The sequence below is a fragment of the Asticcacaulis taihuensis genome (assembly GCF_900100255.1).
GTDB lineage: Bacteria > Pseudomonadota > Alphaproteobacteria > Caulobacterales > Caulobacteraceae > Asticcacaulis > Asticcacaulis taihuensis.
In genome coordinates this window covers 25,400-140,742 of sequence record NZ_FMTS01000002.1, presented here as the reverse complement: position 1 = coordinate 140,742, position 115,343 = coordinate 25,400, and the positions used below count along the sequence as shown (strand labels likewise).

The following is a 115,343-nucleotide window of genomic DNA, read 5'->3' as shown; positions in this document are numbered from 1 at the left end:
TGGTCTCGCCCTTGGGCTCCGGCTCCTGAAGCACGAAAGCGTAACGGATGCCGTTGCTGACGATGCGCTCGCCGGAATCAGCCTCGATCAGGCCGGACATCAGGCGCATCAGGGTCGATTTGCCGGCGCCGTTCTTGCCGACGAGACAGGCGCGCACGCCGCGCTCCAGCGCGATATCGACGCCGTCGAACAGCGGGTTCATGCCGTCCATCAGGCGGACGTCTTTCAGGGCGAGCAGCGGCGCCTTAGGGGAGGGGTTTTTGGCCATAGGCGCCATGTAGGATGCCGGCGGCTATTTTACAAAGGGTTTTTGGCGCCTGGTGTGAGAACTATGCTTTCGGCGCCACCTGTTCCATCAGCGCCAGGGGGCGGCCGTCGTTGTCATTGAAGAAGGTCATCCATTCCTCGGTGCCGTTTTCGTGGCGGTGGATCATGTGCGGCGCATTGATGAAGACCACGCCGCGCGCTTCCATCTGGCGTTTCGCTTCATGAATATCGCTGACGGAAATATAGAGGATCGATTCGCCTTCAGCCTTTGAGGGCGACAGGAACAGGCGCGTGCCACCGCAATCGAAGAAAGCCATGTCACCGAAGGAATAGAGGTGCGTCAGGCCCAGCACCTCGCCATACCATTTTCGTGCCTCATCGATATTGTGCACGCCGCGGGCAACCTGGCCTATAGGTCCGAACGTCATCTGTTTTCCCTTTTTCTTTCGGTCGTGAACGGGGCTGCGTAGCGCTACGCCCGACCACTGGCGCAACTGGGCCCGTCGTGTCAGGCCCAGCTTGGACAGGGCATTACTGACGTGATACTTGACCGCATCCAGGCTGACATTGCGTCGGCTGGCGATCTGGCGGTTGGTCAGGCCGTGGCGGACCGCTTCAGCGATCTGCCATTCCGCAGGTGTGAGTATATCGGGATCGGCGGGACGGCCGCGGGGCTTCGGATCGGTCATGGCCTGAACCTATCATGTGCGCGGCGGATTTTCCCTACCCGTTTCAGTCAAAGTGAGGACATGCGACTTTGCATTGCGAGGCAACAACCATCCATATTGCCGTTTTGAAAATTAAAGGAAGCCTATCGCCTTTGCCGGGCGGGGGGATTATAAGCCCGCGCATGACCGATAGTGCCGTACGAGCTCCCTTCTGGGAAACCAAGACCCTTGAGCAGATGAATCCGCAGGAATGGGAATCCCTGTGCGATGGTTGCGGGCTGTGCTGCCTGGTGCGGTTTGAGGACGAGGAGACGCTGGAGGTCATTCCGACGCGCGTGCATTGCAAGCTGTTCGATCCGGAGAAGTGCGCCTGCTCAGATTATGCCAACCGCAAGAAGCACGTTCCGGACTGCATCAAGCTGACGCCGCGCAATATAGAGGCTCTGGAATGGATGCCGATGAGTTGCGCCTATCGCCGGCTGCATGAGGGCAAGACACTGCCGGCCTGGCATCATCTGATCACCGGCGACCGCGAGACGGTGCATCGCTCAGGTGTTTCGATCCGGGGGCAGACGATTTCGGAACTGGCGCTTGGTGATCCGGAAGAGGCGCTGGATTTTGCCGCCTGGGACTTAAGCGAGGACCGCTCTGAATGGCCGGCCGAGGATATCGATTAAGGGCTGGTGAGGCTGGATTTGGCCACGCTCTCCTGTTTTTACCCCTCCACCCCTTCGGGGTCCCCCTCCCCTCCAAGAGGGGAGGATTAAGAAAGCTGGCATCATTCCCTTTCCCATTTACCATATCCTTGCGAAGCGGGCGGGCTTTCGTCTTTCCGGTTTAGGATTTTGAGCGCAGGTTTTGCGGAGGAAAATCTTCAGGGAGACGGTCATGAAACGCGCAATTGTTCTTTCGGCGGCTCTGGCCGCTGTGATGGGGCTCAGCGGCTGTACCGGCTATTATGGCGGTGCCGGGGTCGGCTACGCCTACAACGACTACGACGATCTCTATTACGACAACTATTACGGACCGGTGCGGGACGGCTACTGGAGCAACGACGGCTGGTATTATTACCGCGACCATACAACCCGCCAATACCGCCGCGATGACGGTCGGCATTTCCGGCGCGATGCGGCGGACGGCTATCATTCGGCGCGGATGCACCGCGGACGCGATCATGACCGGGATCACGACCGCAATCATTATTGAGAGCGCTTTCAATGGGTGAGCGATAGGGGCTTGTGTCCTGCGGCAACAGGCCGCATAAAGCGGATATGACTGTTTGGCGAATGAGACACACTATTGCGTGGCGGTAAACCGACGATTGACGATGTAGCGGCGCTTTCGGGCGTGGCGCGGGCCACGGTTTCGCGTGTGCTGAACGGCGGACCGAATGTGCGCGAGGAGGTTCGCCAGCGCGTGCTCAAGGCTGTCGACAAGCTGCAATATAAGGTCAATATGCAGGCGCGCTTCCTGGCCGGTGGCAAGACGCAGGTGCTGGGCCTGGTCTATGCTTCGGACCTCGATAGCGAGCCCAACTCCTTCTATCATTCCGGCCTGGAACTGGGCGCGCTGCGGGGTTGCGCCGAGGCCGGTTTCCAGTTGCTGATGCACACGGTCAACCAGCATTCGCTTGGCAAGACGGCGAAGATCATCGAACTGGTCGATTCGAGGCGCTGCGACGGGCTGATCCTGACGCCGCCCTTTTCCGATGACTGCGACCTGCTGCGCGAACTGGAGGCGCGCAACTGTCCAGTGGTGTGTATCTCGCCGGGGCTGGCGGCACAGAAGGTGGCCTCGGGCGTGGGCATAGATGACGAGGTGGCGGGCTATGAAATGACCCGCTACATGCTGTCGCTCGGCCATAAAAAATTCGGCTTTATCAAGGGTCTGGAAGGGCACCTTTCGGCCGAGGAGCGTTATTCCGGTTTCCGCCGTGCGATTGCCGAGGCGGGGATAGGTGAGGCGGACGTGACCGTGATGCGCGGCAATTTCACCTTCCGTTCGGGCGTGGACCTGACGGCGGCGATTTTGGGTAATGGCCACAGACCCAGCGCTTTGATCTGCGCCAATGACGACATGGCCGTGGGGGCCCTGTTTTCGGCGCACAAGGTGGGGTTGAATATCCCGCAGGATCTCTCCATTGTTGGATTCGACGACACGCCGGTGTCGGAAATCATCTGGCCGCCGCTGACCACGGTGAACCAGCCGCTCAAGACCATTGGCTACCGCGCCGTGGAAATGATTGTCGAGCGTATCAAGGCCGGCAAGACGGCGAGTGGGCCGTTGCCGGTGCGGTTTGATGTGGTGCCGCACAAGGTGGTCATGCGCGAGAGTGCCAGCCCGCCGCAGGGGTAGATAAGGCCCCCATCCAAGTAAGTAAGAAACCCCACCACCCCGCCCTTCGGGCGCGGTCCCCTCCCTAGTAAACTGGGGAGGTATAAGCTGTTTATGGGAGCGCTCCCATAAATGGTTTTACCTTAAACCTTGTGTCATATTGAACACATTTTGTCTCTGATCGGCTCAAATATGGCTGAAAACGGGCTTGTGCGTGGTGCCGCGCTTGACAGAGGCGTATCCTGAGGCGCAGGAATTGAGAGCGCTTCCAATGACGGGATCAACCCGTCGGTGACGGCACCCAAAGAGCGCATAGCACCCGATCCGGGGAGGAACATGATGAAATCTGTCACGCGACGCAGGAATGCTGCGTCCATTAAAACGGTTCTGATGAGTACGGCGGCCTGCGCCATTGCGTTTGGCGGCCTGACAATGGTGGCCCACGCTCAGGATGAGGCCGCGACCGCGCCGGCCGAAGATACCCAGGTCGTGATCGTTACCGGCATCCGCAAGGGCCTGCAGGATTCGCTGACCATCAAGAAGAAGAACACCTCGATCGTGGAAGCCGTTTCGGCCGAAGATATCGGCAAGCTGCCGGATGCCTCGATCGCTGAATCCCTGGCGCGTCTGCCGGGCCTGGCGGCGCAGCGCGTCGGCGGCCGCTCGCAGACCATCTCCATTCGCGGTCTTTCCGGCGATTTCTCGACCACGCTGCTGAACGGCCGGATGCAGGTCTCTTCCGGCGACAACCGCGCCGCCGAATTCGACCAGTATCCGTCTGAAATGGTCTCCTCGGCCATCGTCTACAAGACGCCGGATGCCGGCCTGACCGGCCAGGGCCTTTCGGGCACGGTGGTGCTGAATACGGTGCGCCCGCTCGATTACAACAAGCGTGTCATTTCGGTGAACCTGCGTGGTTCGGTCAATACCAATGGCGAGATCGTGCCCGGCTACAGCGCCAACGGCAACCGCATTAGCCTAGCCTATATCGATCAGTTCATGGATGGCAAGCTGGGCGTCGCGCTCTCCTATGCGCACCTTGATGATCCGTCGGAATTGCAGCATTCCAAGAGCTGGTGGTGGGATAAGCAGGGCAATGACTCGGTCACCGGCCTGCCGCGCCTCGGCAATGCCGATGCGTTCGGCCTGCACGGCGTTGAAATCTGGTCGACCGCCCGCCGCCAGACGCGCGACGGCTACATGGCCGTGCTCGATTTCAAGCCGAACGACAATTTCCGCAGCGTGAACGATTTCTATTATTCGGTCTTCGACCAGAATGAAGTGACGCACGGTGCGCAGTGGTATCAGACGCAATGGACTGACGATATCCACTTCTCGAATGTGGTGGTCTCCGATCGTGGCGGTACGCCGGTGGTGCAGCAGGCGACGATCAGCGGTATCGCGCCGATCATCCGCAACGACAACAATTTGCGCCGCGACGAGATGTTCTCCTTCGGCTCGAACAACCGATTTAACATCGGTGCGTGGCGGTCGGTGATTGATTTCGGTTATTCGCGTTCGGTGCGCAAGGAAAGCATCGCCGAAACCTATGCCGGCTATGGCACCGACCCCACGCCGGTCAGCCGCACCTTCGATACGATCGATGAGAACATCGCCTTTGGCGATTTCCCGCAGCTTACGCCGGGTCTGAACTATGCCGATGCCGATAATGTCTATCTCGGCGACGTGGCGCCTTGGGGTGGCTGGGGCCATGACGGCGCCATCCGTCAGCCGAAAGTGGTCGATCAACTGGCGACGGCGCGTTTCAGCGGCGTGCATGATATGGACTGGGCCGGCTTCAAGAGCATCGAACTGGGCGTTGATTACTCGCACCGTACCAAGGAAAAGGGCGTGCAGGAATGGGATCTCTGCCTCAAGGGCTGGAACCAGACGACCAATGATTGCCACGGCACCCGCGTGGCCGTGGATGCCGCTGATTTGCAGGAGCCGACCAATCTCGATTTCGCCGGCTTCGGCAAGGTCTTGTCCTATGATTTGGGCAGCGTGCTCGACAAATACTATGACCGTCGCGCCATCCTCAACGAGGACAACCTCAACAAGTACTGGCAGGTCGATGAAGAACTGGTGACCCTGTTCGCCAAGATGAACATCGATACGACCATGGGCGGGCATGGTCTGCGCGGTAATCTGGGCCTGCAATATGTCGGCGCCAAACAGACCTCGGCCGGTAACGAGATCATCCAGCGCGGTTCGCCGGCGATCGGTCAGTGGGTTTCGACCAGCAAGGAATATGGCGACTTCCTGCCGAGCCTGAACCTGATCTACGATATGGATGATAATTCTGTGCTCCGCTTCGCCATGAGCCGCGCCATGGCGCGTCCACGCATGGAGGACATGCGCGCCAGCCGCAACGCTTCGGTCAGCCTCACGACCCAGACCTGGAGCGGCTCCGGCGGCAATCCTAACCTGAAGCCGTGGATCGCCGATGGTGTCGACCTGGCTTATGAGCGCTACTTCAACCGGACCAGCTATATCGGCGTGGCCGGGTTCCAGAAGGTCATGCGCAACTATATCCGCAACCTGACGGTTTCCGACTATGACTTCACCGGCTGGACCAATACCAGCGGTGTAACGCCGCTCAGCAATATCGGCAGTTTCACCCTGCCGATCAATGATGACGGCACGGCCAGCAATATCGGCGGCGGCAAGAACGTCTCCGGCATTGAATTCAGCGGCGCCCTGGATGGAGCCCTGGTCTGGGACAAGCTGAATGGCTTTGGCGTGATCGGCAGCTTCTCGCGCGGCTGGACCAATATCCGCTCAGGCGATGATATCGATCCGTCGAAATTGCCGGGCTTCTCCGGCGATGTCGGCAACCTGACCGGCTATTACGAACGGGGTGGTTTCTCGGCGCGCCTGAGCTATCGTTACCGCTCGGCCTTCCTGGGCGAGACCTATGCGCTCTACGCCAACCGTGCGGCGGCCCGCATCCTGGCCGATGATCAGGTCGATGCCCAGATCAGCTACCAGATGCAGGACGGCCCGCTCAAGGGCGTCACCTTCCTGTTGCAGGGCTATAACCTGACCGACTCCAACTACCAGACCCAGTTGAAGGTGACGGAGAACAAGACGGCGGATGGCTCGTCCTATCCGGAAATCTATGAGGAATATGGCAAGACGATCCTCTTCGGCGTCAGCTACAAGTTCCAGTAAGTCCCGAGCGTCTGCTGCCGTTCGTTGCGTGTGGCGGCAGGCGTTGGCTATCCGGGGAGGGCACCTCCCGGTCCTCCCCGGATGTCTTTTTAGTTTTGAGTAAGTAAGAAACCCCACCACCAAAGCGCAAGGCGCTTTGGTCCCCCTCCCCACCGGAGGTGGGGAGGTATAGGAAATTTCCATGTCCAAGTTGTCTTTCCGCCGAGCGCTGCTCGGATCGATCTCGCTGTGTCTGTTGTTTGCGCCGATGGCGCAGGGTGAAGAGCTGAAAGACTGGCCGCATATCGATTCGGCCATAAAGCCGGATGCGGCGATGGAAGCGAAGATCGCCAAAATCGTCAGCCAGATGACCCTGCGGCAGAAGATCGGCCAGATGACCCAGGCGGAGATCAAGGCCGTGACGCCGGAAGATATCCGCAAGCACTATATCGGCTCGGTGCTGAATGGCGGCGGCTCGTGGCCCTATATGATGAAGCACGCCACGCTAAAGGACTGGGTGAAGATGTCGGACGGCTTTTATGATGCCGCCATGACCACCGACATGAAGACGAAAATTCCGCTGCTGTGGGGCACCGATGCGGTGCATGGCCACGGCAATGTCATCGGGGCGACGCTGTTTCCGCACAATATCGGTCTGGGCGCGGCGCATGATCCGGAACTGATCGGCGAGATCGGTGCGGCGACGGCAAAAGCTGTGCGCGCCACTGGCATCAACTGGGTATTCGCGCCGACGCTTGCCGTGGTGGAAGACCAGCGCTGGGGGCGGACCTATGAGGGCTTTTCTTCCGATCCGCTGGAGGTGAAGGATTACGCCTCGGCCTATGTCACCGGGATGCAGGGGGACTTCTCGAAAGCTGGAAATGTGGTGGCGACGGCCAAGCACTATATCGGCGATGGCGGCACGCACAATGGCAAGGACCAGGGCCTCAATATGTCGTCGGAATCCGATCTGATGAACATTCACGGTCAGGGCTATTATGGTGCGCTGGGCGCCGGCGTGCAGACGGTGATGGCCTCCTATTCCTCGTGGACCGACGGCGCGACGGGCAAGGATTACGGCAAGATGCACGGCGACGCATATCTGCTGACCGACGTGCTGAAAGGCAAGATGGGCTTTGATGGTTTCGTCATCTCCGACTGGAACGCGGTCGGGCAATTGCCGGGGTGCCTGAACTATCATTGCCCGCAGGCGATCAATGCCGGTATCGACATGATGATGGTGCCGCTGGAGTGGGACAAATTCATCGACGCCACGGTGGCCGATGTCGAAAGCGGCGCCATTCCAATGTCGCGCATCGATGACGCGGTGACGCGGATTCTGCGGGTGAAAATGCGGGCGAAGATCTTCGGGGCGCGGCCGTCGAGCAATCCCTATGCCGGGAAGATGTCGGCCTTGCAGGCGCGTGACCTGGCGCGGCGGGCGGTCTCAGAGTCGCTGGTGCTTTTGAAGAATGAGGGCAATGCACTGCCGATGAAAAAGGGCGCGAAAATCCTGGTGGTCGGCAAGAGCGCCGATAGCCTGGGTAACCAGACCGGCGGCTGGAGCGTCACCTGGCAGGGCACGGACAATGCCAATGCGGATTTCCCCAATGCGGACAGCCTTTTGACGGCGATAAGGGCCGAGGCGGGGGATGTGACCTATAGCGCGGATGCGGCGGGCGTGGATGTCAGCCAGTATGATGCGGTGATTGCGGTGATTGGCGAGACGCCCTATGCCGAGACAGCGGGAGATATCAGCAACCTGACGCACACCACGCGGTATCCTGAGGATTTGAAGGTGTTGCAGACGGTTTCGGGCAAGGGGCGGCCGGTGGTCACGGTTCTTGAGTCTGGCCGGACGGTTTATGCGAATGACCTGATCAACCTGTCGGACGCCTTTGTAGCCGCGTGGCTGCCGGGGACGGAAGGCAAGGGCGTGACGGATGTGCTGTTCGGGGCGAAGGATTTCCGCGGCACATTGTCGTTTGACTGGCCGTCGGCGGGGTGTCCGGGGCAGGCGCCGCAGTTCGCTTTGGGCTATGGCTTGAGCTATGCTAAACCGGGTACGGTCGGGGCATTGCCCGTGTCGGCGCCGGTGGAATGTAAATGAGACATAATGATCTCCGTTCTTCTCATACCTCCCCATCTTTGATGGGGAGGGGGACCGCGCCGATTCATCGGCGTGGTGGTGGGGTATCTTGCTTAATTGACGGAAAGTCCGGCAGAGAAAAAGTAAGTAAGAAGCCCCACCACCACGCGCCATTTTTTGCGTGGCTTCTGAATTGCCGGCGCGCGGTCCCCCTCCCCGAACAAGTCGGGGAGGTACGAGTAAATGCCACGGGAGTACGATCATGACACCTCTGAAGAAAGTCGTGATTGTGGGCGGCGGGACGGCCGGCTGGATGGCGGCTGCCCTGCTGGCGAAGCTCGCCCGAAAGGGGCTGGAAATAGAGCTGGTGGAGTCCGAGGAGATCGGCACCATCGGTGTTGGCGAGGCGACGATTCCGGCGATCAAACGCTTCAATCATCTGCTGGAACTGGACGAGACCGACTTTATTAGGAGCACGCAGGCGACCTTCAAGCTGGGGATCGAATTCGTCAACTGGGGCCGCGAAGGCGACAGCTATATCCACGGCTTTGGCAAGATCGGCCAGGACCTGGGCTGGCTGCGGATGCACCAGTACTGGCTGAAAATGCGCGACACCGGGAAGGTGTCGGATCGCTTCGCCGATTATTCGATCAACACGGCGGCGGCCTATGCCAACCGTTTCATGCGGGCGCGCGCGGATATGAAGGCGTCGCCGCTCAACGATATCGCCTATGCCTATCATTTCGATGCCGGACTCTATGCGCTTTACCTGCGCAAATACTCGGAAAATCTGGGTGTGAAGCGGACAGAAGGCAAGATCGTCAAGGTCAATCAGCGGGCGACGGACGGGTTTATCGAAGGCGTGGTGCTGGAGAGTGGCGCGGTAGTCGAGGGCGAGCTTTTCATAGACTGCTCCGGGATGCGGGCGCTTTTGATCGAGGAGACGCTTGGCGCCGGATATGAGGACTGGAGCCATTGGCTGCCGTGCGATCGCGCCGTGGCGGTGCCTTGTTCTTATATGCGCTCAGACGCCGCGCGGGCTTCACCTCCCAACGGCTCGGGCGGCCAGTCGGCCTTGCCTCGGACCGGCGAGCCGGCCCTCGGAAAATCCGAACTGTTGACGCCCTATACACGTTCGATCGCGCATAAGTCGGGCTGGCAGTGGCGGATTCCCTTGCAGCATCGTATCGGCAACGGCCATGTCTTTTCATCACGCTATATCAGCGACGATGAGGCGACGGCGGTGCTGATGGGCAATCTCGATGGCGCGCCGCTGGCCGAGCCGCGCGTCATCCGCTTCCGCACGGGCAAGCGCCGCAAGGTGTGGGACAGGAATGTCGTGGCCGTGGGGCTGTCCTCCGGCTTTATGGAGCCGCTGGAATCGACCTCGATCCAGTTGATCCAGAGTGTGATTTTACGGCTGCTGGCCTTCTTCCCGGACAGCGGTTTCGCGCCGGCGCCGCGCGACAGTTTCAACCGGCTGGTCGATGAGGAATACCGCGAGATCCGCGATTTCCTGATCGCGCACTATAAGCTGACCGCGCGCGATGACAGCCCGATGTGGCGCTATTGCCGGGATATGGATATTCCCGACGCCCTGCGCGAGCGGCTGGATTTGTGGCGCGTGGCCGGACGGTTCTTCAAGACAGGCGAGGAGCTTTTTGTCGATGAGAGCTGGATACAGGTGCTGATCGGGCAGGGATTGATTCCGACCGGTTACGATCCGTTCGTTGACCTGCGGGCGGAAGGCGAAATCGTCAAATATCTCAACGATATCAGCGGCGTTATCGGCAAATGCGTGGCGGCCATGCCGAGCCATGAACAATATATAGAGGCGACGTGCAAAGCCTGACGGAGGAGACGATGCGAATTTTTCAGGTGGCGGTATTGGCCGCGCTGATGGGCTTAAGCGGCTGCGCGACTGGCGGATTGGCGGGTGGTCATTCGGCCGTCAAGGTATGGGAAACCGATGCCGACCAGTCAAAGCTGCTGGCGCCGCAAGGAGATGTCGCTTTCGGCCAGGCGTCGGGCCCGGTGATCACGGTCGACCCGGCGCAGAGCTATCAGAGTATGGTGGGCTTCGGCGCCGCCATGACGGATGCTTCGGCTTACCTGATCCGCAATAAAATGACGGAGGCGCAGCGCGATGCTTTGATGAGTGATCTGTTTGGGGCGGAGGGGCTGAATTTCAGCTTTATGCGCCTGACCATCGGCGCGTCGGACTTTTCGCGTGAGCATTACTCTTACGATGACATGCCGAAGGGCGAGAGCGATCCGCAGATGGCGCATTTCTCGATCAATGCGGCGAAGGTGGATGTCATTCCGGCGGTGAAACAGGCACTGGCGCTTAATCCGAAGCTGACGGTGATGGCTTCGCCGTGGTCGGCGCCGGGCTGGATGAAGACGACCGACAGCCTGATCCAAGGATCGTTGAAGCCGGAAGCCTATCCGTATTTTGCTGACTATCTGTCGCGCTATCTCAAGGACATGCGGGCGGAGGGCGTCGATATTACGCTTCTGACCCTGCAGAATGAGCCGGGGTTTGAGCCGGATTCCTATCCGGGGATGCGGGTGGAGCCGGAGTCGCGGGCGGCCTTTATCGGCGGGTTTCTGGGGCCGAAACTGAAGGCGGATGGCGACCGGACGAAGATACTGGATTACGATCATAACTGGGATCTGCCGTCCTCGCCGCTGACGGTTCTGGGCGATGCGAAGGCCAGTCCTTACGTCGCCGGCGTGGCCTGGCACTGCTATAATGGCGATGTGGCGGCGCAGGGGCCGGTGCATGAGGCGCACCCGGACAAGGACGCCTATTTCACCGAATGTTCGGGCGGGGAATGGGCGCCGAAATTCAGCGATACCTTCGACTGGACGGTGAAGAACCTGATCATTGGCTCGACGCGCAACTGGGCGAAGGGCGTGCTGATGTGGAACCTGGCGCTCGATGAGAATTTCGGACCGCACAAGGGCGGGTGTGGTGATTGCCGCGGTATCGTGACCATCAATTCCGGCACGGGCGTAGTGACGAAGAACATCGAATATTATGCCTTCGGCCATGCCTCGAAATTTGTAAAAGTGGGCGCGGTGCGGGTGGCCTCCAATGAGGCGGACGGGATTTCCAACGTGGCGTTTAAAAATCCGGATGGCTCGCTGGTGTTGATCGCATTGAATGGCAATGCGGCGGCGACGGCGTTTTCGGTGAAGGCGGGCGGGAAGGCGTTTGGCTATACCTTGCCGGCCGGGGCAGTGGCGACGTTTGTGTGGCGGCCGTAGGGCCCCTCCACCGCTTCGCGGTCCCCCTCCCCATCAAGATGGGGAGGAGCTTTGCCCCCTCCGTCAGCGACACCGGCGCTATGCGCCTCGCGCTGACACCTCCCCCGCTACGCAGGGGAGGAGATTATAAGCCGTTCCGTGAAAGCGGGACGGCTTTTTTGTGCAAAAAATCCCCGCTGGCCTGGGCCGCGGTAAATTGGATGCATGGAACGGCAAGTGGATGATTTGGCGCTGCGGAGGCAGGCATTGAAGCTGAGGCTGGCGGCGCAGGCGGAGAAACTGGTGGCGCATATTGAGGGCCTGGACGAGCCGAAAACGCCGCTGGAAGTCGAACGCATGGCCAGGGCTTTGAAGGCCGCGGATGCCGCCATTGAGCAGATTTTCAAGGGCGGAGATGAGACGTCCGGTGAACCTGAGGAAGAAGACATGAATGACGATACCAGTGACCATGCCTGGCGGGTCGAACTTGAGCGCAAACTTATTGACCTCGCTCACAGACGACGAAATTCGCGCGTGGGTGTGGCATCCGGACAGCCCGGTGAACGACGGGAAGACCTGGGGGTTCTGGGCGAACGACCATCAGAAGGCGCCGACGGGGGACTGGCATAGCTGGCTGTTTCTCGGTGGACGCGGCGCCGGCAAGACGCGAGCCGGGGCCGAATGGCTGGCGGCGTTGGCGGGGCGCGGGGTGCGGTGCGCCCTGATCGGGGCCAGTCTGCATGATGTCCGCGAAGTGATGATCGAGGGGCCTTCGGGGCTGAAGAGCATCGCTTCCAGAGGCAACCGGCCGAGCTATGAGGTGTCGCGGAAACGGCTGCGCTGGCCCGATGGCGGAGTGGCCTATGCCTATTCGGCGGAAGACCCGGAGAGTTTGCGGGGGCCGCAGTTTCATTATGCCTGGGCGGATGAGTTCTGCGCCTGGCGGCATCCGGCCAAGACCCTGGCCATGTTGCGGATGGGGTTGAGGCTGGGCGATGCGCCACGGCTGTGCCTGACCACGACGCCGAAGCCAATCAGGGCCTTGCGCAATCTGATGGCCGAGCCGGGTGTGGCGATCACGCGCGCGGCGACGAAGGACAATGCCGAGAACCTGGCGCCGGCCTTTCTTGAGGGGCTGCACGGGCTTTATGGCGGGACGCGGCTGGCGGCGCAGGAACTGGACGGGCTGGTCGTCGATGACGACAACCGCGCCCTGTGGCGGGCCGATGATCTGGCGCGCTGTTATGGGGCCCGTCCGGAGCGGTTCGATCTGGTGGTGGTGGCGGTCGATCCCTCCGCCACAGCCGGCGGCGATGCCTGCGGGATCGTAGTGGCCGGAAGGCTTGGCGAGCGCGGATATGTGCTCGAAGACGCCACGATCAGCGGGTTTTCGCCGCTCGGCTGGGCGCAAAAGGTGGCGTCGGTTTTGGCCGAACATGGCGCGCAACGGGTGATCGCCGAAGCCAATCAGGGCGGTGAGATGGTGCGGTCGCTCCTGGCCATGTCGGGCTGCGATGTACCGATCGAACTGGTCCATGCGCGGTCTGGCAAGCGGACGCGGGCCGAACCGGTGGCAGCTCTATATGAGCAGGGACGGGTGAGCCATTGCCCTGCGAACGGTGGCCGGTTTGCGGCATTGGATGAGGAACTGATGGCGTTGGGAAGTGGCGAGCTGGGGAAGAGTCCGGCCAAAAGCCCGGATCGGGCGGATGCCCTCGTGTGGGCATTGTCGGCTCTGTTGGTGAACGGGCGGGCGGAGCCGAGATTGCGGCGGGTTTAGAGAAGAAGCCCCCTCCGTCGCGACTGCGCGCGCCACCTCCCCCGCTTCGCAGGGGAGGAGAAGAAAGGATTTTTGATGTTTGAGAAACTGAGCGGCCTTTTCAGGCGTGAGCAAAAGCAATCGGCGGCGGGGTCGGTGATTGCCATGAACATGGTGGGCAAACCGGTCTGGACCCCGCGCAATTATCAGGCCCTGGCGAGTGAAGGCTTTGCCAAGAACGCCATCGCCTATCGCTGCGTGCGGATGATCGCGGAAGCCTGTGCGTCGGTGCCGCTGCGGGTGGAATTTGAAGGGCGGCGCGCGCCGGATCATCCGCTGCAAAGACTGATCGACCGGCCCAATCCGGAGCAGGGCGGGGCCGACCTGCGCGAGGCGGTCTATGGCGGTTTGCAGACGGCGGGTAACGCCTATGTCGAGGCGGCGTTTCTCGATGCGGATGTGCCGGCGGAACTGTGGAGCCTGCGGCCAGACCGGATGAAGGTGGTGGCGGGCGCCGGCGGCTGGCCGGACGCCTATGAATACAGCACCGGCAATGGCAAGGCCCTGATCGGTCGGGACGGCGAGGGCTGGCTTAAGGTGCTGCACCTGAAACTCTGGCATCCGCTCGACGACTGGTACGGGCTTTCGCCTCTCGAAGCGGCGGCGTTTTCGATCGATGTGCATAATGCGTCGGGCGCGTGGAACAAGGCGCTGCTCGATAATGCGGCGCGGCCTTCGGGGGCGCTGGTCTATGGTTCGAAGGCATCGGAACGGCTGACCGAGGATCAATTTGCGCGGCTGAAGGATCAACTGGCCGACACCTATTCCGGTCAGGATAATGCCGGGCGGCCGCTGCTATTGGAAGGCGGGCTGGACTGGAAGCCGATGTCGTTGACGCCGGCCGACATGGATTTCATCCAGGGCAAGAACGCCGCGGCGCGCGAGATCGCCTTGGCCTTTGGTGTGCCGGCGCAATTGCTGGGCATTCCGGGCGACAATTCCTACGCCAATTACAAGGAGGCCAATGCCGCCTTCTGGCGCAATGCGGTGCTGCCGCTGGCCGAGAAGACGACGCGGAGTTTGAGCGCCTGGCTGGAGGTCAGGTTTCCGGGCACGCGGATCGTCAATGATGTTGAGGCGCTGCCGGCGCTCTCGGCCGAGCGTGACGCGCTGTGGGCCAGGCTGGAGGCGGCGAGCTTCCTGACCGATGCGGAACGGCGGCATCTGGCGGGGCTTTCTGAGATTCCGGGGGAGGTGGCGGCATGAACTTCTGGCAGGCGGTGCCGGTCGCGGCGGTTATTACGATTGTTATACAGACGGCATTTGTCCTGCTCTGGGTGGGCAGAGCCGGGGCCAGGCTCGACATGATGGAACAAAGGCTTGAACAGCAGGCCGGCGTCAATGAACGGCTGGCGCGGCTGGAAGAACAGGCGTTCGCACAGCGTGCCACGCTCGACCGGATCGAAACCAAGCTTGATAGGGAATATTCATGACCCTCTATATCGAAGGCTATGCCTCGCGCTTTGGCCTACGCGACCTGAATGACGATGTGGTGGTTGCCGGGGCATTTCGTGACACGCTTATGAGTACGGGGCCGAAGGGCGTGCGGATGCTGTACCAGCACCAGGTCAAGTCGCCGGTGGGGGTATGGGACGAACTGCGTGAAGACGCCATCGGCTTATTTGTGCGCGGGCGGATACTGGATCTGAACGTCGAGGCGCGGATGGTCGGTTCGTTGGTGAAGGCCGGTGTGGTGGATGGTTTGAGCATCGGTTTCCGCGCGGTGAAGAGCCGCAAGGATTCAGGCAGTTTGCGCGTGCTGACGAGTGTGGAGCTGTGGGAGATTTCCATCGTCACCTTCCCCATGCTGCCGAGCGCGCGGATCACGTCGATGCATGAGGAAAGTGTGGCGGCTTGATTTCTCCTCCCCTGCGGAGCGGGGGAGGTGGCAGCGCGAAGCCCAGAGGGCTGGTGTCGCTGACGGAGGGGGCATCGAGGGTGACAAGTGGCCCCCTCCGTCTCGACGCACTCCGCTTGCTCGACACCTCCCCTGTACGCTTCGCTACAGGGGAGGAGAATTAGAAGAAACCCCACCACCATCCGGCTTCGCCAAGAGGCTACGCCGGACGGTCCCCCTCCCCAAGCGAGTTGGGGAGGTACAAGAAAGCTGTGCCTCGGCGCGGCGATTTTCAACTGGAGAAAATGGATGAAAGAAGTGAAACAGGCCGCGGCCTCGCCGGAGGTGCGTGCGGCCCTGCATGAGGTGCTGGCCAATTTCGAAGCCTTCAAGGCGGCCAATGACGAGCGCCTCAGCGCCATCGAAACCAAGCGTGGCGATGGCCTGCTGGAAGACAAGCTGGAGCGCATCGAAAGCGCCCTGCAATCGGCTGAAGGGCGTTTGCAGCGTCTGATGAGCCAGAAGTCGCGCCCGGTGATCGAGGAGGGGCGTCTGGTCCAGCCGGACGAGGCCAAGGCCGCCTGGAACGGGTATCTGCGCTCAGGCCGTATGGGCATTGAACTCAAGGCCGGTATTTCGTCGGCCAGCGGTTTGGGCGTTTTGGCGCCAACCGAAACGGAAACCTTTATCGATCGCCGCCTGGCCCAGGTGTCGCCTTTCCGTTCGCTGGCCAGTGTGCGCCAGGTCGGTGCGGCCACCTTCAGGAAGCCGGTGACGACCGCCTCGGTCACCTCCGGCTGGGTGGCGGAAACCGCCGCGCGCCCGGAAACCAATCCGGCGACGCTCGACCTGATCACCTTCGCGGCCGGCGATCTCTATGCCTCGCCTTCGGCGACGCAAGACCTGCTGGATGACGCCTATATCAATCTCGACGAATGGCTGGCTTCCGAGATCGAGGACAGCTTCGCCGCCCAGGAAACCACGGCCTTTGTCAGCGGTGACGGTTCGGCTAAGCCCAAGGGTTTCCTGAACTACACCACGGCGGCCAATGCCTCGGCCACCTGGGGGCAGATCGGCTATGTCGCCACGGGTGCGGCCAGCGATTTCGCCACCACCAACCCGACCGACGCGCTGATCGACCTGATCTATGCCCCGAAGGCGCAGTATCGCCCCGGCGCCAGCTTCGTGATGAACCGCCGCACGGCCGCGAAGATCCGCAAATTCAAGGACGCCGAAGGCAACTATATCTGGCAGCCGGCGATGACCGCGGGCAGCCTGCCGCTGTTGCTCGGCTACCCGGTGCAGGAGATCGAGGACATGCCGGATGTGGCGGCCAATGCCTTTTCGGTGGCCTTCGGTGACTTCGCCAAGGGCTATCTGATCGTCGATCGCGCCGGCATCTCGGTGCTGCGCGACCCGTATTCGGCCAAGCCCTATGTGCTGTTCTACACCACCAAGCGCGTCGGCGGCGGGGTGCAGAATTTTGACGCGATTAAGCTTTTGAAGGTTGCAGCTTCCTAGTGCCCCCTCCGTCGCGGACTCACGCCGCGACACCTCCCCCGCGAGCAGGGGAGGATCAGTAAGGAAGAACCCCCACCACCATCCGGCTTCGCTGAAGAAGCTTCGCCGGACGGTCCCCCTCCCCGGCAGAGCCGGGGAGGTACAGGGAAGGGGGAAATAATCCCCGGTGTTTCGGGCCGGTTTAGGCTTTGAGCCTGATCAAATTACCTAAGGAAAATCAAATGGCTGATCCAGTCTCGCTTGACGAGGCCAAGCTCTTTTTGCGCGTGTCGCATGATGCCGAGGACACGCTGATCACGACCCTGATCGCGGCGGCGAAAACGCGGCTGGAGGGCGAGGCCGGCGTAGGGCTCGATGACGCGTCCCCGGTGCCCTTACGGCTCTGCCTGCTCTATCTGGTGGCGCAGGCTTACCAGAACCGGGGCGAGACGGTGATGGACACCGACGCGCTGGAAGCCTGGCTTTCGCCATATCGTGAGGTGAGGCTGTGAAGATTGCCGACTTACAGACGCCGGCGCGGCTCTATGCCGTGACCGAGGTGGAAAGCGCCTATGGCGGCCGATCGTTTTCGCTGGTGCCGGGCGCGACAATCTGGGGCGATTTCCGGCCCGATACGCCGGCTGCGGAAAGCACGGCGGAGGGCGATGCCTCCGTGGTGCAGGGGGCGGATTTTCTCTGTCGCTCGATGGCGGGCCTGGCGCGCGGCGGACGGCTCAGTCTCAAGGGGTTCGACTGGCGGATCGTCAGTCTGGACGAGAGCGCGGACGGTTCTGTACGCGCGCGGCTGGAAAGGGTTCACGCATGAGCGCGCTTCTGAATGTGCAGGCGGGGTTGCTGGCCTATCTGCGCGCGCAGGCGTCATTGGCCGTCTGGCTGGGGAGCCCTGCGCGGGTTTATGACCAACCGCCGACGGGGGTTTTGTACCCTTATGTCAGCTTCGGGCGGGTGTCGGCGCAATCGATCGGCGGGGTGGATGCCGAGGTGACCGAACAGGCACTGAACCTGATGTGTGTGTCGCGGTTCGACGGATCGGAAGAGGTCAAGGCGATGGCCGCGGAACTGCGGGTTTTGCTCGATGGTGCATCGCTGGAAGTGGCCGGGCTGGTCAGTCTGCGGGTGACATATGTCGATGTGTTTCGCTCGGCCGACCAGCGGACGACCTATGCGCTGGTCAGGGTGAGAGCGGTGACTGAGGCAGACTAGGCTGGCCCCCTCCGGCGCGACTGCGCGCGCCACCTCCCCCGCTGTGCAGGGGAGGAGAAGAAACCCCACCACCACGCCGCAAGGGCGGCGCGGTCCCCCTCCCCGACGAGTCGGGGAGGTATAAGAAAGGAGGCCGTAATGGCTGTGCAAAAGGGCAGGGACATGCTGCTCAAGATTTCTGATGGTGCGACCTTTGTGACCGTGGCGGGACTGCGGGCGCGGACGGTGTCGCTCAACGCGAAGACGGTGGATGTCACCGATTCCGGCTCCGGCGGCTGGCGTGAACTGCTGGCCGGGGCGGGGGTGCGGTCGCTGTCGGTGTCAGGCTCCGGCGTTTTTCGGGATGCGGCCTCGGATGCGCTGATGCGCGAGGCGTTTTTCGCGCAAAGCCAGGTGGATTGGCAGGTGATCGTGCCGGATTTCGCTCAGTTCGAGGGGCCGTTCCTGATCGCGACGCTGGAATATGCCGGCCAGCATGATGGCGAGGCCAGTTTCGCCCTGACGCTGGCGTCGGCGGGGGAGGTCAGCTTTGCCTCCCTCTAGGCCTTTGGGTAATGCCGCGCGTGGTGAAGTACTGGTCTCGCTGGGTGGGGCTGAGGTGCGCTTATGCGTGACGCTCGGCGCGCTGGCGGCGCTGGAAGGGCACTTCGGGGTGTCCGGATTCGAAGCCCTGGGCGAGCGTTTGAAGGCCGTGGGGGCGACGGATCTGATGGTGGTTATGCGCGTATTAGCGATGGATGAGCTGCCGGAGGGGATCGGGTTTGCCGAGGCCATCGCCGCGGTGGTCAAGGCATTCGAGGCGATGAATGGCGACTGATTGGGCGGCCTTGTTTCGGCATGGTGTGCTGGGTTTGCGGCTGACACCGGAAGCCTTCTGGCACTTAAGCTGGCGCGAATGGCGGATGCTGAGCGCAGCGCCGGAAATGGCGGTTTTGAGCCGGCAGGCTCTGGAGGATTTAATGCGGGAGTTTCCGGATGAGTGATCCGTTTGGCGGTCAGGTCGATGAGGCGGGTGCCAGTCTGAAGGCGCTGGAAGCCTCGGCGGCAGAGACGGCTGATGCCATCGACCAGGCGTTTTCAAAGGCGGGCGAAAGCCTGTCGCGGTCATTGGCGCGGGCGGCTTCGGACGGCAAGATCAGCCTGAAGGAACTGGCCTCGGCGGTGCTGGCAGCGGTCAATTCGGCGGCGGGGGTGTCGTCGTCTTCTGGCGGACTGGCGAGCGTATTATCACAGGTGTTTTCGGCGGCGAGTTCGTCGTTTTCCGGTGCGCGCGCGGACGGTGGGTTTGTCGGGGCGGGCGGCAGTTACGTCGTCGGTGAGCGTGGGCCAGAGGTCTTCCGGCCGGCGGTTTCGGGCACGGTCGACAGCGGTGGTTCGTCACCCAATGTCAATGTGACGGTCATGGTTTCGGGTGGGGCGCAAGGTTTGGTGCGATCTGAGGCGCAGGTAGCGACGGCCTTGCAGCGCGCGGCGCGGATGGGGGTGAGGCAGGTTTAAGGGAAGCAAGAACCCCCACCACCAACGCGCAAGGGCGCGTCGGTCCCCCTCCCCACCAAAGGTGGGGAGGTATAAGAAAAAAAAGGATTGTGATGACCAGTTTTCATGAGGTGCGGTTTCCGGTGCGGCTGGCCTTCGGGTCGGGTTCGGGGATCGAGCGCAAGACCGAGATCGTGTCGCTGGCTTCGGGCTATGAGCGGCGGAGCAGTCCGTGGGCGCTGGGGCGCCGGCGCTATCTGATCGGGGCGGGTGTCAGGTCGCTGGTCGATGCGGCGGAATTGCTCGGCTTCTTCGAGGCGCGGGAAGGGCGGCTCTATGGTTTCCGCTTCAAGGATTTCGCTGATTTCAAGAGCTGCGCGCTGAATGTCGGTCCGGCGGCGACGGATCAGGTGATCGGCACGGGGGACGGCGTGACGACGGCGTTTCAACTGGTGAAGGTCTACGGCGGCGTCACGCGCGATATTACCAAGCCGGTGAGCGGCACGGTGAAGGTGGCTGTGGATGGTGTCGAGGTCGGGTTTGAGGTCGATGAGACTGCGGGCATCGTGACTCTGGCCAGCGCGCCGGCGGCTGGCCAGGCGGTCACGGCCGGGTTTGAATTCGATACGCCGGTGCGGTTTGATTCCGAGCGGATTGATCTGACCCTGGAAGGTATCGATGCCGGGCGGCTAACAGCGGTGTCGCTGATCGAGATACGGGTTTAGGGCAGAGGCCCCCTCCGGCGGGACTTCGCCCGCCACCTCCCCCGCTTCGCCAAGAGGCTCGCAAGGGAGGAGAAAGGTAAGTATGCGGATAATTTCTGAGACTATGGCCTCTGCGCTGGCGCAGGGCGCGGCGAAGCTTTGTCATGTCTGGCTGATTGAGCGCCGCGATGGCTTGACGCTCGGCTTTACCGATCATGATCGGGCGCTGGTCTTTCTCGGTGTCGTTTGTCAGGCGCAATCGGGTTTGACGGCTGGGGCGACGAATGCGGATATCGGCGAGACCGGCAGCGCGGCGATATCTGGCGCGATTTCCAGCGAGGCGATCAGTGCTGAGGATATCGCGGCGGGGCTTTATGATTCGGCGGCGGTGCGGATCTATACGGTCGATTGGCGCGATCCGTCCGACTATGTGCTGACCGGCGCGGGGACGCTGGCGCGGTTGGAATGCCGGGGCGGGGTGGTGGAAGGCGGATCATTTATCGCCCATATCGAAGGACCGGCGGCGCAGCTCGATCGGGTGATTGGCCGGCGGTTCGGTTTTCTGTGCGATGCCGCCCTGGGCGATGCGCGCTGCGGACTGACGGGCACCTTGGCGGCAGCCAGTTGCGACAAGCGCTACAGCACCTGCCTGAATATATTCGATAACGTGCTGAATTTTCGCGGCTTCCCTGACCTGCCGGGCGAGGATTTCCTGACGATCTATCCGCGCGGCGGCGATGTGATGGATGGCGGTTCGCGGCAGCAGAGCGCCGGCAGATGATCGTCACTGAGGCGCGGTCCTGGATCGGCACGCCCTATCAGCATCAGGCCAGTCTGAAAGGCGTGGGGTGCGACTGCATCGGCCTGGTGCGAGGCGTGTGGCGGGCGGTTTATGGCGCGGAGCCTTGCGCGCTGCCGGCCTATAGTCCGGACTGGGCGGAGGTGGGCGGGGACGACCGGTTGATTGCCGGATTGAGCGCACATTTCGGGACGGTGGATGAGGCGCGGCCGGGGGATGTGTTGGTGTTTCGGATGAAGCCCGGCGCGGTGGCCAAGCATGTGGCGATTATGAGCGCCGGTGAGGGCGTGGGTGATCCGGCGGCGAAGATCATTCATGCCTATTGGGGGCGTGCGGTGGTCGAGAGTTGGCTGGGGCCGTTTTGGCGGAAATGTGTGGTGGGGGCGTTCCGGTATCCGCCGTCTCATTTGCCCCCTCCGTCAGCGACACCGGCGCTTTGCGCCTCGCGCTGACACCTCCCCCGCTTCGCAGGGGAGGAGCATAAGGAAAGGATTTTGATTTGGCGCAGGTGGTTTTGAGTGCGGTGGGGCAGGCCCTGGGCGGGCCGGTGGGGGGATGGATCGGGGCGCAGATCGGTTCGGCGATCGACCGGACGGCGATCAATTCCCTGGCGCCGGCGCGGCAGGTCGGGGCGCGGCTGACAGGTCTGCAACTGACCGGGAGCGCGCAGGGTGATCCGGTCAAACAGGTCTATGGCCGAGCGCGGGTAGCGGGCACCATCATATGGGCGGCGCGGCTGAAAGAGAACCGTTCGACCACCCGCGCCAGCAAGACGTCTGGCAAGACGGAGAGTTTCAGCTATTCGCTGTCGTTTGCGGTCGGGCTTTGCGCAGGGCCGATCGATGGCATCGGCCGTATCTGGGCGGACGGGCAATTGCTCGATCAGTCGGTGATCGCGTATCGGCTCTATCGCGGCGAGGAAACGCAAACACCGGATGCGTTGATCGAGGCGGTGGAAGGTACGGCGCCGGCCTATCGCGGCCTGGCCTATCTGGTATTCGAGGATCTCGATATCACCCAGTTCGGCAATCGCCCGCCCAATCTTTCGGTCGAGGTTTTCCGGCGTCCGAAGGGCGAATACGCCGATCTGGAAACCCTGATCGAGGGCGTGTGCCTGATCCCCGGTGCGGGGGAATTTATCTATGCGACAGAACCCAACGCCGTTTTGAGCGGCATGACGCGCGCCAGTTACGAAACCCAGCATACGGGTGACGGGCGCACGGATTTCATCGTGTCGCTCGATCAGTTGCAGGCGCAATTGCCCAATGTGACAACCGTCAATCTGGTGGTGAGCTGGTTTGGCACCGGCCTAGATGCGGCCACCTGCACCATCCGGCCGGGTGTCGAGGTATCAGACAAGATAACGACGCCGCTGGTATGGTCAGTCGATGGCGTGGCGCGTGAGGATGCCTATGTGGTGTCGCAGATCGAGGGCCGCCCGGCCTATGGCGGCACGCCTTCGGATGCGGTGGTGATCGATGCCATCCGTGAACTGAAGGCGCGCGGCTATAGCGTAAATTTGATCCCGTTTATCCTGATGGATTGCGCTGGTTATCCGTGGCGCGGGCGGATCACCTCGGCTGCGGATATGACGGCAGGAGCAGCCACGGTGGTCGGCGCCTTTATGGACGGCGCGTGGGGCTTCCGGCGTTTTGTGAAACATTGCGCCAGTCTGGGGGCTGCGGCAGGCGGGGTGGACGGCATTGTGCTCGGCTCCGAACTGCGCGGGCTGACAACCTTACGAAGCGCCACAAACACCTATCCGATGGTCAGCGCCTTGCGTGTCCTGGCGGCGGAGGTGCGCGCCATTCTGCCGGAGACGCAGATCGGCTACGGTGCCGACTGGTCGGAATATTGCGGCCATCAGCCGGCCGATGGTACGGGGCATGTCAGCTTCCATCTCGATCCGCTGTGGGCCGATACCAATATAGATTTTGTCGGCATCGACTGGTATGCGCCCCTGACCGACTGGCGCGATGGCGGCGATCATCTCGATCGCGCCCTGGCGACCTCGATCTATGATGACGCCTATCTGCGAGGCCGGATCACCGCTGGCGAGGGCTTCGACTGGTATTATGCGAGCGAGGCCGATCGGGTGGCTCAGATGCGTTCGACGATCAGCGATGGCGCCTATGGCGAACCGTGGATCTACCGACCGAAGGACATCGTTTCGTGGTGGTCGAATGCCCATTATGACCGGCCGAATGGCGTCAGGTCGGCATCGGCAACCGCGTGGGTGCCGCAATCCAAGCCGATCCGTTTTATTGAGATCGGCTGCGGCGCCATCGACAAGGGGCCGAACGCGCCAAACCTGTTTCTCGATCCGAAAAGCTCGGAAAGCGCCGTGCCGCCGTTCTCAAGCGGCGCGCGTGATGATCGGGCGCAGCGGGCGTATCTTGGCGCCTATATGCAGCATTATGCGGCGCATAATCCGGTCAGCACGGTCTATGGCGGGCCGATGCTGGAAGGTATGGCGGTGTGGTGTTGGGACGCAAGGCCCTATCCGTATTTTCCGCAACGCGATGATGTGTGGGGCGATACGGCCAACTGGCGTACCGGTCACTGGCTGAATGGGCGAGTGGGCGTGGGGGAGGCGCGAAATCTGATCGCAGATATCGCCGCCCAGGCAGGGGTGACGGCACTTGATCTCGACGAGGTGACGGGTGCGATCGACGGCTATGTCATCGAACAGCCGATGACGGCGGCTGATGCCCTGTCGCCGGTGCTGAGTTATCTGGGACTGAGCGTGGCAGAACGCGGGGAGGGCCTGAAGCTGATCGGCTCGGCGCATGGGGTAGGTACCGCGCTGCTGGCCGGCGACCTAGCCTATAATGACCAGAATCCGGTGATGGCGCGCCGTGATCTGGTGGTGCCGCCGGCCAGCCTGACCCTGCGCTGTTACGATGTTGATCGTGATTACCAGTTATTGGCGGTAACGGTGCGCGGCGATGAGGCGGGGGCGTCGCAAGCCTCGGTCGACTTACCGCTGGTCTTGAGTGCGGCGCAGGCCATGGATTATGCGGGATATAGCCTGCGGGCAGTACAGAGTGTCAATCAGAGCCTGACGCTCGATGTCGATCCGTTGCGCCTGCTGGAACTGGAAACCGGCGATGGCGTGGCTTTTGGTAGTGCGAACTATCGCCTGAGCCATGTCGACCAGGGCGAGACCCCAACCGTCACGCTTGAACCAGCGCCGGAGACGCGCCGCTCTGTCAGTGCCGATCCGTCGGCGGCGGGATCGGTCAGCGCGGTGGTGGCGGGGTCGATCATGACCGGCTTCCGGCTGCTGGAACTGCCATGCTTCGGCACGGATGAGGCGAATGCGCGGCCAGTGCTGGTACCCTCCGCCGATCCGTGGGCGGGGGCGGATGTCTATGCCGGGACGAGTGCGGCTTCATTGCGGTTGCGCGGACGGGTGGTTGAGGCGGCATCGGTCGGTCGGGTGCTGGCGGCCTTGCCGGTGCAGCGGGCGCATTACCTGCATGAGGGGGCGGTGCTGGATATCTATCTTGAAGGGACGGCGCCCGTGAGCCGCAGCCTGGAAGAGGTGCTGGCCGGGGAGAACTGTCTGTGCGTTCAGGCGGATAATGGCGAATGGGAGATCGTCCAGTATCTGACTGCGACGGTTTTGGGCGTCGATCAGTATCGCCTGAGCGGGCTGATCCGTGGGCAGTGGGGCACCGAGCAGGCCCTGCTGGCCGGAATGGGCGCGGGGGCGGAGGTGGTGCGCCTGCCGCCGGGCTTTGTGCGGGCGGAGATGGCGCTGGAGGAACTTGGCCTGTCGCGGCTGTGGCGGACGGGCCGGACGGGTTCTGGCGGTGCAGCGATGGGCGCCCTGGATGTGACCGTGACCTGGACGGGTTTGGCCCTGCGGCCGCGCGCGCCGGTCTTCGGCCGGATGTCGACGGACACAGTAAGCTGGCTGCGGTCACCGCGCTATGGCGGCGATAGCTGGGAAGCCGAGCCGCCCCTGTGCGAGGACTATGAGCTTTATCGTGTGCAGGTGTGGGATGGCGATGACCTGGTGCGCGAGGTTGAGGTGAGCACGCCGGAATGGCTGTATGCCGAGCGGGCGGCGGATTTTCCATCCGGTTTCGGGGCGGATGCGCGGGTCGAGATTGCGCAGAAATCGCAGGTCTGGGGGTACGGGTCGTTATTGAGTATGGGGTTGGTGTAGGCGTGCCGGTATTCATTGCCTGAAATGCTGTGACGGCGTATTGTTGACGTCATGAGATTGGGGCAAGGCTTTGGACAGACGATTATTACTTAAAGCAGTGGCGTCTATAGCGAGTGCTCAATTCTTGCCTGATAGTTCATGCGCCGGAAATACGACCCGGTCCCCCAGTTTACGCGTGGCTGACGATGAAGCCATGGAGGTCTTCAAACCATATTACCAAATGGGCGGCGTCTTGCAGTTCATCGTATATGATGGCGCGCAAGATGGGGAGAGCGATTCCATGGCGGCGATCCATGACGGACTTGCCAACACGGGCAGTCTCAACGAAAGCGCATTTGCAAAGCTGAAGGGGCGCCAAATATCATTGGGCCAGTTTTTTGGCGACTGGTATGATCCGGCAGACGGCGGCCTGATTAAGCTTGGCAGCGTCACGACGGTTGGCGGTCAGAACCTCAGCAATCCCAAGCTGGTGTCGCTTGAGAACCTTCAGGTAGCATCGAGCGGTGGTCCGGGTGTGGAAGTGGGCGCTGGCGGGCAATTTGCCTATGCTTATCTCAATCCCCCTTATGGCTTGGCTGGCACACCTGTTGAAATCCAAAGCAGGTTTGACGATATTCGTGAAGCTATTCTGCCAAAAGCGCACGCCGCGACTATTTTCGACTGGACCAATCCATCACTGGACAAGGTGTCAGATTATTTCACGGCGGGGAAGGAATGGTGGGGCATATTTCTGTTCAGCATCTACATTCCTGATTTACAAAAACTGACAATTATTGCCGGGTCGGCGACAGATTAGACCACCTTTTCACTTGAAAAAGAAAACAAGACGCCCCACCACCCTCCGTCTTCGCCTAAAGGCTTCGCCGGACGGTCCCCCGGAGGTATAAGAAGGGGGCTGTGCTTGCCTCTTGAAACGATAAGGTCTAGGACACACCTCTATCGCGGAGGTATGTTTTACAGTGGCAAATGATCCCTATTCTGAATTGGGCCTGAAAAAAGGGGCCAGCGATGCCGAGATTCAGAAGGCGTTCCGCAAGCTGGCCAAGGAACTGCATCCGGATACCAACCGCGACAACAAGGTGGCCGAAGAGCGCTTCAAGCGCGTGACGGCGGCCTATGATTTCCTGAAAGACACCGACAAGCGCAAGAAGTTCGACGCCGGCGAGATCGATGCCGATGGCCGCGAGATTTTCCGTGGCTTCGGCGGGGGCGGTCGTGCCGGCGGTTCGCCCTTTGGCGCGGGTGGCGGACGCAGCACGCAGTTCGAGGGCATGGACATGGATGATATCATGAGCATGTTCGGGGGCGGCGGCCGGGGCGGCAGCCCGTTTGGCGGTGGCTTCGGCGGCTTTGGTGGCCAGCGCGAACAGGCGCCGGCCAAGGGCAGCGATATCAAGATCAGGCTCGATATCGACCTGCTGGATGCCATTGTCGGCAATACGCGCCGCGTGCTGCTTTCGGATGGTCGCACGGTCGATGTCAATATTCCCAAGGGCTCGCGCGATGGCCAGACCCTGCGCCTGAAGGGGCAGGGCTCGCCTTCGCCCACGGGACGCGGCGCGCACGGCGATGCCCTGGTCGAACTGCACCTCAAGCCGCATCCGGTCTTTCGCATGGATGGCAATGACCTGCATATGGACCTGTTCGTCTCCCTGCCGGATGCCCTTTTGGGCGGCAAGGTGCAGGCCCCGACGCCGGATGGCCCGGTCAGCGTCAACCTGGCAAAAGGGTCCAATTCCGGGGCTATCCTGCGTCTGAAGGGGCGTGGCGCGCTCGATGCCAAGGCCGGTACGCGCGGCGACTTGTTCGCCCATGTCGTCCTGGCCATGCCCGACAAGGGACTGGACGGGATGCCGGCTGACCTGAAGGCGGAGTTCACCAGCTTGCTCGAACGCTGGCGTGACAAGGCAGACTACACGCCGACCATCACCACCCGGCGCAAATAGGGCGGTAAGAGCATAATCGGTCAGATTGTATTTTTTCCAATTATTTACTTCCCTGACGCGTCTGTTCAGATAAGGTTCAGGTGTAGACCTCTATAAATGGCGTCATGAAACAGATTTGGCCCCTTCTTAGTCTTGTGCTGATCGCCGCGCCTGTGACCTTGCCTTCGGTCGCGGCGGCGGAGCCCCTGGCTCTGCGCGGCGGTCTGGATGAAGCCGTGATGCTGCTGGCGGGCAATAAAAAGGACCGCGACAACAGCGGCAGCAACCGCCAGCGCGGAAATGACGATCGTCGCGGCAATCGCGGAGACGACCGGCAAGGCGATGACCGTCCGTCGAGGGATCGGCCGGTAAATGCACAGAATTTCGACCGCGGCAATGCCAGGCAGTTCCAGAACCGTGACGATCGTATCAACCGCGCCATGGCGGTAGCCGGACGTCGTGGGCGGGTGCTTGATGCCGGCCCTCAGGGCGGCTCCATCTTCTGGGTGCGTGTGGCGACCGATCAGGGACGCGTCGACCTGCTCGTCGATGCCGATTCCGGCCGTATTATTGGAGAGCGCTAGTTGAGAATCCTGTTAGCCGAAGATGATCCCGATCTGTCGCGCCAGTTGAAGGCGTCGCTGAGTGATGCCGGCTATGTGGTCGATCACGCGCCGGATGGCGAGGAAGCGCATTTCCTTGGCGATACCGAACCCTATGACGCGGTGATCCTCGATCTTGGCCTGCCCAAGATTGACGGCGTTTCGGTGCTGGAAAAGTGGCGGCGGGCCGGCAAGGCCACGCCGGTGCTGATCCTGACCGCGCGCGGCGCCTGGAATGACAAGGTGGCGGGCTTCGACGCCGGCGCCGATGATTACCTGACCAAGCCCTTCCATACCGAGGAACTGCTGGCCCGCCTCCGTGCGTTGGTCAGGCGCGCCGCCGGACATGCCCAGCCCATGCTCGTCTGCGGCGGCGTGCGGCTCGATCCGCGGGCGGCGCGGGCCTCGGTCAATGGTGAGCCCCTGCGCCTGACCTCTCTGGAATATCGCCTGCTGCATTATCTTATGCTGCACCAGTCCAGAGTGATTTCGCGCACCGAACTGGTCGAGCACCTCTATGATCAGGATTTCGACCGCGATTCCAATACGATCGAGGTTTTCATGGGCCGTCTGCGCAAGAAGATCGGCACCGACCGGATCGAGACTGTGCGGGGTCTGGGCTATCGGCTCAAGCCCCTGCATGACGAGATCAGCGATCTGTGAGTGATGACACAACCGCCCCAATCCTTCGCGCTGCTGGCAAACTCTGGCGCCGGCTGACGCGTAAAAATTCGCTGGTCGGGCGGCTGATCCGGCTGGCCTCGGTGTGGTTCATCTTTTCTCTGGTCATTACCGGCATTGCACTGACCGCCTATTTTCATCAGGCAGCACTTCAGCGCTTCCAGCTCAATGTCGGCCAGATCGCCGATAACCTCTATGCCGATACCGATATCGCCAGCGACGGCCACATTACCACGCCGGTCTTTTTCGACACCCGCACCAACCGCGTCTATTCCGGGCTTTACTGGCAGGTCAGCGAAATCAACGCCCAAGGCAAGATGATCGATCAGGCGCGGTCGCGCTCCCTGTGGAGCGAGCGCATCGTCGTGCCGGCGGAGAGCCTGGCGGCGGCGAAAAGCCGTTCGGGCGAGCCTGTTTTCTATGACAGCCTGGGGCCAAACAAGGCGCCGTTGCGCGTGGCGGCCATCTATTCGATGATCGATGATCGCGCCTTTGTCTTCCTGTCGGCCGAAGATCGCGCCCCGATGGACAAGGATGTGCGCCGTTTCGCCCTTATCACAGCAGCGGCCCTGTTCATCCTGGCGCTTGGTTCGCTGGTGGCCATCTTCATCCAGGTGCGGGTGGGCTTGCGGCCGCTGTTCGACCTGACCGGCGAAATTGCCGATGTGCAGAGTGGCAAGCAGCAGCGCCTGGTCAAGACCTATCCGGCGGAAATCACCCCGGTGGCGACCCAACTCAATGCCTTTCTCGACTATTCTCAGGAGGTGGTGGAGCGCCAGCGGATGCACGTCGGTAATCTGGCCCATGCGCTGAAGACGCCGCTCTCCGTGCTGATGGCGACGGCGGGCGAGGCCGAAGGGCCTCTGCCGGAAACCATGCGCAAGCAGGCCGAGACCATGCGGGCTCAGGTCGATCACCATCTGCGGCGGGCGCGGGCGGCGGCGCGGTCCCAGGCCATGGGTGAGCGCACGCCGGTGGAGCCGGTTCTGGATGAACTGGCGGTGATGCTGGAGCAGGTTTTCCAGGACAAGGGCGTGATCATCGACTGGCGCGCGCCGGAAGACCTGGCCTTCCGCGGCGAGAAACAGGACCTGCAGGAAATTGCCGGCAATCTGCTGGAAAATGCCTGCATCTGGTGCAAACGCAAGGTACGCATCACAGCGGAATTTACCACAGCCGACCAGACCATGAAACTGGCCATAGAGGATGACGGTCCGGGGCTGGATGAGGCGCGGTTCGATGAGGTGCTGAAACGCGGGGCGCGGCTGGATGAGAGCGTGCCGGGCTCCGGCCTGGGGCTGTCGATTGTCGATGAACTGGTGCGCGCCTACGGCGGAGGGCTGCATTTCGAGCGTTCCCCGTGGGGCGGCTTGAAAGTGGTTGCAAAGCTGCCGGCAAACCTGTCCGAGTAGGCAGTTACCCGTCAGACAAAATTAACCGGATCGTTACTATGATGCGTTTTCCCTAAAGCGTTGTGGCGTAAGGATTTCCGGTTTGGCAGGCTTGATAGCCGAAAAGCGCATGAATATGCTCAAAGGCCTGGTTCGCACCCTGCCTCAGACCTCCCTGCGTTCGCTGGAAATGGCGCTGGGCCTGACCAATGAGGCGAAGATGGTCGAGGTCCGCGAACTCATCGCGGCCGAGATGGAATTTCGCCAGGTCCGCGAGGCGGTTTTCGCACCGTTCATGCCGCTGTTCCGCCCGCGCGCCGATGGACTGGCCGGGGTCAGGTTCGAACCGTGGATCGTCAATGCCCTGTGGTCGGCGCTGGGCACAAGCGAGCCCGATCTGTGCGCCGAGGCGCAAGTGATCTTTCGCACCCTGCGCGCGGAAGACCCGACGCCGGTGGTCTTTTTCCGGTTGGTGACGGCGGCGGCCCATATCTGCCATGATACGCCGGAGACGATTTTGCGCCCTGACGCCGGCGACACCGAGCGCGCGGCGGTGGCGGAGTTCGGGCACTATCTCGACCTGCACCGGCTGGCGCGGCAGGTGCTGGCCCGCCTCAACGATTTCATGGGGCGGATCGATGCCGACAAGGCGGCGGCCCTGCGGGTTCTGTTCGGTGACGCCAGCGATCTCGATATCAACGGCGGTACGCGCTTTCTGGAGATCATCTTCGCCAATCTGGAGGACGGCGCCCAGATCATCAAGTTCGTGGCCATTGTTTCCGACCGGCCGAACGACCGATTCCTGGCGGAGTCGGAACTGGCGGATTTCGGCATACGCATCCTCGACCGGATCGAAGCGGACCTGGCCGCTATCAAGGCTTTCATGGGCGGCAAGGGACAGGTTTGCGATGATCCCGGTGCTGCCGGCGAACGGGTGGCGCACTGCCTCAGCCAGATTCAGGCGTTCGGGCACTATGTCGAGCTGACACGCGGCGGACCCTGGGGCAAGCGGGTCACCGAAGCGCAAAAGACCATAGCCGGCCTAGTCGAGCACCAGCTCAAGAGCGCGGAAAAGGCGCTGGAAGGCGTCATGCCGATGCGCACCGAACGCGTCTATGGCCGGGTGAAGAAGGAGGTGCCGGATTATGCGCGCGTGCCCGCGGAGGAGGTTATGGCCCGTGCCCACGGCGTTTTGACGTTTATCCGCAAGGTGCGGCCGATCGCCATGGCTGGCGGGTTCGCCGCCCTCCAGGCCAAGACGGCCGAAGCCTGCGAGCTGACGCTGGATGCCTATTTCACCGAACTGCTGGCCCTTGCGAATGGCGATGAACCGTTTGACGCCGAACAGTTGCTGGCCGGCTTCGAGCGGATCGCCGACCTGATGGAAGCCCTGTGCGGCGAGGAAAAGGGGCAACTGGCGCGACGCCGTGTCGCGTCATCGGACCTGATGAACCCCTCGAAATCCGTGGCTTGAGCCTGTATAGGCTTTCTTTTGGCCTGAAATCGGCTATTGAGGCCACATGCTCCTGCTCATCCTGACCTGCCTGCTGATCTGCGCCGCGCTGATGGCGCTGGTGTGGGCATGGCAGCGGAGACGTGGCGTGGCGTCCGGACTGACGCAGGAAAAGGCGCTATATACCGGATTTGTCGCCGATCTGGAGCGCCGGCAGGCGCGGGGCGAGATCGACGACATTCAGGCGCAGGAAGAACGGGCGCAGGCGGCGCGGGCCCTTTTGAAAGCCAGCGAAACGCAGGCCGCGGTTGCGCCGGTAAAACCGCTTTACGGTTATGTGGCGCTCGGTGTGACCGCGATCCTGAGCCTGGCGGTTTACCTGATGATCGGTCATCCCGATCAGCCGGATCAGCCGTATAAACAGCGCCTGCAAACCTGGACGCGGCTGGCCCAGACCAATCCGGACGTATTGCCGCCGCTGGCCATGGCGGCGGTATTGCGGCAGGGGCAGGCCGGGCACGCCAATGACGTGACCTACTGGCTGTTCCTCGGCCGGATCGACATGCTGGCGGGCAATAATTACGCCGGGGCGCAAGATTATGAAAAGGCGCGGGCCCTCTCGCCTGGTACATTTGTCGCCTGGTCGGAACTGGGTGAGGCCCTGACCTTTGTCGGCGGCGGCACCAGCGGACCGGAGGCGGTGCAGGCGTTTGAAAAGGCGCTGCAACGTGATCCGAATGATGCGCGGGCGCATTATTACCTTGGACAACAGGCTCTGGCGGAGGGAAGGTACGAGGCGGCGCGCGGGCACTATGAAGCGGCGCTGAAGACCATGGCGCCGGATGATGTCAGCCGGCCGCAGGTGCTGGAAGCGCTGAACAGCATTGGCCAGGCGGAAGCGGCGGCCAAGGCGATGAATGCGCGTATTTCCGGCATGGTATCAGGGCTTGAGGCGCAGCTTAAGGCCGATCCGGAAAATGCCGATGGCTGGGCGCGGCTGCTGCGTTCCTATGATGTGCTCGGTGATACGGCGGCGCACGACAGGGCACGGGCGGCCATGCAGGCGCACTATGCCAACCGGCCGGAAGTGATCGCCGATATCCTCACGAAGGCGCAGACGCGCGTCGGTTCGGAAGGAGAGGCGAAATGAGCTTTTGGCCGAAGTCCGTCAAAGCCCGCCGCCGGCTGACGATTTTTCTCATTGCTGCACCGGTATTTATCGCCGCTGTCGCCCTGAGCCTGTATGCGCTGAAAGGGACGGTGGTCTATTTCTATACACCGGCACAGTGGATTGAAGCGAAGGTGCCGGTCGGCAAGACAGTGCGGCTGGGCGGACTGGTCAAGCCGGGCAGTGTGGTGAAGACGCCGGACGGCGTGACGCGCTTTACCGTGCAGGACAAGCTGAAGGAAATCTCCGTAGTCTATAAGGGCGAACTGCCGGACCTGTTCCGGGAGGGGCAGGGCGTGGTCTGCGAAGGGGAAGTAACGGGGGTGACCGCGTTGAAGGCTGTGCAGGTTCTGGCCAAGCACGACGAGAAGTACATTCCGAAGAACGTGCAGAAGGAACTGGAAAAGCAGGGCGAATGGCGTCCCGGTGCGGGCATGGACAAGCCGAAGCCGGTCCAGAGGCCGTTTCAATGAGTGGCAGTCATACCTTGTACCTCCCCAACTTGTTGGGGAGGGGGACCGCGAGCCTTCTTCAGGCTCGTGGTGGTGGGGTTTCTTACTTTTTAAGCCTTACCCGAGATGTTTATCTTGGTTTTAGGAAGCAAGATGCCCCACCACCACGCCAGCAAGCTGGCGTGGTCCCCCTCCCCGGCATAGCCGGGGAGGTACAAGAATATTTCCTGCCCGCGGTGGCTGCATGACCCATATCAACGAAATCGGCACCTATTGCTTGGTCCTCGCATTCTGCCTGTCACTGACGCAGGCGGGGGTGGTCATTGCCGGCAAGGGACGCGGGATCGCCCGCTATGCCGAAGGGATTTCGCTGGCTGGGGCGGTCAGTATTTTCATCGCTTTTGCCGTCCTGATCTTCGCCTTTATCCGCTCTGATTTTTCGGTAGTGAACGTCGCCGAGCACTCGCATACCGACAAGCCGCTGCTCTACAAGATCTCCGGCGCCTGGGGTTCGCACGAAGGCTCGATGCTGCTGTGGTGCACCATACTGCTGGTCTATGGCGCCATGATCACCTTGCGTGGACAGGGCCTGCCGGAAGGTCTGCGGCTGAAAGCTTTGGGCGTGCAGGGCCTGCTCGGCGCGGCCTTTGTCGGTTTTACGCTGTTTTCATCCAATCCGCTGGCGCGGCTGGCTGAGGCCCCTCTACAGGGACAGTCGCTTAATCCGGCGCTGCAAGACCCGGCGCTCGCCTTCCATCCGCCGATGCTTTACTTAGGCTATGTCGGTATGTCGGTGGTGTTTTCGTTTGCCGTGGCCGCTCTGATCGAAGGCCGGCTGGATCGCGCCTGGGCGCGGTGGGTGCGGCCGTGGGCTTTGCTGGCGTGGAGCTTCCTGACCATCGGCATTACGCTCGGCGCCTTTTGGGCCTATTATGAACTGGGCTGGGGCGGCTGGTGGGCCTGGGACCCGGTGGAGAACGCCTCCTTCATGCCGTGGCTGGCAGCGACCGCCCTGCTGCATTCGGCCATCGTCATGGAAAAGCGCGATTCCCTGAAAGCCTGGACGGTGTTCCTGGGCCTGCTGGCCTTTACCTTCTCGATGATGGGGGCTTTCCTGGTGCGCTCCGGGCTGTTGACGAGCGTCCATTCCTTTGCCGTCGATCCGCAGCGCGGCATATTGCTGGCGGCGATCCTGCTGCTGACCGCCGGCGGCGGTTTTGCCTTGTTTGCCCTGCGCGCGCCTTCGCTTGCCCCTGGCGGCCTGTTCGCCGCGGTCAGCCGCGAAACCACCCTGGTGCTCAATAATCTGCTGATCTCGGCGGCCCTGTGCTCGGTCTTTCTGGGGACACTTTACCCGATCCTGATGCAGGCCCTTTTCGACAAGACCATGTCGGTGGGGGCGCCCTATTATCTGGCGGTCTTCGGGCCGATTATGATCGTAGCCCTGCTGCTGGTGCCGGTCTCGACCCTGATGTCGTGGAAGCGCGCCGACCTGAAAGGCGTTGTGCAACGCCTGGCGGCGGCTTTCGCCGTGGCCGTGCTGGCGGCGGCGGTCGGTTCGCTGTTTTATAAGGGACCGACCTTTCTCAGTGAGGCGGAATATCTGATCGGTCTGATTGTCGGCTTCTGGCTCATCTTCGGCACGGCGCGCACCCTGATGCAGGCGCTTAATTTCCGGCTGAATGCGGCGGTTAAGGCGTTGCGCCGTCTGTCGGGCGTGCCGCTGGCGACATGGGGGATGATTTTTGCCCATATCGGCCTCGGTGTGTTTGTGCTCGGCGCGGTGGTGGAAGGCCATCAACGCTTAAGCGTCATGCAGGGCATGAGTTTGGGGGATAGCGTCAAGCTGGGGCAGTATGAGCTGCGGTTCCAGTCGCTCTATCAGACACCCGGCGCCAACTATGATGCGCAGGGCGGTGTATTTGAAGTGAAGGACGGGCTAGGCCGGATCATCTGTCAGCCGAAGCCGCAGCGGCGGTTCTATCCGGCGTCGAACCAGGTGCAGAGCAAGGTGGCTTTGTGCTTCACGCCGCTCGATGATCTTTATGTGGTGATGGCGGAGCCGCAGACCGGCGTTGACGGGGTAATGTCGTGGCAGGTGCGGTTCTTCTATAATCCGTGGGTGCGGCTGATCTTCTTCGGGCCGCTGCTGATGGCGCTGGGCGGCGTGTTGTCGCTGTGTGATCGGCGCTTAAGGCTGGGGATCGTGCGGAAGGGGCGGAAGCTGGCGGTGAAAACATGAAAAAAAGGGAAGCAAGAAACCCCACCACCATCCGTCTTCGCCTAAAGGCTACGCCGGACGGTCCCCCTCCTCACCGAAGGTGGGGAGGTATGATATGGTTTTTGCTTATCTTTCCCCTCCACGCCTTCTCGGCCACGCCGCAAGACGAAGCGCGGGGGAGGCAGCTTTTTACCGAGGTGCGCTGCGTGCAGTGCCAGAGCGAGAGCATCGCCGATTCGGACGCCCAGATCGCCGGCGACATGCGCCGCGAAATCCGCGCCGATATCGCCGCCGGCAAGACCAATGCGCAGATCCGCAAGGAGCTTTTCGCCCATTATGGCGATTATGTTCTTTTTCGGCCAAGGTTCTCGATGGGCAACCTGCTGCTGTGGCTGCTGCCGCCGCTCATTGCTATAATCGGCGGCGCAATCCTGTGGGCCTCACGGCGAAAGCCTGAAAAATCAGGTGATTATGCCCTGAGTGCCGACGAAGAGAAAAAGCTTCGTGATATCTTGAAGAAACACGATTGATGTCACGATTTTGCCTCACCGCTTTGATTACATAAGGCCGAAACCGGGATTCTTCGTGAGTCATCGACGGTTTGTGGTTGTAATCGCCCCGCTTAACGCTCAGATATCTGACTAAACGCGGCTTATTCGTACGGATAAAGGTAGGATTATGGGGAATTGGAATTTCAAGGCGCTGCTGAAAAATCGTTCGGCAGTGGGTGGCGCGGTCGCCGGTCTGGTCCTGGGCGCGGGCGTTGCCGGCGCGGCCATCACCGGTTTCGGCGCGCACGGCATCGGCGCGGGCTATGACGGCGCGCAACTGATCAAGACCGCCGACCTGACCCCGGTCAAGCCGCCCGCCGGCGCCCCCATGTCCTTTGCCGACCTGATCGAGCGCGTCTCGCCGGCCGTGGTTTCGATCGAGACCAAGGGCAAGATGAAGATCGACACCGGCATCCCGTCGCTTCCGGGCTTCAGCTTCCCCGGCCAGGATGACGGCTCCGGCCAGAAGGAACAGGAAGTCCGCGGTGCAGGCTCCGGCTTCTTCATTTCGGCTGATGGCTATGTCGTCACCAATAACCACGTCATCGACGGCGCCGACGAAATCACCGTCAAGCTGACCAATGACAAGGAACTGAAGGCCACCGTGGTCGGCCGCGATGTCGGCACCGACCTGGCCGTGCTCAAGGTCGAGGGCACGAACTTCCCGTTCGTGCGCTGGGAACTGGAAAAGCAGCCGCGCGTCGGTGACTGGGTGATCGCCGTCGGCAATCCATTCAACTTCTCGAACACCGCTACGGCCGGCATCGTTTCGGCCTATGGCCGCGACCTGCGCGACAATTCCTCCGGTCCGGACTATACCGACTATCTCCAGATCGATGCCGCCATCAACAGAGGTAACTCCGGCGGCCCGACCTTTGATCTTTACGGCAAGGTGATCGGCGTCAATACCGCCATCGTCACGCCTTCGGGCGCCAATGCCGGCGTCGGCTTCGCTATTCCGTCGGATGTGGCGGCCAAGATCACCAGCCAGTTGATGAAGGGCGTCAAGATCGAGCGCGGCTATATCGGCGTCACCATCCAGTCCGTGACGCAGGAAAATGCCGAGGCGCTCGGCATCACCGATGTCACCGGCGCCTATATCGCTGAAACCACCCGTGGCGGTCCGGCGGATAAGGCCGGCGTGCAACTGGGCGATATCGTCAAGTCGGTGGATGGTAATCCGGTCAAGAGCCCGACCGAACTGACCCGCCGCATTGCCGATGTTAAGGTCGGCGAAAAGGTGACGCTCGGCGTGCTGCGCAACGGCAAGATGATCAACCTGACCCTGACGGCAGCCCTGCGGCCTTCGGAAGAAGACCTGTTGAAGGGCCTAAACGGCCAGAGCGGTGGTGACGACAGCTCGTCCAGCGGTTCGGCCAGCGGGTCGGCGCCGGTTATCGGCCTGTCGGTCAAGGCGATCACCCCGGATGTCCGCAAGGCGTTCGGTCTGGACGATACCAGCAACGGCCTGGTGATCACCGATGTGGCCGCCAATTCCGATGGCGACCAGAAGGGTCTCAAGCCGGGCGACGTCATCGTTCTGGCCAATAACCAGCCGGTGACCACTCAGGCGCAGTTCAGCGGCATTGTGGCTGACCTGAAGAAGCAGAACCGCCCGAGCATCCTGCTTCTGGTCCGCCGCGAAGGCCGCAATATCGCCCTGCCGCTGTCGCTCAAGGACGATGCCGCGAAGAAGTGACAAAAGATCCTCCCCTGTTGCAGGGGAGGTGTCGCGGCCAGGCCGCGACGGAGGGGTAACAACTGTCGGGATTTACCCCCTCCGGCGCTACGCGCCACCTCCCCCTCCAAGAGGGGGAGGGCTTTGGGCTTAATTGCCAATTTTTAAGAGGAAAAGGGTCGTAACGCATGTTATGACCCTTTTTCGTATCTGAATAAGCGAGAGCCGATAATGAACGTCCTGATTGTCGAAGATGATGTTGAAGCCGCGCAAAACATGCAGAAGGGCCTGAAGGAGGCCGGTATCGAGGCGCGGCTGGCCGGCGATGGTGCGCAGGGGCTGGACGCCATCAAGGCGGAAGTGCCCGATGTCATCATTCTCGATCGTATGATGCCGGTGATGGACGGGGTGACCATGCTGCAAACCCTGCGCGCCGATGGCGTTGATGTGCCGGTGCTGTTCCTCTCGGCCCTCGGCGAACTGGAAGACCGCGTGTCGGGCCTGCGCGCCGGCGCGGATGACTATCTCGTCAAGCCCTATGCCCTGACCGAACTGGTGGCGCGCGTCGAGGCGCTGGGCCGCCGCAAGGACAAGGACACGGTGGAGACCATCCTGCGTGTCGGCGATCTGGAGATGAACCTGATCTCCCGCGTGGTGAAACGCCAGACCAAGGTGATTGATTTGCAGCCGCGCGAGTTCCAGTTGCTGGAATTCCTGATGCGCCATGTCGGCCAGAGCGTCACCCGCACCATGCTGCTGGAAAAGGTCTGGGCCTATCATTTCGACCCGCAGACCAATGTCATCGACGTGCATATCTCGCGCTTGCGCTCCAAGCTGGACAAGGATTTCGACCGCCCGATGCTGCACACCGTGCGCGGCGAGGGATATCAGCTTAAGGCGTAGCTTTTTCTCCTCCCTGCGAAGCGGGGAGGTGGCGCGCAGCGCCGGAGGGGCGCCCCTCCGTCAGCGACACCAGCCCTGCGGGCTTGGCGCTGACACCTCCCCATTCAAGAAATGGGGAGGAGCGTATCGTGCCAGCACTGGCAGGTACAAGGATAGATTATGACTGACAGCTCTTCCTCCGAAACCCGCAAGCAAATGATCGACGCCGTGTGGCGGCGGGTGGATGCGCTCGCCATCCTGCGGCCGAACTTCTTCCGCCAGACGCCCTTCCGGCTGACGCTGGTTTTCCTGTGCGTTTATGTCTTCGTGGCGGCGCTGGTCTTCGGCTACATCTATCTGGCCACCTCGACGGAATCGCGCGCCTGGGGCAATGTGTCGATCGACGCGCGCATCAAGAGCCTCAAGGAGACGGACGCGCGCGACGGCCATGCGGCGGTGGTGGCGAAGATCCTGGGGGATGACGCCGTCGAATGGGTCTTCGCCAAGGGCGCCTTCGATAATTCTGGCCAGGTGCTGGCGCAGAACGGCCGCGCCCGCATGGAAGGCAAGAGCCTGCCCGACACGGTGATCCGTGAAGGGCTGAAACAGGTCAGTGCCGATAATCCGGTGGCCTCGATCAACTTCACCTCGCCGTCGCCCAATGATCCGAACTGCTGCCGTTTCCAGGGGCGCGTGGTGCGGCTGGACGACAATTTCTACATCTATGTCGCTATGGATATGTCGTGGGCCGATCACGGCTTCCAGCAGGAAATCAAGGCAGTGGCTGGCGGCGGCCTGCTGGTGGTGATCCTCGGCCTCTTCGCCGGCACCCTGATCAATCAGGAGGTCACGCGCTCGGTGGCGCGGGTGACGACGGTGCTGGAGCGGGTGCAGGAAGGCGACCTCAAGGCGCGGATTTCGGTGCGCGATTCCGGCGACGAGTTTGACGCGCTCTCCCTGCGCATCAACCAGACGCTCGACCGCATGGAAAAGACCATGGGCAATCTGAAATACGCCGGTGACGCCATCGCGCACGACCTGCGCTCGCCGCTGTCGCGCCTGCGCACCAAGCTGGAGGTGTCGCTGCTGGAGGTCGATAAAGACCCGTCCCAGGCACACGATGCCCTGGCGGGGGCGCTGGAGGAAACTGGCCAGTTGCTGCGTACCTTCCAGACGGTGTTTTCGATGTCGCGTTTGCAGGCGCAGGGACAGGCGCCGGATCAGGTGCTGTTTTCCGCCAGCGAACTGGCCGACGACATGGCCGAACTGTTCGAGGCGGTGGCGGCCGACAAGGGGCTGGAGTTCGAGGCCGAGATCGAAAAGGGCGTCAGGGCCTATGGCAACCGTGATTTCCTGGCGCAGGCGCTTTCCAACCTGCTCGACAATGCCATCAAATATACGCCGGTGCCGGGCGGCGTGACCTTCCGGATGCGTCATACCTCGCAGCGGGAGATCGAGTTTTCGATCACCGATACCGGTCCGGGCGTGCCGGAAAAGGACCGAAAGCGCATTGCCGAACGCTTTGTGCGGCTGGAAAATTCGCGGACGCTTCCGGGCGTGGGGCTGGGGCTTTCGATGGTCGAGGCCGTGGCGGTGGCGCACAAGGGGCGGCTGGAAGTGGCCGAGGGGCCGGGCGTTTTCGACGGTCAGGGGCCGGGTCTGCGCACGGCCCTGGTTCTGCCGCCGGTGCAGGGGTAATTTGGGGTTTGAAGGAAAGACGTTGATCCACAGATTACGCAGATTGCGCAGATTTTAAGAAAGAGAAGGAATCCACAGATAAGCCAGATAAGCACAGATGGTCCGTGCGCATGACCTGCCTCGGCGGTTATAGTCACGAATGCGCCGCAGGCGCATAAGAAAGCATTTCGTTTCGCGCCTGAGCTCAAACTGCTTCAAATCGTCTGTGCTTATCTGGCTTATCTGTGGACCGCTTTTCTTCTTAATCTGTGCAATCTGTGTAATCTGTGGATACCCTTCCTTTACTTATGAAGCCAGCCATCGACGCAGGTGACGCAGGCGCCGCCGACATAGACCTGTCCGGCCTCATCGACCGATATCTGAATGTGTCCGTCGCGGCCGATGCACTGGCCTTGCGTGGCCGTATAGGCGGTCGCTACGGGCGGGATCAGGCCGCGGGCAATCTGGAAGGCCGCCACGCTGCCATTGCCGCTGCCGCACACCGGGTCTTCATCTATGCCGTCGGAGGGGGCGAAGGAGCGGACCTCGATCGCGCTGCTATCGGGATATCTGCCGAAGACGGTGATGCCGGTGGCGTTCAGTCGGCGCTCGAATACGGCCGAACGGGCGAAATCGGGTTTGAGAGCGAGTACGGCCGCCGCATCCGTCATCTGGGCCACGATCCAGGCCGGGCCGACATTAACCAGCGCCGGGGCACTTTCTTTCTGGACCGGAGCGCCGAGGATGGCCTCGAGTTCCGCAACGTCATCAACGGCAAGCGTCTCTATTCGCGCCGATGGCAGGGCGAGGGTTATGAGGCGATCCGTCACCTCAATGCGGACCAGGCCGACGCCGCATTCCTGCACCAGCACGCCAGTCTTCGGCGTATGGCGCCCAGCCTCGATAATGGCATGGGCGCTGCCGAGCGTGGGATGGCCGGCGAAAGGCAGTTCGCTCAAGGGCGTGAAGATGCGCAAGGCGTAATCGGCGTCGGGGTGTTCGGCCGGCAGCAGGAAGGTGGTTTCCGACAGGTTGGTCCAGCGGGCAATGGCCTGCATGGCGGCGGTGTCCAGACCCTCCGCGTCCAGAACGACCGCGACAGGATTGCCGAGAAACGGCCGGTCGCTGAAGGCATCGACGACTTTATAGGCTCTCATGGTCAGGCTCCGGTGGCGGGACCGGACGGACGTAGCACATGAGGCGCGGAGCGGCCATGTTCAAAAACATATTGGCCAAAGCTCTTGGAAAGTTTGGTATTTCGGCGATTCAGGGTTAAACATGCAGGACAATAGACGCAGGGACCTGTACCGCTTACCTCATGGCAGATGTTTTATTCTCTTCTCTGGTCGACCGCCTGCACCCCTGCGGGCCGGTTCTGAATGCGGGTGCGGCGGATTATGTCTTCGAGACCCTGTATGAGGTGGCCACGACCGAAGGTTGGCGCGATGTGCTGCAACAGGCCGAAAATGCGCTGCGGCCCGTGGTCTCGGCCTCGCCCTATCTGGCCGGCCTTATGCGCCGTGATCCGCAGCGCCTGCGTGAGACCCTGATATCGGCGCCGGAAGCCCGCCTGAAAGCGATCCTGCTGGCCACCGAGGCGCTGAAGGATCAGGCCGCCACTGTCGAGACGCTCGATATCCCCGCCGCCAAAAAGATACTGCGCCACCTGAAGGCCGACACGCACCTGCTGACCGCCCTGGCTGATCTCGGCGATGTCTGGGGGCTCGATCACGTCACCGCCGCCCTGACGCGCTTTGCCGATGCCGTGACCGAGGCCGCCCTTGCGCTGGTGGTGCGTGAGGAGCGCGACAAGGGCCGGATAGATGACAGCCGCATCGACAAAAGCGAAGAGCGCGGGATTTTGCCGGGCCTCTTCGTGCTGGCCATGGGCAAGCATGGCGCCGGCGAACTGAACTATTCGTCGGATATCGACATCACCTTCTTCTGCGACCTGGACCGCCTGCCGGTCAATGCCCAGGTCGATCCGCAGACCTTCGCCGACCGGGTGGCGCGCGGCGTCTCGACCCTGCTTTCCGAGCGCACCGGCGATGGTTATGTCTTCCGCGTCGACCTGCGCCTGCGGCCCGATCCATCATCCACGCCCACAGTGGTCAGCGTGCCTTTCGCCCTGCATTACTACGAATCGGTCGGGCAGAACTGGGAGCGCGCCGCCTTTATCAAGGCGCGGGCCGTGGCCGGCGACATGGTGGAGGCCAAGGGGTTCATGAACGACCTGTCGCCCTTCATCTGGCGGCGCAGTCTCGATTATCCGGCCATTGCCGACGTGCATTCGATCAAGCGGCAGATCCACGTCTATAAGGTGGATGAGCGGCTGGAAGCGGCGGGAGCCAACCTGAAGCTCGGCGCCGGCGGTATCCGCGAGATCGAGTTCTTCGCCCAGACGCAGCAGTTGATTCTTGGCGGCCGCGATCCCTCCCTGCGGTCCAAACGCACGCTCGATGCTTTGGATGCGCTGCGCCGGGCCGGTCATCTGGCGCCCGCCGTCGCCAAGGAACTGAAGCAAGCCTATATTCGGCTGCGCGACTGGGAACACCGCGTCCAGATGATCCACGACGAGCAGACCCACGACCTGCCGGAAAATGATGACGACCGGATGCGGGTGGCGGCGCTTTCCGGCTTCTCCAATCTGTCACGCTTTGACCTGGCGGTGTCGCGCACCCTGCGCCTGGTCAATTCGCACTATGGCGAGCTGTTTTCCGAGGCGGAATCGCTGTCCTCCTCGTTCGGCTCACTGGTCTTTACCGGCGTGGACGATGATCCGGAAACGATCAAGACCCTGGCGCGGATGGGCTTCGATCATCCGGAGCAGGTGGCGGCCACCATCCGGTCATGGCATCACGGCCGCATCCCGGCGACGCGTTCGGAGCGCGGCCGCGAACTGTTTACCCGGCTTGTGCCCCGCCTGCTGGAGGCGCTGAATGAAACGGGCACGCCCTCCATCGCCTTTACGCGCTTCGCCTCGTTCTTCGTGACTCTGAATGCCGGGGTGCAGATACAATCCCTCTTCCTGGCCAATCCGAAGCTGTTCCATACCATTGTCGAGATCATGGGCTTCTCGCCGCGCCTGGCCCAGATGCTGGCGCGCCATCCGACCTCGTTCGATGCCATGCTCGATGCCGGCTTCTTCGATCCGCTCGGCGAGGAAGTGGACGAACTGGTGCGGCGCGAGGTCGAGCGCGTGCCGCCTGATCTCGAAGCGGTGATGAATGCCCTGCGTCGCATCGGCCGCGAACAACAGTTCCGCATCGGGATGCAGATCCTGTCGGGCCGGCTGAACACCGAGGCGGCGGGCGCGGCCTATGCCCGCCTGGCCGATGCCTGCATCCATCACCTGGCGCCGCTGGCCCTGGAAGATATGGTGCGTCAGGCCGGAAAGCTGGACGGGCAGGTGGCGATCCTGGCGCTCGGCAAGCTTGGCTCTCAGGAGATGACGGCAACCTCGGACCTCGACCTGATGGCGGTCTACCTGCCGGATGATCCGTCTTCGGCCTCCACGGTCAAGAACTGGGCGCCGGAAACCTGGTTCGGCCGGTTTACTCAGAGGCTGATTTCGGCGCTTTCGGCACCGACGCACGAAGGCACGCTCTACGAAATCGACATGAAGCTGCGGCCGACCGGCGCCAAGGGGCCGGTGGCGGTATCTTTGGCGGCTTTCGAGAACTATTACGACAAGGACGCCGATACCTGGGAATTCCAGGCCCTGACGCGGGCGCGGATCGTCTGGTCGACCTCGGCCGATTTCGCCGACCTGGTGCGGCTGAAGGTCGAGACCATCCTGCGCCGCCAGCGCTCCGTGGCGCAGACGGCGCTCGATGTGCTGGCCATGCGTGCCCTGATGGAAAAGGAACGCCCGGCCAAGAGCTTCTGGGATTTCAAGCTGTCGATCGGCGGCCAGGTCGATGCCGAGTTCGCGGCGCAGTACCTGCAACTGATCCATGGCGAGGCGGGCGGCCCCTTGCGTGTCGGCACGCTTCAGGCGCTGTCGGCCATGTCGCGCGCCGGTCTGGCGCCGGCCGCCGAGATCGAGGCACTCAGCGTGGCCTGGAAGGTGCAGCAGGCGCTGGCGCAGGTCATGCGGGTGTCTCTTACCGCTCAGGATGATCCGCGTAACGAGCCGGAAGCCTTCCAGCGTAAGCTGGCGCGCGCCGTCCATACCCGCAGGCTCGATACGCTGGAGAAGAAGCTGCGTGATATCCGCAAGCGGGCCAGGATCGCTTTTGAAAAGATCGTCCGGCCCAACGAGAATTAAAAGCGACGGATAATTATCATTACAACGTTGTAATGAACAAGATGACGGCGGATACCTGTTCTGGTTTCATTTATCTTGTTAAGGACCGTAATTGATGGCGCAGAGCCTCTTTCATAAGCCCCGTGACTTTGGTCATGCCGGGGTGAAGGAAAATCTGCAACAGAAACGGATACATCTTGTGTCGGCTCAGGTCGATGCGCTGCCGGGGAAACAGGTGACGACAGACCCTGACGAGGTTCTGCTGGAGCGGATCGCGCGCGGCGATATGGCGGCGGTGTCGGCGCTTGTCTCGCGCAAGCTGCCGCGGCTTCTGTCGCTCGGGCGGCGGATGCTGAACGATCCGGCGGAAGCCGAGGACGTGGCGCAGGAAACTCTTGTGCGGACCTGGAAACAAGCGGCGACCTGGGTGCCGGGCAAGGCGCGCATCGACACCTGGATGCACCGCGTGGCGCTCAACCTGTGCTATGATCGCCTGCGGCGGCGGAAGGACAGCGTCAGCCCGGATGATGTCGAGATCATCGATGACGCGGCGGGGCCTTCGGTGCAGCTTGAGCAGGCGCAGACCGCGCAGGCCCTGCAAAAGGCCCTGGCGCAACTGCCCGAAAGGCAGCGGACGGCCATCACCCTGAACTATTTCCAGGAGATGTCCAATATAGAAGCGGCGGCGGTCATGGGGGTGAGCATAGAGGCGCTGGAAAGTCTGCTGGCGCGGGCGAGGCGTACCCTGCGCACCCTGATGAGTGAAAAGTCTGTAATCCCGGGGAGTACGGGAGCGGGAAGATGAGTGACATGCGTTTGGAACGACTGAAAGCGATTATTGAGGCCTATGGCGCCCATGCGGCGCACTGGCCGGAGGCGGAGCGCGAGGCGGCACTTTCCTGTGTCGAGGCGCATCCGGAAGCGGCGGCCTGGCTGACCGAGGCGCGCGCGCTGGATGACATGATGGACACCCTGCGCGTCATCGAACATGGCCGGGCGGAAGCGGACCAGCCGCTTTTCGAGGCGGCTATGGAGCGTTTCGCGGCCGACTTTACGCCGGTGAGTAACGTTGTTACCTTCCCGGTCCGGCCGCGTCCGGCGCGGGTATCCCGGTCGGTTGTCTGGGGCATAAGCATCGCGACGGCGGCCTGTCTGGCCGGTGCGGTGCTGGGGGTTAATCTCAGCCTGATGGGCCTGAGCGACCTGCGCGTCACCAGCGTGCTGGAACAGGTGGCGATGATCGACGGGGGAGACTGAGCATGAACGCCTGGCTGACGAACACCCGACTTAAATGGATTCTGTCGATCTCGCTGGTTATCAATATCTTTCTGATCGGTGCGGCCGTAGGCGCTGGTTTCGTGTTCAAGCACCATCTGCGTGATTTCCAGCGTCCGCTGGCCATGCAGAAGGCGTGGCGCGAGGCCACCGAGGGGACGACGCGCGAGGAGCGCCATCATATCTATCTACTGACCAAGGCCGCGGCATTAAGCGGTGAGGCAGACATGGCCAAGGCGCGGGCTCTGCGGGCCCAGGCGCGCGTGCTGGTATCGCAAGAGCCGTATGACGCGGCGCAGATCGCCATGTTGTCCGAACAGGCCCGCAACGCAGAGAACGACGCTCGCGGCAAGATCGAGAATACTCTGATTTTGAATATGCGGGACCTGCCCGTGCGTGAACGGACGTTCGTTCTCACCACGCTCCTGCGCGCCAGCGGCCGGTTTGACCGCTTTATCGCCAAGGACGACAAGCCGCCGGTAAAGGTGGACGCGCCGGCGCCGCAATAGCTGGATCAGCGTATCGACATAATCTCCACGCCGGCGCCGCCGACCTGGACCTCGTCGCCTATCTCCTTGCCGAGCAGGGCGCGGGCCAGCGGCGAGACGTAGGACACGCTGCCTTTTGCCGGGTCGGCTTCGTCTTCTCCCACGATCCGGAAGGTCTGTTCGCGGTCATTATCCCGCAGGATCGTGATCGTGCAGCCGAAGACGACGCGTTCCGGTGCGGTGACGGGATCGATGCGCTGGGCAGAGCCAAGGCGGGTGGTGTAGTAGCGCAGGTCACGCGTGGCGCGCGCCATGGCCGTGCGGTCTTCATTGATCTGGCCGGAGGCTTGCGCGGCGGTATAGGCGGTCTTGGCCTCGGCGAAGGCGGCTTCCAGTTGCGCCAGGCCCTCGGGCGTGACCAGATTGGGATGCGGGGAGACCGGCCGGTCGGGCAGGTTGGCCGCCGCGGCCTCAAAGTCTTCGTCTCTGGTAAAGGCTACGCTCATGGGGCGTTGTAGCACATTTGCATCGATGGGAAGCAATAAAGTCGGAAGCTGACGCCCGGCTGTCAGTGGTAGCCAGTAGTGGCCGCCGGTCGCCTGCATTGCATTCGTTTTCAAACAAAGTTATGGCTATGGCCCGCTTGACGAGGCATGGTTTTGATTGCGAAACAGTCTTCTGATGCCGTGCTTTACGACCAGGAATTCTCAGATGAATCGATTTAAATCGATCGCCGTTATTGATAAAGTTGATCGGGTGACATTCGAAAATGAGATCCGGCCCCTAAATCAGCCTGTGGTCATGAAGGGCCTTGTGTCTCACTGGCCATGTGTTGAGGCCGCAAAAAAATCGCCCGAGGCGCTTGGGGCCTATCTGAAAAAGCATGATAGTCGCAGAACCAGTCTGGTTTCCGTCTGTCCCGCTGAATTCAAAGGCCGTTTTTTTTACAATGAGAGTCTTACCGGGGTTAATTTCACTGCCATAAATGAATCGATATCCGGTCTTGTCGACTGGTTTTTGGCCCAGCCGGCTTCCCAGTGCGGTGAGGCACGCTATATCCAGGCGTTGCCGATCCCTGCGGTCGCTCCGGACATGATGGCCGGCCTCGACATGCCGCTTCTGAACACGGACGTGCAGCCCAGACTATGGCTCGGTAATACCATTTGTACCCAGACCCATCTGGACCGCCCGGAAAATATCGCGTGTCATGTCGCCGGAAAAAAGGTTTTTACGCTTTTTCCGCCTGACCAGCTACCGAACCTGTATATGGGGCCGCTCGACATGACGCCCGGCGGCGCGCTGATTAGCCTGGCCTCACTAGACGAACCGGATTTCAACGCCCACCCGCGCTTTGCCCAGGCCCTAGAAGTAGCGCAGCAGGCCCATCTGGAACCTGGGGATGCGCTCTATATACCGAGTTACTGGTGGCACCACGTCCAGACTACGGGGCCTCTCAACATGCTGGTAAACTACTGGTGGAACGACGCTCGTCCGGATGCATACCATCCTCTGGCGACGCTCTATCTGGCGGCGCTCAGCATCAAGCATCTCCCCTCCGATCAGCGCCAGTTTTGGAAAACCATGCTCGACTATTATATTTTCGACAGCGCCGGGGATCCGGTAGCCCATCTGCCTGCCTCAATCCAGGGAGCATTCAGCCAGGAGATCAGCGCCGAAAAGATGCAACTGAGCAAGCGACAGTTCAAGCAGCGTTTTCAACAAATGTTCAATCAATAGTTTGGTGTAGGCGACGCCTTAAGCCGCCTGGTCGCCGATTTGCGTGGCGGTCTGGGCGATCGGCAGGATCACGGTGCAGGTGGTACCTTCGCCGAGGACGCTGTCGACCTCGAAACGGCCATTGTGCATCTCGATCAGCGACTTAGTGAGCGCCAGGCCGAGGCCGGTGCCTTCGCGGGTCTTGGAGAACTGGTTCTCGATCTGCTCGAACGGCCTGGCCAGGCGTTCCATGTCCTTGCGGGCGATGCCGATGCCGGTATCAGCCACCGTGATATGGACATTGGTTTCGGTGGCGATGGCCGAGATGGTCAGGGTGCCGCCGGTGGGGGTGAATTTCACCGAATTGGTCAGCAGATTGAGCAGGATCTGCTTCAGGGCGCGGAAGTCGGCCGAAATTTCCGGCAGTTGCGGCAGGTGGACACGCAGCTTCAGGCCGGCGCGTTCCGCCTTTTGCCGGATCAGACGCAGGGTGTCCTCGACCACTTCTTCGATGATTACCGGTTCGAAGCGCAGGTTCAGCTTGCCGGCCTCGATCTTCGACATGTCGAGAATATCATTGATCAGGGACAGCAGGTGCTGGCCCGAACCGAGAATATCGACGGCGTATTCCTTGTAGCGCGGATGGCCGAGCGGGCCGAACATTTCCGACGACATGATTTCCGAGAAGCCGTTGATGGCATTGAGCGGTGTGCGCAGCTCGTGCGACATGTTGGCGAGGAACTCGCTCTTGGCGTGGTTGGCGGCTTCGGCGCGGATCTTGGCGATCTCGTACTTGCGCGCCAGGACCGTCTGCTGCTGGCGGCTCTGTTCCAGCTTTTCAACCAGCCCCTGCAGGGCTTCCTCGTTTTCGCGGCTCTTTTCTTCCTGCACCTTGACGGCGGTGATATCGGCGCCGGTGACGACATGGCCGCCTTCGGCCGTGCGGCTTTCCGATACCTGGATCCACCGGCCATTGTTCAACTCGGCCTCGAAGACGCCTTCGCGCGCGTCCTGGGTTGGCTGCTGGCGGCGGATGGCGATCTGCATCACCTGGTCGATCAGGTGGCGCGGTGTGCCGGGCTTGAGGAAGCGGGCATCGATATTGAAGGTCTCGCCGAAGGTCGCATTCCACATCAGCAGCCGGTTGTGGCGGTCCCACAGCACGAAGGCGTCCGACACCGAATTGATGGCGTCGCGCAGACGGGTTTCGGCGCGCTGGGCGCGGATCTGGGCGATGCGTTCCTGGCTGACATCGAGCGCCACGCCGGACAGGCGCGTGAAGCCGCCTGCCGTGCGTTCGCCGACCGACTGGCCGCGCGCATCGACCCACAGGGCCTGGCCGGTGGCCGAAGGGACGCGGAAGGACACATCGAGTGCGCCGGTGGAGCGGGCGGTTTCCAGCGCCTTTACCACATCGGCCCGTTGTTCCGGGGCGATGCGTTCGAGCACCTCATCGGTAGATGCAACGCCGCCGCCGCCCCAGCCGAGCATGACGCCGGTGACATCGGACATATAGATCAGGTTCTGGCCGATATCCCAGTCGAAGATGCCGCAGCGCGCCGATTCGACCGCCAGGCGGTAGCGCTGCTCGCTGGCCTGAAACAGACGCGCGTCTTCACGGTTCTTGCGCGCCTGGAAGAACAGCAGGAGGCCGAACAGCGCGCCGATCAGCAGCGGGCCGCCCACGAAGGTCACGGCCTTCAGCAGGCTTTGCGACGCCGAGAAAAAGCGCGGCGTGGGCGTGGCCCGGAGCAGGATCAGCGGGCTTGTGTCGGCGCTGCGCAGGGCGTCGGCGGTGCTGAGGTCGGCCTGCGCCACCGAGGCGATCTTGACGAAGCCACCTTCGGTCAGGGCGCCCTGAATGAGATGGCCGGAATCGGCGCGCGCCCGCACCTGGCTGTAGGAAACGGCCAGCGCGGTCTTGATATCCTTGCCCACCAGGGCCTCGCTGGATGCGGCAACGATCAGGCCATCAGGGCCAACCAGCGCGCTTAAGCCCCCTTTGCCATCCGGCGCCGGCAGCAGGCCGTCTGCGAGTCGCGCCACCAGGTCGGGGGCGCCGCCTGCGCCTTTCAGCACGGCGTAGGTGTGATCCGTCCGGCTGAGCTTTGAACCGGCGGTGACGATGGCGAAGGAAGCGTGAGCCTTTTGCGCCGCCTCGATCATCAGGTCGGCGTCCTCGCTGCCGGAGCGGGCGACCACCTCGCTGCCAGTCTCGCCCTCAGCGGTATTGACCAGCGCCGTGCTGGTCAGGGTGTCGCGGCCCAGTTTCAGGGCCAGTTCGGCGGCGGTGAGCGGCGCGTCGGGTTTCTGGGCCAGTTGGCCTTGCGCCGCTTCCAGCGCCAGCCGGGCCGTGCCCAGACGGCCATCGAGCCGGGCGGCATCGAGTCGGGCGGCGGTCAGCAGGGCCTGGCCCTCGGCATCCTTGCCGGCGGAGAGGCTGTTGCCCAGTTGCAGGGTTGACAGGGCCATGAAGATGACGAGGCCGAGTGTGAGAATGAGCGCGCCGATCCGGATCCAGAGCGGCATGGTAGGGGATACGGGCGAGATAATCAGGCGTGACAAGGGGGAGCGGCCGTCAGTGGCTTTCGCCCCGTCATTTCCCGGTTCCTTTTCGGGAGATGCCTTCGTTGTCCGTCCGCCGGCCAGACTTCGGGTGCGCAGGTTTTGATGCGTCTCCGCCACGGGCAGTCCTGTACAGTTTGGCCCTGATGAGCCCGGTCAGATTCGGTTGCGCCCTGATTCGGCGTAGGAGATCAGGGTAAACGCGCCGTTAACCTATTGTCGAGAGTCTTAAGGTTTTATAAACTTAAATAATTCTCCGGCCGCCAAAAGCGGTTAGCTGGCCTCGTCTTCGTCAAAGGTGCCGCTGCCGGCCGAGGTGCTGCGCTTGCGGCCGGTGGGCGGACGATGATCCTCGCTCCAGCCTTCGCGGCGCTCTTCGCCATGGTATTTCGGATCCTGCTTGCGGCGGCGGTCGGGGCCGAAATAGTTGCCGGTGGCGGTCTTGATATAGGGGCGCGGATAATCGACGATGGCGACGATCTTGCGGCGCAGTTCGATGGCCGTCACCGGCTTGCAGCAGAATTCATTGGTGCCGGCGTCGCGCGCGGCGATCACCTTGGACCGCTCCGAATGCGCGGTCAGCATGATGATGGGGACGTAGCGGTTCGGGCTGTCGGAGGAATTACGCACCAGCTTGACGAACTCGACGCCGTCCAACACCTCCATCTGGTAATCGGTGATGCAGATGTCGATTGAGTCGTGTTTCAGGCGGTGAAAGGCTTCGGTGGCGTCGCGCGCCTCGAATATCTGGGTCACGCCAAACCCGCGCAGCAGGGTTTTGACGATATTGATCATGTGGGCGTTATCGTCCACCACCAGGAACCGGACCCGTTCGAGGCTCGCCAATCGTCTCTCCCAAAACCATGCGCAAGGCGACGCCATCCGCGTCTCTTTTGCGCATTCTAGGTAAGCAATGCTTAAGAGTGGTTAATAACCATTAGCTATAACCCTGATTTTAGTCGGCGAGCGCCTTTGTCGCCAGTTCAAGGACGTTTTTCGACAGCTTTGGCGCCGCGGTAATCATTTGCAGGGCCTGGCGCATGTTCTCGCTGTAGGGCTGCGCATAGAAGCGGTAACGGCTGAGCGGTTCGACCAGACGCGCCGCGGTCATGGGGTTGAAGGCGTCGACCGCCAGGATCTGCTCGACCAGGAAGGCATAGCCGCCGCCATCAGGGGCATGGAAGACGCTCTGGTTATTGGCGAAGCCCTGCACGAGGGCGCGCCAGCGATTGGGCGTTTTGGCGTCGAAATCGGGGTGATGGCTGAGGGCCTGAACGCGCGCCAGGGTATCCGGATGCGGTGCTGCCGCCTGCAGCGAAAACCATTTGTCGATGACCAGCGGCTCATGTCTGAAGCGGGCGTAGAAGGCGTCGAGCGCGTTCTGGTAGGGCGCGCCCTGCACATGGGTAAGCGCGATGAGGCCGCCGATCATGTCGGTCATGTTGGTAGCGGCCTTGAAATGCGCCTCGGCCAGCAGGGTCAGTTCGCCCGGATTTTGGCTTAAATCAAAGCCGGCCAGCAGCAGGTCGAGCAGGGCATTGCGCAGGGCGCGGTTGCCGGCCGAGGCGGCATCGGGGCTGAAGGTATTGGCCACCGGCAGGGCATTGTAAAGGTCGCGCAGGGTGTCATGCAGGCGCAGCGAAAGGGCTGCTTTAAAGCGTTTCCGGTTATGATGCAGGAAAGCCGGATCGATCGGAGACTGGCTCTGTGCCAGGTCGGCCTCGGTCGGCAGGCCCAGGATCAGGGCCTTGAAGGCGTCATCCAGCCGGTCGTCGCGCAAGGTCGCTTCCAGCCCCTGCGCGAAGGCGTCGATCAGAGCTTCATCGGGGATTTCGTCGAGCATAATGGCCTTGGCCAGCCCTTGCGCCGCCTCCCAGCGGTTGAAGGGGTCGCTGTCGCCTTTGAAGCGGGCGAAGGCGTGCGATTGTGGCTCGTCGAGATGCAGGGTGACGGGGGCCGAGAAATGGCGCAGCGCCGAAAGCACCGGCGGCATTTCGATATTGCGGATCACCATCTCGGCCTGGGCATCGCGCAGGATGAACAGCCAGGAAACATTGTCCGGTGTGTTGAAGGGCGCCTGGGGCGCGCCGTCTTCATCCAGCACGGCCAGGCGGATCGGGATGGGCAGGGGCTTCTTTTCCGGCTGGCCGGGGGTCGGCGCCGTGACCTGGAGGCAGGTCAGGGTCAGGGTTTTGGCGGCGGCATCATAGTGCTGGGAGATGCGCACCTGCGGCGTGCCGGCCTGGGTGTACCAGTCGATCATGGCGCTGAGGTCGGCGCGCAGTTGCGGATTGTCGGCGGTGACGGCGTGGAAGCTGGCGAGAAAATCCTCCAGCGTTGCGGCGGTGCCGTCGTTGTGCTCGAAATAGTGGTCGAGCGCCTGGCGATAGACCGCCGGACCGGCCAGGGTTTTCAGCATCCCGACAATTTCCGCGCCCTTTTCATAGATGGTGGCGGTGTAGAAATTGTCGATCTTGACATAGGAAGACGGCCGCACACTGTGGGCCAGGGGGCCTGAATCTTCCGGGAACTGGCGGGCGCGTAAGGCGCGGACGTCCTTGATGCGCGCGACGGCGTGGCCGCGCATATCGGCCGAGAATCCCTGGTCGCGGAAAACGGTCAAACCCTCTTTGAGGCAGAGCTGGAACCAGTCGCGGCAGGTGACGCGGTTGCCGGACCAGTTGTGGAAATATTCGTGGGCGATGACCGACTCGATACGCTCGTAATCGGCGTCGGTGGCGGTGGTCGGGTCGGCCAGCAGCAGCGAAGCATTGAAGACGTTCAGTCCCTTGTTTTCCATGGCGCCGAAGTTGAAATCGCGCACGGCCACGATCATGAACAGGTCCAGGTCGTATTCGCGGCCATAGACCTCTTCGTCCCATTTCATCGAACGCTTGAGGGCGTCCATGGCGTAGGCGGCGCGGTCGCGCATTCCTGTATCGACATAGATTTTCAAATCCACCGTGCGGCCGGACATGGTGACAGTCGAGTCTTCGAGTACGTCCAGTTCGCCGGCCACCAGGGCGAACAGGTAGCACGGCTTGAAAAACGGATCTTCCCACAGGGCGTAGTGTTTGCCGTCCGGCAAATCGCCTTTTTCCAGCAGATTTCCGTTGGAGAGGAGGTGCGGGAAACCGGCCTTCGGCGCCTCTATGCGGACGCGGTATTTTGAGAGGCTGTCGGGGCGGTCGAGATACCAGGTGATCTTGCGGAAGCCCTCGGCTTCGCACTGGGTGCAGTAACGGCCGGAGGACATGTAAAGCCCTTCCAGCGTCTTGTTGTTCAGCGGATCGATCTCGACCTCGGTTTCCAGCACGAACTGGTCGGGGACAGAAGCGATGGTCAGGGTTTCGTCGGTGGTGGTATAGTCGACCGGCTGGCCGTCGATGGCGACGCTGATCAGCTTGAGGCGCTCGCCCATCAGGATCAGGGGAGCATCGGCTGCACCCTGCCGTTTGATCGTCAGCCGGGCCTTGACCCGCGTCGTTTCGGGCGCGAGATCGAACGCCAGTTCCGTGGCCGGAATCAGGAAGTCGGGGGCCTTGTAGTCGCTGAGTTTGATCGGCTGGGGCGTATCGGTGCGCATATTCGTTCTGTCTCGCTTGAAGTCTCAGTCCACATGGGACTCTTTTCAGAGAAGCTCAAGCGATACAATGCGATTTTTGGGTGGAAGTGGTGGAATTAAGAAGAAAGATCCAACCACGGATAAGGCACGGATGCCGCCTTGCGGCGACACGGATCAGCACGGATTTCTTTGCGTTGCGAATTTAGTGGCAAATGGTCGCAAATGACGGCTTCGCCGTCCAAAGATGGGACATCTGCGTGTCTTTCGTGATGACCATGAAATCCGTGTCTATCCGTGCAATGATCCGCAAAGCGGATCATATCCGTGCCTTATCCGCGGCCAATTCTTAATTCTATCCCGCCTGGCGGGTGGCTTTCGGGACGTCGGTCACATCGGTTTCGACATGCTGGCGCAACTGGTCGGCGCGCTTGGCCAGCGAGATCAGGTCGTCGTCCAGTTCGCTGTTGTTGCGGGCGTAATCACGCAGATCCTTGACCAGCTTGAGCAGGTGTGGCGCGGCGGCGATCAGGCGGGCCTGCATCTCGATCAGGGCCGGGTCGCGCTCATATTCGGCGCCGGGCACGCGCCAGCCGCCCCAGTCGTTTTCATCGGTGACGACGATCGGATAGGTGCCGGGGAAAGGGTGGTTGCGGCTTTCTTCTGGCGTCTGCCACTTGTTGCGGGCGCGCATCAGGCGCCAGTGCGACAGGTGGCCGTCATCCTTGCTCTTTTCGGCGCTTTCGGGTGTCAGTTCCTCGGCGGCGAAATCACGGCCCAGGCCGCAGTCATAGGTGACGCGTACCGGCTCGTCGAAACCCTTGACCCAGACGGGATTGACCTTGTCGATCACCGCCCAGGTACCGACCGGTTCGACATAGACTCTTTGGTGGCGATGAAAGGTCGCTTTGGCCATGGGACACCCTCTTGCTTATTCTTAAGCTTGTTATGCCCCTCAGCTTACGGGAAAAGTCTTAACAAATGGCGGGCGGTGTTATTATGCCGTTCGGCAATGGTGGGCGCGTTGCCAAGGCGTTGTTTCTAATGAAACTTTGTGTGTAAAAAGTTTGCGAATGAAAAAATATTAAATCAGACAATAATATTCAAGGTCTTGGATTCATTCATACTATCAATATGACCAGTTCTGTACCGAAATTTGTTATCTTGCGATGCACAAAAATCGCGCCTAATCAGGAAGGATAAAACAATAAACCGGCTTGACATCTGATCATGCGTCGTCGGAACAAACCTGACTGCAAGTCTATGTTTTTGTGACGAAAAGTGTGACGAGTGACGGCCCAACGGGTACTCTGGAACACGACTATGATCGACACCGTCCTCAACCACGTCAAGCAACATATCGGCCTGCTCGATGGCTATCTCAGTGAAGCCGTCCACGAATTCGGCAAGGCCGAGGTCATGGACAAGGTCGAGGCGCTGAAAGACAAGACTTTCGATTTCAGTGCCTTGAGTGAATCCGAAGCCGCGCATATCGCCCGCATCATGACGTGCATGTCCATGCTGTCGGTCATTTCCGAGGATGTCGGCCAGCTCGGCAAGATCGACAGTTTCGAGAGCGCCGACGGGTCAATGCAGCCGATCAGCCTGGCCAATGCCGTGGCCTCGGCGCGTCAGTCGGGCCTGGATAAGGCGGAGATCGACGCCACGCTCAGCAGCATCCTGGCCTCGCCGGTCTTTACCGCCCACCCGACGGAGATGCGCCGCGCCTCGATCGTGGAGCGCGAGACCGAAATCGCCACCCTGCTGCAAGCCTATGAAAAGGCCGCCAATGCAGGTGAGAAAAAGCAGGTGGGGGACGATCTCTACCGTGCCGTGGCGCTGTTGTGGAATACCCGCCTCAACCGCCCGGAACGCATCACGGTGCGCGACGAGATCAACAATCTGATCGGCGCGGTCAAGCGCTCGATCCTGCCGGCCCTGGTGACGCTCTATACCGAATGGGGCCGCGACATCCCGCATGAGGGACCGCTGCCGGACGTGCTCAAGCTCGGTTCGTGGATCGGCGGTGACCGCGACGGCCACCCGCATGTCGATGAGGTGACCCTGCGCTATGCCTATCGTGAACAGGCGCGCGTGGCCTTCGATTTCTACCTGGTCCATCTCGACAAGCTCGATACCGAACTGACCATGTCGGACGAGGTGACGCCGGTCAGCGATGCCCTTCAGGAACTGGCGCGCAAGTCGCTCAATACCGATATCCACCGTGTTGATGAGCCCTATCGCCGCGCCATTGCCCATATCCGGCAGCGCCTGCTGCGGACGCGCGCGGAAATCCTGGGTGAATCAGTGGGCAGCCGCGCCGGCGATACCTCGGTCGCTGCGCCGGCCTATGAAAGCTGCGCCGCCTTCCTGTTCGACCTGCGCGTGATCCGCAATTCCCTGGCCAGCAATGGCGGCCGCCGGATGATCGGTGCCACGCTCAAGACCCTGATCCGCATTGCCCGCAGTTGCGGCTTCCACCTGCTGGCGCTCGACCTGCGGCAGAATTCGGACGTGCATGAACGCGTCATCGCCGACCTGTTCACCCAGTCGTCGGAACTGATCGATTATCTCGGCATGTCAGAAAGCGAGCGCTGTTCGCTGCTCTTCGCCGAACTGGCCAATGACCGGATTTTGCGCTGGGACTATGCCAGCTATTCCGAGGAGACGCGCAAGGAACTGCGCATTGTCGATGCGGCGGCCGAGATCGTTAAAACTTTCGGGCCGGAAGCCTTTGGCGCCTATGTCATTTCCAAAGCCGGTTCGGTATCCGATATCCTGGAGCCGCTGGTGCTGCTGAAACAGGCCGGCCTGGTGCGCGGCGGACCGCAGCCGCACTGCATGATGAAGATTTCGCCCCTTTTCGAGACCATTGGCGACCTGGAGGCGGCGCCGGAAATCATGAAGAAGTGGCTGGGCAATTTCGCCGTCCGTTCGCTGATGGGGCGCCCGGCGTTGCAGGAAGTGATGCTCGGCTATTCCGATTCCAACAAGGACGGCGGCTACACCTCTTCGCGCTGGTCGTTGCACAAGGCGTCGAAGGCGATCAAGGCGGTATGCGACAAGGCCGGCGTGCAGTTGCGCCTGTTCCATGGCCGCGGCGGCAGCGTGGGGCGCGGCGGCGGGCCGGCCTTCGCGGCGATTTTGGCCCAGCCCGAAGGCACGGTCGGCGGGCAGATCCGCGTCACCGAACAGGGCGAGGTGATCGCGCGCAAGTTCGGCAATGTCGTCACCGCCCACAAGACGCTCGACAGCTTCGCGGCCGCCACCTTCCTGGCCACGGTGCCGAAGCGGGGGGCCAAGACCGCCGCCCATACGGCCGATGCGAAGCTGGAGGAAAAGTTCACGCCGCTGATGGACCAGGTTCACGCGGCCGCTTTCGATGCCTATCGCGGCCTGGTTTATGACGATCCGCATTTCCTCAACTTCTTCCGCACGGTGACGCCGGTGGACGAGGTCAGCAATCTCAAGATCGGCTCGCGCCCGGCGTCGCGCACGGCGTCGGGCAAGATCGAGGATCTGCGCGCCATTCCATGGGTTTTCGCCTGGTCGCAGACGCGCTTCATGCTGCCCGGCTGGTACGGTTTCGCCGCGGCGGTGCGCGAACTGGCGATCAGCGACGACGTGCTGAAGGAAATGATGCAGTGGGACTTTTTTGAGGTCTTCATCGCCAATATGGAAATGGCCCTGGCCAAGACCGACATGGAGATCGCCGGGCTTTATGCGGGCCTGGCCGGTGAGCCGGAAGAAGCGGCGCGCATCTATGCCAAGGTCAAATTCGAGTTTGACGATACGGTGGCGCTGATCCTGCGCCTGCGCGGCGCGCCCTATCTGCTCTCGACCCATGAGCGCCTGCGCAACCAGATCGAGCGCGCCAATCCGCTGCTGGGTTCGCTCAATCGTTTGCAGGTTTACCTGCTGGGCATCCGCCGCCACGGCAACAAGCACAAGCTGGTGCAACTGGCCATGCAACTGACGGTCAATGGCATTGCGAGCGCGCTTAGAAATACGGGATGATGTAGGCCATTGACCGTTTTTACGCTGCGCTACCGCCGCTCGGGCGGCCCCGTTCGCTGCTTGAGCGCGGCAACGGAATTGCGTACGCGCTGCGCCATACAGGGTGAACGTCGTATTGATTCCCGCGGCCGTTTCGGTTAATGTATCTACATTGGATCAACGGAGGCGGGTATGAAGGTCGCGCTGGCGAAATGGGGAAACAGCACCTCGGTGCGTATTCCCAGTGCCTATTTATCGGCGCTGAATCTGAAGGCCGCCGATACCGTGGATATGCGGCTGGAAGATGGCCGGCTGGTCATCGAGCCTGCCATTGCCGAGGATGAGGCCGATCTGGAAGACTTGCTCAGCCGCCTGACGCCGGACGTCATTCAGACCGAGGCCGATTTCGGTGCGCCCCACGGCAATGAAGCTCTATGAGCGACTATGTGCCCGATGAGGGCGATATTGTCTGGCTGGAATTCGATCCGCAGGCGGGGCATGAGCAGGCTGGCCACCGGCCGGCCGTGGTCCTGAGCCCGCGTATTTACAACGATCGCCAGAGCCTGATGCTGTGTTGTCCGATTACGACGAAGATCAAGGGCCATCCCTGGGAAGTGGTACTGGGTGGAGACGTGGCCAGCGCGATTCTGGCCGATCAGATCAAGAGCCTCGACTGGCGTGTGCGCAAGGCGCAGAAAAAAGGCGGGGTGACGCGCGAAGAACTGATCCGTGTGCGCAAGCTGGCCAAGGCGCTGATCGGTCGAAGCGTTTGATTTAGGCGCGTTTCCAGCTTGTATCCTTAGGCGCTGATGGCCTATATGACCGCTGCGGGCGCGGCATTTGTGACGCCCGCTGACATTCATTGTTGACCTGCCGGAAAACAGGGGTTATGACAACGCTGTCATGACTAAAGCTCTGGGCACAAAGGGCGGGTCACAGGTTCGGAACGAAAAGGTCTCATGTCGGCATCTTCTGGAAGTAATGGCGCGCGCCAACAGGTTTTCGTCCTTGTCGGGGGCACGGGCGATCTGGCCATGCGCATGTTGTGGCCGTCGCTGGCCATGCTGGACCAGGAAGGCTTCCTCTCCGATAACCTGCGTATCATTTCCGTGGCCCGCGAAGACTGCGGCACTGAGGTCTGTGTCGACCGCATCGGCAATGCCGTCACCAGCCGCTTCGGCGAATGGACCACGCCGGAAGCCCTCAGCCGCTTCCGCAAGCGCATCGTCCACGTCGCGCTCGACGCCGCCCATGACGACTGGGGCTCGAAGCTGAAAGCCGAGTTGGGCGATCCGGACACGCTCGACATCGTCTTCTTCCTGTCGGTGTCGCCATCGCTTTTCAAGCCGATCTGCGAGCACATTGAAAAGGCCGGTCTGAACAAGGCGCCCAACCGCGTCATCATCGAGAAGCCGATCGGCCGCGACCTGGCCACCTCGAAGGTGATCAACGATTCGGTCGCCCACGCCTTCGCCGAAGACCGCACCTTCCGCATCGACCACTATCTGGGCAAGGAAACGGTGCAGAACCTGATCGCCCTGCGCTTCGGCAATATGGTCTTCGAGCCGCTGTGGAATTCGCAGTCGATCGACCACATCCAGATCACCATTGCCGAAACGGTCGGCGTGGCGGATCGTCTCGGCTATTACGATGAATACGGCGCCATCCGCGACATGTTGCAGAACCACCTGCTGCAACTGCTCTGCCTGCTGGCCATGGAACCGCCTTCGGCCCTGACCTCGGACGCCCTGCGCGATGAAAAGGTCAAGGTGCTGCGCTCGCTGAAGGCCATTACGGCCGAAAACGTGCTGACCAATACGGCACGCGGTCAGTACGGTCCGGGTTTCGCCGACGGTCATCCGGTGGCCGGGTATGAAGCCGAGAAGGGTTCGCCCTCCAATACCGAGACCTTCGTTGCCATCAAGGCCGAGATCGCCAACTGGCGCTGGGCCGGCACGCCGATCTATATGCGCACGGGCAAATGCCTGCCATCGCGCACCACGGAAATCGTTATCCAGTTCAAGCCTTTGCCGCACTCGATCTTCGGGCCCGAGGCCCAGGCCAACCGCCTGCTGATCCGTCTCCAGCCGGAAGAAGATATTTCGCTGACCCTGATGAACAAGGCGCCGGGCCTGACCTCAGAAGGCGTGCATCTCCAGCCGCTGGATCTCAGCCTGTCGCTGATCAAGGCATTTGACGACAGCAAGGACGGCAAGCCGCCGCGCCGCCGCATCGCCTATGAGCGCCTGATCCTCGATGCGCTGAATGGCAACAACGCCCAGTTCGTGCGCCGCGACGAGGTCGAGGCCGCCTGGACCTGGGTGGACGGCATCATCAAGGCGTGGCACGACAAGGACATGAAGCCGCAGAAATATCCGGCCGGCACCTTCGGCCCGGTCAGCGCTTTCAGCCTGATTGAACGCGATAACGGACGCATGTGGAATGACTGAGGCCGCGCACAAGCTCAACGTCTCGGAAGACGTGCTGACCTGGAATGCCCACGGCAAGACCGTGACCGTGCATTGCTTCGCCAATACGCAGCGCGCCGGCACCTATATCGCCGACGCCATAGCCGACAGCCTGCGCCAGGCCATTGATGCGCGCACCAAGGCGGTCTGGATCGGTTGTGGTGGCACCACGCCGAAGCCGATCTACCAGCACCTGATCCATGCCGAACTGGACTGGTCGAAAGTGACCCTGGCCCAGGTCGATGAGCGCGTTGTGCCGGTGGATGAGGCGGCTTCCAACACGCGCATGATGCGCGAGGCGCTGGCGCCGGTGCTGGCTGACAAGGATCACACCGGGATGAAATTCCTGACACTGATCCAGGATATCGACGACCAGGCCGCCTGCGCTGAAAAGGCGGAAAAGGCCCTGCGTGATCTCAATGGCGGCGAGGCGCCGCGTTTTGATTTCGCCCTGATGGGCATGGGGCCGGATACGCACTACGCCTCGATCTTCCCGCATAATCCCATCAATGCCGAGGTCTATACCACCGAGCGGCTGGTGTTGCCGGTACAGCCGCACACCGATGGTTCTGAGCCGAAATTGCCGCGTATTACTTTGTCGGTGCCGGCGATCAATAATTCGCGCCGTATTCTTTTCTACATCACGGGACAGGCCAAGCTCGATGCGCTCAAAAGCGCGACCGAGGACACCGACCCCTATACCTCGCCGATCGGCGCGTTTATCGCGCAATGTCCGACCGACGTCGAATTCGTCTGGGCAAGTTGAGTGGGCGGGCTAAAGGACTAAATATCATGACGACACTACACCCCGTTATCGCCGAAGTGACTGCACGTATCATTGAGCGCTCAAAGGATCTGCGTAAGCAATTCATGGCGCGCGCCGACCGTTACAAGGCGAATGAACCGCGCCGCAAGAAGCTGTCGTGCGCCAATTACGCCCACGTCGTGGCCGCCTCTTCGGACAATGACAAGCTTCAGGCCGCGCTTGATTCCGTGCCCAATATCGGCATCGTGACCGCCTATAACGACATGCTGTCGGCGCACCAGCCCTATCACGACTACCCCGAAAAGCTCCGCGTCATGGCGCGTCAGTTCGGCGCCACCACGCAGGTTGCCGGTGGCGTGCCGGCCATGTGCGACGGCGTGACGCAAGGCCGTCCGGGTATGGAACTCAGCCTGTTCTCGCGCGATGTCATCGCCATGTCGACGGCCGTATCTCTGAGCCATGATGCCTTCGATGCCGCCCTGATGCTGGGTATCTGCGACAAGATCGTGCCGGGGCTGGTCATCGGTGCCCTGTCGTTTGCCCACCTGCCTATCATCTTCGTGCCCTCCGGTCCGATGGGCTCCGGTCTGCCGAACCCGGAAAAGGCCAAGGTCCGCACCCGTTATGCGCTGGGTGAGGTCGGGCGTGATGCGCTTCTGGCCGCCGAAATGGCCTCCTACCATTCGGCCGGCACCTGCACCTTCTACGGCACCGCCAATTCCAATCAGATGCTGATGGAAATGATGGGCCTGCATGTGCCGGGCGCCGCCTTCGTCCATCCGAACACGCCCTTGCGTGACGCCCTGACGCAGTGCGCCGTAGAGCGTGCGGCGAAGACCGCTGAAAACTCCAAAAATCCGCATCGCCTGGCCGATGTCATCGATGCGAAGGCGATCGTCAATGGCGTCATCGGCCTGATGGCGACGGGTGGTTCGACCAACCACGCCCTGCACCTGCCGGCCATGGCCCGCGCCGCCGGCGTGATCCTGACCTGGGAAGACATGGACAAGATTTCGTCCGTGGTGCCGCTGCTGGCGCGCGTCTATCCGAATGGCTCGGCCGATGTGAACCATTTCCACGCTGCTGGCGGCATGGGCTTTGTCATCAAGGAACTGCTGAACGCCGGCCTGATGCATGGCGATGTCCAGACCATCTGGGGACAGGGCATGGCGGATTACGCGAAGGAGCCTGTGCTGCAGAACGGCGTCGTCGTCTGGCGCGATGCGCCGGAACAGAGCCTCGACGAAAACATCCTGCGTCCGGCCTCCAATCCGTTTTCGCCGGAAGGCGGCCTGCGCGAGGTCAAGGGCAATCTCGGCACGTCGATCGCCAAGGTTTCGGCCGTCAAACTGGAACATCAGATTGTCGAGGCGCCGTGCGTGGTCTTCGACGACCAGGACGATTTCCTGGCGGCCTTCAAGGCCAAACAACTGCCGGAAGGCGATTTCATTTGCGTCGTCCGCTTCCAGGGGCCAAAAGCCAACGGAATGCCGGAACTGCACAGCCTGACGCCGTCGCTTTCCAGCATTCTCGACGCGGGCCGCAAGGTCGCTTTGGTTTCTGACGGCCGCATGTCGGGGGCATCGGGAAAGGTGCCTGCCGTTATCCACCTGACGCCGGAAGCGGTTGACGGCGGACCGATTGCAAAACTTAAGAACGGGGACGTGCTGCGCGTTGATTGCGTAGCCGGCACCATAGACTTCCTCGGAGATGCCGCCGAGTTTTCACAAAGAACAAATGCTGATCGGCCACCAGAAGCCGACGGCATGGGACGGGAACTTTTTGCGCACATGCGTCGTTCGGTAGGACCGGCCGACCAGGGTGGCGCCGTTTTTTGGTAACTATATGACAAAGCATTTCGAGGCCAGTTCGGTCACAACCTCCTTCAACCGCCCCTTACGCGGACTTGTGGGGGATATCGGCGGCACCAATGCCCGCTTCGCCATTGCGGAGCGCCGGGAAGGCAAGACCAGCCTGACGAACTTCAAGTCGCTGGAAACGGCTGAGCACAAGGACGTCTACAAGGCGCTGGCTGCCTATTTCGACATGATCGGCGGCAAGCCGGAACTGGACTATGCCTGCGTGGCCGTGGCCGGGCCGGTGAAGAACGGCCATATCAAGTTCACCAACCTCGACTGGGAAGTCGAGGAGGGGCTGCTGGCGAAAGCGACCGGCGCACGCCGCGCCAGGCTGATCAATGATTATGCCGGCCTGGCCTTTGCCTTGCCGCATCTCGAAGAGGGCGATACCAAGTGCATCGGGCCGGTGAAACAGGGTTTCGGCGATGTCCATGCCGTGATGGGGGCGGGCACCGGTTTCGGCGCTTCGGTGCTGGTGGGCGGCGAGTTCGGGCCTTACTGCCTGTCGACGGAAAGCGGCCATATCTCGTTCGCGCCGGTCAATGATTATGAGAGCGAAATCCTGCGTTTCCTGCGCAAGAAGCATGGCCGCGTGACGGTCGAAATGCTGCTGTCCGGTCCGGGCCTGGTCAATCTCTATCAGGCGATTTCCTCGATCCGCGGCGAACTGGCCGAAGACCTGACGCCGGCGCAGATCACCCACCTGGAAGGTGAGGACGCCACCGGATCGCGCTATACGGTGGAAGCCTTCCTCGACATCATGGCGTCGGTCTGCGGTGACCTGGCCCTGGCGCATGGCGCGACCTCGGGCATGTTCATCGCTGGCGGCATCGCGCCACGTCTGATCAAGCATATTGACGAACTGCGTTTCCGCGCCCGCATGGAGGCCAAGGCGCCGCTGGCGGGCATGGTGGCCGGCATTCCGTCACGCATTATCATCCATCCGTATGCGGCGCTGCTCGGTTCGGCGAATGCCTTAACCGACGTGCAGATTACGGCTTAAGAGTAGTAAGTAAGAAACCCCACCACCACCACGCCTTTCAGGCGCGGTCCCCCTCCCCACCAAAGGTAGGGAGGTATAAGAAAGCGCTTGTACCTCCCCGGCTTGCCGGGGAGGGGGACCATGAGCGCAGCGAATGGTGGTGGGGTATCTTGCTTTCCCAGAACTAAAGGAAACACCCATGTCCACGCATCCCGATGTAGAAAAATTCATGACCATGGGCCCGGTGCTGCCGGTGATGGTCATCCCGTCACTCGACCAGGCCCTGCCCCTGGCTGACGCGCTTATAGCCGGTGGCATCCGGGCGCTGGAAATCACCCTGCGCACCGATTGCGCGCTGGATGCCATCAGGCTGATCTCGAAGGAACGTCCGGAGGCCGTTGTCGGCGCCGGCACGGTGCTGACGCCGAAGGACGCTGAAAAGGCCGAGAAGGCCGGGGCCAAGTTCCTGGTTTCGCCGGGCCTGACCAAGACCCTGGCACATCAGGATGTTCTGCCGCTGCTGCCGGGCGTGGCGACCTCTTCCGAAGTGATGAAGGCGCTGGAATGGGGCTTCACCCACCTGAAGTTTTTCCCGGCTGTCCCGGCCGGCGGCGTGCCCTATCTGAAGAGCATTGGCGGTCCGCTGCCGCAGGTCAAGTTCTGCCCGACCGGCGGTATCGACGCGAAAAACGCCGCCGATTTCCTGGCGCTCGATAATGTGCTGTGCGTCGGCGGTTCGTGGGTCGCGCCGGCCAAGGCGATGAACGACGGCAATTGGGCTGAGATTACCCGCCTCGCGGCCGAAGCCGTGGCGACCTTCGGGAAAAAATAAGTGTCTGAATTGGCTTGCGTCCAACCCATTGACAAAGCTGTCATGACGGACGCAAGCTGATAAGACCAATATAATAAACAAGGGCTCGGATTCGAGTGACCCAGATCAAGGCACCTGCCGCAAAAGAGCCGTCCGTTTCCAGCGCGGTTTCCACCATCAATGACGTGGCGCGGCTGGCCGGTGTATCGATCAAGACCGTTTCGCGGGTAATGAACGATGAGCCGAATGTGCGCGAGGAAACCCGCACCAAGGTCAAGGAAGCCGCCGCCCGCCTGCATTACCGGCCGAACCTGCTGGCCCGGTCGCTTGCCGGTTCGCGCAGCTTCCTGATCGGGCTTTTGTACGATAACCCGTCCTCCAGCTATGTCATCGACCTCCAGCAGGGCGTGATCGAGCGCTGCCGCCAGAGCGGTTACCATGTGCTCAGTGAGCCGCAGGACAGCCTGGCGCCGGATATCGGCCGGGCGATCGCCTCCCTTCTGGCCACCATCCGCCTCGATGGCGTGATACTGACGCCGCCGCTGTGCGACATGGCGGTGGTGCTGGATGCGGTTGAAGCCGCGGGCGTTCCCTATGTGCGTGTCTCGCCCTCGCTGTTTCCCGGCCGCTCGGCCCTGGTGGAAATGGACGACACCCAGGCCGCCTACGAGATGACGCAGTTCCTGCTCGGCCAGGGGCATAGGGATATCGGTTTTGTGCGCGGCCACCCGGAACACGGTTCCTCGCACCGGCGCTATGATGGTTTCATCAAGGCGATGCACGAGGCGGGGGCAGAGCCGCATTCGCGCCGTATCGCGCAAGGCTTCAACAGCTTCGCTTCGGGCCTGGAAGCGGCCAAGGCGCTTTTCATGGATGCCGGCAATCTGCCGACCGCCATTTTCGCCTCCAATGATGAAATGGCCTTTGGCGTCATGGCCTATGCCCAGCAGACCGGCGTGCGGGTGCCCGATCAGGTGTCGGTGGTCGGTTTCGATGATACGCCGGGCTCGATGATCATCTGGCCGCACCTGACCACGATCCGCCAGCCGGTGACTGATCTCGCCTATGCGGCGGCCGATATGTTGCTGTCACGTGCCTCGGCCGATGAAGATGCGCCGAATTTCAGCGACACGCGCCGGGAACTGCCGTTTGAACTGGTGATGCGCGAATCGGCGAAGGCGGTTTAGGAAGTAAGAAACCCCACCACCATCCGTCTTCGCCTAAAGGCTACGCCGGACGGTGGTGGGGTATCTTGCTTTCTTTGAGGTCTAAATCAAAAAAAACCCGATGAACCACAAGGTCCATCGGGATAAAGGCCAGTGCCTTCCAAATAATGCCACATTTAAGAAGGCGCTTTAAAACCACGACAGCGAAACGGCTATGAAAAAGGGAAAGAAACCGGGCCGCATAATGGTTTTAAACACAGATCCCGATCCGCAAATTCCAGAAAAATTCGCACAGCGGGAAAACAGGGTGAGACAGTCATAGCAAATCTGACAACGCTGTCAAATAAATAATGAAAGCAAATATGTTTTTTGACGTCAAACGCTGTTTATATTGCGCTGCAACCGTTCGCGCCAAAGGGATGGTGACTTGACGGGGCTTGATAGCGCTGTCATTAAACCGGGCAGGTCCGGTCGTCACAGACAGCCAAACGGGCCGACAAAAGCAGTGACAGGTGGGCGATAACGGGCGGCTTTTTCAGACCGCACGGCCGTGCTACAGGTCAAAGAAAAAATGTTGTGGAAGAACGACCCAAGGAGCACTCCATTGTCTCATAAATCTTCGCTCAGGCCCGCCCTTCTGTTTGGCGCAGCACTCGGTGTGTTGTGTACGCTTGGTTTTAGCCTGCCGGAAGCGGCGCAGGCCAAGGCGAAAGCCGCCGCGCATAAAACCGTCAAGAAGAAGAGCGTAAAGAAAAAGGTTGTGGCCAAGGCGCCGGCCACCATTGCGGTCGATCCGGCCTGGCCGAAACTGGCCCCGGCCGGTCTGGTCGATCCGGCCACCGAGGCGAAGATCACCGACATCATGAGCAAGATGACGCTTGAGGAAAAGGTCGGCCAGACCATCCAGGCCGATATCGCCTATATCAAGCCGGAAGACCTCAAAACCTATCCGCTGGGCTCCATCCTGGCCGGCGGCAATTCCGCGCCCGGCGGTAATGAACGCGCCACGCCGGACCAGTGGCTGAAACTGGCGGATGATTACTGGCGCGCCGCGCTCGATCGCCCAACCAAGGCGCCGATTCCGTTGCTCTTCGGTATCGATGCCGTGCATGGCCATTCCAATCTCGTCGGCGCCACCATCTTCCCGCACAATGTCGGCCTGGGCGCGACGCATGATCCGGACCTGATCGAAAAGATCGGCGCCGCCACCGCCGCCGAAATGGCCGCGGCGGGTGTGGACTGGACCTTCGCCCCGACGGTCGCCGTGGCGCGTGACAAGCGCTGGGGCCGTTCTTATGAATCCTATTCGGAAAACCCCGCCGATGTCGCCGCCTATGCCGGCCGCATGGTCGAGGGGCTGCAAGGAGAGGGCGGCGGCGCCAATGGCATCCAGCCGGGCCATATCATGTCCACCGCCAAACACTTCCTCGGCGACGGCGGCACGAAGGACGGCAAGGACCAGGGCGATGCCGAGATGAGCGAGGCTGATCTGGCGCGCATCCACGGCGCCGGTTATCCTCCGGCCATTGAGGCCGGCGCCCTGTCGGTCATGATCTCGTTTTCATCCTGGAACGGCCAGAAGATGGCCGGCAATAAGCGCCTGATCACCGGCGCGTTGAAGCAGCGGATGCACTTCGATGGCTTCACCATCACCGACTGGGACGCCCACCGTCAGTTGGAAAGCTGCGCCAAGGACGATTGCCCGGAGGCGATGAACGCCGGGGTCGATATGTTCATGGCGCCGGATTCGTGGAAGCCGATGTATGAGAATACGCTGGCCGATGTGAAGGCCGGCACCATTCCGATGTCGCGTCTCGATGACGCCGTGCGCCGCATCCTGCGTGCCAAGATCAAGGGCGGGCTGTTTACGCTGGGCGCGCCGCTCGACCGGCCGCTTTCCGGCAAATGGGACCAGTTGGGCTCGCCCGAACACCGCGCCCTCGCCCGCCAGGCGGTGCGTGAATCGCTGGTGCTGATCAAGAACGAGAACCACACCCTGCCGCTCGATCCGGGCGCGCGCATCCTGGTCACCGGTTCCGGGGCCAACGATATCGGCAAGCAGTCGGGCGGCTGGACGATCACCTGGCAGGGCACCGGCAACAGTCGCGCCGATTTCCCGAATGGCGAGACCATCTATGAGGGCATTGCCGGGGCGGTGAAGCAGGCCGGGGGCGTGGCCACGCTCAGCGACAATGGGTTCTACAAGGAAAAGCCCGACGTGGCCGTGGTGGTCATCGGCGAAGATCCTTACGCCGAATTCCAGGGCGACCGCACCAATCTTGACTACCAAACCGGCGATCGCACCGACTTGGAGATGATCCACAAGCTGAAATCGGCTGGCATCAAGGTGGTCACCGTCTTTCTGTCGGGCCGCCCGCTCTGGACCAATCCGGAAATCAACGCTTCCGACGCCTTTGTCGAGGCCTGGCTGCCGGGCACCGAAGGCGGGGGCATCGCCGATGTCATCGTGGGCGACCTGAACAAGCAGCCGCGCTATGATTTCAAGGGCAAGCTGACCTTCTCGTGGCCGAAGACCGCCAATCAGGGGCCGCTCAATATCGGCACCGCCGGCTATGATCCGCTCTTCCCCTATGGCTACGGCCTGACCTACGCAGATATCGGCGATGTGCCGCAATTGTCGGAAGATTCCGGCCTGCGCAACGAAGCCGTGGTCAATGTCGATACCTATTTCGCCGCCGGCCGCGTAAAAGCACCGTGGCAATCGGCGGTGATGGATGGCCAGGGCATCACCATGGTCAGCGGTGCTTCGGTGGAAAGCGCCAGCGGCAATGTCACCCAGACGACGGTGGACGCCGACAAGCAGGAATCCGGCCGCTCGGTGGTTTTCAAGGGCAAGGGCATCGGCGCGGTGGCCATTTTCGGCTCGCCGGTCGATCTCAGCCGCCAGACTACGGGCAAGATGGCGCTGGCCGTCACCTATCGCCTCGATTCCGCCGTCTCCGGCCCGGTTATGCTGACCATGGGCAAGGACGAAAAGACCTATACCTCGCTCGATATCGGCCCGGAACTGAAAGCGCCGGTCGGGCAATGGACCACGCTCAAGGTCAAGCTGGATTGCTATCAGGCAGCCGGGCTCGACGTGTCTCAGGTCGGCGTGCCGTTCTCGCTGGCGACGACGACGCCTCTGTCGATCAGCTACAGCGAGATCAAGCTGGCTTCGGACGAGGGGGATGCTGTCTGTCCGGCGAAGTGATAAATGATCCTCCCCTGCGTAGCGGGGGAGGTGGCAGCGCGAAGCCCTTTAGGGCTGGTGTCGCTGACGGAGGGGGCGAACCGGCGGTGGAATTGCCCCCTCCGTCTCGACGCCGCTTCGCCTGACGGCTACGCTTGCTCGACACCTCCCCCGTAAACAGGGGAGGATTTTTTTAAAACAGAGCGGCGAGACTAATCGCCGCCGTTTCACCTGTTGGGATTTCGTGATTGATTCAGCCTAAAAGCTGTGTCAATTGTATGATAATATAAATCACGGGCGTCACCTGACGCGCCCAAGAGGGGAAACATGCCTGATTTAGCTTCACTGCTGCCGGCGAGCAGCTTTCTGAAGAGTCTCGATATCTGGATCGTGCTCTTTTACGCCGTCTCCATCTTCGTCCTGGCCCAGGTCGTCTCGCGCCGCAAGGCGGGCGAGGCGGTCACCTCGAACGGTTATTTCCTGGCGGGCAATACCCTGCCGTGGTGGGCCATCGGCGCCTCGCTGATCGCCGCCAATATCTCCGCCGAACAGATCATCGGGATGTCGGGATCGGGCTACAAGATCGGCCTGGCCATCGCCTCCTATGAATGGATGGCCGCCATCACCCTAATCATCGTCGGGAAATATTTCCTGCCGGTCTTCCTGCGCAATGGCGTCCAGACCATGCCGGGCTTCCTGCAGCAGCGCTTCGGGCCTTCGGTGAAATACCTGATGGCGGTTTTCTGGCTGATCCTCTACGTCTTCGTCAACCTGACCTCGATCCTGTGGCTCGGCGGCACGGCGGTGACCACCGTGACCGGCCTCGATACCCTGACCGTGCTGATCGCGCTGGGCACCTTCGCCCTGCTGTACCAGATTTCCGGCGGGCTGAAGGCTGTGGCCCTGACCGACATCGTGCAGGTGACGCTTCTGGTTCTGGGCGGGCTGATCATTGCCGGCCTGACGCTTTCCAAGATCGGCGGCGAGGCCAATATCACTGGCTTTGTCGATGGCTTCAACAAGCTGCGGACGAGCTTCCCCGATCACTTCCACATGATCCTCGACAAGTCGTCAGAGCACTACAAGGATCTGCCGGGCATTGCCGTGCTGGTCGGCGGCATGTGGATCATGAACATCTCCTACTGGGGCTTCAACCAGTACATCATTCAGCGGGCGCTTGCCGCCAAGTCGCTGCCGGAAGCCCAGAAGGGCATTGCCTTCGCCGCCTATCTGAAGCTGCTGATGCCGCTGATCGTGGTCGTGCCGGGCATGGCCGCCCTGCTCCTGGCGCCGGGACTGCCCAAGCCGGACCAGGCTTATCCGCAAATGATGACCCTGCTGCCCACCGGCCTGCTCGGTCTCGTCTTCGTAGCGTTGACGTTTGCCGTCATCTCTTCGACGGCCTCGAAGATCAATTCCATCGCCACCATCTTCACTATCGATATTGTAGCACCGCTCAAGCGAGATCTCGATGAAAAGACCCTGGTCATGGTGGGCCGTGTCGCCGCCGTCGTGGCGGTCATCATCGCCGTTATCGTCGCCAAGCCTCTGGTCGGCTCCTTCGATCAGGCGTTCCAGTATATCCAGGATTTCACTGGCTTCTTCACGCCGGGCATCGTGGTCATCTTCGCGCTGGGCATGTTCTGGAAACGCTGTTCGACGGCGGGCGCCTTCGCGGCCGTGGCCGGCGGTTTCCTGATGTCGTGCTTCTTCTATGTCGCCTCGTACCTGCACACCCATCCGGATTTCCTTGGCTTTAGTAATAATTTTATGGCGACCACCGTGCCGGACATGCCGTTCATGAACCGCGTCGGCTGGGTCTTCTGGATTGCGCTTGGCCTGTGCGTCGCCGTCTCTCTGGTGGTGCCCAACAAGCGGGAGGTCTCGACGCTCACTCTGGAAGGCGTCAGCTTCAAGACGACCCCGGTGGTCAATGCCCTGGCGATCGGCGTGATCGTGATCCTGATCGGCCTTTACTGGTACTTCTGGTGACGAAGCTCATTGGTGGTCTGCGAACCGTCACCTGCCAAGATAAGTTCTAACGTATCGTTTTCACGATACTGGGGATGCGGTGCTCGCGTACTTAAGTACGCTCCGCTTCTCGTCAGCTAACGGTTCTCGATTCACCACTGAGCTTCATCTTCCGTTCGTAGAAATAAAAACCGGCGGCGAGGGGAAACCTTCGCCGCTTTTATTTTACTGGATCGGCTTCCACGACTCGAAGACGGTCTCGCGGGCGATCTTGCCATCCTGCATCTGGAAGACATGCAGCAGGCGCAGTTCGATAACGGCGCCGATGGGGAAGGGCAGCTTGGCATAGCCCTTGCCGGTTACCCTGAACTGGACGATGCAGTCATCGACCACGCGGTCGTGCGTGGCAAAGCGATCGAGCGGCTGCATGGACAAAAGTTCGATCGATCCGAACAGGGCGCGGTAATTGTCTTCGATGGCCTCCAGCGTCTCCAGCCGTATGTCGCGGCTCGGCATATCGAGCACAATGCCCTCGGCATACAGATTCATGATCGAGGCCGGATCGGTGGCCTCGCCCTTCATATGGGCATCGACTACGGCCAGGTTGATTTCGGCGGCGGTTGGGTTCATCACGGCAGGTCTCCTTCAAATAACAATGATTAGACAGAATGACTGTCTAAATACATATAGACAGATAGACTGTCAATGTGGCAGAACGAAAAAATGAGTAACATCACCATATCCGAGGCCCGCGTCACCCTGGGCTCCCTGTTACGCAAGCCCTATGAGGTCTTGCAGGTCAAGGTCTATGCCGGACTGGCGGCGCGCGGTTTCGGCGATATTCGCCCGGCCCATTCCAGCGTGTTTCGCTATATACGGCCGGAAGGTTCACGCGTGTCGGACCTCGCCGAACTGGCGGATATGACCAAGCAGAGCATGGCCTATCTGGCGGGCAATCTGGCTGATCTCGGTTATGTCACCATTGCGCCCGACCCGACCGATGCCCGCGCCAAGCTGGTTATCCTGACAGTGCGCGGCCGTCAGGTATGGGATGCCTTGGTGGAGCTTAGTTTCGATTTGGAAGGCCAATGCGCTGCGCGGATCGGGGCGGAAAAGATGGCGCAGTTGCGGGCTATTCTTGGCGAACTGGCGGCGGCAATCGCCGATTGACCCCCTGACGTGTGCGGGCGTAAGCTACCGTCAAACAAGTCAAGGGAGGCTGTCATGATGTCGGGTGCCCGTTATGCGTTGGTAGGCGTTGCGGCTTTGGCCATTGCTTTTGCTTTTCCTGTTTGGGCTCAGGCCCCGGTGAAGACCGCCAGCGGTGCGGTATCGGGTGTGACAGCCGATGGCGTCGAAAGCTTCAAGGGCATTCCCTTTGCCGCTCCGCCGGTCGGTGACCTGCGCTGGCGGGCGCCGCAACCGGCCGCGCACTGGACCAACACCCTGAAAGCCGATCATTACGGCCATGACTGTATGCAGGAACCCTTCGGCGGGGATGCCGCGCCGCTCGGCACCGCGCCTTCCGAAGACTGCCTGGTGCTCAATGTCTGGCGGCCGGCGGGCGCCCACGGCAAGCTGCCGGTGATGGTGTGGATCTATGGCGGCGGCTTCGTCAATGGCGGCTCGTCGCCGGCGGTTTATGATGGCTCGGCCTTTGCCCGCAAGGGCGTCATCATGGTCAGCTTCAATTACCGGCTGGGCCGTTTCGGATTCTTCGGCCATCCGTCCCTGACGGCCGAAAACAAGGACGGAGGTCTGCTCGGCAATTATGGCTATATGGACCAGATCGCGGCGCTGAAATGGGTGCAGGCCAATATCGCGGCCTTTGGCGGTGATCCGGCGAATGTCACCATTTTCGGTGAATCGGCCGGCGGCGGCAGTGTCCATATGCTGATGACCTCGCCCTTAACCAAAGGGCTGTTCGCCAAGGCGATTGTCCAGTCCGGCGGCGGACGCGGCAATCTGATGGGTGAGCGCCGGCTGCACGAAGACCTGGCCAATATACCGTCCGCGGAAACGCTCGGCGTCGCCCTGGCGAAAAAGAACGGCATAGAGGGCACGGACGCCGCGGCCCTGGCGAAACTGCGTGCCCTGCCGGCGGAGGCGATTGTCGACAAGCTCAACCTCGCCAACATGGCTTCCGATACCTATGGCGGGCCGATGGTCGACGGCAAGATCGTTGCCGAAGATCCGCAGTCGGCCTATCTGGCCGGCCGCTATAACAAGGTGCCGCTGATGATCGGCGCCAACTCGGCCGATATCGGTTTTAACTTCGCCCCCACCAAGGAGGCGGCCTTTGCACCTTTCGGCAGCCATGTCGACGAGGCGAAGGCGGCCTATGACCCGATGGGCAATTTCCCGGTCGAGGTCATTCGCTACTTCATGGGTATGGATGCCATGATGATCGAGCCCGCCCGCTTCGTGGCCTCCGTGCTGGCGACGCAAGGCGTGCCGAGCTATGAATACCGCTACGCCTATGTGGCCGATTCGATGAAGGCGGAGTGGAAGACCGGCACGCCCCACGCCACGGAAATTCCCTATGTCATGGATACGGTGAAGGCCAAGTATGGCGACAAGCTGACGGCGGCGGATGCGAAGATCGCCGACCAGACCAACAGCTACTGGGCCAATTTCGCCAAAAACGGCAATCCCAATGGCGCCGGCCTGCCGGAATGGCCGCAATATGATCCAAAGGCCGATGTGCTGATGAACTTCGCGCCGGACGGCACGCCTACAGCAATCCACGATCCGTGGAAGGCGCGGCTGGATGCGACGGCGGCGACCGCGCCATAGTCTCAGAGGCGCGGGTTTCGTCAGGTCGGGTGCGTCGGATGGCCGATATAGAGGCATCTCGGCAACAGTTTTGAACGTCGTTATAAATCCGCGACGGATTGTCAGACATTTTGCGTTACAGAAACAGTTCCGCCTTCTAACGGTCGCTTTCACCCGTTATGCGGGTGGTTCGGGGATCAAACATATTTTAGGCAGCATAATGCGTTCGACCAAATTCATGACCACAGGCCTTTATGGCCTGATTCTCTCCGGCTGTGTGGCCGGGGCCTTTCCCGCAATGGCGCAGGAGACAGCGCCTGCGGCGCCCCCCGCACAGGACGCGACCCAGAATACGGCGGCAAAACCAGACGACACGCCGACAACGACCGTGACCGTCGAAGGCAAGAAGGCGCAGAACAAGATCGACCGCCAGGTCTATGACAACACCAAGGACATAGACAGCCAGACCGGCACGGCGGCGGACGCCCTGAATAAGGTGCCGTCAGTCAATGTCGACCCGACGGGCAATGTCACCCTGCGCGGCAACTCCAACGTGCAGGTCTATGTCGATGGCAAGCCGTCGGTGATGATGCAGGGCGATAACCGCGCCGGCGCCCTTCAATCCATGTCGTCCGGCGACATCGATTCCATCGAGGTCATGACCAATCCAGGCGCTGCTTTTTCCTCAGAAGGCTCCGGCGGCATCATTAACCTCGTCATGCGCAAGAACCGCAAGCCCGGCACCAGCGGCGCAATCAATGCCAATGTCGGTGATGGCCGTTATAATGCCTCGCTTAACGGAGCGCGCAACACCGGCAAATACACGATCAGCGGCGGCCTTAACGTACGCCATGATGAGCGGCCCAGCCGCGGCGGTTCGGTGATGGAAAATCTCGACGCCAATGGCGATACCCTGTTCCGCACGGACCAGTCGGGTCAGTCTGAAGGCAAGAATGACAGTGTTTCGGCCAATGCGGGGCTTGATTACAATCTCGGCGAAAAGGACACGATCGGCACCCAGATCGCCTGGTCCCGGCGGGAAATGGATAATGATAGCCAGGATACTTACGCCACCTATGACGGCGCGGGTGCCTTTCAGAGAGGCTATAGCCGCACCTCGCACAATACCGGTCCGCGCGACGATTTCAGTTTCGATCTGAACTGGAATCATATGGGCGCCCAGCCGGGAGAAAGCCTGAAAACCGACCTGCGCTTCGGACGCTCAACCGGTAACATGACAACGGACGCCACGAACCTCAACAGCGACGGAACGACCGATCAGGACAGGCGCGTCACCCAGAGCGATTTCCACAATGCCGTCTTCAGCGTCGATTATGTACGTCCGTTCGGCGAGGCCCAGATGACCACGGGCATCCAGATCAACCAGGACAATAACAGTTTCCACAATGATGCGACGGGCAATAATGCGGCGTTTTTGCGAAATGATTTCGCTTATGAGCAGCTTCTGAGTGCCGCCTATATCACCTGGCAGCAGCCGATCGGTGAGAAATGGACAGTTCAGGGCGGCCTGCGCGCCGAAGCGCTCAAGCTCGATACGGAAAACTTCGGTAATCCGGATATAACAACAGACGATACAGCCAGCCATATCGACTACACCAAGGTCAGCCCCAGCGCCTTTGCCACCTATGCCCTTAACGACAGCACCAAGCTGCGCTTCTCCTATTCGCACCGTCTGCGCCGCCCGCAGGCCCAGGACCTGAACCCGTTCAGGACCTATCGTGATGAACTGAACTACAGTCAGGGCAATCCGGATCTGAAACCGGAAGAGACCGATTCCTTCGAAGCCGGTTATGAGAAGAGCGGCAAGTTCAACTACCAGATTCGCGCCTATTATCGTCAGACCGAGCATTCGATTACCGATTACAGCACCTATCTGCCCGTCACCAATCCGGATGACACGCCGGTCCTTTTGACGACCAAACGTAATTTTGGCGGGACGAAGTCTGGCGGTCTGGAAGCCAATCTCGATGGCAAACTGACCGAAAAGCTCAGTCTGCGTGTGAATGGCAACCTGGCCTATACGCAGTTCAACGGCGCCGTTCAAACGCGGGACACAGAAGCGACCACCCTTAGCGGCCGTATCAGCTTCGATTATACCGCAACGCCCAAGGATCGTTTCCAGCTCAGCTATTTCGGCCGGGGCAAGCAATTAACCGGCCAGGGCTATACCGGCCCGTTTGGTTTCGGCAACTTCTCCTACCGCCATCAGGCGACGCCGAAGGCGGCCCTTGTCGTGACGGTTCAGGACCCGTTCCATACGGCGAAATTCACTACCGTGGTGGATACCGACCAGATTCACAGCGAATCGTCACGCAGCCTGCAAGGCACGGTCGTGATGGTCGGCCTCAGCTATACGCTGGGGGGCGCCAGCAGCAATAAGGATGGCGACGGTCAATGGAATGGCCGGCGTGGCCCCGGCGGTTGGGGCGGGCCTCCGGGTGGCGGCCCGATGTAAGAATGGAAAGGGCAGGGGCCAAACCCTGCCTTTTTCTTTGCATTTTTTCTGTAATCGATTACACATTTCGGACGATCAAAAAACGGCCGGACGGGGGGCTCTATCCGTGATGGCCCAAAATGCAGGGAATTTGTCATGGATATGTCTACGAGAAAAGGGCAGGGCTGGCTTTTCGCTACCGCTTTCGCCGCCATCACCGCCACCTCCTTCTGCTTTATTCTGCGGGCGCTGGTCATCGATAACTGGGGCGTTGATTTCGCGCTGACGGAAACGCAAAAAGGCGAACTGCTGGGCGTAGGTCTGTGGCCGTTTTCGATCACCATCGTGCTGATGTCGCTGTTCATCGATCGGATCGGTTTCCGCGTGACTTTGTGGTTCGCGGCACTCTGCCACATCATTGGGCTGGGCCTGCTTTTCACCGCCACCGGCTACTGGTCGCTCTATGCCGGCACCTTCATCATGGCGCTGGGTAATGGCGCGGTGGAAGCCGCTGCCAATCCGCTGATCGCCACCCTTTTTGCGCATGACAAATCGAAATGGCTCAATCGCCTGCACGCGGCCTGGCCGGGCGGCATGATCCTCGGTGGCCTGCTGGCGATGGGACTGGATAGCCTGGGCGGGTTCGATTGGCGGGTGAAGGTCGGGCTGATGATCATCCCGGTGCTGGTCTATACGGTGCTGCTGATCGGCCGCAAATTCCCGGTCTCCGAACGCGTCGCTTCGGGTGTGTCCTATCGCACCATGCTGGGGGAAGCTGGCTTCATTTCGGCCTTTATCCTGGCCGCCCTGATCATGCTGGAAGTCGGGCGCGTCTTCGCCCTGTCGCCGGTGGTGTCGTTTGGGGCCGCCGCGGTGCTGGCCCTGATCTACGCCTTTTTCGCCCGCTCACCGGGGCGCCCGCTGTTCATCCTGCTGGTGTTGGTGATGATGCCGCTGGCGGTCACCGAACTGTCGACCGATAGCTGGATCTCTTCGCTGATGACGCCGGAAATGAACAAACTCGGCCTCGCTGCCGGCTGGGTGCTGATCTATACCTCCGCGCTGGTCTTCGTCATCCGTATCTTCGCGGGCACATTGATCAAATGGCTCAATCCGCTGGGCGTGCTGGCCATGGCCTCGGCGCTTGCGGCGGCGGGCCTCTTCCTGATGTCGGGCGCCACGGGGCTGGCCATACTGGCGGCTGCCACTTTTTACGGCATCGGCAAGAGTTTCTTCTGGGGCACGGCGCTGGGGGTGGCCTCCGAACAGTTCCCTAAGGGCGGCGCGGTGACGCTCAACATGCTGGCCGGCGGTGGTATGCTGGCGGCGGGCATTGTCGGTTCGGTGTTGCTGGGCGCGGCGCAGGACAATTCAACCCGTGAAGGTTTGAAGCTCCATGACGCCACGCACCAGACCACGCTTTCCGAACAGTATCTGACCGAAAAGGTCAGCGTGTTCGGCCGCTACAAGGCGCTGGATGAAGCGAAGGTGGCGGGGGCATCGGATGCCGACAAGGCGGTTCTGGAAGGGCTTTCCGGCAGCGCCAAGAAGGACGCCCTGAAAGAGGTCGCCCTGCTGCCGGTCATCACCTGCCTGATTTTCCTTGGGCTGATCCTGTGGTTCCGCCGCAAGGGCGGATACAGACCGGTAGTGATCGGGGAACACTAAAAACAAATCCGAGACAATATGACGAAGCTAAGACTAGGCATGATGGGTGGCGGACCGGGCGCATTTATTGGCCCGGTTCACGGAATCGCGGCGCGGCTGGATGACCGGTTTGCCTTGAGCGCCGGCGCCTTCAGCCGCGATGCCGAAAAGAACCGGCAGGCGGGCGAAGGCTACGGTTTGCCGGCTGACCGTGTTTACGCCTCGTGGCAGGAGATGCTGGCGGCGGAAAAGGGCCGACTGGATTTGGTCACCATCGTCACGCCAAACGACACCCATTTCCCGATCGCCAAAGCCGCGCTGGAGGCGGGTTTCAATGTGTTGTGCGACAAGCCGGCGACGCTCAATCTCGAAGAGGCCCTGCGCCTGCGCGATGTGGTGCGGGCAAGCGGGAAATCTTACGGCCTGACCTATACCTATAGCGGCTATCCGCTGGTGCGCGAGGCGAAGGCATTGATCGCCGAGGGACGCATCGGCCGTGTGCGCAAGATCGTGGTGGAATACAGCCAGGGCTGGCTGTCGCAAGAGGTGCATAACAAGCAGGCTGACTGGCGGGCCGATCCGGCGCAGTCGGGCCTGGGGGGCTGTATTGCGGACATTGGCGTCCACGCCTTTCATCTCAGCGAATTTGTCAGTGGCGCGAAGGTCGAAGCCTTGAGCGCCGATCTCGGTATTGTGGTGCCCGGCCGCCGGCTGGACGACGACTGCAACGTGCTGCTGCGTTACAGTAACGGCGTGCGCGGCGTGCTGGTATCTTCGCAGATTGCCGCCGGGGACCGGAACGGTCTCAGGTTGCGGGTCTATGGTGAAACCGGCGGCATCGACTGGTCACAGGAACAGCCCAATATTCTGACGATCAACGGGCACGATCAGCCTTCGCAAATCCTCCACGCCGGCGCGCCTTATCTGACCTATGGCGCGCGGGTGCCTGCCGGGCATCCGGAAGGCTATCTCGAAGCCTTCGCCACGCTTTACCGCGATTTCGCTGATCAGATATCGACCGGCGTGCCGTCACTGGTGCCGGGCATTGAGGACGGCGTGCGCGGCATGGCCTTTATCGAGACGGCCATCCGGTCGAGCCGCAACCAGAACTGGGAGCAATTGTTATGAAAACACTCAAAGGCCCCGGTATCTTTCTGGCGCAATTCCTCGGCGACAAGTCGCCGTTCAACACGCTGGAGGGCATGGCGCAGTGGGCGGCGGGTCTTGGCTATAAGGGGCTGCAAATCCCGACCTCGTCACCGGCGATTTTCGACCTGGAAAAATGCGCGCAAAGCCAGACCTATGCCGACGAGATCATCGGGATGCTGGCGCAATACGGCCTGGTCGTCACCGAGCTTTCGACGCACCTTCAGGGCCAGTTGGTCGCTGTCCATCCGGCCTATGACACCCTGTTCGACGGCTTTGCGCCGCTCAGTCTGCATGGCAAGCCGAAAGAGCGCCAGGCGTGGGCGGTGGAGCAGGTCAAGCTGGGGGCGAAGGCTTCGCAGCGGCTGGGCCTGAAGGCGCACGCCACCTTTTCCGGCGCCCTGGCCTGGCCGTATCTCTATCCGTGGCCGCAGCGCCCGGCGGGTCTGGTTGAGGAAGCCTTCGCCGAACTGGGCCGTCGCTGGCTGCCGATCCTCAATGCCTTCGAGGACGCCGGCGTCGATTGCTGTTACGAAATCCACCCCGGCGAAGATCTGCACGATGGCGCCACATTCGAGCGCTTCCTCGGTGAGGTCGGCGGCCACAGCCGTGCCAACATCCTGTTCGATCCCAGCCATTTCGTGCTGCAACAGCTTGATTATCTGAGCTATATCGACATCTACCACGAGCGGATAAAGATGTTCCACGTCAAGGATGCCGAGTTCAATCCGAACGGCCGTTCCGGTGTCTATGGCGGTTATCAGGGCTGGGTCGACCGGCCGGGGCGGTTCCGGTCCCTGGGTGACGGCCAGGTTGATTTCAAGGGCATTTTCTCGAAGCTGGCGCAGTATGACTATGACGGCTGGGCGGTGCTGGAATGGGAATGCTGCCTGAAGCATCCGGAAGACGGCGCCCGCGAAGGCGCGCCCTTTATCTGTGACCATATCATCCGCGTCACCGAAAAGGCGTTTGACGACTTCGCCGGCAGCGGCGTATCCAAAGAGGCATTACGTCATCTGTTAGGACTCTGATATGGATCGCCGTTCGCTTTTGCTCGCCCCGCTTGCCTTGACCGCCGGAGGGGCCATGGCCCAGACCGCTGCCCCTGATACCGCAAAAGTCGTGGCCGGCTGGCCCACGCCGACCGGCACAATCGACCTGTGGCCGAAAGGTGCGCCCGGTCAGTTGCATCCGGACATGAAGGAACATGTCGAGGAAACCTCGCTTGATCCGGCCGTCAAGTTTCGGCGTGTGCAGGGCATATCGAAGCCACGCATGGCGGTCTTTCCGGCTGAGAACCCCAATGGCGGCGCCATGCTGATCATTCCCGGCGGCGGCTTCTGGTGGAACTATTTCGATCATGAAGGCTATCAACTGGCCGATTATCTCAACAAACAGGGCATTACCTGTTTCGTGCTGTTTTACCGCCTGGCCAATGACGGCTGGCAGAATGCTGCCGATGTCGGCACGATCGACGCCCAGCGCGCCATGCGCCTGATCCGGCAGAATGCGGCGCAGTATAAAATCGATCCGAAGCGCGTCGGTGTGGCGGGTTTCAGCGCCGGCGGCTTTGTGACCGCGTCGCTCGCCACCCGCCATGCGCAGGCCCTCTATGCACCGGTCGATGAGGCTGATCAACTCGACGCCCGCCCAATGATCGCCGCGCCGATCTACCCCGTCATTTCGCTTGATCCCGCCATTGCCTACGAAGGCACCGCGCCGTCGCTCTTCGGTGCGCCGGCGACCGCTGAGCAGATTGCCCGCTATGCGCCGGATCACAATGTCGATGCGCAGACCCCGCCGATGTTCTTGACCCAGGCCGAGGATGACACGACCGTGCCGGTCGCCAATTCGATCGTCATGAGGGATGCGTTGAAAGCCAGGGGAATCACTGTCGAGACCCACCTGTTCGCCAGCGGCGGGCATGGCTTCGGCATGAAGGCGGACCTTGACCGGCCCTATCACATCTGGCCGCAACTGCTGGTCAATTTCGCCCGCAGCCAGGGGCTGATGGGATAAGTTGGCTTGACATTCAGTAGTCTTGGCCAGCTTTGAAAGTGATCCACAGATTACACAGATTACGCAGATTTTTCAGTGTCTTTCTCATGTCGTTCCCAGCGCCATAACGTATGATTTTCGGCGCGAAGCGCCAGATTGCCGAGTAACACCCTGTTCCTGAATCAGTGGTAAAGTACTGAAAATCTGTGTAATCTGTGTAATCTGTGTAATCTGTGTAATCTGTGGATACTCTTATTCTTTTCCCCTCACAAAAAGGACCCTGAGCGCCGCGGCGGCGCCCAGGGTTTGGACCGTAACACAGGAGGGGATGTTACGGTTTGCGGCGGCGCCTCCGTGAGGGGGCGGATGCGCCGCGCAAAGGGTAGTCAGATCGCCCCCGCCTTCACCTGTTTCACGGCATGATCCGCCGCACGGGCCGTGAAGGCCATGAAGGTCAGGGACGGGTTGACGCAGGAGGTGGAGGCCATGGCGGACCCATCGGTGACGAAGACATTTGGCGCGTCATGAAGCTGGTTCCAGGCATTGGTGACCGAGGTGCGCGGGTCTTTCCCCATGCAGGCGCCACCCATTTCGTGGATCGAGTCGCCGGGAATGTGCGGCCTTTCCTCCGCCGAAATATTTATCAGGCCGGCGGCTTCCATCATGGCGCGGCCCTGGCGGACGCCATCGGCCATCATCTTCTTTTCGTTGTCGCGGTAGGTGACATTGAACAGGGCCTGCGGCACGCCGAAGCGATCGACCTTGGTCGGATGCAGGGTGATGGTATTGTCGAGATAGGGCAGGCATTCGCCGAAGACATTGAAGCCGACAGACCACAGGCCGTAGGTGCGCAGGCCCGCCTTCATCGACGCGCCGAAACCGACCGCGCTGGAGACGCCGCGGCTGCCGCCGCCCTGGCAGCCATAGCCGCGCAGGAAATCGGCATCGGCGTCCTGGCCATCGAGATTACGGAAGCGCGGGATATAGATGCCGGCGGGTTTGCGGCCATATTCGATCACATCGGCGTGGATGCCTTCGGGCAGGTTGCCGGAAAACAGGGTCAGCATGGGGTGGTCCATGATGTAGCGCCCCAGTTTGCCGCTTGAGTCGGCGAAGCTTTTATCACTGCCCGGAAGTTTTGAGTTGAGCAGGATCTGGTTCGAGGCCATGGCCGAGGCGCACAGAAAGACAATGCGCGAGCGATAGGTATGCGTGGTCTGGGTATTGGCGTCGATCGTCCGCACCCCGGTAACGCGCTTCGTCTTCGGATCGTATTCCAGCGAGGTCACCACCTGATCGGACAGAAGGGTCAGGTTATTGGTGGCGCGCGCGGCGGGAAGGGTGACGGCCTGGGTCGAGAAATAGGCGCCGAACGAACAGCCGCGATTGCACTGCGACCGGCTTTGGCAGCGCGACCGGCCCTGTTCCGGCTTGTCCTCGGTCATGTTGGCCGTGCGGATGTGGATGACCTTACGATCGGGCATAGCCTTTTCCAGCCGCGTCTTCAGCCAGGTTTCGGCGACATTCATCGGGTGCGGCGGCTGGAACTCGCCATCGGGCAGGTGCGGCAGGCCCTCCTTCGAACCGGCGATGCCGGCATAGGATTCGACGTAGGAATACCAGGGCGCGATGTCATCGTATCGGATGGGCCAGTCATTGCCATGACCGTCCTTGCCATTGGCCTCGAAATCCTGCGGCCCGAAACGCAAAGATACACGCCCCCAGGTGATCGACTTGCCACCGACTGTGCCGGGGCGCACCCAGCGAAATTCCGGGCCGTCCTTTATGGCATAGGGGTTCAGGCGGTCATTGTTCATGAAGCCTTTCACCGCCGTCTGGCCGGCGCCGCCATACCGCGAGGCGTAGTAATCGTCCTCCAGCAGGGCCGGCGGCGTCTGGCCGCGATAGGGCTGTTCCCACGGGCCGGTGCCCTCAAAGGGGTAGTCGGCGCTGTGCTCGACCATGCGGCCGCGATCGAGCATCAGCACTTTCATGCCCTTCTCGGTCAGTTCCTTGGCGGCCCAGCCGCCGGAAACGCCGGAGCCGATGACGATGGCGTCGAATTCGTAATCAGACATGGCTCCCCCCCTTATGATGAAAAGACACGGTTGACTTCGGAATAGGGATAGGCGCCGTCGTAACGGCCCGGCACCGGCAGGTAGACGCGCTCGACCGTGCAGCCGATTTCGGAGCTGTAATAGCCAAAGATGACCAGTTGCCGCAGATGCTCGAATGAGTCGGCTGGCGCATCCGGGAGTGTCTGATTCATGGCTGATGTCAGTATGGCGTCCTGCTGTTCAGACATGATGGCGGCGAAAGGCTTGCCGTGGGTCTTGCGAGCGGCGGCGTCTATGGCGGCAAGCCCGCCCATCACCAGGTCGCGTTCGCCGGGCCAGTACCATTCCGACAGCATCATCTCGATAAAGGCCGGCACTTCGGCGGCGATGGCACCCGGTGTATCGGTGGTGGGGATGATGCGCTCGGAGACGGCGGCGGTCAGGGCGCGCTGATCAGCGGTCATAAAGGGATTGGCAGGTGTGTAGCCGGGGTCCATGCCGGCCTGCATGGCGCGGGCGATGGGGGCGACCGCCACGCCCCCGACCATGGCGAGGATGCCGGTCAAAAGGCCGCGCCTGTCGATACGGGAATGATCGTGGGCCATGTCTATTCCTCCTGTTCCGCCAGTTTGCGCACCCAGATATTGCGGTAGGACACCGCGCTGCCGTGATCCTGAAGCGTGAAGGGCAGGGCGTCGGCGTGGGGATGATAGGTGGCCAGGGTCCGCCAGTCGGTCTTACCGAGGATTTCCTGGTGGTTCTGCGTCAGCACGCCATTATGCAGCACGGTGACGTAGGCCGGTTTCAGCAACTTGCCGGCGGCATCGAAATGCGGCCGCTCGAAGATGATGTCATAGCTCTGCCACTCGCCGGGCTTGCGGGCGGCGTTCACCAGCGGCGGCTTCCAGGCATAGATGGCCGAGGCCTGTCCATCGGCATAGGTGAGATTATCGTAGGAATCGAGCACCTGAATTTCATACTGCCCCATCAGGATGACGCCGGAATTGCCGCGCGCCTGCGAGGTGCCGGCGGGCGGCGTCGGTTCGCGGAATTCGATATGGAGCTGGATGTCGCCGAAGGCCTGTTTCGTGGTCAGGCTACCGTCGCCGTGCGGCCCTTCCCGGTGCGGCACGGTCATGGTGCCTTCGGCCAGGGTCCAGTCCGCCGGCTGGCCGTCGGCGGTGACGAAGGCATCGAGCGAGGTGCCGTCGAACAGAACGATGGCATCGGAAGGCGCATCACTTGCCGTTTTGCCGGGCGTAACAACGGGGGGATGAGGCCGCGCGGGATCATGGACGTGCCACTTGCCGCCGGGCAGCATGGGGGTGTCGGTAAAGCCGAGATCACCGGCGAAAACCGGCGAACTGAATAGCAGGCAGACTCCGAGAGTCATTAGACTCAAATGCTTCATCGTTTCCATCCCGTATTGCCAGGTCTGTGTTCAGACTCTGCGTCGTTTTTATTCCGCCGACTTGATCTTGAGGTAGTAGACCAGGGCGGCGCGTTTGGTGTCGTCCTTGACGCCGCCATAGGTCATTTTCGTGCCCGGCACGGCCTTTATCGGCGCCAGCAGGAAACTGTTCAGCGTGGTGTCATTCCAGGTCTGGCCCGACGCTTTCATGGCGGCGGAATATTTGAAAGTGGCGGAGTGGGCGCCGGCCTTCGAGCCATAGACACCGTAAAGATTAGGCCCTACGCCGTCCGCCTTGCCTTTTTCGATAGAATGGCACGCCTTGCACTGGGCAAAGGCTTTTTCGCCGGAGGAAAGCTGGGCGGCGTCAATCGCGGGGGCGGCCTGAGCGGCGAAAGGAAATGCGGCGGCGATGGCCAGATGGAGAAAAAGATGTCGGGCAAATATCGGCACTGAAGGCTCCTGCGACCTGTTCGGGACGGGCGATCATGGCGCACGATCCGCATTTTTCAAAATGGGTAACATGACTTGAAATCGATTACAATAGCATCAAGGCAAGAGAATTGTTCGCAGGTTGAGGCGTAGGGTCAAGCCTTTGGTGCGGCGGTGCTTTCGCGGATGACCAGTTCATGATCGAGCGTGATATTGACCCGTTCGGTGGTGCCGCCATCGATAATGCCGAGCAGCAATTCTACCGTCTTGCGGCCGATTTCGTGCATCGGTTGGCGCACGGTGGTGAGCGATGGCGTGGAAAAGCGCGACAGATGGACATCGTCGAAACCGGCTACGGAAATATCCGCCGGGCAGTCCAGGCCGGCGGCGCGGATGGCATGGAGCGCGCCGAAAGCCATGTCGTCGCTGAAACAGAAGAGGGCCGTCGGGCGTTTGGCCTGGGCCAGCAGTTGCTTCGTCATGTCGGCGCCGCATTCGATGGAATAGTCGCCGGTCAGGATGGTCAGGTCGTTGCTGCGGCCGTGCTGGTCGGCGCTGGCTGTGACGCCCTGCAGGCGATCGCGGCTGATCGGGCTGCGCAGGTCGCCGGTGATGACGCCGATGCGGCGGTGGCCGAGGCTGTAGAGATGGTCCATGACCTGACGGGCGGCCAGGGCGTTATCGATATGGACCGAGGAGACGCTTAAAGCATCGCTGAACTCGCAGCCATTGACGATCGGCGCCGCCGCACCCTTTTTCGCCACCAAATCGTTGAGCGAAGCGGGCAGGGTGTGGCCGAGGAAGATCATGCCGTCGGCTTCCTTGCGGCGCAGCAGGGCGGCATAGGCGTCTTCGCTGTCGCCAAAACCGACATCGCCGAGCAGAACCGTATAGCCGGCGGCCAGCGCCGCTTCCTCGACGCCGCGGATGATATGGGCGAAGAAGGCATTGGCGATATTGGGTACGGTGACGATCAGGCGCGAGGTCTTGAGCGTGCGCAGCGACTTGGCCATCTGGTTCGGCTCGTAACCCAGTTGGTCGATGGCGCCCATCACCTTTTCCAGCACGGCCGGAGAGACGTGGGCGTAATCGTTCAGCACGCGGGACACCGTGGCGGTGGAGACGCCAGCCAGCCTGGCGACGTCATTGATGGTCGACATATTCAGCCCTGAAAAGATTCTGCTGGTCCTTCAATACGGCCTTATGTGTTGCGTTGCCAAGAAAAATGCGGGCCGGCATATCGCCTTGCATGTCGGATGGATTCGCGCTGTAGTGACCGAAAGGCCGAGCAGACCGCCGGAGAGCGGGAAGCGGCATAAATGAGGGGTTGAGATGTCACGCATTCACTTAGCGGCTGCGGCAGCGGGAATAAGCCTGGCCGCCATGTTTTTCGGCATGGAAAGCGCCTGCGCGCAGGCGACCACGGAGGTCGTGGTCAAGGGGGCCTTGCGTCCGCGCCCGGTCGATGCGCCGCCGCCAATTGATGTTTTCGTCAAACGTCCGCGCATAGAGCAGGTCGCCCTGTCGCAGGACGGGTCGCAGATCGCTTTCGTCACCTGGGTCGAAAGCTACCGCGCATTGATAACCTATCGTGTGGCCGATAAGAGCAATCGGGTCGTAAAGCTCAATCCGGGTACTGTTTCCGCCATATCCTGGGCAGACGACGATCATGTGCTGATCTCGACCACGCGCACCGGTCTGCGTGGCACCTGCGAAGGCGTGGTGCAATCCAGCCGCGATGCGGCGTCAAGCCATATCAACCGGCCGGAAACCGATACGACCAAGGAGGGCGGCGCCGCTGAGGCCATGGCGCAGCTCTCACTGATGGAATCGCTGAAAACGCCAGGCTGCGTCTATTATGGCATCCGTGCCCAGACCGCCGTGACCTCGGTGAATGTGTCCGAGCGCGCCGGCACGGATCTGGGCGCGCGCCTGAGCGAATACGCCAATCTGGCCCTGGGTACGCCGGAACCTGTCATGGTGGACGGCAAGGTGCAACTGATTGGGCCCTATCTCGAACTGCGACAGCAATCGATGGGCGGACAACCCACTCAGCGCGTCTATCTGTGGCGCAGTGATCCGCAAACCGGGCTGGGCAAGCTGGTTGATGATGGCGGTGGCGATCTGGACCGGGAGCATCGCTATGTCGATGACTGGTTGCTCGACAGGCAAGGCAATATCATCGCCCGGTCGGTCTACAATTTCACCAGGGAACAGTTTACCCTAGAGCGCAAGGTCGACGGCAAGTGGAAGCCGGCGCTGATGCGCAAGATAGAAACGCGCGCTACCGCCTTCGCACCCTTCATGGCCGGGCTGGGACGCGACGGCCAGTCGATCGTGATCTTCGATGCCGAACCGGGGTCCAGCGGCGCCGACCGGCGTTTCCATTATTACGAGTTGGCGGCGGACGGCAAGCTGTCGGCGCCCCTGGAACCGGGCGACGCGACGCGCGACCGGCCGATCTTCAATCCCGAAACCGGACGGCTGGCGGGCTTTGTCCAGACTGGCGAGGCCCCGGAATACAGCCTGACCGATCCCCTTATGCGTGAACTTTACCGGAAGGCGCAGGACGCGGCGCCGGGACAGGCGGTCACGGTGGTCTCGACGGCGCGCGATCCGCACCGCATGATCATCTTCGCCCAGGGCGGCGAGGAGCCGGGCGCTTATCATTTCATCGATTTTACGACCGGCAAAACGCTGGAAATCGGTGATATCCACCCGGAAGTGCCATCGGAATGGGTCGCCTCGCAAAAGAGCGTCAGTTACAAGGCAAGCGACGGTCTGGAGATAGGCGCCCTGCTGACCCTGCCGCCGAAACCGGAGCCGAAGCGACTCCCGCTGATCGTCCTGCCGCATGACGGGCCGCAGGCGCATGACAGCCGCGGGTTTGACTGGCTGGCCCAGGTGCTGGCTTCGCGCGGCTATCTGGTGCTGCAGCCCAATTATCGCGGGTCGGATGGTGCGGGACCGGCTTTCATGGCGGCGGGCCAGGGCCAGTGGGGGCGGCGGATGCAATCCGACCTGGCCGATGGTGTCCGTTATCTGGCGGACCAGGGGCTGGCCGATCCGGCACGGGTCTGCATCATCGGCAATGGTTATGGCGGTTACGCGGCGCTGGAAGGCGCCACGATGCCGGAGACCTGGCGCTGTGCGGCTTCGCTGGGCGGCATTTCCGATATCGGCGACTATGTGAATTGGGTGAAGAGCAAGCGGTCTGTACCCGACCCGGACCAGATCGCCAGCCTGACGGCGGACCCCGTATGGCCGCGCGCCTTTTCGCCCGATCCAGGCTCTGCAGCGATCGTTACCGGCTATCTGGGCGATCCGTCCGGCTGGAGCGCCCTGTCGCCGCGCAATCAGGTAGCGGACATCAAGGCGCCTGTCCTGCTGGTGCATCAGACCGATGACCGCTCGGTGCCGGTGCGCCAGAGCAAGGTAATGCGGGATGCGCTTCAGGCCGCGGGGAAGGCGGTGACCTATACCGAACTGCCGGGCAGCGATCATGAACTGACGACCGAGGAGGCCCGGCTGGCGACGGCTGAGGCGGTGCTCAAATTCCTGCAAGCCTATAATCCGGCGAACTGATGTTTTGACGGCTGAGCGCCGTCAAAACATCAGTTCGCTTTTGTAGCTCAGACCCCGCATGGCTCGCCGCATCAGCGGCGGCGGGCGCTTGCCCTTGCCAAAAGCGAAATATTCGCTTTTGGAGTCCTGACGATTTGGCTGACAAGGAAAAAGTGATGGGCGTTACGCGCTGAATTCGGATAGATACGCGGGAAACAGTCTTGCGCACCGGAGGTTCCATGTCAGTCACGTTCTCAGCCGATTTCGATGGCGGCAATATCGAGGTTTTGGGCGGGGAAGGCAGGCAGTGGGATCTGGCGATCCGGCCGGATAATGGTTCTCACTATTACCAGTGGTTCTATTTCCGCATCGATGGCGCGGCCGGGCTGGACCTGACCCTGCGGATCACCAATGCCGGCGGCTCGGCCTATCCGGGCGGCTGGGAAAACTACCGGGCGCGCGTCAGTTCCGATAATACCGACTGGCTGTGTACCGACACCCGTTATGACAATGGCGTCCTGACCATCCGTCATACACCTGTCGGTGATACGGTCTGGTTTGCCTATTTCGCGCCCTTTGATAGCCAGCGCCATCGCGCCTTCGTGGAAAAGACGAAGACCCTGCCGGGCATGGCGCATCGCGTGCTGGGCCAGACGCTTGATGGCCGTGATCTCGATCTCTTTACGCTCGGAAATGGCGCGGCGAAGGTCTGGCTCTATGCCCGCCAGCACCCCGGCGAAACCATGGCTGAGTGGTGGATGGAAGGCGCGGTCGCCTTCCTGACCGGTGACGATACGGCGGCGGCAGCCTTGCGCGAAGCGGCCACCTTTTACATCGTGCCCAATATGAACCCGGATGGCAGCGCGCGCGGGCACCTGCGCACCAATGCCGCGGGCGTCGATCTCAACCGTGAATGGGCCGGTCCGACGCTGGAGCGCAGCCCGGAAATCCTGTCTGTTTTGCAGGCCATGACCGAAACCGGTGTTGATTTCGCCATCGATGTCCATGGTGACGAGGCGATCCCGCACGTCTTCATGGCCGGTTTCGAGGGTACGCCGTCATGGAACGAGGCCCGGGGCGCGCTTTACCAGGCCTATCTCGATCGCCTGCTGGCGCACACGCCCGATTTCCAGACCAAGTTCGGCTACGATATTCCGGCGCCGGGTGCGGCTAATCTGGCGATCTCGACCAATGCCGTGGCCGAGCGTTTCAAGGCCATCGCCATGACATTGGAAATGCCGTTCAAGGGTCACGACGATGCGCCGGAGCCTGTGCGGGCGTGGTCGATCGAGCGCTCGCGCGCGCTGGGCGAAACCTGCCTCAGGGCGCTCGCCGATATTGTTGATAGGCTCTAGTGATTGGCATTTTCCAGCGCCCGCGACACGGCATCCTGAAGGTTCATCTGGAACTTCTGGCCGGCATAGTCCTGCTGGAGCTGTTGTAACTGCGGAATATCGAGATTGATGACCGTTTCCTGGCGGATGTCACGGTTATCAGCGGTATTGAGGACGACGCTGCCGATGCGGCCGTCGCCCAGATCGTGCAGAACCACCGTGCCGCCGTTTTCGCCGGGCAGATAGAGCCCCGGTACGGAACCGCCGAGATTGATGCCCGCACCGGCGGCGCCCGCGAGTGACCCCGCGCCATCGGTGGTCTCGACAACCCCCTGATCCGTCCAGGTCAGGTGTGATTGCAGAGCCTGCTGGCCATCGACATAGGTGGTGATGATGGCGCCGAGGCCGAACTCGATACCGGTAGGTGTGCGTAGGCCGCCGACCTGTTCTTTCAGTTCTGCCTGGCTTAGGGGCGCCAAACCCGTTGTCAGGTCTTGCGGCGGCACGACGGCTTCCTGCGCCACGGCGGGCGTGGACACCAAGGTGGCAAAGAGGCTGAGAAGGATAACGCGGGTCATGAGCAGGCTCAGGGTGTGGTGGGCGGATTGCCGTTGATCATGCTGGTGATCTGATAGATCGGCGGCAGTTCGCGGGTGAAGCTGGACAGGGAGGCATCGCCCAATGGCTGGCCAAGCGGCGCCAGGGCCCAGGGGCTCCATTCCTCGTCACGATTATAAGGCACCTTAGTGGCGGATGAGGCATGGATGGCGAAGATGACGCCATTCCAGATCTGTGAAAATTCCGCATTGCTGTAGGTGCGCAGGCCCCCGGCCGGATCGCCGATCAGAACCTTGCCATTGCGCGCGCCCTTGACGACGACGAAATGGCGGTAGGCGCCGGCGGTCACCACGGCAATGGCGGGACGGTTGATCTTCACGAGCTGATCGAAGGTGAGCTTGTAGCCATCGGCCTCGAAGCCACGCGCGGCGAGATAATTTTTGATGTCGAGCAGGGAGAAGCCGACCTTGCGGATCTTTTCCTGATCACCTTTGGCATACATGGCCTTGAAGACCTCGGCCTCGGTCACCGGCATGTTGTAATGATAGTGCAGCAGAGTGGCCAGGGCGGCCGAGCCGCAGCTATAGTCATATTGCTGGCGCACAACGGTGCGGAAGGGAATGTCCTTCATACTAGTGACGGGCACGGAAAACATCATGCCGCCATCGGTCAGCATGGCCTGGGCGTGCGCCAGATGCGGCGCACCCAAGCCCAGGGCAAGGCAGGCGGCAATGAGGGGCAGGGGGTTCATGGCGGAAAACTTTACTAGGCTAGCGGCACTAGGGTAACGGCGCGCCGGTCACGACAACGCTTATGCTGCCTTGCAGATTGTTGTTATTGCCGGTGTTGGTGACAAAGTTGCCGACTCCGCTGAAGCCGGTGAGGGCATTGCCGGAGAAGTTGATGTCGCCGTTCTGAACCGTGCCGGCGATAATGGTGTTGCCGCTGTTGGTGGCGTTCAGGTTCTGGTTGGTGACGACATTGGTAACGGCCCCTTCGGCGCTGATACCATCCAGTTCATCGGGGGCAAGCGGCGCTGGCGTGTCGATGTCTGGTGGGCTGGCAGGCGGGGACGCAGCAGTTCCTTCCTGGGCAAGTGCCGGAAAAGAAAGGCTGGCCAGAAGAAGCGGTATCACAAGCAGGCCGCGCAGACTGAGGCGTAACGAGTACATGGCGCACACTTTCAAAAGAGGAGCTTGAGAACACGGTCGTAGATGCACGGTGCCGGGCGCGCCTTGTGCGCGCCCGGCCCTGGCAATGCGGTAAATTAAGGCTGACCGCCGCCGGTGAAGCTGATGTTGGCATTGGCCGACAGGGCCGTGGCCGCCTGGTTGATCGAACCGACACCCGTATTTGAACTGGCTGTCTGGACGCCGGCGAAGTTGGCATAGGAGCCGCCGCGCGCCACGATATTACCAGTCGTCAGGTCTCCGCTCTGGCCCGTATCGCCGCCGGTCAGGGTGACGCTTGAGCCGGTGACGCTGGCCGCCAGATCCTGATTTGTCAGGCTGACGGTGATGGTCGTGACGTCGGCGCTGGAATTGTTGGAATCATTGACCGAGGAGTTCGAATTGTCGTTGTAGGAATCAGCGACATTGGTCGAGCTGTTGTTATACGAATCATTCGTCGAATTATCCGAATTATCGGAATTGTCGGAGTTATCCGAATTATTCGAGTTGTCATTGCCGGAATCAGCAATGCTGGTGTTTGTCGAGTTGTTGGAATCGTCGTGTGTCGAGTTGTTCGAGTTATCGGAGTTGTCCGACATGTCGTTGCCTGAATCGGTGGTGTTTATGGAGTTGTTGGAATCGTCATGTGTCGAGTTGTTCGAATTGTCGTGTGTCGAGTTATTTGAATTGTCGTTGCCTGAATCGGCGACGCTCAGGGACGTATTGATGGAATTGTTGGAGTCGTCATGCGTCGAGTTGTTCGAGTTATCGGAGTTATCCGACATGTCGTTGCCTGAATCGGCGGTGTTGATGGAGTTGTTTGAGTTGTCGTTGGCTGAATCGGCGTAGCTCGTATTTGTAGAGTTATTCGAATTGTCATTGGCCGAATCGGCCGTGCTGGTGTTGGTCGAGTTGTTTGAGTTGTCATTGCCGGAATCGGCGACCGATACGGCGGCGGAACCGTTGTTGGCCGCGTTAGAGCCATTGTCGGCGGTATTGGTTGTATCCTGTGCCGCGGCCGACATGGCCCCGCCGATCGTCAGGGCGAGCGCAAGGGCAGATGCTGACGCGAATAATTTGATGCTTTTGCTGGTCATTTTGGTGAACCTCGAATTCATGAATTCTGAAGGACCGTCCTTCAGATCATTAAATCGGGCCACGCCGGAAAAGTTCCCTCGAAAAGTACCGCTCCGCGTATTTATTTTTCCTTATTAACCAAATACATAAGCCTATCCAATTATCGCAAAATAGTGATTTGCCTTTTGGCCCAAATTGGAATTGGCGCGCCTTAAAAACTCATGGGCGCCGCGACGACCATGCGCATGTCCGGCGCATCGCTGGTAACGCCGAACTCGAAATTATTGGTCAGGGTCATGCGATCGCTGAGCCGGTATGACCAGCCCATGAGAAGGGAGCCGACTTGCAGGCTGTTGGATTGCTGTATGGTATTGCCGATTTGGGTCTTGGTCGGGAAGATGAAGCTGTGGCTATAACCGAATGACACGGAGAAGCGGGGGTTCAGCGCCAGGCCGAAGCCTAAGCTCGCGCTGATGGCGTCACCCGGCTCGACGCGGCCGACCATGGCCCCGCCGATTTCCTTGTCGATATCGCGCGGTACATTGTGCAGATAGCTCAGGCTGCCGAAAATGACGCCCGGATCGCTGGGGTAAAGCATGGTGACGCCGCCCTCAATCGCCCAGAACCCGGACCCTGTGGCGAGGCTGGTGGCGACGCCGAATTGATCATAGCCGACATCGTAGGGGCTAAGGCCGGTGGGGGGCTTTATGCGCGCATTGGCGACGAAGATGGCGCGGCCGGGGCGGACCTCATTTAGCTGATAACGCGCCGAGAATTCGACATCGCCGATCTGTTGGCCGTCGAGTTCGGTGGTGCGGTTGATGGTCTCGTCGCGCTGGGCCAGCGTGGTGACGCGGTCATGGCGATAGACATAGGGGATGCGCGCCTCCACCTCAAGCCGGCTGGTCAGGCCATAGCGCATAGCCACAGTGGCGACCGCCGAATCGCGGTCGGCATCATTGGCCTCGATCACGCCCACCTGAATGCCGGGGACGATTTCAACGCCGCGGAAGACCAGGCGGTTGGAACTGGACCGGACATAATCCAGCGACGGTGTGAAGACGAGCTTGCCCTTCGGCGTGAGAACCCCGACATGTTCCGGCAGGGCGGCGACCTCCTCGACCTTCTTGGGCGGCGGTGCGGCCCCGACCGGCTGTTGCGGCAGGGGGTCGGGCCGCATGGGTTCGACCTGGGAGACAGTCATGGCCGGTGTGCCGGATGTGGAGGCGTCCGAACCGGACAGAGGGGCGGGCGCGGAACTGGTGTTTGGCGACAGGCTGGCATAGGGCACGGCCGTGTCGCTCCCGGCCGGGGCATCGCTGCGGCCGGCGCGGATATCGGCCAGTAGGCCATCGCGTTCCGCCCGCAGCCTGTCGATCTCCGCCTGTTGGGTGGTAAGCGTCTTCTGCTGGTCGGCAAGCTGCTTTTGCTGCGAGTCCAAGCGGCTTTCCTGCGCTTGCAGGGCCTGTTTGATCTCGGCTAGGCGCGTGTCTGTGGCCTGGTCGGCGGCCTGGACCGGACGGGCCGCTACGAGCGGGCTGGCGCCCGCCATCAGTGCCAGCAGGCAGCCGCTCAGGTGGGGCGCGTGTCTTTGGGCGTACCGCATGTACCTACTCCCCGGAAGGTTGCAGATTCGGATCGACGGCCTGCGCGCGAAATGGCCTGTGCGCAGGGGCTGGAGGTGTGGGGGGCGTTCCGGTGAACTTGGCCGAATGGATATCGACGCCATTATCGATCAGGCTGGCCAGCTTTTCCCGCGCCCGGTTGACGCGGCTTTTCAGTGTGCCGACCGGACAATTCGCCAGTTCGGCGGCCTCTTCATAGGAGCATCCCGAGGCGCCGATCAGCACAAGTGCGGCGCGGGCATCGGGCGGCAGATGGTCAAGCGCGGACAGCATATCATTATATTGCAGGCGCCATTCCTGCGACGGGGCGACGCTCAACATGGCAGCCCAGCGCCCCTCGACATCCGCGACCGTGTCGCGCTGCCGCGACAGATCATGGTAGAAACAGTTCTGCATGATTTTGCAGAGCCAGGCCTTGAGGTTGCTGCCTTCCTGGAAGCTGCCGCGATAACACCAGGCGCGCGTGAGCGTTTCCTGCACCAGGTCGTCGGCTTCGCTGCGTGATCTGACGCGCGTGGCGGCCTGAATGCGCAAGGCCGGGATCAGGGCAATGATAGCGTCGCGGAAGGTATCGGGCGAACCGTGGCTAACGGACGTGACATCGGCGGTCGTGTCACGCGTCGGCTTATCGGCCTGGTCCCTGTTCTGGCACCAGTCATTAACATCGACTCTCATTGTTCTTCCCGCGGTTTCCTGCTTTTGGAGTTTTTACGCGCACAAATACCCGCCCCAGGACGTCGGTCACCGGGTAATGATATTCGGAGCAGTCCAGAGAGTTGGATTTAAACTGGGCCGAATATTTACTTAAATTGGATAAACTTTATGTATGCGATACTGTTTCACTAAGTATAACGCGACGCGACTATGAAACTGGTAGGCTCCGCAGCGTCTGAGCGGGAGGGTGCGGCTGCGGAATAAGTTAACATACCTTAATATAACGCAGTTTCAATACAAGCGGAAGTCACTTTATTTTATCAAAAATTCAATCAAATGGGGTATTTTGTGCCGAAGTGGGATTCAGGGCGGACAAATCTGATTTTAGCCTTATATTTCGTGGAGCGAGTTTAAATTTCAGCTTCATAGTTGTTATTATAAATTGAAGTTATTTCAAAATAAGAATAGTTAAAATTGTATAAAAATGACAAATATAAAACTATTTAAGATGAAAAAATTAAGCAAATTGTAGATAAATTGTTATTTTTATATATAAATATTACTCGTGGGCGCGCTTGGTTCGGCGCGCAGGGTGGGCAGTCGCGGGCCTTGCGTCTTTAAGGACGTGGTTGATGTCGCTGAAAGCTAGAATCGTGATCACAGTACGGCGACCTATAAAACAATCGCCATTCTGGGGAAGTCGACTAAAAACAAAAACGTGATTGCGTATGTATGGCGCCTCTGATTGTGTGTTTTGGCGGTAAATTGCGTCCGCGTGGCGGGCAGGAGCTGGCCTTGAGACGTTTTATGTCCCGGAATGCAACAGCGACGGCCCATTTATGGGCATGTGTCCTGGCCTTGCTTTTTGCCGGATTTTCAGTTCCTGCCCTGGCGAAAGTGGAGTGCCCTGTTACCGAGCCTGTGCGATTCGCCGGGGTAAACTGGGAAAGCGGCGAGTTCATTACCGCCGTCATGCAGGAGATCATCGAGCGCGGTTATGGGTGTGCTACCGAGACCGTACCGGGCAATACCGTCACGCTGGAGCAGGCCCTGGCCAATGACGATATCCACATCCTGGCCGAGGAATGGGTCAGTCGCAGCGATGTGTGGAAAAAGGCAGCGGCTGTTGGCACTGTAAAAGCCATCGGTCACCCGTTTACCGAAGCGCGTGAAGGCTGGTATGTGCCGGACTATATGGTGCATGGCTCGGATGCGGCGGCGCCCGGCCTGAACAGCGTCAGCCAACTTGCCGACCCGCGCTATGTCGCCCTGTTCCGCGATCCCGAGCAGCCCGGCAAGGGCCGCTTTCTCAACTGCCCGTCCGGCTGGACGTGCGAGGGCGTCAACAGCGCCAAGCTGAAAGCCTACGGGCTGACTGGCGCCTATGTCGATTTCAGACCCGGCACCGGTCCGGCCATGGATGCGGCCATTACCGCGGCCTATGCGCAGAAACAGCCGATCCTTTTCTATTACTGGTCGCCCAGTCCGATTGCCGGCCGGCTGAAACTGGTGCAACTGAAAGAGCCGCCGTGGTCGGCCGCCTGTTGGGCCGATCTGACCAGCAGGGATGGCAAGCACACGCAAGGTTGCGCTGCGCCGCCGGCCGATGTCGCTTATGGGGTATCGACGCCTTTTGCCGAAAGGGCCCCGGTGATCACCGCGATGCTGGCGAAAGCGACCTTCCCCATCGATGACCTGAACGCCAACCTGGTGCGACGGGCCGACGGTAAGCTGACCGCGCGGGCGCAGGCGGTGTGGTTTCTGAAGGCGCATCCGGACCTGTGGCGGCAATGGGTGGATACGAACACCGCCGAACGGATTTCGACCAGTCTGGGCACGGCGGCGCCGGTGGCGAAATCGAACTTCCCGGCGCGCTGGACGCTATCAATCCGCCAGCCGGTCAATGGCGCCGTGTCCGGACTGGTGCGCGATCATGGCGAGGGATTCAGGGCTGTTGCCAATGCCGGTTTGAGCGTCATCGTGGCGCTTGATGGTCTGCTGGGCGCCATTCCGTGGTGGTTGTTGATCGCCGTTTTCATGGGGCTGGCCTGGGCGGGCACCCGGCGAATTGGCCTGACCGTGGCCATAGGCGGGTTGATGCTCGTCATGGGGCTGCTCGGCCTGTGGAGCCTGATGACCCAAACCCTGACCCTGATGCTCATTGCCAGTCTGCTGGCTGTTCTGATCGGCCTACCAGTCGGGATCGCCGCGGCAAAATCGCGCTGGATCAAGGGCCTGAGCCAGCCGGTACTCGATATCATGCAGACCCTGCCGGCCTTCGTCTATCTCATTCCGGCCCTGATGCTGTTTGGCCTCGGCAAGGTGCCGGCGATCCTGGCCACAGTCATCTACGCCCTGCCGCCGATGATCCGGCTGACGACCCTGGGCATCGAGCGCGTTGATCATGAGGTGCGCGAAGCGGGCGACTCGTTCGGTCTGACGCCATGGCAGAGGCTGTGGTGGGTGGAACTGCCGCTGGCGCGCGCGACGCTGATGGCCGGCGTCAACCAGACGATCATGCTGGCGCTTTCCATGGTCGTCGTTGCCTCGATGATCGGGGCGCGCGGCCTGGGAGAGCAGGTCTTGAACGGCATCCAAACGCTCGATGTCGGCATGGGGCTGGAGGCGGGGCTCGGTATCGTCATCCTGGCCTTTGTGCTTGATCGCATCACCCAGGGCTTTGGCGGGAAAGGGGCATCGCATGATTGAGCTGCGCCACCTCACCAAGGTTTTCGGCCGCAAGGAAAGCGCCGCCCTGGCTATGGCGGAACAGGGCGTCGGCAAGGCGGAGATTCTGGCGGCGACCGGCTGTACCCTGGCCCTGCGCGATGTCTCGCTTGATATGGCGGCGGGTGAGGTCTGCGTACTGATGGGGTTGTCCGGTTCCGGCAAATCGACCCTGGTTCGTCATATCAACCGGCTGATCGAGCCGTCGGCCGGTGATATCCGCGTCGATGGCGTGGATGTGCGGGCGCTGGAGGCCAAGGACTTGCGGGAATATCGCCGCCGCCAGGTCAGCATGGTGTTTCAGGGCTTCGGCCTGCTGCCGCATCTCGATGTTCTGGAGAATGTCGCCTTCGGCCTGATGGCGCGCGGCGAGGACCGGCAGACAGCACTTAACAAGGCGATGGAATGGATCGCGGCGGTGGGGCTGGAAGGGTATGAAAAGGCGCGGCCTGATGTGTTATCGGGCGGCATGAAGCAGCGCGTCGGGCTGGCGCGGGCCCTGGCGGTCGAGACCGGAATTCTGTTGATGGACGAGGCATTTTCGGCGCTCGATCCCCTGACCCGCGCCGACATGCAGGATCTGCTTCAGGGGCTGCAACAGCGGCTGAAGCGGACCATCGTCTTCGTCACGCATGATCTGGATGAGGCCGTGCGCCTGGGCAACCGTATCGTCATCATGAAGGACGGTGAAATCATTCAGACCGGCACACCGGAGGATATCCTTAGTCATCCGGCGAACGACTATGTCGCTCGGTTTGTGCAGATCAGGCACCGAGACTGAAGATACCGAATTCCGGCGCCGGGCTGATCCACTGCCGCTCTATCTTCCAGCCGGAGTCCGCCGCCAGCCGCGTCAGTGAGGCCGGGGTGAACTTGTGCGAATTCTCGGTATGGAAGCGCTCGCCGGCCTTGAAGGCGAAGGAATGGCCGGCGGCGGTCACGATCTGGTCCTTGCGCGAGACGAGGTGCATCTCGATGCGCTCGTAGTCCGGATTCCAGACGGCCAGGTGATCGAAGGCATCGAGATCAAAATTGCCGTCCAGTTCGCGGTTAATACGCACCAGCAGGTTTTTGTTGAATGCCGCGGTGATGCCTTTCGCATCGTCATAGGCGGCCACCAGCGTCGCTTCATCCTTGACCATATCGGCACCCAGGATCAGGCGCGCATTCGGGCCTAATAATCCGCGCACGGTGCGCAGGAAGGCGACAGCCTCGACATGGGTGAAGTTGCCGATGGTCGAGCCGGGGAAGAAGCCGATCAGCGGCCGGCCTTTCAGGGCGCTGGGAAGCTGAACATCGCTCGTAAAGTCACCGACCACGGGCGTCACCGATAGTTTCGGATAGGCGCCTTTGAGGCGCAGGGTGGCGTGACGCAGGGCATCCTCACTGATGTCGATCGGCACATAGTCGGTGATCTGCGGGCCGGCATCGATCAGCAGGCGGGTCTTTTCGCTCGCTCCGCTGCCGAATTCGACCAAGACAGAATCGGCGGGAATATCGGCCGTCAGTTCCGGGGCGATGCGGGCGAGCAGGGCCGTTTCGGTGCGGGTCGGGTAATATTCCTCCAGCCGGCAGATGGCCTCGAACAGTTCGGAGCCAGTGGCATCATAGAAATATTTCGGCGACAGGGATTTTTGGCGAGCGGACAGGCCGCGCACCACATCGGCGGCAAAGCCGTCGTCAGAAACATCGCCAGTCGTGCCGGTGGAGATATCACGTGCCAGCCGCAGGCCGGACCGCAGCCAGCGCTTTTCCGGTGCGAAGAAATTGCGGTAGGTCGGGCGCGCATGGCCGGCGGGGGTGAAGGCGGAGCCGCCGCGTAATACCATCTGGCCGCTCATGAACTTGCCATTGTATTCGCCGACCGCTCCGGCGCCGGGCAGAAAACCGGGATAGGGCAGGTAGGCGCTGCCGGTCCATTGCCAGGCAACGTCATCCACCTGTTCCAGCACGCCGTCGGCGGCCGCGGCTTCCCATTCGGCCTCGGTCGGCAGGCGCGCACCGGCCCAGCGGGCATAAGCGTCTGCCTCATAATAGCTGATGTGGGTGACCGGTGCGCCGGGCGCGATGGCTTGCAGCCCGCGCAAAGTCATTTCCTGCCAGCCATCCTCGCTTGCTTGCCAGTAGAAGGGCGCGTTCCAGCCATTGGCCTGAACCTGCGCCCAGCCATCGGAAAGCCACAGGTCCGGGCGGCTGTAGCCGCCGTCCTGCATGAAGGCCAGCCATTCGCCATTGGTGACCAGCCGGTCGCTGATCTCGAAGGGTTGCAGCCAGGTGCGGTGACGCGGGGCTTCATTATCGAAGGCGAAGGCTTCTCCTGCGTGACCGATCTCGACCAGGCCGCCGGGCCGGAGTTGGAAGCGCCCCTGCCTGCCGCCGGCATCGGCCGGGGTGCGCGGGCAATAGGCTGGTTTCAGCGGCGATTGCGCCAGCAGGTGCAGCCCGTCCATCAGGATCAGTTCCTGGTGCTGTTCTTCGTGGGCGATGCCGAGGCGGATCAGGGCTTCGGTTTCGGCCGGCAGATCAGCTTCCAGCAGGCCGCTCATGGCGTCATCGACATGGGCGCGATAGGCTAGGATATCGGCGAGCGGTGGCCGGGTCAGCAGGCCGCGTTGTGCTCTCGGCTGGCGGGGGCCGAGTGCCTCATAATAAGAATTGAACAGATAGGCATAGTCTGGATCGAACAGCTTGTAACCGGGCTGGTCCTTCAGCAGAAAGGTTTCGAAAAACCAGGTGGTGTGCGCCAGGTGCCATTTGACCGGGCTGGCGTCGGGCATGGACTGCACGACCATGTCTTCCGCCGACAGAGGTGCGATCAGGGCCAGGGTATGGGCGCGCATTTTCGTGAAGGCGCAGGCCAGAGGCCGGTGTTCGGTCGTTACGGCCGGTGTCGGGTAGTGAACGGTATCCATGCCGGGTTCCCTTGTGTTGGCGGACTATCGGGAGAAAAATGTAAGTTTTAAATGAGCAGATACGCGCTTCCTGCCCTTAAGATGGGAGGCGCGCCCAGACTCGCCAGTGCGCCGCGGTTCACTGCTGACAGGTTCTGACATACCTTGATCACGGTTTTTGATTTCCGGCTGTATTTTTATTCGGCCAGGCGTAACGATCGGCAACGCAAAAGGAGCCGCCATGAAAACCTTCGACGCCATTATCATCGGGGCCGGCCAGGCCGGTCCGTCACTGGCGGAGCGCCTGAGCCAAGCCGGGCAGACCGTCTGCGTGGTCGAACGAAAATTCTTCGGCGGCACCTGTGTCAATACTGGCTGTATGCCGACCAAGGCTTTGGTGGCCAGCGCCTATGCCGCCCATCTGGCACGGCGCGGCGCGGATTTCGGCGTGGTGACCGGCGATGTCCGCATCGATATGAAGGCCGTGGCGGCACGCGCCCACAAGGTGACTACGGATGCCCGCAGCGGTGTCGAAAACTGGCTGCGCGGCATGAAGACCGTAACGGTGATGACCGGTCACGCCCGCTTTCAGAATGCCACAACCCTCCAGATCGGTGATGAACTGATTTCCGCCCCGAAGATCTTCCTCAATGTTGGCGGCCGGGCGTCGGTGCCGCCTGTTCCCGGACTGACGGACGTGCCCTATCTGACCAACAGTTCGATCGTGACGCTCGACCGGGTGCCCGAACATCTGGTCATTCTCGGCGGCAGCTATATTGGGCTGGAATTTGCCCAGATGTATCGGCGCTTCGGGGCGCAGGTGACGGTGGTCGAAAAGGGCGCGCATCTGGTCGCCCGCGAGGATGTCGATATTTCCGAGGCGATCCGGCGGATACTGGAAGACGAGGGCATTAGTGTACGCACCGGCGTCGATATCAACGGTGTGTCGCATGGCGGTGATGGCATAACTGTGCGTTTGTCGGGTAGCGAGGTGACCGGTTCCGACCTGCTGGTGGCCACCGGCCGCCGGCCCAATACCGATGATCTCGGCCTGGATCAGACGGGTGTAAAGCTTGATGCGCGCGGCTATATAGAGGTTGGCGACGACCTCCAGACCAGCGTGCCGGGTATCTGGGCCATGGGTGACTGCAATGGCCGGGGCGCCTTCACCCACACGGCCTTCAATGACTTCGAGATCATCGCCGCCAATTTGCTCGATGGCGAAAACCGCAAGGTCAGTGATCGCATCCTCGGCTATGCCCTCTATATCGATCCGCCGCTCGGCCGGGTCGGGATGGGAGAAGCCGAGGCAGAAAAGGCCGGCCACAGGGTACTGGTCAGCACGCGGCCCATGACCCGCGTCGGCCGGGCGGTCGAGAAGGGGGAAACCAAAGGCTTCATGAAGGTGGTGGTCGATGCCGACAGCCGGAAAATCCTCGGCGCCGCCATCCTCGGCACCGGCGGCGATGAGGCCATCCACGGCGTGCTCGACATGATGAATGCCGGCGTGACCTTTGATGTGCTGCAATGGGCGGTGCCGATCCATCCCACGGTTTCCGAGCTGTGGCCCACCGTGCTGAAGGGACTAAAACCGGCATGATGTCGCCTAAGACCGGGCAACCTCGCCATGCGGCCCTGATCCTGCTGACCACCATACTGGCCTCATCCCTGTCCTTTATCGACGGCTCAGTGGTCAATGTCGGCCTGCCGGCGATCGGTGCGTCATTTGCGGCTGGCGCGGCCGACCTGCAGTGGATCATCAACGCCTACCTGTTGCCGCTGGGCGCCTTGTTGCTGCTCGGCGGTGCCGCTGGGGATCGTTTTGGCCGTCAGCGCCTTCTGGTCGTGGGCACGGCCTTGTTCGCTGTCGCTTCATTGGCTTGCGCCCTGGCGCCCAGCCTGTTCTGGCTGTTGGCGGGGCGGGCGGCTCAGGGCGTTGGCGCGGCCATTCTGTTGCCAAACAGCCTGGCAATTCTCGGCAGCACCTTCAGCGGCGAAGCCAAGGGGCGGTCGGTCGGTATCTGGGCGGCGGCAGGCGCGGTCATGGGCGCGTTGGGACCGGTGCTTGGCGGCTGGCTGATCGATACCATCGGCTGGCGGTCGATTTTTCTGATCAACCTGCCGCCGGCTCTCGGCGCCATTGGCCTGGCCCTCGTCTATATCAGGGATACGGCGTGTGGCCCGCAGACATCGGCGCTCGATGTGCCAGGTGGATTATTGGCGACGGGTAGTCTCGGCGCGATGACCTGGGGGCTGACCATCGGCACCGGACCGGCCGGCTGGACTATGGCGGCTATCATGACGACGGTTGCTGGGGCCATTCTCGCCGGGGCATTCCTTTATGTCGAGAAAGCGCGCGGCAATTCGGCGATGATGCCGCTGGCCCTGTTCGGTTCGCGGACCTTTGCCGGCCTTACATTGCTGACCCTTTTGTTGTATGGCGCGCTTGGTGCGCTGATGGTGCTGGTGCCCTACGTGCTGATCACGGCCGCCGGCTATTCGGGCACCGGAGCGGGGGCGGCGCTTTTGCCATTCGCCGCCCTGCTGGCCGTGGCGTCACCGGTGATGGGCAGCGTGGCGGAAAAGACCGGCCCGCGCTTGCCTTTAACCATCGGTCCGTTGCTGGTCGCCGCCGGTTTCGCGCTTTTGCTGCGCATCGATGAACAGGCTGGCTATTGGACGGACGTTTTTCCCGGCATCCTGGTGCTCGCCATTGGGATGGCCGGTGCCGTGGCGCCCCTGACCACGGCCGTGCTGTCATCGGTCGATGACGCCCACACCGGCTCGGCGTCGGGACTGAACAGCGCCGTAGCGCGGACGGCCGGGATGATCGCCACCGCCTTGCTGGGCGGTGTGCTCGGCGCTTCCGGCCATGACCTGATCGCCGGCTTTCGCGTTGCCATGAGCCTGTGTGCTGGCGCTTGCATTCTGGCGTCCGCCAGCGCGTTTTGCCTGGTTTCCACCCGGATGGCCAACCGGATGGAATAGGGGCCTTGCCGAAGACTTATGATCGCGCCGCCGATCCTGTCCGGATATTTATGGTCGTCGCGTTAGGATAGCCCGCCATAAAGGAGGCTGCCATGACAGACCAAAAGAAATCCAACCCGCCCTCAGGCGGCACGCCCGCGCTCGACAGCGACCGCAATACGGTGGCCATCCCCCGGCCGGCCAATGAACTGGATGGCCAGTCGGGGTTCAGGGGCCGTGTCAACGAGGAACCCGACGATGATCCGCAAAAGGCTGGCTGATTATTTAGGCAGGACGGCGGTTCGGGTAACGGTCAGTTCCGCCGAAACGGTGGCCGCAAAGCCTGGCTGGCCGCCGCCGAGACTGACCGTGTATTCGCCCGGCAGCACCTTGCGGCTGCCGTCCTGACCGACCTGCGACAGGGCGCGGGCATCAAGCGGCAGGGAAACCGTGCGGCCTTCACCGGCCTTCAGGGACACGCGCGTGAAGCCGGCCAGCACCGGATTGGCCGTATCGCCGGGCTTGGCGAGATAGAGCTGCACCACCTCGTCGCCATCCACTTTGCCGCTGTTACGCACCGTGACGCTGGCCTTTGCCGCATCGCCCGCCTTGAGGGTTTTGGCAGAGAGTGTCGGCTTGTCGTAGGTGAAGTTTGTATAGCTCAGGCCGTGACCGAAGGGATAGAGCACCAGCCCCTTGAAATAGCGGTAGGTGCGGCCCTTCATCGAATAATCCTCGAATGAGGGCAGGTCGGCGACATCGCGGTAGATGGTATAGGGCAGGCGGCCGCCGGGATTATTCTTGCCGGTGAGCGTGTTGGCGATGGCCTCGCCGCCGGCTTCGCCCGCATACCACGCCTGGAGCACGGCATCGGCGTTTTCTGACACCCACGGATCGGAAATCGCCCCGCCGGTCATATAGACGACCACCAGCTTTTTACCCGTCGCCTTGACCGCCTCAAGCATCTTTTGCTGCGCTTCGGGCAGGGCCAGCGAGGTACGGTCGCCGCCCTTGAAGCCGGGGAAGCTGACGGCCATTTCCTCGCCTTCGAGATCGGGCGACAGGCCGACAAAGGCCACCACAGTATCGCTTTGTTTCGCAGCCTCCACCGCCCCATCGATCAGGGGCGGGACCGGCGCGATCCAGTCGAGCGAAGACGCGCGATCCTCGACCGTGCGGACATAGTCGATACGGATATCGTGCGGCTTGGTGTCGGTGAATTCGTAGGCGACCGGTGCCATTGGCGGCTTGGCGCAGGCCCCGCCGCAATAGGCTTCATCACGGCCGGCAGCGGCGGAAAGTTCCGGCGTCACCACGAGCTTGCCGTCGATCCACACCTTGACATCGGGTGCCGGCTGGCCTGGGCGCGGCGTCTGCATCCGGAAACCGATCTGGTACTTGCCGGGCGCCGGCGGTGTGATTACCCCGGTCCAGCGGATACTGAAGCCGAGCGGTTTGAAGCCCTCCGGCGCCGTGCGGTAGAAGTCGAAATTGATCACCGGATCGGTGCGCGTCATCTTCGGCGTGCCGGCAAAGGTCAGGTTGTCGAAATACTCACCTTTCAGGCCATTTTCGCTGCTGCCGGCAGAGGTTTTCAGGAAGGTCGTCGGCACCGGCGTGCGCATGCCTTCGGTTAAGGGTGCGCCGGCGGCGTAAGAGACGTTGGCGGCGCTGAACGCGGTTTTCAGAGCATCGAGCGGATAGGACGGATTGACCGGCACGCCGGTATAGTTGCCTTCCAGGCTTTGCAGCAGTTGCGCATTCGGGCCGATGACGGCGATCTTCTCCGTGCCTTTCAGGGGCAGGGTATTGCCGCGATTGGACAGAAGCACCATCGATTCCTCGGCCGTTTTCAGGGCCAGGGCGCGGTGAGCGGATGAATTGATTTCGCTGGCGGGAATCTGATCATAGGCGCTGCCGTCAATCAGGCCCATGCGGATGCGCGCCGCCATCAGGCGTTCGAGTGAAACATCAAGATCGGCTTGCGTGATCAGGCCGCGCGTCACGGCTTCGGGAATGGCCTTGTAGGTGGTGCCGCAATCGAGATCGGCGCCGGCCTTGATGGCCGCCGCCGAAGCCGAAGCGGCATCGGCATATTTCTTGTGGCCGGTCACCATGTCGTCGATGGAATCGCAGTCGGTGACAATAAAACCCTTGAAGCCCCAGTCATCGCGCAGGCGATTTTGCAGCAGCGGGCTTTCGCAGGCCGGGTAGCCGTCGATAGCGTTATAGGCGCACATCAGCGAATCGGCCTTGCCATCGACAATGGCCGAGCGGAAGGCCGGCAGGTAGGTATCCTCCAGATCGAAGGGCGAGGCATCGACATTGAAGCCATGGCGCAGCGGTTCCGGCCCTGAATGGACGGCGAAGTGCTTCGGCGTCGCCACGCCCTTGTAAAGCAGGGGATTGTCGCCCTGGATGCCGTGGATGAAACTGACGGCCATATGGCCGGTAAGGAAGGGGTCTTCGCCGTAGGTTTCCTGGCCGCGGCCCCAGCGCGGATCACGGAAGATATTGATATTGGGCGACCAGTAGTTGACGCCGAAATAGCGGTCGGTGCCGGAAGGATCGCGCATCAGGGCGGCATTGTGGCTGGCGCGGCCTTCGGTGGCGATGGCGTCGCCGATCCGGCCCATCAGGGCGGTATCCCAGGTGGCGGCCAGGCCAATGGCCTGCGGATAGACGGTGGCGTCGCCGGCGCGAGCCACGCCGTGCAGGACCTCGTTCCACCAGCCATAGCGCTTGAGACCAAGGCGCGAAATTGCCGGGGCATTGTCCTGCATCTGCGCCGCTTTTTCCTCCAGCGTCATGCGCGACACTAGGTCTTTGGCGCGCACTTCCGGCGTTAGGCTTTTGTCCAGAAAGGCGCACGGGGCGGACGCACAGGCTTCCGGCGTGGCGGCGTGGACGGGCTGGGCCAGAATGAGAGCAAGGACGAATGGGGCAGCGGATGTCAGCAGAAGGCGTGGCATGAGGTTTCCTCTCTGATGGGGCGCGTCTGATGGCGCCGCTTTTGTGTTAGCGGTATCATCGAAAACGAAGAATGGTCAACCCTTGCGTAGGGTCAATGCCCCGGCGCATAGGGGAATTGCAGCGACTTGTAATAATCGAGGTCATGTTCCGGCGGCGCGATGCCGGTGGGCAGCGGCAAACCGGATTTCGACTGGAAATAAGCAATGGACGCATCACGCCACCATTTAGCTTCACGCGCCTGGATGCTAAGATTGGCCGAAACGGCGGCAAAGCGCTCAGGGTCGACATAGGGCTTCATGGCGGCCCAGGTTTGCTGCATCTGCGCTGCCTGTTTCGCGCCTATGTCGTAATCGGTGACCAGTTCGTTCCACAGGGTACGTCCGGATTTCACCTTGTAGTCCCACGGCAGATGATGGAACCACAGCAGGTAGCGTTCATCCATCCTTTTTGGATCGGCCCACTGTTTGGCGGCGGCGGGGGCGTATTGCGCCAAAGCGTCTGAGCCGGTCTTCGTGCGGTCGAAGCCGATGCCTTTCGCATCCGCCTTGGCATAGTAGCAGGGGTTCCATTCCGGGCGGGCGAGATCGCACACCCACGGGCCTGGGCCATAATGATGGCCGGTCGCCATCTGGTGCGCCAGGCCGAGCGGGGTCATATAGTTGGCGGCGGTTTCGCGCGAGGCCATCATCATATCGACCACCGGTTTAACGAAGGCGGGATCGTCGGAGAAGGTCATCTTCACCCAGTCGGTGGCGATATCGCGGCTGGAGGCGTCCGGATCCCAGGCCAGCCGGCCGAAGGCGTACCAGTCGGCCTGACTGAAATCATGGCCGGTCCAGTTACGATCATCACCGACATTGGAAACACCGGCCATGCCGGTGAGCGCGTGATGATCCAGCGCGCCGTCGATGATTTTGGCGACGGTCGAGCCCTTGCCTTCGGCATAGGTGTCGGCCTTGAGCGTCTCTTCGTAGAGCGGCCCCTGATAGACGAGGTGCGTGCCCTGGCCCAAGTATTCCTTGGTGATCTGCACCTCCAGCATTTCATTGGTCTTCGGCATGGCGCCGAACAGCGGATGGAAGGGTTCGCGCGGCTGGAAATCGATGGCGCCATTCTTGATCTGCAGAAGGACGTTATCGGCAAACTGGCCCTCGACCGGCTTGAACTCGTTATAGGCCTGCTTGGCGCGGTCATTGGCGTCGTGTTCGGAATAGACGAAGGCGCGCCACATGACGATACCGCCGTGGGGTTTCAGCGCCGCGGCCAGCATGTTGGCGCCCTGGGCATGGTTGCGGCCATAGTCGCCCGGACCGGGCTCGCCCTCGGAATTGGCTTTTACCAGAAAACCGCCGAAATCGGGGATGAGGGCATAGATTTCATCGGCCTTGGCGTTCCACCACGCCTGCACCGCGGGATCGAGCGGATCGGCGGTTTTCAGCCCGCCCAGCTCGATCGGCGCGGTCCAGCGGGCGGAGAGATAGACCTTGATGCCCCACGGCCGGAAGACCTTCGCAATGGCCTCGGTCTTTTGCAGGTAGGGGGCTGTCAGGCTGTCGGCCTTGGCGTTGACATTGTTGAGCACCACGCCGTTGACACCGATCGAGGCTTCGGCGCGGGCATAGTCGGTCAGGCGCGGATCGACCAGATCGGGCAGCCGCCACCAGTCGAAGATCGACGTGCCGGCATAGCCGCGCTCGACGGAGCCGTTGAGATTGTCCCAGTGGTCGATGACGCGGAGTTTGATTTTCGGGGCGTCGCTGATGTCGGTGAGGGCTGCGCGGGTCTGGATTTCACGCAGTAAGCGGAACGCGCCGTAAAGTGCGCCCTGGTCGGTTCTGGCGCTGATCACTGTGACCGGGTGACCATCGAGCGTTTTGGCCCCGATACGGAAACCGTCTTCGGGCAGGTTCGTGTCGCCGGTTTGCAGGACAATGGCGCCATCGACCGGCTGGCTGACGATGGGCGTATCCTGCGCCAGCAGGCCATCCAGCCCGCGTTTCAGTTCGGATTTAGCGCTGGCAAGGATTGGGGTGTCGCCGCCGATAATCGCCGTGGCGTGCGGTTTATATTGCGCGGCGTAAGCGGCCTCGACCGGGTGATAGCGCAGCCACAGATCATAGCCATCCTCTGCCAGAACTGGCGAAGCGAAAGCGGCGATGGCGAAACAGATGGCGGCAATCAGACGGCGCATGGCAAGTCCTTACAGAGTAACCTTTTCCCAGCGCGGGCAAAGCAGATGAACGACGCAGAAGGCGATGAGATACATGACCGAGGAAACGACGAAGATCGGCGTGTAGTTGCCGCCGGTGGTTTGCAGAATGATGCCGGCGAACTTGGCCATCAGCATGCCGCCGCAGGCGCCGGCCAGACCGCCGAGACCGGCCACCGTACCTGAGGCATAGTGTGGATAGAGGTCGCCCGGCATGGTGAAAAGATTGGTCGAAAAACCCTGATGGCCGGCACAGGCGAGGCCTATCAGCAGCACTGCCCACCACATGTTCGGCATGAAGGTGACCGCGGCCACGGGCAGGACGACAAAGGCCATGATCAGCATGGCGGTCTTGCGCGCCTTGTTGGGTTCCCAGCCGCGTTTCAGGTAGCTCGATGAGCGCCAGCCGCCGAAGATCGAACCGACATCGGCCAGCAGATAGATGGCGACCAGCGGCGGGCCGAATCCCGACAGCTTGACATCGAACTGCTTGGCGAAAAAGGCCGGCAGCCAGAACAGGAAGGTCCACCACACTGGGTCGATCAGGAAGCGGCCGCACATATAGGCCCAGGTCTGGCGGTAACCCAGAACTTTCCAGGGCGAGGCGCGGTCGAGCGGTTCCTCGGTCGTCGCATCCGACTCGATCCATGCCACTTCGGCGGCCGAGGCCAGTTTGTGGTCGCGCGGCTTGCGGTAGAAAATCCACCAGATGACGAGCCAGACCACCGAAAACAAGCCGGTGACGACAAAGGCGGCGCGCCAGCCCCAGGCCAGGGCGATGGCCGGCACGATGAGCGGCGTGACGATGGCGCCGACATTAGCGCCGGCATTGAGCACGCCGATGGCCAGCGCGCGTTCCTTTTTCGGAAACCAGGAATTGGCGGCGACGAGCGCTGCGGGGTAGGTGGCGGCCTCCCCCATGGCCAGGGGCAGACGCGCCAGGATCATGCCGGTGGTGGAGGTGAAGAGGGCGTGCATCATGTGCCCGGCGGTCCAGATGATCATGGCGAAGCTGTAGCCGGCCTTGGCGCCGATCTTGTCGATGATGCGGCCGGAGATCAGGAAGGCGATGCCATAAACAAGCTGGAAGTAAAAAGCCATGTCCGCATAGCCGGTTTCCGACCAGTTATATTGCGCGGACAGGCTTGGCTTGAGCACGGAAATGACCAGCCGGTCGATATAGGAAATAACCACGGCCAGGAAGAGGATGCCGCAGATAATCCAGCGGATATAGCCGGCGGGTTTTATCTGTGGCGCGGCTTCAGGCGCGGTCGTTTCCATATGCGTTTCCTGTTATGCGCGGAATTGTCCGCGTCGTTATTCAGTAGAAGCAAGAAGCCCCACCACCAACGCGCAAGGGCGCGTCGGTCCCCCTCCCCAACAAGTTGGGGAGGTATAAGGTTTTGTGTCTCCTGATCCTCCCCGCTTGTCGGGGAGGGGGACCGCGAGTGAAACGAGTGGTGGTGGGGTCTCTTGCTTTCTTTAAGTCTACCAGTTGAACATGGTGCCGTCCTGCAGACGGTTGACCGGCAGGTAGGCGCGTTTGTAGGGGTATTTGGCGGCCTTTTCCTCATCGATGTCAACACCCAGTCCCGGCGTTTCCGATGAATAGAGGAAGCCGCTTTCGAAGCGATAGCCGTGCGGGAAAACCTCGTCGGTCGCCTCGGTGTGGCGCATATATTCCTGGATGCCGAAATTGGGGATCGAGCGGTCAAAATGCAGGGCCGCGGCCATGCAGACCGGCGACAGGTCGGTGGCGCCGTGGCAGCCGGTGCGGACATTATATATGTCGGCAAAGGCGGCGATGCGGCGCAAATGGGTGATGCCGCCGGCATGGACGACCGTGGCGCGGATATAATCGATGAGCTGGTTTTGGATCAGCTCCTTGCAGTCCCAGATGGTGTTGAAGATTTCACCGACGGCCAGCGGAGTCGTGGTGTGCTGGCGGATCAGGCGGAAATTGTCCTGATTTTCAGCAACCACCGCGTCCTCCATCCAGAACGGCCTGTAGGGTTCGAGATCGCGGCCCAGCCGCCCGGCCTCGATCGGCGTCAGGCGGTGATGGACATCGTGCAGCAGGTGGACCTCGTCGCCCAGGGCCTCGCGGGCGGCGGCAAACAACTTCGGCACCACGCGCATATAGGCTTCGGTGTTCCACAGGTTCTCGGTCGGCAGATCGGCGTCGGCCGGTTCGTAGAACATCTTGTCCTTCGAGACGCCGTAGGTCGAGGCCAGGCCCGGCACGCCGCATTGCAGGCGGATGGCCTTGTAGCCCTGGGCCTTGTAATCAAGCGCCACATTGACGGTATCCTCGATGCTGGTGCCGTTGGCGTGGCCATAGACCATCACGGCCTCGCGGCTGGCGCCGCCCAGAAGTTGATAAAGCGGCAGGCCGGCCACCTTGGCCTTGATGTCCCACAGGGCCATGTCGACGGCGGCGATGGCCGACATGGTGACGGGACCGCGCCGCCAGTAGGCGCCCTTGTAAAGATATTGCCAGATGTCCTCGATGCGGTGGGCGTCGCGGCCAATCAGGCAGGGAATGACATGATCGGTCAGATAGCTGGCCACCGCCAGTTCGCGGCCGTTGAGCGTGGCATCGCCGATGCCGTAGACGCCCTGGTTCGTTTCGATCTTGAGCGTGACGAAGTTGCGGCCGGGGCAGGTGATGATGACCTTGGCCGACCGGATGACCAGGCCGCCCTGGCCATTTGCTGAGACGCCGTCGCCTGGAGCATTGTCATGAGAGTTGGCATTGGAGGTCTTGGGGGAATCCATTGGTACACTTGGCCTTTCACTCGCCCGTATCGCTTATATTGGTCATACCAATAATCTATTCCGGTCTGATGTAAACCGGGAAATGAGGACACGTTCCCATAATTAAAAGCTATGTGCCGGGAAACATATGTGTTCAGTGAAATTCCCCGACTCGGCAATCTGTAAGAAGGCGTATTCTTTTTTTGTAAGCTCGGTGGTGCACTTAAAGCGCTTCTTAAATTGAACAGATTTGACCAATGGGTGCAAATTATCTTGCGAAAGACGTGGTCTCAAAACATGAAATTGGCAAGACCATTATTTTACAGGGTCTGGACGGTGCAATTGCAAAGGTGTCTATACGATTGGCGCACTACCCTTTTTTGGGATAGCGTTCTTGGCACATTAAGGAAACCCTATGACCCGTCTGTCCCGACCTCTGGCCGCCACCATGATCGGTGCTGCGCTCTTATGGATGCCGGCCCTGGCGGCCGACATTCCGCACCTGGCGACCCAGGGCACGACGAAACAACTGATCGTCGATGGCAAGCCCTTCCTGATCCTGGGGGGCGAACTGGCCAATTCCACGGCTTCAAACCTCGATTATCTCAATACCAAATGGCCGACCCTGAAATCCGTGGGGCTGAATACAGTCATCGCCCCGGTCGAATGGGACCAGATCGAGCCGCAACCGGGCAAGTACGATTTCACCGTGCTTGACGGCATGATCAAGCAGGCCCGTCAGAACAACGTGAAGCTGGTGCTGCTGTGGTTCGGCGCGTGGAAGAACTCGATGTCGACCTATGTGCCGCCTTACGTGAAGCGCGATTACACCACCTATTCGAGAGCACAGGATGACAAGGGGCAGCCGCAGGATATCCTGTCGCCGTTCGATCCAGATACCCTGGCCGCCGATGCCCGTGCCTTTGCCGCCGTGATGGCGCATCTGAAGCAGGTGGATGCGGCGCATACCGTGGTCATGATCCAGGTGGAAAACGAGATCGGCATGTTGCCGGTGGTGCGCGATTACAGCCCGCAGGCGCAGGCCGCCTGGAACGGACCGGTGCCGGCCGAGCTGATCGCTTACCTGAAGACGCATCGGGAGACGCTGGACCCTTATGTCCGCACCCTGTGGGAGGCAAACGGCCTGAAGGACAGCGGCACCTGGGGCGAGGTTTTCGGCGGCTCCATCCAGGCGCAGGAAGTCTTCCAGGCATGGTATTTCGCCGCCTTCGCCAATGGCCTGGCAAAGGCCGGCAAGGCGCAGTATCCGCTGCCGATGTATGTCAATGCCGCCCTGATCCGGCCAGGCAAGACGCCGGGGCAGTATCCAAGCGCCGGGCCCCTGCCGCATCTGTTCGATGTCTGGAAGCCGGCGGCGCCGGATATCGATATCCTGGCCATCGACATGTATTTCCCGAACTTCATGGAATGGGCCGATAAATTCAAGCGCCCGGATAATCCCTTTTTCATTCCGGAGGCCAATCAGGCGGGCAAGCCGGAGGCCGGGGCCAATGCCTTCTACGCCATCGGCCAGCTCGATTCGATCAGCTTTTCGCCGTTCTCGATCGACAATATCAAGCCGGAAAACAGCGCCAACCTGACCGGCGCCTATGACGTGCTGGAGCAATTGTCGCCGCAGATCCTGGCGGCGCAGGGCACGGGCCGGATGCGCGGTTTTCGGCCGCGCGTGTCGTTCGATGGCGTGGTTGAGGAAACGCCGCAGTCCTTTATGCTCGGCGGTTACAAATTCACGGTCAGTTTTGTCGATCCGTGGACGCCGAAGGACAAACAGGACATCGCCGCCAACGGCGGGCTGATCATCCAAACCGGCGATGACAGCTTTATCGTCGCCGGCAAGGGCGTGGTGGTCACCTTCGAGGATGCGGCGCCGGATAAGCAGGCCGTTGGCATCGAGCAGATCGTGGAAGGGCGCTATGTGGACGGCGTGTGGAAGCCCGGCCGCTGGCTGAACGGCGATGAAAGCCATCAGGGGCGGCATCTGAAGATCAATGCCGACGGGTTTGGCATCCAGCAACTGAAACTGTACAAATTCCGCTAAGGTGCAGGGGCTTTTTGATTGAACGCGGGCATGTTAACGATCATATGATTCTGCATTCATCCTTTATTTTCCGCACAGATGTCAGATTCCAGAAAGCTTTACCGCAGGATCGCCGATTCCATCGCCGCCGAAATCGAATCGGGGCGCTACAAGCCAGGCGACCGGCTGCCGACCGAACGTGAACTGGCGTTGCAATATGGCGTCAGCCGGCCGTCCCTGCGCGAGGCGATGATCGCCCTGGAAATTCTCGGCCTGATCGAAGCCAAGCATGGCCTGGGCATTACGGTATCCAGCCAGAAGCAGCGCGCGCCGGCCTTCACCGATTCCGAGATCGGCGCTTTTGAGCTGATCGAAGCACGCCGCCTGCTGGAGGCCGAGGTCGCTGCCCTGGCCGCCACCCTGATCAGCGAGGAGCAGATCGCTGAACTGGAAGTCCTCGTGCAGAAAATGGGCGACGCCGATCCGGTGAAGGCGGAAAAAGCCGACCGCGAGTTTCATATCCTGATCGCCCAGAGCACCGGCAACGGGGCTTTGACGACCTGCGTGGAAAACCTGTGGGACTGGCGTTATCATTCGCCGCTGGCGCGTAATGTGCTGGCGCGGGCCGCCGACCTCGGCATGAACGACCGGATCGCCGAACATACCGATATCCTGACCGCGCTGAAAAACCGCTCGGTCGCGGCGGCGCGTCAGGCCATGCACGAACACATGGATCGGGTGATCGAGCACCTGTTGCGTGCCACCGAGATTGTAGCCGTCGAGAATGCGCGCAAGGCCAGCAGCGAGCGCCGCATGGCGGTGGCCACGCGTATGAAGGCGCTCAAGAAAGGGCGCTGATCAGCGCGCCAGCCATCCGCCATCCACGGGGAGTGTGATGCCGTTGACATAATCGGAGGCGGCGGAGGCGAGGAAGACGGCGGCGCCGGCCATGTCGGACGGCTGGCCCCAGCGTCCGGCGGGGATACGTTCGAGGATGGAGCGGTTGCGGGCTTCATCGGCCTGCAGGGCGGCGGTGTTGTCGGTGGCCATGTAGCCGGGCGCGATGGCGTTGACATTGACGCCTTTGGACGCCCACTCATTGGCCAGCAGCTTGGTGATGCCGGCAATGCCCGATTTTGAGGCGGTGTAGGAGGGCACGCGGATGCCGCCCTGGAACGAGAGCATCGAGGCGATATTGATGATCTTGCCGGACCCTTGCGCGATCATATGTCGGCCGCAGGCTTGCGCCAGGAAGAAGGCGCTTTTCAGGTTCAGGTCGATCACGGCGTCCCAGTCGGCTTCGGTGAAATCGACGCTGTCGGCGCGGCGGATCATGCCGGCATTGTTGACGAGAATATCAAGGCCACCAAGGTCCGACAGGGTGGTCGAGACGATGCGTTCGACCGGTTCGATCGCGGTCAGATCGGCGGCGATATGGATGGCCTTGCGGCCCAATGCCTTGGCTGCCTCGACCGTCTCGGTCTCGGTGCGGGTGGAGACGACGGCGATATCGGCACCGGCTTCTGCGAGCGCCAGGGCGATGCCGGCGCCCAGGCCCTTATTGCCGCCGGTGACGATGGCGACCTTGCCGGTCAGGTCGAAGAGAGAAGACATGGAATTTTCCTTATGCTCCTCCCTGCCTTGATGGGAAGAAGAAAGAGCGTGATGACAATCGGCTTGATTGCTCTCTTAACTTCCCCCTCTCCCTGCGAAGCGGGGAGAGGGGGAAGCCGTTTAGTGCCCCCTGCTACGCCAGTTGGCAGATATCCAGCACATTCATATCGGTATAGTCGAGGTTTTCCCCGCCCATGGCCCAGATGAAGGCATAGTTG

The 115,343-nt window shown here is 61.5% G+C and carries 96 protein-coding genes (1 of these 96 cut by a window edge); 69 read left to right on the top strand and 27 right to left on the bottom strand.

Annotated elements, in window-relative coordinates; genetic code table 11:
• Nucleotides 1-268: the 5' portion of an ABC-F family ATP-binding cassette domain-containing protein gene (locus BLO49_RS07415; RefSeq protein ID WP_090647325.1), read on the bottom strand. Its footprint begins 1,574 nt before the window's first position; only the first 268 of its 1,842 coding nucleotides appear in the window; it begins with the start codon at nucleotides 266-268; the stop codon falls past the left edge of the window.
• A gap of 61 nt (nucleotides 269-329) precedes the next feature.
• The gene (locus BLO49_RS07410) at nucleotides 330-956 is read right to left on the bottom strand and encodes a LuxR C-terminal-related transcriptional regulator (RefSeq protein ID WP_090646512.1); all 627 of its coding nucleotides are present in this window, start codon (nucleotides 954-956) and stop codon (nucleotides 330-332) included.
• A 161-nt stretch (nucleotides 957-1,117) separates the two neighbouring features.
• Between BLO49_RS07410 and BLO49_RS07405 the strand changes: the two genes are divergently transcribed.
• The 37 genes from BLO49_RS07405 (at nucleotide 1,118) to BLO49_RS07230 (ending at nucleotide 40,001) form a co-directional block, all read left to right on the top strand.
• A complete protein-coding gene (locus tag BLO49_RS07405) occupies nucleotides 1,118-1,612 on the top strand; it encodes a YcgN family cysteine cluster protein (protein ID WP_090646509.1) in 495 nt (164 codons plus the stop codon).
• 211 nt (nucleotides 1,613-1,823) lie between these two features.
• Entirely contained in the window at nucleotides 1,824-2,141 is a 318-nt protein-coding gene (locus tag BLO49_RS07400; RefSeq protein ID WP_090646506.1) for a hypothetical protein, read from the top strand.
• Nucleotides 2,142-2,234: 93 nt separating this feature from the next.
• On the top strand, nucleotides 2,235-3,290 hold the full coding sequence (locus BLO49_RS07395) for a LacI family DNA-binding transcriptional regulator (RefSeq protein ID WP_090646504.1): 1,056 nt from the start codon (nucleotides 2,235-2,237) through the stop codon (nucleotides 3,288-3,290).
• A 315-nt stretch (nucleotides 3,291-3,605) separates the two neighbouring features.
• On the top strand, nucleotides 3,606-6,443 hold the full coding sequence (locus BLO49_RS07390) for a TonB-dependent receptor (protein WP_245678931.1): 2,838 nt from the start codon (nucleotides 3,606-3,608) through the stop codon (nucleotides 6,441-6,443).
• Between the two features lie 181 nt (nucleotides 6,444-6,624).
• Entirely contained in the window at nucleotides 6,625-8,532 is a 1,908-nt protein-coding gene (locus tag BLO49_RS07385; protein ID WP_090646499.1) for a glycoside hydrolase family 3 protein, read from the top strand.
• A gap of 241 nt (nucleotides 8,533-8,773) precedes the next feature.
• Entirely contained in the window at nucleotides 8,774-10,363 is a 1,590-nt protein-coding gene (locus BLO49_RS07380) for a tryptophan halogenase family protein (RefSeq protein WP_090646495.1), read from the top strand.
• Between the two features lie 11 nt (nucleotides 10,364-10,374).
• On the top strand, nucleotides 10,375-11,784 hold the full coding sequence (locus BLO49_RS07375) for a glycoside hydrolase family 30 protein (RefSeq protein WP_170828249.1): 1,410 nt from the start codon (nucleotides 10,375-10,377) through the stop codon (nucleotides 11,782-11,784).
• Between the two features lie 216 nt (nucleotides 11,785-12,000).
• Complete coding sequence (locus tag BLO49_RS18590; RefSeq protein WP_245678930.1) at nucleotides 12,001-12,393, top strand: hypothetical protein; 393 nt, start codon at nucleotides 12,001-12,003, stop codon at nucleotides 12,391-12,393.
• The gene (locus BLO49_RS07370) at nucleotides 12,323-13,543 is read left to right on the top strand and encodes a DNA-packaging protein (protein WP_245678929.1); all 1,221 of its coding nucleotides are present in this window, start codon (nucleotides 12,323-12,325) and stop codon (nucleotides 13,541-13,543) included. Before BLO49_RS18590 ends, BLO49_RS07370 begins: the two co-directional genes overlap by 71 nt.
• Nucleotides 13,544-13,618: 75 nt before the next feature.
• Entirely contained in the window at nucleotides 13,619-14,788 is a 1,170-nt protein-coding gene (locus BLO49_RS07365) for a phage portal protein (RefSeq protein ID WP_090646489.1), read from the top strand.
• Entirely contained in the window at nucleotides 14,785-15,015 is a 231-nt protein-coding gene (locus BLO49_RS07360) for a hypothetical protein (protein WP_090646487.1), read from the top strand. Before BLO49_RS07365 ends, BLO49_RS07360 begins: the two co-directional genes overlap by 4 nt.
• Nucleotides 15,012-15,440, top strand: coding sequence for an HK97 family phage prohead protease (locus BLO49_RS07355; RefSeq protein ID WP_090646484.1), 429 nt, complete (start codon nucleotides 15,012-15,014; stop codon nucleotides 15,438-15,440). The genes BLO49_RS07360 and BLO49_RS07355 overlap by 4 nt, the downstream gene beginning before the upstream one ends.
• A gap of 288 nt (nucleotides 15,441-15,728) precedes the next feature.
• Nucleotides 15,729-16,940: a phage major capsid protein gene (locus BLO49_RS07350; protein ID WP_090646482.1), complete on the top strand. Its 1,212-nt coding sequence runs from the start codon at nucleotides 15,729-15,731 to the stop codon at nucleotides 16,938-16,940.
• Nucleotides 16,941-17,161: 221 nt separating this feature from the next.
• Complete coding sequence (locus tag BLO49_RS07345) at nucleotides 17,162-17,431, top strand: head-tail connector protein (RefSeq protein ID WP_090646479.1); 270 nt, start codon at nucleotides 17,162-17,164, stop codon at nucleotides 17,429-17,431.
• Complete coding sequence (locus BLO49_RS07340) at nucleotides 17,428-17,745, top strand: phage head completion protein (protein ID WP_090646476.1); 318 nt, start codon at nucleotides 17,428-17,430, stop codon at nucleotides 17,743-17,745. Before BLO49_RS07345 ends, BLO49_RS07340 begins: the two co-directional genes overlap by 4 nt.
• The gene (locus BLO49_RS07335; RefSeq protein WP_090646474.1) at nucleotides 17,742-18,143 is read left to right on the top strand and encodes a DUF3168 domain-containing protein; all 402 of its coding nucleotides are present in this window, start codon (nucleotides 17,742-17,744) and stop codon (nucleotides 18,141-18,143) included. The genes BLO49_RS07340 and BLO49_RS07335 overlap by 4 nt, the downstream gene beginning before the upstream one ends.
• Nucleotides 18,144-18,281: 138 nt before the next feature.
• Nucleotides 18,282-18,686 (top strand): phage major tail protein, TP901-1 family, encoded by a 405-nt coding sequence (locus BLO49_RS07330; RefSeq protein ID WP_090646471.1) that lies wholly within the window; start codon nucleotides 18,282-18,284, stop codon nucleotides 18,684-18,686.
• Nucleotides 18,673-18,960: a GTA-gp10 family protein gene (locus BLO49_RS07325; protein ID WP_139159640.1), complete on the top strand. Its 288-nt coding sequence runs from the start codon at nucleotides 18,673-18,675 to the stop codon at nucleotides 18,958-18,960. The genes BLO49_RS07330 and BLO49_RS07325 overlap by 14 nt, the downstream gene beginning before the upstream one ends.
• Nucleotides 18,950-19,126, top strand: coding sequence for a phage tail assembly chaperone (locus tag BLO49_RS07320; protein ID WP_090646463.1), 177 nt, complete (start codon nucleotides 18,950-18,952; stop codon nucleotides 19,124-19,126). Before BLO49_RS07325 ends, BLO49_RS07320 begins: the two co-directional genes overlap by 11 nt.
• A complete protein-coding gene (locus tag BLO49_RS07315; RefSeq protein ID WP_090646462.1) occupies nucleotides 19,119-19,640 on the top strand; it encodes a hypothetical protein in 522 nt (173 codons plus the stop codon). The genes BLO49_RS07320 and BLO49_RS07315 overlap by 8 nt, the downstream gene beginning before the upstream one ends.
• Before the next feature lie 92 nt (nucleotides 19,641-19,732).
• Nucleotides 19,733-20,344: a DUF2460 domain-containing protein gene (locus tag BLO49_RS07310; RefSeq protein ID WP_090646461.1), complete on the top strand. Its 612-nt coding sequence runs from the start codon at nucleotides 19,733-19,735 to the stop codon at nucleotides 20,342-20,344.
• 82 nt (nucleotides 20,345-20,426) lie between these two features.
• Nucleotides 20,427-21,104 carry a DUF2163 domain-containing protein gene (locus BLO49_RS07305; RefSeq protein ID WP_090646459.1) on the top strand — a complete coding sequence of 226 codons (678 nt, stop codon included), beginning with the start codon at nucleotides 20,427-20,429 and terminating at the stop codon, nucleotides 21,102-21,104.
• The gene (locus BLO49_RS07300; protein WP_090646457.1) at nucleotides 21,101-21,574 is read left to right on the top strand and encodes an NlpC/P60 family protein; all 474 of its coding nucleotides are present in this window, start codon (nucleotides 21,101-21,103) and stop codon (nucleotides 21,572-21,574) included. The genes BLO49_RS07305 and BLO49_RS07300 overlap by 4 nt, the downstream gene beginning before the upstream one ends.
• Nucleotides 21,575-21,630: 56 nt before the next feature.
• Nucleotides 21,631-25,299 carry a baseplate multidomain protein megatron gene (locus BLO49_RS07295; RefSeq protein ID WP_245678957.1) on the top strand — a complete coding sequence of 1,223 codons (3,669 nt, stop codon included), beginning with the start codon at nucleotides 21,631-21,633 and terminating at the stop codon, nucleotides 25,297-25,299.
• A gap of 175 nt (nucleotides 25,300-25,474) precedes the next feature.
• A complete protein-coding gene (locus BLO49_RS07290) occupies nucleotides 25,475-26,095 on the top strand; it encodes a hypothetical protein (RefSeq protein WP_090646455.1) in 621 nt (206 codons plus the stop codon).
• A 163-nt stretch (nucleotides 26,096-26,258) separates the two neighbouring features.
• A complete protein-coding gene (locus BLO49_RS07285; protein WP_090646454.1) occupies nucleotides 26,259-27,245 on the top strand; it encodes a DnaJ C-terminal domain-containing protein in 987 nt (328 codons plus the stop codon).
• A 104-nt stretch (nucleotides 27,246-27,349) separates the two neighbouring features.
• On the top strand, nucleotides 27,350-27,808 hold the full coding sequence (locus BLO49_RS07280) for a hypothetical protein (protein ID WP_090646452.1): 459 nt from the start codon (nucleotides 27,350-27,352) through the stop codon (nucleotides 27,806-27,808).
• The gene (locus BLO49_RS07275; RefSeq protein WP_090646434.1) at nucleotides 27,809-28,489 is read left to right on the top strand and encodes a response regulator transcription factor; all 681 of its coding nucleotides are present in this window, start codon (nucleotides 27,809-27,811) and stop codon (nucleotides 28,487-28,489) included.
• The gene (locus BLO49_RS07270; RefSeq protein WP_090646433.1) at nucleotides 28,486-29,919 is read left to right on the top strand and encodes a sensor histidine kinase; all 1,434 of its coding nucleotides are present in this window, start codon (nucleotides 28,486-28,488) and stop codon (nucleotides 29,917-29,919) included. Before BLO49_RS07275 ends, BLO49_RS07270 begins: the two co-directional genes overlap by 4 nt.
• Nucleotides 29,920-30,028: 109 nt before the next feature.
• The gene (locus BLO49_RS07265; protein WP_245678928.1) at nucleotides 30,029-31,372 is read left to right on the top strand and encodes a hypothetical protein; all 1,344 of its coding nucleotides are present in this window, start codon (nucleotides 30,029-30,031) and stop codon (nucleotides 31,370-31,372) included.
• Nucleotides 31,373-31,418: 46 nt separating this feature from the next.
• Nucleotides 31,419-32,501 (top strand): c-type cytochrome biogenesis protein CcmI, encoded by a 1,083-nt coding sequence (gene ccmI, locus BLO49_RS07260; RefSeq protein WP_090646432.1) that lies wholly within the window; start codon nucleotides 31,419-31,421, stop codon nucleotides 32,499-32,501.
• Nucleotides 32,498-32,992 (top strand): cytochrome c maturation protein CcmE, encoded by a 495-nt coding sequence (gene ccmE / locus BLO49_RS07255; protein ID WP_090646429.1) that lies wholly within the window; start codon nucleotides 32,498-32,500, stop codon nucleotides 32,990-32,992. Before ccmI ends, ccmE begins: the two co-directional genes overlap by 4 nt.
• Nucleotides 32,993-33,215: 223 nt before the next feature.
• Entirely contained in the window at nucleotides 33,216-35,213 is a 1,998-nt protein-coding gene (locus BLO49_RS07250) for a heme lyase CcmF/NrfE family subunit (protein ID WP_090646426.1), read from the top strand.
• 101 nt (nucleotides 35,214-35,314) lie between these two features.
• Nucleotides 35,315-35,722, top strand: a complete 408-nt coding sequence (locus tag BLO49_RS07245; RefSeq protein WP_245678927.1) for a cytochrome c-type biogenesis protein — start codon at nucleotides 35,315-35,317, stop codon at nucleotides 35,720-35,722.
• A 148-nt stretch (nucleotides 35,723-35,870) separates the two neighbouring features.
• Complete coding sequence (locus BLO49_RS07240) at nucleotides 35,871-37,442, top strand: Do family serine endopeptidase (RefSeq protein ID WP_090646420.1); 1,572 nt, start codon at nucleotides 35,871-35,873, stop codon at nucleotides 37,440-37,442.
• 210 nt (nucleotides 37,443-37,652) lie between these two features.
• On the top strand, nucleotides 37,653-38,324 hold the full coding sequence (locus BLO49_RS07235) for a response regulator transcription factor (RefSeq protein ID WP_090646418.1): 672 nt from the start codon (nucleotides 37,653-37,655) through the stop codon (nucleotides 38,322-38,324).
• A 159-nt stretch (nucleotides 38,325-38,483) separates the two neighbouring features.
• On the top strand, nucleotides 38,484-40,001 hold the full coding sequence (locus BLO49_RS07230) for a sensor histidine kinase (protein ID WP_090646416.1): 1,518 nt from the start codon (nucleotides 38,484-38,486) through the stop codon (nucleotides 39,999-40,001).
• A gap of 281 nt (nucleotides 40,002-40,282) precedes the next feature.
• Here the strand turns inward: BLO49_RS07230 and BLO49_RS07225 are convergent, their stop codons facing one another.
• The gene (locus BLO49_RS07225; RefSeq protein WP_090646414.1) at nucleotides 40,283-41,137 is read right to left on the bottom strand and encodes a PhzF family phenazine biosynthesis protein; all 855 of its coding nucleotides are present in this window, start codon (nucleotides 41,135-41,137) and stop codon (nucleotides 40,283-40,285) included.
• A gap of 161 nt (nucleotides 41,138-41,298) precedes the next feature.
• Here BLO49_RS07225 and BLO49_RS07220 point away from each other — a divergent pair, with 161 nt between their 5' ends.
• From BLO49_RS07220 to BLO49_RS07205, 4 genes are all read left to right on the top strand, one after another.
• Nucleotides 41,299-44,250, top strand: coding sequence for a bifunctional [glutamine synthetase] adenylyltransferase/[glutamine synthetase]-adenylyl-L-tyrosine phosphorylase (locus tag BLO49_RS07220; RefSeq protein WP_090646412.1), 2,952 nt, complete (start codon nucleotides 41,299-41,301; stop codon nucleotides 44,248-44,250).
• 94 nt (nucleotides 44,251-44,344) lie between these two features.
• On the top strand, nucleotides 44,345-45,034 hold the full coding sequence (locus BLO49_RS07215; protein ID WP_245678926.1) for an RNA polymerase sigma factor: 690 nt from the start codon (nucleotides 44,345-44,347) through the stop codon (nucleotides 45,032-45,034).
• A complete protein-coding gene (locus tag BLO49_RS07210) occupies nucleotides 45,031-45,486 on the top strand; it encodes a hypothetical protein (RefSeq protein WP_090646410.1) in 456 nt (151 codons plus the stop codon). The genes BLO49_RS07215 and BLO49_RS07210 overlap by 4 nt, the downstream gene beginning before the upstream one ends.
• A gap of 2 nt (nucleotides 45,487-45,488) precedes the next feature.
• Nucleotides 45,489-46,013, top strand: coding sequence for a periplasmic heavy metal sensor (locus BLO49_RS07205; RefSeq protein ID WP_090646409.1), 525 nt, complete (start codon nucleotides 45,489-45,491; stop codon nucleotides 46,011-46,013).
• A gap of 5 nt (nucleotides 46,014-46,018) precedes the next feature.
• On the opposite strand, the gene greA is transcribed toward BLO49_RS07205, so the two are convergent.
• Nucleotides 46,019-46,498 carry a transcription elongation factor GreA gene (gene greA, locus BLO49_RS07200; protein WP_090646401.1) on the bottom strand — a complete coding sequence of 160 codons (480 nt, stop codon included), beginning with the start codon at nucleotides 46,496-46,498 and terminating at the stop codon, nucleotides 46,019-46,021.
• 205 nt (nucleotides 46,499-46,703) lie between these two features.
• Between greA and BLO49_RS07195 the strand changes: the two genes are divergently transcribed.
• The gene (locus BLO49_RS07195; RefSeq protein WP_170828248.1) at nucleotides 46,704-47,729 is read left to right on the top strand and encodes a cupin-like domain-containing protein; all 1,026 of its coding nucleotides are present in this window, start codon (nucleotides 46,704-46,706) and stop codon (nucleotides 47,727-47,729) included.
• A gap of 18 nt (nucleotides 47,730-47,747) precedes the next feature.
• Here the strand turns inward: BLO49_RS07195 and BLO49_RS07190 are convergent, their stop codons facing one another.
• From BLO49_RS07190 to BLO49_RS07175, 4 genes are all read right to left on the bottom strand, one after another.
• On the bottom strand, nucleotides 47,748-50,393 hold the full coding sequence (locus tag BLO49_RS07190; protein WP_245678925.1) for a PAS domain-containing sensor histidine kinase: 2,646 nt from the start codon (nucleotides 50,391-50,393) through the stop codon (nucleotides 47,748-47,750).
• Between the two features lie 153 nt (nucleotides 50,394-50,546).
• The gene (locus BLO49_RS07185) at nucleotides 50,547-51,119 is read right to left on the bottom strand and encodes a response regulator (protein ID WP_090646395.1); all 573 of its coding nucleotides are present in this window, start codon (nucleotides 51,117-51,119) and stop codon (nucleotides 50,547-50,549) included.
• A 109-nt stretch (nucleotides 51,120-51,228) separates the two neighbouring features.
• Entirely contained in the window at nucleotides 51,229-53,859 is a 2,631-nt protein-coding gene (pepN, locus tag BLO49_RS07180) for an aminopeptidase N (RefSeq protein WP_090646393.1), read from the bottom strand.
• Between the two features lie 331 nt (nucleotides 53,860-54,190).
• Nucleotides 54,191-54,751, bottom strand: a complete 561-nt coding sequence (locus BLO49_RS07175; RefSeq protein ID WP_090646390.1) for a hypothetical protein — start codon at nucleotides 54,749-54,751, stop codon at nucleotides 54,191-54,193.
• A 407-nt stretch (nucleotides 54,752-55,158) separates the two neighbouring features.
• Here BLO49_RS07175 and ppc point away from each other — a divergent pair, with 407 nt between their 5' ends.
• The 11 genes from ppc (at nucleotide 55,159) to BLO49_RS07120 (ending at nucleotide 71,068) form a co-directional block, all read left to right on the top strand.
• Nucleotides 55,159-57,852, top strand: coding sequence for a phosphoenolpyruvate carboxylase (gene ppc / locus BLO49_RS07170; protein WP_090646388.1), 2,694 nt, complete (start codon nucleotides 55,159-55,161; stop codon nucleotides 57,850-57,852).
• Nucleotides 57,853-58,023: 171 nt separating this feature from the next.
• Nucleotides 58,024-58,269, top strand: coding sequence for an AbrB/MazE/SpoVT family DNA-binding domain-containing protein (locus tag BLO49_RS07165; protein ID WP_090646385.1), 246 nt, complete (start codon nucleotides 58,024-58,026; stop codon nucleotides 58,267-58,269).
• Nucleotides 58,266-58,604, top strand: coding sequence for an endoribonuclease MazF (gene mazF, locus BLO49_RS07160; protein WP_090646383.1), 339 nt, complete (start codon nucleotides 58,266-58,268; stop codon nucleotides 58,602-58,604). The genes BLO49_RS07165 and mazF overlap by 4 nt, the downstream gene beginning before the upstream one ends.
• Before the next feature lie 186 nt (nucleotides 58,605-58,790).
• Nucleotides 58,791-60,281, top strand: a complete 1,491-nt coding sequence (zwf, locus tag BLO49_RS07155; RefSeq protein WP_090646380.1) for a glucose-6-phosphate dehydrogenase — start codon at nucleotides 58,791-58,793, stop codon at nucleotides 60,279-60,281.
• Nucleotides 60,274-61,065: a 6-phosphogluconolactonase gene (gene pgl / locus BLO49_RS07150; protein ID WP_090646377.1), complete on the top strand. Its 792-nt coding sequence runs from the start codon at nucleotides 60,274-60,276 to the stop codon at nucleotides 61,063-61,065. The genes zwf and pgl overlap by 8 nt, the downstream gene beginning before the upstream one ends.
• A gap of 26 nt (nucleotides 61,066-61,091) precedes the next feature.
• Nucleotides 61,092-62,906 (top strand): phosphogluconate dehydratase, encoded by a 1,815-nt coding sequence (edd, locus tag BLO49_RS07145; protein WP_090646375.1) that lies wholly within the window; start codon nucleotides 61,092-61,094, stop codon nucleotides 62,904-62,906.
• Nucleotides 62,907-62,910: 4 nt separating this feature from the next.
• Nucleotides 62,911-63,927 (top strand): glucokinase, encoded by a 1,017-nt coding sequence (locus tag BLO49_RS07140; RefSeq protein WP_090647311.1) that lies wholly within the window; start codon nucleotides 62,911-62,913, stop codon nucleotides 63,925-63,927.
• A 178-nt stretch (nucleotides 63,928-64,105) separates the two neighbouring features.
• Nucleotides 64,106-64,738 (top strand): bifunctional 4-hydroxy-2-oxoglutarate aldolase/2-dehydro-3-deoxy-phosphogluconate aldolase, encoded by a 633-nt coding sequence (locus BLO49_RS07135; protein WP_090646372.1) that lies wholly within the window; start codon nucleotides 64,106-64,108, stop codon nucleotides 64,736-64,738.
• A gap of 104 nt (nucleotides 64,739-64,842) precedes the next feature.
• Complete coding sequence (locus BLO49_RS07130) at nucleotides 64,843-65,904, top strand: LacI family DNA-binding transcriptional regulator (RefSeq protein WP_090647308.1); 1,062 nt, start codon at nucleotides 64,843-64,845, stop codon at nucleotides 65,902-65,904.
• 583 nt (nucleotides 65,905-66,487) lie between these two features.
• Nucleotides 66,488-69,097, top strand: coding sequence for a glycoside hydrolase family 3 protein (locus BLO49_RS07125; RefSeq protein WP_245678923.1), 2,610 nt, complete (start codon nucleotides 66,488-66,490; stop codon nucleotides 69,095-69,097).
• 306 nt (nucleotides 69,098-69,403) lie between these two features.
• Nucleotides 69,404-71,068, top strand: a complete 1,665-nt coding sequence (locus tag BLO49_RS07120; RefSeq protein WP_090646367.1) for a sodium:solute symporter family transporter — start codon at nucleotides 69,404-69,406, stop codon at nucleotides 71,066-71,068.
• Nucleotides 71,069-71,272: 204 nt separating this feature from the next.
• On the opposite strand, the gene BLO49_RS07115 is transcribed toward BLO49_RS07120, so the two are convergent.
• A complete protein-coding gene (locus tag BLO49_RS07115) occupies nucleotides 71,273-71,677 on the bottom strand; it encodes a nuclear transport factor 2 family protein (RefSeq protein WP_090646364.1) in 405 nt (134 codons plus the stop codon).
• Nucleotides 71,678-71,770: 93 nt separating this feature from the next.
• Here BLO49_RS07115 and BLO49_RS07110 point away from each other — a divergent pair, with 93 nt between their 5' ends.
• The 7 genes from BLO49_RS07110 to BLO49_RS07080 all read left to right on the top strand — a co-directional run bounded on the left by BLO49_RS07110 (nucleotide 71,771) and on the right by BLO49_RS07080 (nucleotide 81,089).
• Nucleotides 71,771-72,217: a MarR family winged helix-turn-helix transcriptional regulator gene (locus tag BLO49_RS07110; RefSeq protein WP_090647306.1), complete on the top strand. Its 447-nt coding sequence runs from the start codon at nucleotides 71,771-71,773 to the stop codon at nucleotides 72,215-72,217.
• Between the two features lie 54 nt (nucleotides 72,218-72,271).
• The gene (locus tag BLO49_RS07105; protein ID WP_090646362.1) at nucleotides 72,272-73,843 is read left to right on the top strand and encodes a carboxylesterase/lipase family protein; all 1,572 of its coding nucleotides are present in this window, start codon (nucleotides 72,272-72,274) and stop codon (nucleotides 73,841-73,843) included.
• Between the two features lie 199 nt (nucleotides 73,844-74,042).
• On the top strand, nucleotides 74,043-76,298 hold the full coding sequence (locus BLO49_RS07100; protein ID WP_090646359.1) for a TonB-dependent receptor domain-containing protein: 2,256 nt from the start codon (nucleotides 74,043-74,045) through the stop codon (nucleotides 76,296-76,298).
• A gap of 135 nt (nucleotides 76,299-76,433) precedes the next feature.
• The gene (locus BLO49_RS07095; protein WP_245678922.1) at nucleotides 76,434-77,945 is read left to right on the top strand and encodes an MFS transporter; all 1,512 of its coding nucleotides are present in this window, start codon (nucleotides 76,434-76,436) and stop codon (nucleotides 77,943-77,945) included.
• An 18-nt stretch (nucleotides 77,946-77,963) separates the two neighbouring features.
• On the top strand, nucleotides 77,964-79,052 hold the full coding sequence (locus BLO49_RS07090; RefSeq protein WP_090646357.1) for a Gfo/Idh/MocA family protein: 1,089 nt from the start codon (nucleotides 77,964-77,966) through the stop codon (nucleotides 79,050-79,052).
• Nucleotides 79,049-80,101, top strand: a complete 1,053-nt coding sequence (locus BLO49_RS07085; RefSeq protein ID WP_090646354.1) for a sugar phosphate isomerase/epimerase family protein — start codon at nucleotides 79,049-79,051, stop codon at nucleotides 80,099-80,101. Before BLO49_RS07090 ends, BLO49_RS07085 begins: the two co-directional genes overlap by 4 nt.
• 55 nt (nucleotides 80,102-80,156) lie before the next feature.
• Nucleotides 80,157-81,089, top strand: a complete 933-nt coding sequence (locus BLO49_RS07080) for an alpha/beta hydrolase (protein ID WP_245678921.1) — start codon at nucleotides 80,157-80,159, stop codon at nucleotides 81,087-81,089.
• A gap of 365 nt (nucleotides 81,090-81,454) precedes the next feature.
• On the opposite strand, the gene BLO49_RS07075 is transcribed toward BLO49_RS07080, so the two are convergent.
• The 5 genes from BLO49_RS07075 to BLO49_RS07055 all read right to left on the bottom strand — a co-directional run bounded on the left by BLO49_RS07075 (nucleotide 81,455) and on the right by BLO49_RS07055 (nucleotide 86,128).
• Complete coding sequence (locus BLO49_RS07075) at nucleotides 81,455-83,146, bottom strand: GMC oxidoreductase (protein WP_090646349.1); 1,692 nt, start codon at nucleotides 83,144-83,146, stop codon at nucleotides 81,455-81,457.
• Between the two features lie 11 nt (nucleotides 83,147-83,157).
• Complete coding sequence (locus tag BLO49_RS07070) at nucleotides 83,158-83,730, bottom strand: gluconate 2-dehydrogenase subunit 3 family protein (RefSeq protein ID WP_090646346.1); 573 nt, start codon at nucleotides 83,728-83,730, stop codon at nucleotides 83,158-83,160.
• 2 nt (nucleotides 83,731-83,732) lie between these two features.
• Nucleotides 83,733-84,518: a 3-keto-disaccharide hydrolase gene (locus BLO49_RS07065; RefSeq protein WP_245678920.1), complete on the bottom strand. Its 786-nt coding sequence runs from the start codon at nucleotides 84,516-84,518 to the stop codon at nucleotides 83,733-83,735.
• Between the two features lie 66 nt (nucleotides 84,519-84,584).
• Nucleotides 84,585-84,989, bottom strand: coding sequence for a c-type cytochrome (locus BLO49_RS07060; protein ID WP_245678919.1), 405 nt, complete (start codon nucleotides 84,987-84,989; stop codon nucleotides 84,585-84,587).
• A gap of 134 nt (nucleotides 84,990-85,123) precedes the next feature.
• Nucleotides 85,124-86,128 (bottom strand): LacI family DNA-binding transcriptional regulator, encoded by a 1,005-nt coding sequence (locus BLO49_RS07055; RefSeq protein WP_090646343.1) that lies wholly within the window; start codon nucleotides 86,126-86,128, stop codon nucleotides 85,124-85,126.
• A 172-nt stretch (nucleotides 86,129-86,300) separates the two neighbouring features.
• Here BLO49_RS07055 and BLO49_RS07050 point away from each other — a divergent pair, with 172 nt between their 5' ends.
• A complete protein-coding gene (locus BLO49_RS07050; RefSeq protein WP_090646341.1) occupies nucleotides 86,301-88,553 on the top strand; it encodes an alpha/beta hydrolase family protein in 2,253 nt (750 codons plus the stop codon).
• Between the two features lie 218 nt (nucleotides 88,554-88,771).
• Nucleotides 88,772-89,887, top strand: a complete 1,116-nt coding sequence (locus BLO49_RS07045) for a M14 family metallopeptidase (RefSeq protein ID WP_090646338.1) — start codon at nucleotides 88,772-88,774, stop codon at nucleotides 89,885-89,887.
• Here BLO49_RS07045 and BLO49_RS07040 read toward each other — a convergent pair.
• The 6 genes from BLO49_RS07040 to BLO49_RS07015 form a co-directional block, all read right to left on the bottom strand.
• Complete coding sequence (locus tag BLO49_RS07040) at nucleotides 89,884-90,444, bottom strand: hypothetical protein (RefSeq protein ID WP_090646335.1); 561 nt, start codon at nucleotides 90,442-90,444, stop codon at nucleotides 89,884-89,886. The genes BLO49_RS07045 and BLO49_RS07040 overlap by 4 nt on opposite strands.
• An 8-nt stretch (nucleotides 90,445-90,452) precedes the next feature.
• On the bottom strand, nucleotides 90,453-91,175 hold the full coding sequence (locus tag BLO49_RS07035; protein ID WP_090646333.1) for a C39 family peptidase: 723 nt from the start codon (nucleotides 91,173-91,175) through the stop codon (nucleotides 90,453-90,455).
• A gap of 28 nt (nucleotides 91,176-91,203) precedes the next feature.
• Nucleotides 91,204-91,596 carry a hypothetical protein gene (locus BLO49_RS07030; protein WP_090646330.1) on the bottom strand — a complete coding sequence of 131 codons (393 nt, stop codon included), beginning with the start codon at nucleotides 91,594-91,596 and terminating at the stop codon, nucleotides 91,204-91,206.
• A 95-nt stretch (nucleotides 91,597-91,691) separates the two neighbouring features.
• Nucleotides 91,692-92,690, bottom strand: a complete 999-nt coding sequence (locus tag BLO49_RS07025; protein ID WP_090647295.1) for a hypothetical protein — start codon at nucleotides 92,688-92,690, stop codon at nucleotides 91,692-91,694.
• A 191-nt stretch (nucleotides 92,691-92,881) separates the two neighbouring features.
• The gene (locus tag BLO49_RS07020) at nucleotides 92,882-94,276 is read right to left on the bottom strand and encodes a coiled-coil domain-containing protein (protein ID WP_090646327.1); all 1,395 of its coding nucleotides are present in this window, start codon (nucleotides 94,274-94,276) and stop codon (nucleotides 92,882-92,884) included.
• A gap of 4 nt (nucleotides 94,277-94,280) precedes the next feature.
• Complete coding sequence (locus BLO49_RS07015; RefSeq protein ID WP_090646325.1) at nucleotides 94,281-94,970, bottom strand: sigma-70 family RNA polymerase sigma factor; 690 nt, start codon at nucleotides 94,968-94,970, stop codon at nucleotides 94,281-94,283.
• 786 nt (nucleotides 94,971-95,756) lie between these two features.
• On the opposite strand from BLO49_RS07015, the gene BLO49_RS07010 reads away from it, so the two are divergent.
• Both BLO49_RS07010 and BLO49_RS07005 read left to right on the top strand, forming a co-directional pair.
• Nucleotides 95,757-97,658: a glycine betaine ABC transporter substrate-binding protein gene (locus BLO49_RS07010; protein WP_170828247.1), complete on the top strand. Its 1,902-nt coding sequence runs from the start codon at nucleotides 95,757-95,759 to the stop codon at nucleotides 97,656-97,658.
• Nucleotides 97,651-98,457 (top strand): quaternary amine ABC transporter ATP-binding protein, encoded by an 807-nt coding sequence (locus BLO49_RS07005; RefSeq protein ID WP_090646319.1) that lies wholly within the window; start codon nucleotides 97,651-97,653, stop codon nucleotides 98,455-98,457. Before BLO49_RS07010 ends, BLO49_RS07005 begins: the two co-directional genes overlap by 8 nt.
• On the opposite strand, the gene egtB is transcribed toward BLO49_RS07005, so the two are convergent.
• Nucleotides 98,441-100,588, bottom strand: coding sequence for an ergothioneine biosynthesis protein EgtB (gene egtB, locus BLO49_RS07000; RefSeq protein ID WP_090646317.1), 2,148 nt, complete (start codon nucleotides 100,586-100,588; stop codon nucleotides 98,441-98,443). The two genes, BLO49_RS07005 and egtB, sit on opposite strands and share 17 nt — an antisense overlap.
• A 220-nt stretch (nucleotides 100,589-100,808) precedes the next feature.
• Here egtB and BLO49_RS06995 point away from each other — a divergent pair, with 220 nt between their 5' ends.
• The 3 genes from BLO49_RS06995 (at nucleotide 100,809) to BLO49_RS18385 (ending at nucleotide 103,815) form a co-directional block, all read left to right on the top strand.
• On the top strand, nucleotides 100,809-102,167 hold the full coding sequence (locus BLO49_RS06995) for an FAD-containing oxidoreductase (protein ID WP_090646314.1): 1,359 nt from the start codon (nucleotides 100,809-100,811) through the stop codon (nucleotides 102,165-102,167).
• The gene (locus tag BLO49_RS06990; protein WP_090646311.1) at nucleotides 102,164-103,555 is read left to right on the top strand and encodes an MFS transporter; all 1,392 of its coding nucleotides are present in this window, start codon (nucleotides 102,164-102,166) and stop codon (nucleotides 103,553-103,555) included. Before BLO49_RS06995 ends, BLO49_RS06990 begins: the two co-directional genes overlap by 4 nt.
• 92 nt (nucleotides 103,556-103,647) lie before the next feature.
• Entirely contained in the window at nucleotides 103,648-103,815 is a 168-nt protein-coding gene (locus BLO49_RS18385) for a hypothetical protein (RefSeq protein WP_170828246.1), read from the top strand.
• Here the strand turns inward: BLO49_RS18385 and BLO49_RS06985 are convergent, their stop codons facing one another.
• The 4 genes from BLO49_RS06985 to manD form a co-directional block, all read right to left on the bottom strand.
• Nucleotides 103,816-106,506: a glycoside hydrolase family 3 C-terminal domain-containing protein gene (locus tag BLO49_RS06985; RefSeq protein WP_090646309.1), complete on the bottom strand. Its 2,691-nt coding sequence runs from the start codon at nucleotides 106,504-106,506 to the stop codon at nucleotides 103,816-103,818. It lies immediately after the preceding gene.
• 92 nt (nucleotides 106,507-106,598) lie between these two features.
• The gene (locus BLO49_RS06980; protein WP_090646306.1) at nucleotides 106,599-108,698 is read right to left on the bottom strand and encodes an alpha-glucuronidase family glycosyl hydrolase; all 2,100 of its coding nucleotides are present in this window, start codon (nucleotides 108,696-108,698) and stop codon (nucleotides 106,599-106,601) included.
• 9 nt (nucleotides 108,699-108,707) lie between these two features.
• Entirely contained in the window at nucleotides 108,708-109,997 is a 1,290-nt protein-coding gene (locus BLO49_RS06975) for an MFS transporter (protein ID WP_090646303.1), read from the bottom strand.
• Between the two features lie 207 nt (nucleotides 109,998-110,204).
• The gene (manD, locus tag BLO49_RS06970; protein ID WP_170828271.1) at nucleotides 110,205-111,413 is read right to left on the bottom strand and encodes a D-mannonate dehydratase ManD; all 1,209 of its coding nucleotides are present in this window, start codon (nucleotides 111,411-111,413) and stop codon (nucleotides 110,205-110,207) included.
• Nucleotides 111,414-111,888: 475 nt separating this feature from the next.
• Between manD and BLO49_RS06965 the strand changes: the two genes are divergently transcribed.
• Together BLO49_RS06965 and BLO49_RS06960 are read left to right on the top strand one after the other, a co-directional pair.
• Nucleotides 111,889-113,532: a GH35 family beta-galactosidase gene (locus tag BLO49_RS06965; protein WP_220083713.1), complete on the top strand. Its 1,644-nt coding sequence runs from the start codon at nucleotides 111,889-111,891 to the stop codon at nucleotides 113,530-113,532.
• 78 nt (nucleotides 113,533-113,610) lie between these two features.
• Nucleotides 113,611-114,369 (top strand): FadR/GntR family transcriptional regulator, encoded by a 759-nt coding sequence (locus BLO49_RS06960; protein WP_090646297.1) that lies wholly within the window; start codon nucleotides 113,611-113,613, stop codon nucleotides 114,367-114,369.
• Here BLO49_RS06960 and kduD read toward each other — a convergent pair whose 3' ends face one another.
• Complete coding sequence (gene kduD, locus BLO49_RS06955) at nucleotides 114,370-115,125, bottom strand: 2-dehydro-3-deoxy-D-gluconate 5-dehydrogenase KduD (protein WP_090646295.1); 756 nt, start codon at nucleotides 115,123-115,125, stop codon at nucleotides 114,370-114,372.
• Nucleotides 115,126-115,258: 133 nt separating this feature from the next.
• The coding region (locus BLO49_RS18585) for a hypothetical protein (protein ID WP_245678955.1) at nucleotides 115,259-115,343 on the bottom strand (85 nt) is incomplete at its 5' end.

Excerpts from the sequence above, each read along its gene's own strand:
- BLO49_RS07410 (WP_090646512.1), bottom strand. The coding sequence starts at position 956 with ATGACCGATCCGAAGCCCCGCGGCCGTCCCGCCGATCCCGATATACTC.
- kduD (WP_090646295.1), bottom strand. The coding sequence starts at position 115,125 with ATGTCTTCTCTCTTCGACCTGACCGGCAAGGTCGCCATCGTCACCGGC.
- pepN (WP_090646393.1), bottom strand. The coding sequence starts at position 53,859 with ATGCGCACCGATACGCCCCAGCCGATCAAACTCAGCGACTACAAGGCC.
- pgl (WP_090646377.1), top strand. The coding sequence starts at position 60,274 with ATGACTGAGGCCGCGCACAAGCTCAACGTCTCGGAAGACGTGCTGACC.
- BLO49_RS07140 (WP_090647311.1), top strand. The coding sequence starts at position 62,911 with ATGACAAAGCATTTCGAGGCCAGTTCGGTCACAACCTCCTTCAACCGC.
- BLO49_RS07030 (WP_090646330.1), bottom strand. The coding sequence starts at position 91,596 with ATGTACTCGTTACGCCTCAGTCTGCGCGGCCTGCTTGTGATACCGCTT.
- BLO49_RS07405 (WP_090646509.1), top strand. The coding sequence starts at position 1,118 with ATGACCGATAGTGCCGTACGAGCTCCCTTCTGGGAAACCAAGACCCTT.
- BLO49_RS07210 (WP_090646410.1), top strand. The coding sequence starts at position 45,031 with ATGAGTGACATGCGTTTGGAACGACTGAAAGCGATTATTGAGGCCTAT.
- BLO49_RS07300 (WP_090646457.1), top strand. The coding sequence starts at position 21,101 with ATGATCGTCACTGAGGCGCGGTCCTGGATCGGCACGCCCTATCAGCAT.
- BLO49_RS07350 (WP_090646482.1), top strand. The coding sequence starts at position 15,729 with ATGAAAGAAGTGAAACAGGCCGCGGCCTCGCCGGAGGTGCGTGCGGCC.
- BLO49_RS07080 (WP_245678921.1), top strand. The coding sequence starts at position 80,157 with ATGGCCCAGACCGCTGCCCCTGATACCGCAAAAGTCGTGGCCGGCTGG.
- BLO49_RS06960 (WP_090646297.1), top strand. The coding sequence starts at position 113,611 with ATGTCAGATTCCAGAAAGCTTTACCGCAGGATCGCCGATTCCATCGCC.
- BLO49_RS07100 (WP_090646359.1), top strand. The coding sequence starts at position 74,043 with ATGCGTTCGACCAAATTCATGACCACAGGCCTTTATGGCCTGATTCTC.
- BLO49_RS07335 (WP_090646474.1), top strand. The coding sequence starts at position 17,742 with ATGAGCGCGCTTCTGAATGTGCAGGCGGGGTTGCTGGCCTATCTGCGC.
- BLO49_RS07195 (WP_170828248.1), top strand. The coding sequence starts at position 46,704 with ATGAATCGATTTAAATCGATCGCCGTTATTGATAAAGTTGATCGGGTG.
- BLO49_RS07005 (WP_090646319.1), top strand. The coding sequence starts at position 97,651 with ATGATTGAGCTGCGCCACCTCACCAAGGTTTTCGGCCGCAAGGAAAGC.
- BLO49_RS07230 (WP_090646416.1), top strand. The coding sequence starts at position 38,484 with ATGACTGACAGCTCTTCCTCCGAAACCCGCAAGCAAATGATCGACGCC.
- BLO49_RS07220 (WP_090646412.1), top strand. The coding sequence starts at position 41,299 with ATGGCAGATGTTTTATTCTCTTCTCTGGTCGACCGCCTGCACCCCTGC.
- BLO49_RS07355 (WP_090646484.1), top strand. The coding sequence starts at position 15,012 with ATGACCCTCTATATCGAAGGCTATGCCTCGCGCTTTGGCCTACGCGAC.
- BLO49_RS06995 (WP_090646314.1), top strand. The coding sequence starts at position 100,809 with ATGAAAACCTTCGACGCCATTATCATCGGGGCCGGCCAGGCCGGTCCG.
- BLO49_RS07265 (WP_245678928.1), top strand. The coding sequence starts at position 30,029 with ATGAATATGCTCAAAGGCCTGGTTCGCACCCTGCCTCAGACCTCCCTG.
- BLO49_RS07010 (WP_170828247.1), top strand. The coding sequence starts at position 95,757 with ATGTCCCGGAATGCAACAGCGACGGCCCATTTATGGGCATGTGTCCTG.
- BLO49_RS07105 (WP_090646362.1), top strand. The coding sequence starts at position 72,272 with ATGATGTCGGGTGCCCGTTATGCGTTGGTAGGCGTTGCGGCTTTGGCC.
- zwf (WP_090646380.1), top strand. The coding sequence starts at position 58,791 with ATGTCGGCATCTTCTGGAAGTAATGGCGCGCGCCAACAGGTTTTCGTC.
- ccmI (WP_090646432.1), top strand. The coding sequence starts at position 31,419 with ATGCTCCTGCTCATCCTGACCTGCCTGCTGATCTGCGCCGCGCTGATG.
- BLO49_RS07235 (WP_090646418.1), top strand. The coding sequence starts at position 37,653 with ATGAACGTCCTGATTGTCGAAGATGATGTTGAAGCCGCGCAAAACATG.
- BLO49_RS07050 (WP_090646341.1), top strand. The coding sequence starts at position 86,301 with ATGTCACGCATTCACTTAGCGGCTGCGGCAGCGGGAATAAGCCTGGCC.
- BLO49_RS07385 (WP_090646499.1), top strand. The coding sequence starts at position 6,625 with ATGTCCAAGTTGTCTTTCCGCCGAGCGCTGCTCGGATCGATCTCGCTG.
- BLO49_RS07035 (WP_090646333.1), bottom strand. The coding sequence starts at position 91,175 with ATGAACCCCCTGCCCCTCATTGCCGCCTGCCTTGCCCTGGGCTTGGGT.
- mazF (WP_090646383.1), top strand. The coding sequence starts at position 58,266 with ATGAGCGACTATGTGCCCGATGAGGGCGATATTGTCTGGCTGGAATTC.
- BLO49_RS07165 (WP_090646385.1), top strand. The coding sequence starts at position 58,024 with ATGAAGGTCGCGCTGGCGAAATGGGGAAACAGCACCTCGGTGCGTATT.
- greA (WP_090646401.1), bottom strand. The coding sequence starts at position 46,498 with ATGAGCGTAGCCTTTACCAGAGACGAAGACTTTGAGGCCGCGGCGGCC.
- BLO49_RS07320 (WP_090646463.1), top strand. The coding sequence starts at position 18,950 with ATGGCGACTGATTGGGCGGCCTTGTTTCGGCATGGTGTGCTGGGTTTG.
- ccmE (WP_090646429.1), top strand. The coding sequence starts at position 32,498 with ATGAGCTTTTGGCCGAAGTCCGTCAAAGCCCGCCGCCGGCTGACGATT.
- BLO49_RS06980 (WP_090646306.1), bottom strand. The coding sequence starts at position 108,698 with ATGCGCCGTCTGATTGCCGCCATCTGTTTCGCCATCGCCGCTTTCGCT.
- BLO49_RS07305 (WP_090646459.1), top strand. The coding sequence starts at position 20,427 with ATGCGGATAATTTCTGAGACTATGGCCTCTGCGCTGGCGCAGGGCGCG.
- BLO49_RS07015 (WP_090646325.1), bottom strand. The coding sequence starts at position 94,970 with ATGAGAGTCGATGTTAATGACTGGTGCCAGAACAGGGACCAGGCCGAT.
- BLO49_RS07390 (WP_245678931.1), top strand. The coding sequence starts at position 3,606 with ATGATGAAATCTGTCACGCGACGCAGGAATGCTGCGTCCATTAAAACG.
- BLO49_RS06985 (WP_090646309.1), bottom strand. The coding sequence starts at position 106,506 with ATGCCACGCCTTCTGCTGACATCCGCTGCCCCATTCGTCCTTGCTCTC.
- BLO49_RS07365 (WP_090646489.1), top strand. The coding sequence starts at position 13,619 with ATGTTTGAGAAACTGAGCGGCCTTTTCAGGCGTGAGCAAAAGCAATCG.
- BLO49_RS07040 (WP_090646335.1), bottom strand. The coding sequence starts at position 90,444 with ATGACCCGCGTTATCCTTCTCAGCCTCTTTGCCACCTTGGTGTCCACG.
- BLO49_RS06990 (WP_090646311.1), top strand. The coding sequence starts at position 102,164 with ATGATGTCGCCTAAGACCGGGCAACCTCGCCATGCGGCCCTGATCCTG.
- BLO49_RS07070 (WP_090646346.1), bottom strand. The coding sequence starts at position 83,730 with ATGGCCCACGATCATTCCCGTATCGACAGGCGCGGCCTTTTGACCGGC.
- BLO49_RS07120 (WP_090646367.1), top strand. The coding sequence starts at position 69,404 with ATGCCTGATTTAGCTTCACTGCTGCCGGCGAGCAGCTTTCTGAAGAGT.
- BLO49_RS07315 (WP_090646462.1), top strand. The coding sequence starts at position 19,119 with ATGAGTGATCCGTTTGGCGGTCAGGTCGATGAGGCGGGTGCCAGTCTG.
- BLO49_RS07090 (WP_090646357.1), top strand. The coding sequence starts at position 77,964 with ATGACGAAGCTAAGACTAGGCATGATGGGTGGCGGACCGGGCGCATTT.
- BLO49_RS07085 (WP_090646354.1), top strand. The coding sequence starts at position 79,049 with ATGAAAACACTCAAAGGCCCCGGTATCTTTCTGGCGCAATTCCTCGGC.
- BLO49_RS07400 (WP_090646506.1), top strand. The coding sequence starts at position 1,824 with ATGAAACGCGCAATTGTTCTTTCGGCGGCTCTGGCCGCTGTGATGGGG.
- BLO49_RS07110 (WP_090647306.1), top strand. The coding sequence starts at position 71,771 with ATGAGTAACATCACCATATCCGAGGCCCGCGTCACCCTGGGCTCCCTG.
- BLO49_RS07175 (WP_090646390.1), bottom strand. The coding sequence starts at position 54,751 with ATGGCCAAAGCGACCTTTCATCGCCACCAAAGAGTCTATGTCGAACCG.
- BLO49_RS18385 (WP_170828246.1), top strand. The coding sequence starts at position 103,648 with ATGACAGACCAAAAGAAATCCAACCCGCCCTCAGGCGGCACGCCCGCG.
- BLO49_RS07215 (WP_245678926.1), top strand. The coding sequence starts at position 44,345 with ATGGCGCAGAGCCTCTTTCATAAGCCCCGTGACTTTGGTCATGCCGGG.
- BLO49_RS07240 (WP_090646420.1), top strand. The coding sequence starts at position 35,871 with ATGGGGAATTGGAATTTCAAGGCGCTGCTGAAAAATCGTTCGGCAGTG.
- BLO49_RS07205 (WP_090646409.1), top strand. The coding sequence starts at position 45,489 with ATGAACGCCTGGCTGACGAACACCCGACTTAAATGGATTCTGTCGATC.
- BLO49_RS07280 (WP_090646452.1), top strand. The coding sequence starts at position 27,350 with ATGAAACAGATTTGGCCCCTTCTTAGTCTTGTGCTGATCGCCGCGCCT.
- BLO49_RS07310 (WP_090646461.1), top strand. The coding sequence starts at position 19,733 with ATGACCAGTTTTCATGAGGTGCGGTTTCCGGTGCGGCTGGCCTTCGGG.
- BLO49_RS06975 (WP_090646303.1), bottom strand. The coding sequence starts at position 109,997 with ATGGAAACGACCGCGCCTGAAGCCGCGCCACAGATAAAACCCGCCGGC.
- BLO49_RS07075 (WP_090646349.1), bottom strand. The coding sequence starts at position 83,146 with ATGTCTGATTACGAATTCGACGCCATCGTCATCGGCTCCGGCGTTTCC.
- BLO49_RS07380 (WP_090646495.1), top strand. The coding sequence starts at position 8,774 with ATGACACCTCTGAAGAAAGTCGTGATTGTGGGCGGCGGGACGGCCGGC.
- BLO49_RS07225 (WP_090646414.1), bottom strand. The coding sequence starts at position 41,137 with ATGAGAGCCTATAAAGTCGTCGATGCCTTCAGCGACCGGCCGTTTCTC.
- egtB (WP_090646317.1), bottom strand. The coding sequence starts at position 100,588 with ATGGATACCGTTCACTACCCGACACCGGCCGTAACGACCGAACACCGG.
- BLO49_RS07375 (WP_170828249.1), top strand. The coding sequence starts at position 10,375 with ATGCGAATTTTTCAGGTGGCGGTATTGGCCGCGCTGATGGGCTTAAGC.
- BLO49_RS07345 (WP_090646479.1), top strand. The coding sequence starts at position 17,162 with ATGGCTGATCCAGTCTCGCTTGACGAGGCCAAGCTCTTTTTGCGCGTG.
- BLO49_RS07360 (WP_090646487.1), top strand. The coding sequence starts at position 14,785 with ATGAACTTCTGGCAGGCGGTGCCGGTCGCGGCGGTTATTACGATTGTT.
- BLO49_RS07045 (WP_090646338.1), top strand. The coding sequence starts at position 88,772 with ATGTCAGTCACGTTCTCAGCCGATTTCGATGGCGGCAATATCGAGGTT.
- BLO49_RS07135 (WP_090646372.1), top strand. The coding sequence starts at position 64,106 with ATGTCCACGCATCCCGATGTAGAAAAATTCATGACCATGGGCCCGGTG.
- ppc (WP_090646388.1), top strand. The coding sequence starts at position 55,159 with ATGATCGACACCGTCCTCAACCACGTCAAGCAACATATCGGCCTGCTC.
- BLO49_RS07095 (WP_245678922.1), top strand. The coding sequence starts at position 76,434 with ATGGATATGTCTACGAGAAAAGGGCAGGGCTGGCTTTTCGCTACCGCT.
- edd (WP_090646375.1), top strand. The coding sequence starts at position 61,092 with ATGACGACACTACACCCCGTTATCGCCGAAGTGACTGCACGTATCATT.
- BLO49_RS07055 (WP_090646343.1), bottom strand. The coding sequence starts at position 86,128 with ATGTCGACCATCAATGACGTCGCCAGGCTGGCTGGCGTCTCCACCGCC.
- BLO49_RS07025 (WP_090647295.1), bottom strand. The coding sequence starts at position 92,690 with ATGACCAGCAAAAGCATCAAATTATTCGCGTCAGCATCTGCCCTTGCG.
- BLO49_RS07065 (WP_245678920.1), bottom strand. The coding sequence starts at position 84,518 with ATGACTCTCGGAGTCTGCCTGCTATTCAGTTCGCCGGTTTTCGCCGGT.
- BLO49_RS07330 (WP_090646471.1), top strand. The coding sequence starts at position 18,282 with ATGGCTGTGCAAAAGGGCAGGGACATGCTGCTCAAGATTTCTGATGGT.
- BLO49_RS07115 (WP_090646364.1), bottom strand. The coding sequence starts at position 71,677 with ATGAACCCAACCGCCGCCGAAATCAACCTGGCCGTAGTCGATGCCCAT.
- BLO49_RS07020 (WP_090646327.1), bottom strand. The coding sequence starts at position 94,276 with ATGCGGTACGCCCAAAGACACGCGCCCCACCTGAGCGGCTGCCTGCTG.
- BLO49_RS06965 (WP_220083713.1), top strand. The coding sequence starts at position 111,889 with ATGACCCGTCTGTCCCGACCTCTGGCCGCCACCATGATCGGTGCTGCG.
- BLO49_RS07250 (WP_090646426.1), top strand. The coding sequence starts at position 33,216 with ATGACCCATATCAACGAAATCGGCACCTATTGCTTGGTCCTCGCATTC.